The following is a 115343-nucleotide window of genomic DNA, read 5'->3' as shown; positions in this document are numbered from 1 at the left end:
AATTATTTGGTGAACTATTCATATATTAACAGAATCACTCTGTCACACCAGAGCGCTGATTACCAGAAGTAACTGTTAGATTAATTAGCGGGTTAGCGTGTGTTTCTTTATATAAGCTGACGGGTAACCCATTAGCTTAACTTGTTCCAATTTCTCTTGAGTCAGAGCATAGTCATGAAATGGCCCAAGCATCAATCGGTAGTTGTCATCATTTGGCTGCAAAAACGTTGCTACTGCTAGCTTTTCGCCTAAATCTTTGGCTAACTTCTCAGTTCTATCTTTATGAGGTGATGTGGCCACTTGAATAATAAATTGCGGTAAAGCCGCCTTTTTATTTGCGTCAGTTGGCATAGCCACAGTGATGACTTCAATCTCAACATTAGCTGTGCCCGTTCTCAAAACATCGAGCTTGTAAGCCGCCGCATAACTAAGGTCAATAATTCGGCCTTCATGGAATGGACCTCGGTCATTGATACGAACAATCGTCGTTTTATTATTGTCGGTATTCGTCACTTTTACATAGCTTGGAATTGGCAAGGTTTTGTGAGCAGCAGACATCGAATACATGTCATAGATCTCACCATTTGATGTTAAATGACCATGAAATTTCTTACCGTACCAAGAGGCTTTTCCTTTCTCGGTAAACCCTTCTGTTTTCCTGACGATTTTGTAATCTTCACCACGCAGAGTGTAGTTATTATTACCGCCTAAACTGTAAGGTTCATACTGAGGGTGAGCATCTTCTAAGTGCTCGACTGATATTGGCGTATCTGGCGCAATATCCGAATCAATGTCATAGCGGCCTGTTGGTTTCTGAGAAGAACAACCGTTGATTACCATCGCTAAGCCTACTATCGAGACTATCTTTTTGATTGACAGCCTATCAACAAAGGGGGCTTTTTTGATTAACGTTGTATTGATAGACATCGATTAAGTCGCCTTTGAAAATGCTTTTCTGTGTGTATGGATTGACATTAAAATACCAAAACCAGCCATTAGGGTAACCATTGAAGTACCACCATAGCTAACCAAAGGAAGAGGAACCCCAACCACTGGAAGAATGCCACTTACCATGCCTATGTTTACAAATATATAGACAAAGAAGCTCAGTACAATGCTGCCGCCCATCATTCTACCGAATGCTGTTTGAGCCTGGCTAGCAAGTACTAAGCCACGTCCAATAATGAATAGGTAGATAGCAAGTAAGAACAAAATTCCGATCATGCCCCATTCTTCTGCAATGACAGCAAAGATGAAGTCGGTGTGTCTTTCTGGAATGAATTCCAGTTGGGACTGAGTACCTTGCAACCAACCTTTTCCTGATATCCCACCAGAACCTATCGCAATCTTACTCTGGATAATGTGGTAACCCGCACCTAATGGATCTGATTCAGGATCAAAAAGGGTTCTTACACGTACTTTTTGATATTCGCGCATCAAGAAGAACCACAAAATCGGAATAAATGCGCCCAGGGCAATCGCAGCACTCGCTATAATTTTCCAGCTGATACCAGCAAGGAATATCACAAAGATACCAGATGCTGCAATGAGTATTGAAGTGCCTAAGTCGGGCTGCTTAGCGATAAGAATCGTGGGTACAAACACCATTACCAACGAGATAGCCAAAGTTTGGAAAGTCGGTGGAAGTGAGCGCTTACCGATAAATCGAGCCAGCATTAAAGGTACTGCAAGCTTTAGCAGTTCTGAGGGCTGGAATCTGATAAAGCCAAAGTTCAACCAGCGCTGCGCACCTTTAGAGGCTTCACCAAAGAACAACACGCCTAACAACAAGATGACACCGCCTGCAAACAGTAGCGGTGCCAAGGTTTCATAGGTTCGGGGTGAAAGTTGCGCTAAGAAGATCATCACACCTAAAGACAGCACCATACGCATCGCTTGGCGGTCCATCATCGCGAGGCTTTGTCCACTGGCGCTATACATGATCAATAAGGCAAAACCCATTAAGACAAGAATGCCGAGTAATAGTGGTAGGTCGATATGCAGCCTTTCAAACAAGGCTCTATTTCGTCCGGTAGAAGGATCAAGTTTCATTATTTCGTTGCCTTACTTTCATCTTCTTTAGCGAGGATTATGTGGTCCAATATTTTTCTGACGACAGGGCCGCCATTTGATGAACCACCACCTGCGTTTTCTAATACGATAGTCACAACCGCTTCCGGATCTTCAAAAGGCGCATAACCAGTAAAGAGTGCGTGATCGCGTAAATGCTCTGCGATTTCGTCAGCGTTGTACTCTTCATCTTCTTTTAGGCCAAAGACTTGTGCGGTACCTGATTTACCAGCGGTTTGGTAAGACATATTCTGGAACGAACGCCTTGCCGTTCCTTTGCGTCCGTGGTTTACCAACCTCATGCCTTCTTGTGCGATATCCCAATATTTTTGTTTAACCCCAGTGACCGGTGGATAGGTTTCGATTTCCGATACTGTTTGTTCATCGAATGGCTGACCATTATCAATTGTTGAGCGCAACAAGTGAGGGGCGATTACTTCCCCTTCATTAACTAATACTGAGGTTGCCTTCGCGATTTGCATCGGTGTCGCTGTCCAGTAGCCTTGGCCAATACCAACAGGGATCGTATCACCTTGATACCAAGGCACACGGTGTCTTGCCATTTTCCATTCACGCGTTGGCATATTGGCTTTACTTTCTTCGTGAATATCGATGCCAGTGTAATCACCGAAGCCAAACATCATCATCCATTTAGATAGGCGATCGATGCCTAGATCAAAGGCTATTTGGTAAAAGAAGGTATCTACCGACTCTTCAATTGCTTTCTCTATATCGACGACTCCGTGACCCCAGCGAAGCCAGTCACGGAAAGGTTTTGTCTTAGAGTTTGGTATTTTCCAATAACCAGGGTCATTACGTGTTGTATTTGGCGTGATCACGCCTTCTTGTAAAGCAGCTACCGCGATGAACGGTTTGATCGTAGACGCTGGCGGATAAATCCCCAACGTGGCACGGTTAACCAAAGGTCGATCTTTGTTTTGCAATAGCGCGTTATAACCTTTAGAGGAAATACCATGCACAAATGCATTGGGATCATAGCTTGGGCTAGAGACCATCGCTAGTACGCCATTGTCTTTGGGATCGAGAACGACCGCCGAACCACGTCGACCATCGAGTAGTTTGTGTACGTATAACTGCAGCTTGATATCTAAGTTCAGCACGATATCTTTGCCTGGAACGGAAGGAACAAACTTGAGCGTGCGGATCACTCGCCCGCGACTGTTTACTTCGACTTCTTGATAACCAGCCGTGCCGTGTAACATATCTTCATAATAGCGCTCTATACCAAGCTTACCGATATCGCGTGTAGCTTGGTAATTAGCGTCTTTCTCTTCTCGAACTAAGCGTTGCATATCGCGATCATTGATACGTGATACATAGCCTATGACGTGAGTCAGCACATCACCATAAGGATAGAAACGCTTCAACGTTCCTGTCACTTCAACTCCCGGGAATTTATGTTGGTTTACAGAGAAGATCGCAACCTGTTCTTCGGTAAGCTGATTTAGAATGGGTACTGATTTGAAACGTCGTGAGTTGCGACGCTCACGGTTAAATCGTTCGATTCGTTCTGGTGGAATCTCGATTAATGTTTGCAAACGGATGATCGTATCATCCATATCTTTAATTTTTTCAGGTATGATCTCTAGGTTGAAAACAGGACGGTTTTCAGCTAGGAGTACACCGTTTCGGTCGTAAATTAGACCACGGTTAGGTGCAATTGGCACGACCTTGATGCGGTTGTCGTTAGAGCGAGTTTTATAGTCCTGATATTGGTTGACCTGAATGTTATACAGGTTAACGACCAACATCGACATCATCACTATGATCCCCATAAACGCAACAAAAGCACGGCTAGTAAATAGTCGTGCTTCTGCTTTGTAATCACGGATTTGGCTACGTTTACGTAACATTAACGCTTATTCTCGATGATAAGGATGGTTAGCAGTGATGCTCCAAGCTCGATACAAGCTTTCAGCCATGATAACGCGTACTAATGGGTGAGGGAGAGTAAGCGCAGACAGAGACCAGCTTTGATCTGCTGCCGCTTTACATGCAGGAGCTAATCCTTCAGGCCCGCCAATCAGGATAGAAACGTCACGTCCATCCAGTTTCCAACTTTCCAATTGCTCAGCCAGTTGTGGTGTATCCCATTTTTTACCTGGGATATCGAGCGTGACAATGCGATTTCCTTTTGGAACCGCTGCCAACATTGCTTCGCCTTCTTTTTGAAGAATTCGTGCAATATCAGCATTTTTACCGCGTTTCCCCGCAGTGATCTCAATGAGTTCTAATGGCATATCATGAGGGAAGCGGCGTTTATATTCTTTAAACCCTTCTTCAACCCACTTTGGCATTTTTGTACCAACTGCGATTAACTGGATCTTCAAAGCTTAGCCCCAAAGTTTTTCTAGTTGGTAAAGTTCACGATGTTCTTCTTGCATAACGTGAAGCATGCTGGTGCCCATATCTAGAACAACCCATTCACCTTCTTGCTGACCATCCATACCTAGTGGCTGCATACCTGCTTTACGGACTTCATCAGCAACATGTTGTGCAATAGAGGCAACATGGCGCTTAGAAGTACCAGTGCAAACGATCATGTAATCAGTGACACTTGATTTGCCTTCTACATCGATGGTAACAATCGATTCTGCTTTCATGTCGTCGGCTTTGTCTGCAAGAAAATCTTTTAGTTCTTCACGTAACACAGGGTGTTCCTTTAATCTGAAATTAGCTTTGTTTAGGATCTATTGACCCTAGAATATAACACGCTTTTATGCGTGAAATGGTATTGAAGCTGTAGGGAGACAAAACTCTACACTTAACTGATGAATTAGTGGCCAAGGCGACTGTTCATATTGAGTTTTTGTCATCAATTCTGCTTGTGTGAGCAGCGCAAACAAAGAGTGTAATTGAGAAATTGAAACTCTTGTTAGCGCGGCGTTATAAAGAGGCTTTTTAGATTGCCAGATACGGTGCTTTTCAAAGACTTGGCTGATCGGCATCTGTTTCATTTGTTGCTGCATTTGCAATAGCAGAGCAAGTTCACGCTGTATGCTACGCAGCAAGATAACTGGCTCGACACCTTCCGCTTCCAATTGTCTCAGAATTCGTTGTGCTCGATTGCCTTTACCTGCCAGTAATGCATCACTCCAATGGAAGGGAGTAAAGTGATTGTGGCGGCTTAGAGACTCTTCTAAGCGTACTAACGTAAGCTTTCCGTCTGGATATTGAAGCGCCAATTTTTCTAAGCTTTGTGTTAGAGCAAATAGATTACCCTCATGCCATTGTGCCAGCATTTGAATCGCTTCAGGGTCTGGAGATAAGCCTATCTGACGGCAGCGCGCTTGGACAAACTGAGGTAAGCGGCTGACATCTGGCGTTAGGCAACTGATCCAGTGACCCTGATTAGACAGTGCTTTAAACCATTTAGCACTTTCTTGAGCCTTGGTTAGCTTCGTACCAATCAAGACCAACAGAATATCGCTGTGGATATGCTCTGAGATTGCCAGTAACTCTTTGGCTATCGCCGCATTGACTCCTGATTCTGGTAGCTCAAGTTCGATGATCTGACGGCTAGAGAATAGGCTCAGCGCTTGAGTGCAGTCGTAGACTTGATTCCAGTCGAGGCTATTATCAATCGCAAAGCGATGGCGTTCATCGAAGCCTTGCTCTTTAGCTGCCTTTTGAATCGATTCTCGACTTTCTTGCAGCAACAAAGGCTCGTTGCCAAAAATCAGATAAACGTTACTTAGCTGCTTTGCAAGTTGCTCAGGTAAACGATCGGCAAAAATACGCATCAAATAAACCTATTGTTCAGCCGATTCGCTTAGTGTTGACTGCTCTTCGGAAGTCGGTACTGTTTCTGCGTCTTCAATTTCGATGTTTTTGATGTTGTATTGCTTCTCAAGTTCTTTTACTTGAACGTGCTCTAACGCTTCTAGGTCCATGTTATCTGCCGCTATGTTGGCTTTTAATCGAGCCATCTGACGAAGGATTTGGCTTGTTGCCAACTTACGCATTTCATCTTCGATCATGTCTCGTTCAACCGACTTCGCAAGTGCAGTTAACGGGTTATCTAGATAGCTACGGGTTACGCTAGTCGAGAATGTTTTATCACCAAGCTCTGGTATCGTTACGCGATACCTAGCTCTGAACGTCAGCTCTTTCTCTGCCGCACGAGTATTTTGATAAAGAGATAGAGTTCGCTCACTCACGCTTTCGCTAATAATATGCAAATTCGGTGTGTTTCCAGCTGGTGGGATAATTTCTACATCGTTCATACGCAGCTGACCTTTCATCATACGTGTAAACGTGCTGTATTGGTCGTAACTGGTCACAGAGATCTTGTTAAGTTCTTCTGGCACTGAGTAATCACCGCGTAGGTGGAAACCACAGGCACTCAATAGGCTAACGGTTAGAATAACAATAGTAACTTTCAATGAAGATAGTGAAATCAGGCGCATTATTTGATGGTTCTCATGAAGGTAGAATACTTATTTAAAGGCTTTAGCTTTTTGGCGTGGGGTTAGTCACTGAAAGTAAAGCGCTTAAATAAGTAGACAGGGTAATTAGCTACCCTGTCTAGAGACTACTAAAAACAAAATAAGTTCGCTTCAGCAGCTATAGTTGTAGACTAAAACTCGCTCGTTTTAGTCTACAACTATTAGTTAGCCAATATTAGTTAGCTACGATGTTTAGAAGCTTACCTGGTACGAAGATAACCTTACGGATCGTTAGGTCATCTAGGAACTTTTTAGCGTTCTCATCGTTTAGACCAAGTTCACGAACTTGCTCTTCGGTTGCGTCAGCAGCAACAGTCAGTTTCGCACGCAGCTTACCGTTGATCATTACAACGATAGTCTTCTCGTCTTCAACTAGCGCTTTCTCATCGAAAGTTGGCCATGTTGCTGAATCTACGTTTGATTCACCCAGTGCAATCCACATTTCGTAAGAGATGTGTGGCGTCATTGGGTAAAGCATGCGAACGACAGCTTTTAGTGCTTCATCAAGGATTGCACGATCTTGTACAGATTCTTGAGGTGCTTTCGCTAGCTTATTCATCAGTTCCATGATTGCAGCGATGGCTGTGTTGAACGTTTGGCGACGGCCGATATCGTCCGTTACTTTCGCGATAGTCTTGTGGATATCACGACGAAGTGCTTTCTGGTCGCCAGATAGCGCAGAAGCATCAACAGATTCAGCAGCACCTTTAGAAGAGTGAGCATGAACCAGTTTCCAAACACGTTTAAGGAAACGGTTTGCACCTTCAACGCCAGACTCTTGCCACTCAAGAGTCATATCTGCAGGTGATGCAAACATCATGAATAGACGTACAGTATCAGCGCCGTACTTGTCTACCATCTCTTGTGGGTCTATACCGTTGTTTTTAGACTTAGACATTTTGATCATGCCTGAGTGTTCAACTTCGCGGCCTTGAGCGTCGACTGCTTTTTCGATGCGACCTTTACCGTCACGTTCAACCGTTACGTCAGTCGGAGCAATCCACTCTTTGGTGCCTTTTTCGTTTTCGTGATAGAACGCGTCAGCCAGAACCATGCCTTGACATAGAAGTTGCTTGAACGGTTCATCAGATGTCACGTAACCAGCATCACGTAGAAGCTTGTGGAAGAAACGAGAGTAAAGCAGGTGCATACAAGCATGCTCGATACCACCAACGTATTGGTCAACCGGTAGCCAGTAGTTTGCTTTTTCTGGATCTAGAATGTCGTCAGCTTGTGGTGAACAGTAACGTGCGTAGTACCATGAAGATTCCATGAAAGTATCAAACGTATCAGTTTCACGCAGCGCAGGTTCGCCATTGAATGTTGTTTCAGCCCAAGACTTGTCTGCTTTGATTGGGCTAGTAACGCCATCCATTACCACGTCTTCAGGAAGAATAACGGGCAGTTGGTCTGCTGGTACTGGGTGAACTTCACCGTCTTCTGTCGTTACCATTGGGATTGGAGCGCCCCAGTAACGCTGACGAGAAACACCCCAGTCACGTAGACGGAAGTTTACTGTTTTCTTACCTTTGCCTTCAGCTTCAAGTTTCGCAGCTATTGCATCGAATGCTTCTTGGAACGCAAGACCATCGAATTCGCCAGAATCGAACAGTACACCTTTCTCTGTGTAAGCCGCTTCAGATACATCCAGTTCAGAACCATCTTCAGGTTTGATTACCGGAATGATATCGATACCGTACTTAGTTGCGAATTCGTAATCACGTTGATCGTGAGCTGGAACCGCCATTACCGCACCTGTGCCGTAATCCATAAGAACGAAGTTTGCTACGTAAACTGGCACAACACGACCGTTAAGAGGGTGGATAGCTGTTAGGCCAGTATCCATACCTTTCTTTTCCATTGTTGCTAATTCGGCTTCAGCCACTTTCGTGTTGCGACATTCATCAACGAATGCTGCAAGTTCAGGGTTGTTCTTCGATGCTTTCTCTGCAAGTGGGTGACCAGCAGCGATACCAACGTAAGAAACACCCATTAGCGTGTCTGGACGTGTTGTGTAAACTTCTAGCGGTGCTTCTTCGCCGTTAACAGCGAAAGATAGCTCAACACCTTCAGAGCGACCGATCCAGTTACGCTGCATGGTTTTAACCATTTCAGGCCAACCTTCAAGGTTATCTAGATCGTCTAGTAGCTCTTGAGCGTATTCAGTGATTTTAATGAACCACTGTGGAATCTTCTTTTGTTCTACTGGAGTGTCACAACGCCAGCAGCAACCGTCTTCCACTTGCTCGTTTGCAAGTACAGTTTGGTCGTTTGGACACCAGTTCACAGAAGAGGTCTTCTTGTAAACTAGGCCTTTTTCGTAAAGCTTGGTGAAGAACTCTTGCTCCCAACGGTAGTACTCAGGTGTACACGTTGCGAATTCACGGTTCCAGTCGTAACCAAAGCCTAAAAGCTTTAGTTGGTTTTTCATGTACTCAATGTTTTCGTAAGTCCATGGTGCCGGCGCCGTGTTGTTTTTTACAGCTGCATTTTCTGCAGGCAGGCCGAATGCATCCCAACCGATTGGTTGCATTACGTTTTTACCTTGTAGACGTTGGAAACGAGATACCACATCACCGATGGTGTAGTTACGCACGTGGCCCATGTGCAGTCGACCACTTGGGTATGGGAACATAGAAAGACAGTAGAATTTTTCTTTGTTTGGGTCTTCACTTACAACGAAAGTTTCGCTGTTATCCCAGTGTTGTTGAACCTTTTGTTCAATCTCTTGCGGGTTATATTGTTCTTGCATCGATGGTATCCGGTTATCTTGGAATTTGTGAGTTCGGTTAGAACAGAATCTTACAGATCGTCATAGAATACCTAAAGCAGCTGAGTACAACAATAGTTATACCCGTCATACTTGCAGTTGCTGCATGGTTGATTACGTAAATTCCACCTAATTACTCACGACAGCTATGCTTAAAGGGACGAATTGCATTTGTTTGTTAAGGATTCGTCGCTTAACTTTGCACACGTTAACTAAGATAAAAGTATGTAATCTTGAGGAGGTTTTTTATGCCGAAGAAAAAAGCACTTTATGAAGAAGTTGTCGAAGAGGTGATTGAAACGCTGAAGCATAGTCCTGAAGAACTCAACAACAAAATTGAAACATCAGGTAAGTTAGCAAAAGCGGCCAACGACATGACCAAAGATGAGCTGTCGCTGATCTCAGCTTATGTGAAGTCGGACTTGAAAGAGTTCTCAGAAAGCTATGAAGAGAGCAAAAATGGCCCATTCTATTTGATGATTACAGACTCTATTTGGCAAGGGTTACTGGACATAACTGATCGTACTAAGGTGGAGTGGGTTGAGCTGTTCCAAGATCTAGAGCATCAAGGATTATATCAAGCAGATGAAGTGATAGGGTTAGGCACATTGGTATGTGATGAATGTGGGCATCAAACCGAATATAATCACCCTACAACGATTATTCCTTGTATTAAATGCGGCTCGAAAGGGTTTAGCCGCAAGGCACTTAAGCCGTAAAAAACTGAACCATAGCGTCTTCAATTTTAAGCTGTAACAATAAGAAAGGGTTGACTGAATCAGCCAACCCTTAACAACCTTTCGTCGAATCTCGAATCTAGTCTTTTCTTCTCATAAACCAGCCAGCTACTAAACTCAGTAACGCCCAGATATACAGCGGCCAAGTACCGACCACGTGATAAGGGGTTTGACCATCCGTTGAGATTAGCTCAGCTTTCAATACTGCGGTTTCAAACTGCGGTATTTGTTTGATGATCTTGCCTTTGTGATCCGTTACTGCCGTTACGCCATTGTTGGTTGAGCGAATCAGCGGCTTCCCCAACTCCAGAGCACGCATTTGTGCGATTTCCATATGTTGTAATGGTCCAATCGAACGGCCGAACCACGCATCGTTAGAGAGCGTTAGAATAAAGTCAGTTTCATCCGTTACGTTTTGTCTCACTTGATCATTGAAGATGATCTCATAACAAAGCGCTGGTGCTAGATGACGACCATTTGCCACGATGTTTGGCTGAACGAAATCGCCACGACTGAATGATGACATTGGCAAGTTAAAGAACGGTGCTAACGGGCGTAGGATATCCTCAAACGGCACAAATTCACCAAATGGTAGAAGATGATGTTTATGATAGCGTTCGTCTGGATCATAGCTGTACTCACCGTATGGATTGACTCCCAGAGAAAGAACACTGTTGTAGTACTTCTTATCTTCAGATTGATTTAACACACCTGTGATAATTGCACTGTTGTTCATTTTCGCTGCGCTATCTAAATTACGTAGGAAAGATGGAATCTCTACTTCAAACGCAGGAATTGCAGCTTCAGGCCAGATAATGATATCAGCGTCCCAGTTTTCTCTACTTAGGTCGGTGTATTTCATCATCGTAGGCCAGCGATGACTTGGCAGCCATTTGCTGTCTTGATCTACGTTGCCTTGAATCAATACTACCGAGGTTGTTTTCTCTGGGTTTAGTGTCACCCAATCGATATTTCGAATACCGAAACCTGCACTTAAGACAACTGCAGGTATGATGCCGACACTCCACGCTTTATTTATGATCGTATAAGCGAGTGCAGAAGCTGACACAATAATCGCTAGCGTCACAAGCTCGACACCACCAATCGGTGCGAATGAACTTAGTGGAGAGTCGATTTGGCTGTAGCCTAACCAAAGCCAAGGGAATCCTGTCATTACCCAACCGCGTAACCAGTCAGAGATTAACCACAATGCTGGGGCCGCGAGGAAAAAGCGACTTAGGTTATTAGCAGGGAAGAATTTGTTTAGACTCCAGGTAAAGAGGCCTGAATATACGGCTAGATAGCCTACAAGCAATGCCATCAAAAACAGGTTGGCCGCAAGTGGCATGCCGCCAAAACCATCAATGCTGACGTATACCCAGCTAATACCTGTTGTGAACTGACCTAAACCCCATGCGTAGCCAATCCAAAGCGCACTTTTAGGAGAGCGGTTGTGGATCAATAGCAGCAACAAAGCAGGGCTGATAATAGCAAGAGGCCATATGGAATATGGAGCGAATGAAAGGGTGGTTATAGCGCCAACAAAAACGGCCGCAAGCGGCCGTAATAGGCGATGAATAAAGGTCTTAGTCATCTAATTTCTGTCATCTCTTTAGAGAGAAGTTGTTATTCTTCGATAGTCGGAAGAGGTTGCTCATCAGGTATAGTTACCTGTAGCTGAATCACACGACGATTATCTGCGGACGTTATTTTGAAATGGTAGCTTCCAATTTCTACAATTTCTCCACGAACCGGTAGATGACCGAGTGCTGTCATCACCATACCGCCAACTGTATCCACTTCATCATCACTAAAGGTGGTTCCAAATGTATCGTTGAAATCTTCAATAGTGGTTAAAGCTTTAACAGAGAAGGTATGCTTGCTCAGCTTACGAATGTCTAACTCTTCTTCATCGTCGAACTCGTCTTCAATTTCACCAACGATTTCTTCGAGGATATCTTCAATGGTTACTAGGCCAGATACACCGCCAAATTCATCCACAACGATAGACATGTGGTAACGCTCTTCTTGGAATTCCTTGAGCAGGCGATCAACGCGTTTGCTTTCAGGTACAACTACAACAGGGCGGATCACTTGTTCGATGTCAAATGGGGCGCTTTCTGAACCCAAATACTTAAGTAGGTCCTTCGCTAATAGAATGCCTTCTACATGGTCTTTATCTTCACTGATCACCGGGTAGCGAGAGTGTTGAGCATCAGTAATAAGCGCAATCAATGTATCTAAATCATCGGTGCGTTCAACTGTAACCATTTGAGAGCGAGGTAGCATGATATCGCGTACTCGCATCTCTGAAATTTCCATAACACCTTCGAGCATGTCGCGCGTGTCGTGGTCAATTAGGTCATTAATTTCTGAGTCGCGGATTACATCTACGAGCTCTTGGCGATCTTTTACTTCACCTTGAAATAGTTGGCCTAGGCGTTCAAAGAAGGACTTTCTACTCGGACCTTCAGATTTTTTACTTCCCTCAGAAGTGGGGGGGTTACCTTCGTTCATGATTTCTCAAAAAATAACGCTATCAGAAGTGTGATAGCACACGTTACAACTCAGATTCCTGCGAAAACCACAGGTTCGATGAGTTATTGTTTCTCTGCAACCTACTTTACTAGAATCAATTTACTTTTCTAGAATATACGGGTCTTCAAACCCCATAGTTTGCATGATTTCTGTCTCGAGTGACTCCATCTCTTCAGCTTCATCATCTTCGATATGATCATAACCTAGCAGATGCAGACTGCCATGTACAACCATATGAGCCCAGTGTGCTAACAGAGGCTTATTTTGCTCTTCTGCTTCTTTTTCGACGACTTGGCGACAGATAATGAGGTCGCCAAGTAGATCTAACTCTATCCCTGGAGGAGCCTCGAATGGAAAAGACAGCACGTTAGTTGGCTTATCTTTTCCACGGTATTCATGATTAAGCTGGTGGCTTTCTTGTGTATCTACGATACGAACCGTCAACTCGGCGTTCTCTTGAAACTGAGGAATAGTCTTATTTAACCAAAGCTGAATATCTTGTTCGGTTGGAAGACCTTGCTCATTTTCGACCGCTAATTGCAGGTCTAGTTCAATAGACATCTATTTATCACCTTGCTCTGCAATGACAGAACTATTTTGTGTTGCTAATTGTGTCGTAACAGCTTGCTGAGCCTCAAGAAGTTTGGCTTCTCGTTCTTCACGTTTACGGGCCTCAAACTCTTTACGCTCTTTTTGGTCTTTGGCTTCCCACTTCTCGTAGGCATTAACGATACGAGCAACGACAGGATGACGAACGACGTCTTCAGACATGAAGAAGTTAAAGCTAATGTCATCAACTTCACTAAGCACTTCAGTTGCATGGCGTAGGCCTGATTTTGCCCCTCGAGGTAAATCGATTTGAGTGATATCACCTGTGATGACAGCGCGTGAGTTAAAGCCGATACGCGTTAAGAACATTTTCATCTGTTCTACCGTAGTGTTTTGGCTCTCATCAAGAATGATGAACGCATCATTCAATGTACGACCACGCATGTAAGCCAGTGGTGCAACTTCAATTACGTTACGTTCAATCAATTTCTCAACTCGTTCAAAGCCGAGCATCTCAAACAGCGCATCGTAAAGTGGACGCAAATATGGATCGACTTTCTGGCTTAGATCTCCAGGAAGGAAACCAAGCTTCTCACCTGCTTCGACGGCTGGGCGAGTTAGTAGGATTCGGCGAACTTCTTGACGTTCAAGTGCATCAACCGCAGCCGCAACAGCTAAGTACGTTTTACCCGTACCAGCAGGTCCAATACCAAAAGTGATGTCATGAGTGACCATATTCATTAGGTATTGTGCTTGGTTCGGCGTACGAGGTTTAATGACGCCTTTTTTAGTCTTAATGGTCACTTCTTTGCCGTAGTCAATCTCAGACTCGACGTGTTGCTCCAAAATACCAGACTCCGCGATCGCTAGATGCACTTGCTCTGGTTCGATATCAATTATGTTGCCTTTAACAGGAGCCGTTTCAACATAGAGGTGCTTGATGATGTCTAAAGCTGCGGCTGTAGTGTGAGGTTTACCGACGATAGTGAAGAAGTTGCTACGGTAGTTAATCTCAACGCCAAGACGACGCTCAAGGTGCTTTATGTTGTCGTCGAATGGTCCGCATAAACTTGCCAAGCGCTTGTTATCTGCTGGTTCTAGATTTATCTCTAAGGTAACGATTTTATTGCTCAAATTAGCCTCTCATTTTGTACCATTCTCTCTTAAATAAAAAAAAAGAGCAAGAAGCCCGATTTAGACCGGGCTTCTGATGGTGATTCCCTATTTCTAAGATGGTCACTTAGTTAGGTAATTTCAAGCTTTGTGTTTGAGCTTTGTGCTCAAACAGTTGTATTACCTATGGCGTAAACGTGGCTACACCTAGCTCATCTTCGCGTTTTGTTTTTTCCATCATTTCTGCTGGAGTCATTACAACGCGTAAGCCCATATCTTTTTCTGTGCGAACTAACTCACCACGTAGTGAGTTGGTGTACACCTCGGTGATCTTCACATCTACGAACTGGCCGATTAGGTCAGCAGAACCTTCGAAGTTCACAACACGACTGTTTTCAGTACGGCCACGCAGTTCCATTAGGTTCTTTCTTGATGGACCTTCAACAAGGATGCGCTGCTCTGTGCCTAGCATTAGGCGGGAAAAGCGCATAGCTTGTGTGTTTACTGTCTGTTGCAGTTCCCACAGGCGATCTTTTTTCTCTTGTGTTGGTACATCACATGGGTAATCTGCTGCTGGTGTGCCTGGGCGCGGAGAGAAAATAAAGCTGAAGCTCATATCGAAATCAACTTCTTTAATCAGTTTCATCGTATCTTGGAAGTCTTGTTTAGACTCTCCTGGGAAACCAACAATAAAGTCTGAACTAATTTGAATATCAGGACGAGCTTTACGCAGTTTACGGATAATAGACTTGTACTCGATAGCCGTATGTGGACGCTTCATCATTGTAAGAATACGATCACTACCACTTTGTACTGGTAAGTGTAAGAAGCTCACAAGTTCAGGTGTATCTTTGTAAACTTCGATAATGTCGTCACCAAACTCAAGTGGGTGGCTTGTCGTGAAGCGAATACGGTCGATACCATCAATTGAAGCAACAAGACGAAGAAGCTCTGCGAATGAACAGATATCGCCTTCGTGTGTTGGGCCTCGATACGCGTTTACGTTCTGACCAAGTAGGTTAACTTCACGTACGCCTTGCTCTGCAAGTTGAGCAACTTCGAATAGTACATCATCCATTGGGCGGCTAACTTCTTCACCACGTGTGTACGGCACAACACAGTAAGTACAGTACTTCGAACAGCCTTCCATAATTGAAACAAATGCAGTTGCACCGTCTGCTTTTGGCTCTGGCAGGTTATCAAATTTTTCGATCTCAGGGAACGAGATGTCCATTACAGGCTTTTCGTTAGACAGTGATGACTTAATCATTTCTGGCAGGCGGTGTAATGTTTGTGGGCCAAAGATAACGTCTACGTAGGGAGCGCGTTGACGGATATGGTCACCTTCTTGAGTGGCTACACAGCCACCCACACCGATCACTACACCTTCTTTTTTATCTTTAAGCGTTTTCCAACGACCAAGCTGGTGGAATACTTTTTCTTGCGCTTTTTCGCGGATAGAACAAGTATTCAGTAGTAGTACGTCTGCTTCCTCAGGTACTTCAGTTAGCTCATAGCCATTTGCAGCGTTAAGCAGGTCGGCCATTTTTGATGAATCGTATTCATTCATCTGACAGCCCCAAGTTTTAATTAGCAGTTTCTTACTCATTATATGTTCGCTCGATCGTTAGTTTAATTTAAGGGAGCAAATCGCCCATTATTCATCCGCTAGTCTGGTTCGTCATAAATCGGTATTCAATCTTATGACGGTCTATAGCGGCAAGCGGCGTATTGTACTGGTTTCAAAACCGACTGACTAGTAGTCTGAACAAATCTCTTTTGTAGTGGTTTTTATTATCGTTAACGCCATATACCATAAGGGATAACCCTTTTTTCAAATAAGGTTTTTGGTTACAAGTTAGTTATGAAAAAGTACAATCAAAAATAGTCAAAGAATCAAACTGATAAGTACAAAATATGAACAGTTACGATATTGTGGTAGTTGGTGGTGGCATGGTTGGTGCGGCAACAGCGATCGGCTTTGCGAAACAAGGGCTGAGTGTTGCTGTGATTGAAGGTTTTGCCCCACAAGCTTTTGATGAGTCGCAAGCGATGGACATTCGTGTGTCGGCGATTTCTCAAGCATCGGTCGATTTACTTGAAGCTCTTGGTGCATGGCAAAGTATTGCAGCGATGCGCGTTTGTTCTTACAAGCGATTGGAAACTTGGGAACATCCAGAGTGTCGTACTCGTTTTGATGCTGCATCACTGGATCTGCCCCGTCTAGGCTATATTGTCGAGAACAGACTGATTCAGTTAGGCTTATGGTCTCAATTTGATGCCCATGACAATCTCGAACTGTTATGTCCAGAAAAGTTGGATGAGATTGAGTATGGCGAAACCAATATCGTTAAGCTTCAATCAGGAACTGAGTTATCAGCGAAGTGGGTGGTTGGTGCTGATGGTGCTAACTCAGTCGTTCGTCAACATGCTGGAATTGGCATTACGGCTTGGGATTATCGACAACACTGTATGCTTATCAATGTCGAAACAGAACAACCTCAGCAAGATATTACTTGGCAACAATTTCTACCAAGTGGCCCTCGTTCATTTCTGCCTTTGTGTTCTTTAATCTCTGACGGTCAAGAAGTCGGGCAGGGATCGTTGGTTTGGTATGACTCCCCATCTCGCATTAAGCAATTATCATCGATGACCCCTGAAAAGTTACGTAATGAAGTACTTGTTAATTTCCCTACGGAATTGGGAGACATCAAAGTCCTCAACTCTGGTTCGTTCCCCCTTACTCGGCGTCATGCTCAATCATACTCGAAGAATAACTGTATTTTAGTCGGAGACTCTGCGCATACGATCAACCCTTTGGCTGGGCAGGGTGTTAACTTGGGCTTCAAAGATGTATCAGTATTGTTGGATGTCACCAAAGAAAAGGGGGAATTGAATCAGTCTGTAGCAAGACGCTACGAAGTGATAAGAAGAGGCGACAACCTTATGATGCAGAGTGGCATGGATTTTTTCTACAAGACATTCAGCAACGACATTGGTCCGCTTAAGTTTGTACGTAATGCCGCACTAAAACTAGCAGAGAACTCTGGGCCGATTAAAACTCAAGTATTGAAATACGCCTTGGGTCTTTAAGTCGCTAGTTTAATTGGTTACAAAAGAAGAGGAGAGCTGATGCTCTCCTTTTTTGTATCTGGTGATTACTATCGCTGTTGCGTCACACAAACAGGCGCATCTAGCTCTAACGAGTAGCCTGTATAAACCAAAGAACCGTCCTCATTATCTCGCTTGAATGAGGTGATGTTGTTGGAGTGTTGGTTGGCGGCGATAAGCCATTTCCCATCGTCAGTTATATGGAAGTCTCTTGGGAATTTACCTTCAGTGTCGTAGCTTTCAATGAAATTCAGTTTTTGAGTCTCAGAGTCGATTTTGAAGTTGCTGATTCTTGATTGGTGTCGACATGACACATAAAGGAATTGCTCATCAGGGGATAGCTTAATCGCAGCTGCGGCTTCTCCCTTCTCCATATTAGGCAATGCATCAATCTCTTCCACTACATTCCAAATGCCTAAAACCTTTTCCAAAATCAGTAACGTTTCAGAGAGTTCACAGACCACATAGGCTCTGTCTTCAGCTTTGTTAAAGATTAAATGACGAGGTCCATTGCCGGCGGGCACCTTAATAGACTGCATTGGCTCATCAAGGAACTCTTCTTGTTCTTCATCAAAGCAATAGAAGTTGATGCGATCGGTGCCGAGATCGACGGTCACAAACTGTGGTGAGTTTTGTAGGAACAGACATTGATGGGCGTGTGGGCTGGTTTGTCGCTCTTTGTTTGGCCCGGAACCAACCATCTTGATTGTTTTGAGTCGCTTATCGATGCTGCCATTGATACTCAAGCTAAAGATATCGAATGTGCCTGATGAGTATTGCGACGTGATAGCAAACTTATTGTGTGGATCTATCGCGATGTGACAGGGGTGATTTCCTGAGATGGGACTTGCATTGGACGTTATCTGCGAATCAACATTAGGTATATGAATGAGCTGGGGCTGTTTTTGCTGATTAACTTCAGATGCAGTATAGATCCCTGTCTTTGTTGCAGTAACAAAAGAGGGGTTAGTGCATTTTCTGAACAGCTCTAGAGATAATAGTTTTCCAGTTTCTAGATCTAACTGAGTTTGATAAACACCTTGGCTTTTACTTGGCGTATCCGTGTAGCAACCGATCGTTAAAGGGAGGGTTTTCATAGGCTAGTCATACTCAATTAGAAAATGGAGCTGACATTGTCTTATAAAATTGTATTAAAAGTGAGGTTATAGAAGAGAATACTTGGTGACTTGGCTAGCAGATTTGCATATTCCAGATAAAACAAAACCCAGCTAAAAAGCTGGGTTCTATTTAATGATGGTGCGGTCGGAGAGACTTGAACTCTCACACCTCTCGGCGCCAGAACCTAAATCTGGTGCGTCTACCAATTCCGCCACGACCGCAGCAAATCTTTATAGTCATATCGAATATTGGTGCTTCAATAAGACGTTGTATAAGTGGTGGCTACTGCGGGATTTGAACCTGCGACCCCATCATTATGAGTGATGTGCTCTAACCAACTGAGCTAAGTAGCCATAATAAATCTAATAGATTCATTATTAAATAATGGTGCGGTCGGAGAGACTTGAACTCTCACACCTCTCGGCGCCAGAACCTAAATCTGGTGCGTCTACCAATTCCGCCACGACCGCAGCAAATCTTTATAGTCATATCGAATATTGGTGCTTCAATAAGACGTTGTATAAGTGGTGGCTACTGCGGGATTTGAACCTGCGACCCCATCATTATGAGTGATGTGCTCTAACCAACTGAGCTAAGTAGCCATAATAAATCTAATAGATTCATTATTAAATAATGGTGCGGTCGGAGAGACTTGAACTCTCACACCTCTCGGCGCCAGAACCTAAATCTGGTGCGTCTACCAATTCCGCCACGACCGCAGCAAAGCTTTTACTCTAGCGAAGAGTATAGTTAAGAAGACTTATGGTTTGTCTAAGTAACGTTGTAATGGCTGGGCTACCTGGATTCGAACCAGGGAATGCTGGCATCAAAAGCCAGTGCCTTACCGCTTGGCGATAGCCCAACAGGATATCAATTAAGATATCTAAATAATGGTGCGGTCGGAGAGACTTGAACTCTCACACCTCTCGGCGCCAGAACCTAAATCTGGTGCGTCTACCAATTCCGCCACGACCGCAGCAAAGCTTTTACTCTAGCGAAGAGTATAGTTATATCGACATTGGTGATTCGATGTAACGTTGTGCTCTTGGTTACTTACTTCAGTAAATGCTTACTGAAGTAAAAACAAAGAGTTTAAATAGTGGCTGGGCTACCTGGATTCGAACCAGGGAATGCTGGCATCAAAAGCCAGTGCCTTACCGCTTGGCGATAGCCCAACAGGATATCAATTAAGATATCTAAATAATGGTGCGGTCGGAGAGACTTGAACTCTCACACCTCTCGGCGCCAGAACCTAAATCTGGTGCGTCTACCAATTCCGCCACGACCGCAGCAAAGCTTTTACTCTAGCGAAGAGTATAGTTAAGAAGACTTATGGTTTGTCTAAGTAACGTTGTAATGGCTGGGCTACCTGGATTCGAACCAGGGAATGCTGGCATCAAAAGCCAGTGCCTTACCGCTTGGCGATAGCCCAACAATGATATCATTTAAGATATCTAAATAATGGTGCGGTCGGAGAGACTTGAACTCTCACACCTCTCGGCGCCAGAACCTAAATCTGGTGCGTCTACCAATTCCGCCACGACCGCAGCAAATCTTTATAGTTATATCGACATTGGTGATTCGATGTAACGTTGTGCTCTTGGTTACTTAATTCAGTAAATGCTTACTGAAGTAAAAACAAAGAGTTTAAATAGTGGCTGGGCTACCTGGATTCGAACCAGGGAATGCTGGCATCAAAAGCCAGTGCCTTACCGCTTGGCGATAGCCCAACAGGATATCAATTAAGATATCTAAATAATGGTGCGGTCGGAGAGACTTGAACTCTCACACCTCTCGGCGCCAGAACCTAAATCTGGTGCGTCTACCAATTCCGCCACGACCGCAGCAAAGCTTTTACTCTAGCGAAGAGTATAGTTATATCGACATTGGTGATTCGATGTAACGTTGTGCTCTTGGTTACTTACTTCAGTAAATGCTTACTGAAGTAAAAACAAAGAGTTTAAATAGTGGCTGGGCTACCTGGATTCGAACCAGGGAATGCTGGCATCAAAAGCCAGTGCCTTACCGCTTGGCGATAGCCCAACAGGATATCAATTAAGATATCTAAATAATGGTGCGGTCGGAGAGACTTGAACTCTCACACCTCTCGGCGCCAGAACCTAAATCTGGTGCGTCTACCAATTCCGCCACGACCGCAGCAAAGCTTTTACTCTAGCGAAGAGTATAGTTATATCGACATTGGTGATTCAATATAACGTTGTTTAGTCTTCTTTCATAAAGAAAGAATGGTGGCTACTGCGGGATTTGAACCTGCGACCCCATCATTATGAGTGATGTGCTCTAACCAACTGAGCTAAGTAGCCATCTGAGAGCGAAGTAATATAATATAATCTCGCTTTCAATGCCATTATCTTTTTAAAGATAATTACACTTTAAATTGTGGCTGGGCTACCTGGATTCGAACCAGGGAATGCTGGCATCAAAAGCCAGTGCCTTACCGCTTGGCGATAGCCCAACAATGATATCAATTAAGACATCTCAATATGGTGCGGTCGGAGAGACTTGAACTCTCACACCTCTCGGCGCCAGAACCTAAATCTGGTGCGTCTACCAATTCCGCCACGACCGCTTTACTTTCCTAAAAACTCTTGTCGTTAATAAACAGACATTTAATAAAAATAGAGTGCTTAGGAAATGGTGGCTACTGCGGGATTTGAACCTGCGACCCCATCATTATGAGTGATGTGCTCTAACCAACTGAGCTAAGTAGCCATTTCCATATTGTCGTTCATTTCGATACGTTGCCGCTTCGTTGTGAACGGGGCGCATTATGCGTAGTTGAGCGAAACCCGTCAACTTTTTTTTTGAATAAATCGCGAATAAACATCTGTTCGGTTTCTTTTTAGACAAAGAGGCGTATTTGTCGACAAAAAACAGGTCTAAAAGGCGATATATATAGGAAGTTAAGTTTCTGGTGCAGGACTATTTCTAAAGGGGAAAAACAAAAAGGCCAGTGAATTCACTGGCCTTTTTCTAGATGTTTAATCTGAATTATACGTTGAAGCGGAAGTGAACCACGTCACCATCTTTAACGATGTATTCTTTACCTTCAAGACGCCATTTACCTGCATCTTTAGCGCCGCTCTCACCGTTAAATTCGATGAAGTGATCAAACCCAACTACTTCAGCACGGATGAAACCTTTCTCGAAGTCTGTGTGGATCTTACCTGCGGCTTGTGGCGCAGTTGCACCAACAGGGATAGTCCAAGCGCGAACTTCTTTAACGCCAGCTGTAAAGTAAGTTTGAAGAGTCAGTAGTTCGTAACCAGAGCGGATCACTCGGTTAAGACCTGGTTCTTCGATACCCATATCCGCTAGAAACTCTTCGCGATCTTCATCGTCAAGCTCAGAAAGCTCTGATTCGATTGCCGCACAAACAGCAACAACTACATTATTTTCGTTTTCAGCGTATTCACGAACAGCGTCTAGGTATGGGTTATTTTCAAAACCATCTTCCGCAACGTTTGCGATGTACATTGTTGGCTTAAGTGTCAGGAAGTTAAGGTAGCCGATTGCTGCCGCTTCTTCTTTGCCTAGTTCAACAGTACGCGCCATGCCACCTTCAGTTAGGACAGGAAGTAGCTTTTCTAGTACAGTGATTTCGAATTTAGCGTCTTTGTCGCCGCCTTTTGCTTTCTTCGCGTTACGTTGAATTGCACGTTCACAGCTGTCTAAGTCAGCCAGTGCAAGTTCAAGGTTGATCACTTCTATATCTTCAATTGGAGATACTTTGCCAGCAACGTGAACAATGTTTTCATTCTCAAAGCAGCGTACAACGTGACCGATAGCGTCAGTTTCACGGATGTTAGCTAGGAATTTGTTACCAAGACCTTCACCTTTAGAAGCGCCAGCAACTAGGCCTGCGATATCTACGAACTCCATTGTCGTTGGAAGGATCTTCTGTGGATTAACAATTTTTGCTAATGCATCTAAGCGTAGATCTGGAACCGGAACGATACCTGTGTTTGGTTCGATTGTACAAAATGGAAAGTTTGCTGCTTCGATGCCTGCTTTAGTCAGTGCGTTAAACAGAGTTGACTTACCAACGTTTGGTAGACCAACGATGCCACATTTAAAACCCATGATATAAACCTTATTCTGCTTTGAACGTATGTAAGCGATTTTGTGCTTTTGGTAGGCCATCTTTTAATAAGATGTCTAGGCTGCGAACCGATTCGTCAACGACAGCCTCGATACACTCTTGCTCTTTCGCTGGAGCTTTACCTAATACATAACCTGCAACTTTATCTTTGTGTCCTGGATGGCCAATGCCTAATCTAAGACGATAGAATTCTTTATTGTTCCCCTGTTTGCTGATGATGTCTTTCAGACCATTATGTCCGCCATGACCACCGCCTTTTTTAAACTTTCCAATACCAGGAGGTAGGTCTAACTCGTCGTGAGCGACCATGATCTCTTCTGGTTTAATTTGGTAGAATTTTGCTAGGGCTGCAACAGCTTTGCCTGACAAATTCATGAAAGTCGTTGGGATCAGCAAACGAAGATCTTCACCGTGAACCATTATACGACCCGTTAGGCCAAAGAACTTTGGTTCGTTCTTTAGTGTCACGTTATGTACACGTGCTAATTCTTCAACTACCCAAGCACCCGCGTTGTGGCGAGTTTTGGCGTATTCTGGACCTGGATTAGCCAGTCCAACGAGAAGTTTTATTTGTTGGCTCAAGGTATGGATCTCTCTTGGGATTTCAAAAAGCGCCGTATGATATCACAATTTATGAAAAAGGTGCGAGCTAGCTGATAGCAACATGATTATTCCCAGTTGTGATAAATAACAGACACCAGATATAAAAAAAGCACTTCATTTAATGAAGTGCTTAATGTCTTTCTCTAACGAGTGACTAAAACAAAGCTTTTGTAAAAACTATAGAGCTTTGATTAGTTGAACATCGCTGAGATTGATTCTTCGTTGCTGATACGACGAATCGCTTCAGCTAGCATGCGAGAAAGGCTAAGTGTTGTCACTTTACCAGTCGCAGCCATCTCTGGAGATAGAGAGATCGAATCGGTTACGATAACTTGGTCTAGAACAGAGTTCTTGATGTTGTTCGCAGCAGTACCAGAGAAAACAGCGTGAGTTGCGTAAGCGAATACACGCTTTGCACCGCGCTCTTTTAGCGCTTCAGCTGCTTTACACAGTGTGCCACCAGTATCGATCATGTCATCAACGATCACACAGTCACGGCCTTCAACGTCACCGATAAGGTTCATTACTTCTGAAACGTTAGCACGTGGACGACGCTTATCAACGATAGCGATATCAACATCACCTAGCGCTTTAGCTGTAGCACGAGCACGTACAACACCACCAAGGTCTGGAGAAACCACAACTGGGTTTTCTAGGCCACGGTTCGCCATGTCTTCTAGAAGAACTGGAGTGCCGAAGATGTTATCAACAGGTACATCGAAGAAGCCTTGGATTTGCTCTGCGTGTAGGTCGATAGTAAGAACGCGGTCAACACCAACGTTAGAAAGGAAGTCTGCAACAACTTTTGCAGTAATAGGCACACGAGCAGAACGTACACGACGATCTTGACGGGCATAACCGAAGTAAGGGATTACAGCAGTAATACGGCCAGCAGAAGCACGGCGCATTGCGTCAATCATTACCACCAACTCCATAAGGTTGTCATTGGTTGGTGCACAAGTTGATTGAATCAGGAATACATCGCTACCACGAACGTTTTCATTGATTTGAACAGCGACTTCGCCATCAGAAAAACGGTCTACGGTAGCATCGCCAAGAGAGATGTATAGACGATCAGCAATACGTTGGGCTAGTTCAGGTGTTGCGTTACCAGCAAATAGCTTCATATCAGGCACGGTGGAAACCTCGGGTTGCGTCCAGTTTTAAATAGATTGTGGGTGGGCTGATTGGTATTCAGCCAAAGTTTCTTTTAAAGGTGAAATGTTTCGACCTTTCGCGATAAACGCGGAAACTGTGTCAGGCAGTTGTTCTCGTACCGATTCGGCCTCTTTTTTGCTGCTAAATTCAGCAAAAACGCACGAACCTGTACCAGTCAATCTCGACGGCGCGTATTGTAGCAGCCATGAAAGTTGCTTATCAACCTCTGGGTACAGCATTCGCACAATTTTTTCGCAATCGTTTACGTATTCTTGCTCTAGAAGCGTTGCTAGCGCTCGCTTTGGCGTATTTCGAGTTAATTCTGAATGTTTGAATATGTCTGCAGTTGCTATGCTCACTTGAGGTTTGACGACTAGATACCATTTTTCATCCGGATTAGCTGGTGACAATTGTTCTCCAACCCCTTCAGCAAAGGCGGCGTGGCCTCTAACGAATACAGGGACGTCAGCACCAAGCTTCAAACCGATCTCTGCGAGTTGATCATCAGACAGGTTGAGTTGCCATAAATGGTTAAGCGCGACTAACACGGTTGCAGCATTAGAAGAGCCACCACCAATGCCTCCTCCCATCGGAAGCACTTTCTTTAGTTCGATATCAGCACCAAAAAACGTTGAGGTATATTGTTGAAGTGCCGTTGCGGCTTTCCAAATTAGGTTGTCCTCAAGCGCAACACCCGGAATATCAGGTGTTATTGTGATTGCACTCGTTTCTTCATTTGCAGTAACCGTCAGTTCATCGCCAAAATCGACAAATTGGAATAGGGTTTGAAGTTCGTGGTAGCCATTGTCACGTTGACCAGTGATATAGAGAAATAAATTTAGTTTAGCTGGGGAAGGCCAGATCGTTGGCGTAGTAATCATTTTTTCAGAGTCCACTTCGAAACTACAATGTTGATTTTGCTATCGTCTTGCTTGAATGACAATCGAGTTGGCAGAGGAATTAACTCTGCAATGGCATCTGTGTCTTCGGGCACTTGCTCATTTGGAAGCTCTGTATTGCGATAGTTGTCAAAACTGAGAGTCCATAATTGATTGCTTACTCGTTTGGATAGAGATTCAAGTGTGTTAGTGCTGTTTAGTTGATACGAGTCGGCTTGGTCAGGAATACCAAGGAACCACTGTGGTAGATGATCTATAGGGATTTGTAAGCCAGTCAGCTGCTCAACTAAAACTGAAGCGCTCGCATGAGTAAAGACTTGGTCATCATAGGTGACCACTTTTGCGCCAGCTGAGTCAATGGTGAGATTCAATGCGGTTTGACCGAGAAATGTCGTGAGTCTTAATTGACTTTGAGTTGGTGAATGCTTCCAGATGAAATTCAGGCTTTGGCGCTGCTCTGGAGAAATGTAAGCGAGCTTGCCTGAGGCTTGATAGTTTTCTATCTGTAAAAGGCGATTTTGGTGGCTTTGCCACTCGACACTGGTTGGTTGTTCTGGGATAGACGAGCAACCCACCATAATTATGGTCATAAAAATAAGAGACGTGATTTTACGAAGCTTGCTCATATTTGCTCACAACTTGTTCAAATTTATCTAAAAAACGTCTCAACTATAGCATTGAATTCACGAAGTCAGGAAAACAAATCCCGCTTGCTCTTTAAATAGCGCCATGCATCAAGTAAAATTCGCCCCTTGTTTCCATTCCCTGATCGAGAACTTCTGATACATGTCTTTGCTTGCCGTAGGTATCAATCACAATACAGCGTCGGTTGAATTGCGAGAAAAAGTCGCTTTTGGTCCAGATAAATTATCTGAGGCACTCAAGCAACTTAACGCAAATGCACACGTGAATGGAAGTGTCATACTTTCAACCTGTAATCGAACCGAAGTGTATTGTGACGTCAAAGGCGTGGCAAAAAACAAGTTGATCGATTGGTTGTCTGTATTTCATCAAGTTAGCCCTGAAGAATTAAAACCAAGTATCTACATTCATGAAGAGCAAGCAGCGATTAAGCATTTAATGCGCGTCGCCTGTGGTTTGGATTCTCTGGTATTAGGCGAGCCACAAATTTTAGGCCAGGTTAAACAGGCTTATATGGATTCGCGAGAGAACAGATCTGTTGATGCTTCAATGGAGAAACTGTTCCAGAAATCATTCTCTGTCGCGAAACGTGTCCGAACTGAAACTGAAATTGGCGGCAGTGCGGTTTCTGTTGCTTACGCAGCTTGTACGTTAGCCAAGCACATTTTTGAATCGATTGCTGATTCAACTGTGTTATTGGTGGGGGCTGGTGAAACCATTGAGTTGGTGGCTAAGCACCTTTCTGCTAATGGTTGTACTAAGATGATTGTGGCTAACCGAACTCGTGAGCGTGCCTTAGGGTTAGCAGAAGAGTTTGGGGCTGAAGTAATCAGCTTGAATGAGATTCCAGATCATCTATACAGAGCGGATATCGTGATTAGCTCAACTGCAAGTCCACTGCCTATTATTGGTAAGGGTATGGTTGAAACTGCACTCAAAAGAAGAAAGCATCAGCCTATGTTGTTGGTTGATATCGCAGTTCCTCGTGATGTTGAATCTCAGGTCGGTGAATTGAATGACGCCTACCTATATTCAGTTGATGATCTGCAGTCGATTGTTGATGGCAATATTGAGCAACGTAAAGTTGAAGCAATTCAAGCTGAAGCAATAGTCAGTGAAGAAAGCGCCGCGTTCATGAGTTGGATGCGTTCATTGCAAGCGGTAGACAGTATTCGTGACTACCGTAAATCGGCCAACGAAATCCGAGAAGAATTATTAAGTAAGAGTTTACAATCACTTGCCGCTGGCGGTGACCCTGAGAAAGTTTTACTTGAGCTAAGTAATAAGCTCACAAACAAATTGATCCATGCTCCAACGCGTGCACTTCAAAGTGCTGCTGAGCAAGGAGAACCTGCAAAATTAATGGTCATTAGACAGAGTTTGGGCTTAGAAAACCCTCAATAATATTAGACCTCCAACAGAATAAGACATTATGAAAGCCTCGATTCTAGTAAAGCTTGAAACACTTGTTGAACGCTATGAAGAAGTTCAACATCTACTTGGTGATCCAGATGTAATCGGGAATCAAGACAAATTCCGTGCACTTTCTAAAGAGTACTCTCAACTAGAAGAAGTGACGGCTTGCTTCCAGTCATACCAGCAAGCTCAAGAAGATCTAGAAGCTGCTGAAGAGATGGCAAACGAAGATGACGCTGAAATGCGCGAGATGGCTCAAGACGAAATCAAAGACGCAAAAGCGGCGATTGAACGTTTGACCGATGAGTTACAAATTCTTCTGATTCCAAAAGATCCAAACGATGAGCGCAACTGTTTCCTTGAAATCCGTGCCGGCGCGGGTGGTGATGAAGCGGGTATCTTCGCGGGCAACTTGTTCCGTATGTACTCTAAGTTTGCAGAGAAAAAAGGTTGGCGCGTTGAAATCATGAGCAGCAACGCTTCTGAACAAGGCGGTTACAAAGAGATGATCGCTAAGGTTAGTGGCGACGCTGTTTACGGTACAATGAAGTTTGAGTCAGGTGGTCACCGTGTACAACGTGTTCCTGAAACTGAATCTCAAGGTCGCGTTCATACATCGGCGTGTACAGTTGCTGTTATGCCGGAGATCCCAGAGGCCGATCTTCCAGAAATCAAAGCTGGCGATCTTAAGATAGATACTTTCCGTGCATCGGGCGCGGGTGGTCAGCACGTTAACACCACGGATTCAGCAATCCGTATTACTCACTTACCAACAGGTACAGTAGTAGAGTGTCAAGACGAGCGTTCTCAGCATAAAAACAAAGCGAAAGCGATGGCTGTTCTTGCTGCTCGTATTGTTCAAGCAGAAGAAGAGCGCCGTGCGGCAGCTGTTTCTGACACACGTCGTAACCTACTAGGTTCTGGTGACCGTAGTGACCGTATTCGTACGTACAACTACCCACAAGGTCGTGTTTCGGATCACCGTATCAACCTGACTATCTACCGTCTTAACGAAGTACTTGAAGGTGATATGCAAAGCTTGCTTGATCCTGTACTTCAAGAGCATCAAGCCGATCAGCTTGCTGCACTTGCAGAGCACAATTAACCTGTATGCAGTCAGTATATACGGTTGAAAATGCTTTAAAAGCGGCAATCGTAAGGCTTCAAGAGGGTGATAGCACATCACCCTCTATTGATGCCGCGGTACTGCTTTGTCACGCCTTAGATAAACCAAGATCTTACCTCCTTACTTGGCCTGAGAAGCACCTCACCTCAGAGCAAGAATCTGAATTCAATGCTCTTATTAAACGACGCTTAATCGGTGAGCCTGTGGCTTATATTGTCGGTGAACGTGAGTTTTGGTCATTGCCATTAAAAGTTTCTCCTTCTACATTAATCCCGCGCCCAGATACTGAGCGTTTGGTTGAGGTGGCTTTAGATAAAACGTATGGCAAGCAAGGTGCGATTCTAGATTTAGGAACGGGTACAGGTGCTATTGCATTAGCATTGGCGTCTGAAATGCCAAATCGACCAGTGACTGGCATTGATCTTCGCCCTGAAGCGCAGCTGCTTGCGACAGAGAATGCACAACGTCTCAACATTACCAACGCTACTTTTTTGCATGGCAGTTGGTTTGAGCCTTTGAATTCAGTTAGCTCTGAAGAAGAAGTGGTTAAGTTTTCTTTGATTGTCTCGAACCCGCCATACATTGAGAAGAACGATCCTCATTTATCTCAAGGTGATGTACGTTTTGAACCGATCTCTGCGTTAGTTGCTGAAGAGAAAGGGCTCGCGGATATTCGATACATTTCTGAAAATGCACGTGGCTTTTTGGAAAATGAAGGCTGGTTGGCGTTTGAACACGGTTACGACCAAGGCTTGGCGGTACGTGAGATAATGCAACAACTGGGCTACTTGGATGTTGTTACAGAAAAAGATTACGGTGGTAATGACCGAGTGACCTTGGGTCGTTACTGTTCATAGATAGTGGTTGCTCATAGGCTGCTGTTAATCATTTGTGAGCAATAGATGATTAACTCGCTAAATTGATACCTTTAACTCGAAAATACGCTTAACTCGATAATGCATTTAACGCAGAAATACAGAGCATTAACGGGTATTGTGTAGCTCTTGTTAATGAAGCACATATAAAAATATAAAGGAATACCATGTACGAAGGTTTAAAACATTTTCACCTACTAACGATTGCTATAAGCGCGCTACTTCTTTCGATCCGTTTCGCTCTGATGATGGCTAACTCACCGAAGCTTAAGCATCCTTTCTTGCAGCGTTTCCCTCATATCAATGACTCGCTACTGTTGCTATCGGGTATTGGTTTGATTTTTATTACTGGCTTTATTCCATTTACACCAGCGGCACCATGGTTAACTGAAAAACTAACCTGTGTAATGGCTTACATCGCATTAGGTTTCTTTGCGCTTAAGTTAGGTAAGAACAAGCTATTGAGAGTTTTCTCATTCTTTGGAGCTCTAGGCTGGCTAGCAATGGCAGGCAAAATCGCAATGACAAAGACTCCAACATTTTTCGGTTAATGACGTATGTACGAATTTTTTGATGAAGACTTTGACCAGCTAGAACTTGCTGAAGGTGCATTGATCTTAAATAAGGCCATTGACCCTGAAACTCAAGATAGTTGGGCAGAGCAAGAGCTCGCAAGATTATTAAAAGACGCTGAGTTTGCATTAGTTAATGAAACCGACGAGCAACAGAAGTTTGAATCTTTTATTCGATTATTCTTTTACGAGTGGGGCTTCGTTGGCGATAAAGACGCTTACTTCTCATCGGAAAACGCGTTTATCGATAAAGTACTTGAGAGAAAGAAAGGGATTCCAGTCAGTCTTGGGGCAATCTTCCTTTTTCTTGGTCGCAAGCTAGGCTTCCCTGTAGAGGGTGTCTCTTTTCCGACTCAGTTTCTGCTTAAAGTCAGTTGGTATGGCCAAACTCCGGTCTATATTAATCCTTACAATGGCGAGTATGTTGGTCAGCAAACGTTACGAGCATGGTTAATTGGCCATGATGGCCCATTGGCTAAGCTTAAAAGTGAGCATTTGAAAGTCGCAGACCACCCAACCATTATTGGTAAGTGGTTGGCTTTATTGAAAAGTGCATTGCTGAGAGAAGAACGTTATACGCTTGCATTGAAGTGTACCGATCTTGCTTTGACGTTTGTGCCAGATGATCCATATGAAATCCGTGACCGTGGTTTCATCTATCAGCAACTGGATTGTCACCAGATTGCCGCCACCGATTATCAGTACTTTATTGATCAATGCCCAGATGACCCTGCATCTGAGTTACTTAAATCTCAAGTGAATGTCATGACGGAAAAAACCGTCGTCGTTCACTAATTAATTATTATTTAGAGAGAATATGATGGAACAGAAAATAGTTCACATTGGCGATATGCCAATTGCTAACGATAAGCCATTTACGCTATTTGCGGGCATGAACGTTCTTGAATCTCGCGATCTTGCTATGCAGATCTGTGAGCACTACGTGAAAGTAACAGAGAAGCTGGGCATCCCTTATGTATTTAAGGCGTCTTTTGATAAAGCGAACCGCAGCTCTGTTCACTCATACCGTGGTCCTGGTATGGAAGAAGGTCTCAAAATCTTCCAAGAGCTGAAAGATACCTTTGGCGTGATGATCATCACTGATATTCACACTGAAGCACAAGCTCAGCCAGTTGCAGATGTGGTTGATGTAATCCAGCTTCCTGCGTTCCTTGCTCGTCAAACTGACCTTGTTGAAGCAATGGCTAAGACTGGCGCGGTTATCAATGTGAAGAAGCCTCAGTTCATGAGCCCAGATCAAGTGGGCAACATTGTCGACAAGTTTGCCGAATGCGGTAACGATAATATCATTCTTTGTGAACGTGGTTCTTGCATGGGCTATGACAACCTAGTCGTTGATATGCTAGGTTTTGGCGTGATGAAAAAATCGTCGAACGGCAGCCCAATCATATTCGATGTGACTCACGCGCTTCAAATGCGTGACCCATCAGGTGCTGCATCTGGTGGTCGTCGTGAGCAAACTGTAGAGCTTGCTAAAGCAGGTCTGGCTACAGGAGTTGCTGGTCTGTTTCTTGAGGCGCATCCTAACCCAGATCAAGCTCGTTGTGATGGTCCTTCAGCGCTACCTCTAGATAAACTAGAGCCGTTCTTGAAGCAGATGAAAGCACTTGATGACCTTATCAAAGGCTTCGATCATATTGATATCAAGTAGTTGATTAAAATTAAGTCGTTCGTTGATATGCTAAATAGCTGAGGCAGTTATTTAACACCAGTCGAAACAAAAAACGCCCACTTTTCGAAGTGGGCGTTTTTTTATCTAGAATCTGCGTTGAGGTCATGTTCTAGTTTAAAGAGTTGTTAATGAAGCGTGTAATATCTCCAAAAATGAGTGCATGAGTGTGAGGTCTGTCCTGTAAGTTGTAAATTGCTGACATGCATCACACTTTGTAAGTAAACGATTGCCTGTGATGCAGGGGAAGTTTGAGTGTAATCTCATAAATTTGTTACACTTAACTATTGATCTATGCGTGACCAATTCGACATAAATATGAAATCGTCGTGTTACATCCAGAATGTTAATTTAATATAAGTCATGTTGAAGTCTTATTGTTCGAACTCTAGGAAAGGGTCGCAATAGGTCATAAAAAAGCAGTGGATTCCCCTAAAAAGTTCAAAGGTATGACAATGAAGCAACGCCTTATTCTAAAGACAGCACTCAGTGCTGCAATCCTAGCGACATTAGCTGGGTGTGCGTCTCAATCAACCCATGATTGGAACCAAGACGAAACTTACAAGCTAACGATTCTTCACACAAACGACAACCATGGTCGTTTCTGGCAGAACAAATACGGCGAATACGGCATGTCTGCACGTAAAACGCTAGTTGATCAACTTCGCGCAGAAGTTGAAGCTGAAGGCGGTAGCGTGTTGCTTCTATCTGGCGGTGACATCAACACTGGTGTACCAGAGTCAGATTTGCAGGATGCGGAACCTGATTTCAAAGGTATGAATAAAATTGGTTACGATGCAATGGCATTGGGTAATCACGAGTTTGATAACTCATTAGACGTACTACAAAAGCAGATCGACTGGGCTAATTTCCCAATGCTATCTGCAAATATCTACGATAAAGCAACAGGCGAACGCAAGTTCCAAGCTTACGAGATGTTTGAAAAGCAAGGTATTAAGATTGCGGTTATCGGCTTGACCACTGAAGACACGGCAAAAATCGGTAACCCTGAGTTTATCGCGAGCATTGACTTCCGTGACCCTAAAGAAGAAGCGAAGAAGCTGATCGCGGAACTTAAAGAAACAGAAAAGCCAGATTTAATCTTCGCTGTGACTCACATGGGTCACTACGAAAACGGCCAGCGAGGGGTTAACGCTCCGGGTGATGTAGCACTTGCTCGTTACCTAAACGAAGGTGACCTAGACATGATCGTTGGTGGTCACTCTCAAGAGCCTGTATGTATGGAAGGCCCTAACGTTGCGAAGAAAAACTTCAAGCCGGGTGATGAGTGTAAGCCAGACGTTCAAAACGGTACTTACATCGTTCAAGCTCATGAGTGGGGCAAGTACGTAGGCCGTGCTGATTACGAGTTCCGTAACGGCGAACTAGAGATGGTGAGCTACGATCTGGTTCCAGTTAACCTTAAGAAGAAAGTTAAGATTGACGGTAAGAAGCAACGTGTTCTTATTCAAGATGAAATCGCACAAGATCCAGAGTTGCTTGAATTCCTACGTCCTTTCCAAGAGCAAGGTCAAGCACAGCTAGAAGTTCAAATTGCAGAGACAAATGGCAAGCTTGAAGGTGATCGTAACGTGGTGCGTTTCCAACAAACTAACCTAGGTCGTTTGATTGCGACTTCTCACATGGAGCGTGCAAAAGCAGACTTTGCTGTGATGAACTCTGGTGGCGTACGTGACTCAATTGAAGCAGGTAATGTCACTTACAAAGATGTGCTGAAGGTACAACCTTTTGCAAATATCCTGACTTACACGGACATGACGGGTAAAGAAGTTCTAGATTACCTAAATGTCGTGGCAACTAAACCAATCGATTCTGGTGCTTACGCTCAGTTTGCTGGTATCTCAATGACAGTAGAAAACGGTGAAGTATCGAATGTGTTTATCGGTGGTAAGCAGCTTCGTTTAGACGAAACTTACCGCTTCACAGTGCCAAGCTTTAACGCTGCTGGCGGTGATGGTTACCCTAAATTATCTGATCACCCTGGCTTTGTGAACACAGGTTTTGTTGATGCTGAAGTACTAAAAGAGTACCTAGAAGCGAACAGCCCGGTTGACGTGAACAAGTACGCACCTTCTGGTCAAATGGTTTATAAGTAATTGACCCCAGTTGATGAGTCAATAGGTGCTAAATTAGATTGACTCTAGCACCATGATAAATTTAACTAAAGCGACGCCTCGGCGTCGCTTTGTGTTTATCTATCGTTTGGATTTTGTTATGACCCCTGCAATCAACTTTGCCAAGAAAAAGAAAATTGTTCATACCGTGCATCAGTATCATCATGATGCGAATAACACGAACTATGGATTAGAAGCCGTTGAAGCGCTTGGTCAAGATCCCAAACGTGTATTCAAAACGCTCTTGTTCTGTTTGAATGGAGTGGCGAAAAATTTGGCGGTTGCCGTTATTCCCGTCGACCAGAAGCTAAATCTAAAGTTGGCAGCAAAAGTGGCGAAAGGTAAAAAAGCAGAGATGGCTGATCCTGATATTGCTCAGAAAACGACAGGTTATGTGGTGGGAGGAATCAGTCCTCTTGGTCAGAAAAAAGCATTGCCTACCTTTGTGCATTCCAGCGCTACCGATTTTGAAACGATATGTGTGAGTGCAGGGAAGAGAGGATTAGAGATAGAGTTAGATCCGAAAGACTTAGTACTACTTACGCGTGGCCAGTTTGCGGAACTATGCCTGTAGCTTGTACTTTCCATAACGATAAACGTACATACTCACAAATAAAAAAGCCCGCTAGACTAATCTAGCGGGCGTTTCTTTATCGACAGTCCACCGGAAAGGGTTGTGACTACTTTTTCAGGCCTAAAGTACCACCAACACGTTTAGCAGCTGGTTTGTTCGGTCTGTTTGAATCTTGGCTGCGGTTTGTCGGCTTACCGCTTCTACGTTCGTTATTGTCGCGATCTGTGCGATTGCGATCCGAACGGCTTTTATCTGAATTAGAACGCTCTGAACGAGAGTTTGATTTCCAGTTCTCGGTATTGCCACCGCCACTGCTTTCACCATTCGATGAATTACGGCCTCGTTTCGAGTTAGGTGCATGACGGAATTCGTCCGCATTGTTACCACGATAGGTGCGAGTACGATTTTCGTTTTGATTGCGGCGCGCTGTGGAAGTTTGGTTTTCTTCACGGCTGTCGAAAAGTTTTGCGTCTGTCGCTTTACGAATGCGTTGGCCCTTAGCGTTCATTTTTGACGCGTCTTCAGTACTTACAGAGCCTTCACACATCGCTAAAATTTCAGTGATCTCTTCGTCGCTCAGGTAGCGCCATTTTCCGTTAGGAATACCGTCTAGTGAGATGTTCATAATACGAACACGGCGCAGCTTAAATACTTCATAACCCAGAGCTTCACACATACGGCGAATTTGGCGGTTAAGGCCTTGCGTTAGTGTGATTCGGAACGAGAACTTAGTCTCTTTCTCTACCTTACATGGCAAGGTAACAGTATCGAGAATATGAACGCCAGCGCCCATTTGCTTCAAAAACTCAGTCGTAATTGGTTTGTCTACACGGACCACGTATTCTTTCTCGTGGTTGTTACCTGCACGTAGGATTTTGTTTACGATATCGCCATCGTTAGTTAAGAAGATAAGACCATCAGAAGGTTTATCTAGACGACCAATAGGGAAAATACGTTTGTGGTGGCCGATAAAGTCGACGATGTTGCCAGGAATATCACGTTCAGTGGTGCAGGTGATGCCTGTTGGTTTATTAAGAGCAATGTAGATCGGCTTCTCTTTTGAGCGAACAGGTTTATTGTCGATCTCAACATCATCACCGGGCAAGACTTTAGTACCCATTTCAGGGATCTTACCGTTAATAGTAACTCGGCCTGCATCAATGAGTTTGTCGGCTTCGCGGCGTGAGCAAAAGCCAGTTTCACTGATGTATTTATTAAGGCGTTTAGCTTGGGATTCTTGTGACATGATATTCTCTTAGCGTTTCACAACGGAAATATAGATAAACAAAAAGCAACCTTTGGATAGTTGCTTTGAGTTGGCGTTCGTTAACTAAAGACAATTTTAGCACTTGGTGTGAGTCTAGGCACTAAATATCGATCTTGATGCAAAATCGCTATCAGGTACTTATCTGTTTCAACGAGTTAACTGGTGCGTTTTTGATGGCGCTCTCTGTTCTCTAGCTTTTTGTCATTGCTCTTTCTGAGCATTACGTACACTGCGCCAGTACCACCATGAAATTGCTGAGCAGAATGAACACATTGAACATCGTTAATTTGCATGAGCCAATTCGCCACGTAGCTTTTCATCATAGCTGGTGGATTTGAGCGCTCACCTTTACCGTGAACAATGATGACGGTGCGAACATCCATTCTTAAACACTGGCGTAAAAATGAGAGCACTTCGTTACGAGCGTCTTTCAGTGTTTTTCTATGAAGGTCGAGTTTGGCTTGAATAGGATATTTTCCTAAGCGCAGCTTTTTGTATACGCCTTCTTGTACGCCATCTTTCTTATAAGCAATGACGTCGTCTGGTTTGACCATTGGAGAATAGTCGAGTGAAAGGTAATCTTTTTCATCCTCAGACAGCCACATCGCGGCTTCACGCTTGGCAAGGTGAGATTCGGTAACTCTATGTACCTTTTGATGTTCAGCGGTGTCATGGTCGATACGCTTAACATCGCCCATCATTTGTTGGAATAACTCTAAGTCGTCATCATGAGACATAGTGTTCATCTCAAGTTGGAGAAGGATAGGGTAAGTATACCTAAGTTGAGACAGGGTTTGAAAATGAAAAAACCGGAGCAGGCAAGAGATATCTACTCCGGTGCAAAGCGTTTTAACATTTATTTATCAAGAAAATGATACTTAAAAGTAAATGATCCAGGCTGAGCGATTCTAGTGAGGAGATTTTTCGGTCATAACTTTGTAGATGAAGAAGCCTCCATAGAACATCATGAGACCTAGAGCCCCGAATATTACTATCATTGAAGATAGTCCCACTGCATTACCAAATAGGAGTTCTAGCCAAAAGTCCATGTGTATACCTCAAAGTTATATGACACGGCTTAGTGTATTAACTGGTGTTATCAATTTACTGATCTGGATCAATCCTGTTTCATAAGTTAAATACTTGTTGGCAACTGTGTGTTTTTCGTCACATTGGCATTGGAGTTGTACGTCTTTTGTTCGAACGATTCGATATTGTAAAAAAGAGTGAAAAAAGCTCTTGCGCATAAATTCAGAATCCGTATTATACGCTTCATCGACAGGCAAACAGCCCGTTAGATATCTCGGTGAATAGCGCAGCTTGGTAGCGCATCTGGTTTGGGACCAGAGGGTCGGGGGTTCGAATCCCTCTTCACCGACCACATTTAGAAAGCCTGCTCATTGAGCAGGCTTTCGTCGTTTCAGAGCATTGAAAATGGGGTTTGAACCTCGCTAGTTTTTTGCATCTACCTCAAATTGACACTCGGCTTGTTGGCTTTGTGATTGTTGAGTGACAATGAAACCTTTCTCTTCTAATAACTGTAAAAGGTTGCCTTCTCCGATGAGGTGTAAAGTACCAACGACGAGCAAGTAGTGTCCCTTTGAATCCAGTTTCCAATCATTAGCGAAGAGCTTGTTTGCCCAGTCGATATTTCGATCGGTTAGGAATGCTTTTTCTAGGTCATGTGGCATTTCCGACAGTTTCGCAAACTGCTCTAGTTTCGCTATATCTCCCGCTTTCCAACTCTCGATTAAGCAGTGAGTGTCGTCATCAATATGATCGAATTGTTCGAGGCTAGTCGTTAACCATTCTTTACCAGAATCTTTTTGTCCTGAAATTAGATCTATTTGAAATTGTAGAGGCTCTAAGCTGATAACAGGCACATCTTGAATCGTCGCCTTGTAAGCCAAAGTAGCATCAACACCGCCGGCCGATGCGTAGCCAAGATTCTTCAACTGTTGCATTTGTATCGATATCGCTGTCGCCCAAGGTGGGGCATTAAGTAGTTGCTGAGTTGGCATGTCTAATGACTTTGTTATGTCGACCAGCATTTGTTCTTGCTCTTCGTTTAATACATCACTCGTAGTCACTTTAGGCGTGGGATATACAACGCCCTCTGACTTTCTGACATCCGTTTCGACAATTAGCCCGTCACTCTTTTTCAACGTGTCAGTGATCTGTGTGGGAAGCGGGTACATGCTCTCGTTACCTACATGTATCGATCCTAGGATAGTGAGCGTCAAATCATCCTTTTTTGCTTGCCAATAAAGAGGTTCGGCGACCGCTTGCTTTGCGGAAAAGGCGAGAGTGAGTAACGTAAAGTACAAGAATGTGCGCAAAGAGAGCTCCTTTAGAAAGAAATAAACTCGTTAAAAAGGGTTTTGACGGAGTTTTTTAACGGTTTTTTTTGAGAACGATGTCACGTTGTTTGTACGAAAAGTATAACAACACCAACAAACTGTTAAACCTTTCTCTCTATCAACGACATGATTTTATGAAATCCTTTGAAAAGATTGTGATTTAATTCTCAGTTATTACGTCAAAATAAAAGTGACGGAAGTGTCGTTAATCGTAACTTGATGATTTTATTAAAATTAAATTTATCAATATTTTTTAGATTTGAAGCTGATCACTGAATTGGCCTGATTTAATTCACGGCAAAAAATAAGCCCATATAGTTTATCTAACTTTCGAAGCGCTCCACTTTGCTTCTGACTCAATTTTTAAATTAATGGGTGAATACGATGTTGAAGAGAAACTTACTATCTGTAGCAGTATTGGCTGGCTTGACGGGTTGTGCAGTAACGCAAGCACCTGAGCAACGGGTTGTTAATGCACTGGCTGATAACCTTGATGTGCGATATGAAATCCTAACCAATCACGGTGCGAATGAGGGTATGGCTTGTCAGGACTTAGGTGCTGAGTGGGCGTCATGTAATAAAGTGAACATGACCTTGACCAATGACGGTGAAGCGATTGATTCGAAAGATTGGACTATCTACTTCCACAGTATTCGCCTTATTTTAGATGTTGATAACGAAGAGTTTAAAATCACTCGTGTAACGGGTGACCTACACAAACTAGAGCCTACAGATAAGTTCGATGGTTTTGCGGCTGGTGATGAAGTGATTCTTCCACTGACGAGTGAATACTGGCAACTGTTTGAAACCGACTTTATGCCAGGTGCATTCGTAACCGCGCCAAACGCAGAACCTAAGATGATTGCTTCATTGAATACGGAAGATGTCGCGTCATTCGTAACGGGCCTAGAGGGTAACAACCTTAAACGTACACCTGATGACAATAACGTAATGGCTACAGCGGTGACGCGTTTCGAAAAGAATGCGGATCTAGCAACGCAAGACGTATCAACAACGCTATTACCAACGCCAATGTCGGTGGAAGCGGGTGAAGGTTCAGTCAGCATTGCTGGTGGTATTGCCCTACCAAAAGACGTATTCGATGCTGATCAGTTCGCTGCAATTGAAGAACGTGCAGATGTGGTAAACGTAGATGTGAGTGGTGACCTTCCAGTAAGTGTTACCGTTGTTCCTACTCAGTTTACGGGTGATTTAGCAAAATCTGGCGCTTATGAACTAAGCATCTCGGAAGAGGGGATTGCGATTAAAGCGTTTGATAAAACAGGTGCTTTCTACGCAGTTCAGTCTATTTTTGGCCTAATAGACAGTCAGAACGCTGAATCATTACCACAACTGTCGATCAAAGATGCGCCACGTTTCGATTACCGTGGTGTGATGGTGGATGTTGCTCGAAACTTCCACTCAAAAGATGCCATCTTAGCAACGCTAGATCAAATGGCAGCATACAAGATGAACAAACTGCACCTTCACCTAACAGATGATGAAGGCTGGCGTTTAGAGATCCCAGGTTTACCAGAGCTAACGGATGTAGGGTCTAATCGTTGTTTTGATTTGGAAGAGCAAAGCTGTTTACTGCCTCAGCTAGGTTCAGGTCCAACAACAGACAACTTTGGCTCTGGTTTCTTTAGTAAAGCGGATTACGTCGAGATTTTAAGCTACGCCAAAGCGCGCAGCATCGAAGTCATTCCGGAAATTGATATGCCAGCACACGCTCGTTCTGCTGTGGTATCGATGGAAGCGCGTTACACTCGCCTAATGGCGGATGGTAAAGAAGCGGAAGCAAATGAATACCGCTTGATGGATCCACAAGATACATCGAATGTGACGACTGTTCAGTTCTACGATAAGCAAAGCTTCATTAATCCATGTATGGAATCTTCAACTCACTTTGTTGATAAAGTGATCTCTGAAGTGGCAGCAATGCACCAAGAAGCGGGCGTTCCACTAACGACTTGGCACTTCGGCGGCGATGAAGCGAAAAACATCAAGTTAGGCGCTGGCTTACAAGATATTAATGCAGAAGATAAAGTGGCTTGGAAAGGCAACATCGATTTGTCTAAGCAAGATAAGCCATTCCAACAGTCTCCACAGTGTCAGTCTTTGATCACTGATGGAACGGTAAGCGACTTCGGTCATTTGCCAAGTCACTTTGCAGAGCAGGTATCTAAGATTGTTGCTGACAAAGGCATCCCTCACTTCCAAGCATGGCAAGATGGCCTTAAATACAGCGAAGGCGAGAAAGCATTTGCAACCGAAAGCACTCGCGTAAACTTCTGGGACGTTCTTTACTGGGGCGGAACTTCATCAGTATACGACTGGTCAGCGAAAGGGTATGACGTGATTGTCTCTAACCCGGACTACGTATACATGGATATGCCATACGAAGTTGATGCTGCAGAGCGCGGTTACTACTGGGCAACGCGTGCAACTGATACACGTAAGATGTTTGGCTTCGCACCAGAAAACATGCCACAAAACGCAGAAACATCATTAGACCGTGACGGCAATGGCTTCTCTGGTAAAGGCGAAATTGAAGCGAAACCTTTCTATGGTTTGTCTGCACAGCTTTGGTCTGAAACAGTACGTACCGACGAGCAGTATGAATACATGGTATTCCCTCGCGTACTTGCAGCAGCAGAGCGCGCATGGCACCGAGCTGATTGGGAAAATGACTACAAAGTGGGCGTTGAGTACTCTCAAGAAACCAACTTAGTGAATAAGCAGGCTCTAAACAGCGACTTTAATCGCTTTGCGAATATTGTTGGTCAACGTGAACTAGCTAAGCTTGAGAAAGCAGGCATTGATTATCGACTACCAGTACCGGGCGCTCAGGTTGTGGATGGCAAGCTAGCGATGAACGTTCAATTCCCAGGCGTAGAGCTTCAGTACTCTGCTGATGGCGAAAACTGGTTAACGTACGATGAGCAACAACGTCCATCGGTTTCTGGCGAAACTTACATCCGCTCTATCTCTGAAAGTGGCGAGAAAGTAAGTCGAGTAACCTCAGTTAAATAATCGATAAGCAACATTAATAGAAGAGCTCCCTCGTTATTATCTTACTCAAGATAAAAAGTGGGAGCTCTTTTTGTTTGTTGCGAATTAGGCTCTCATCCAAAACGGAAACATATAGAAACCGTCTTGGTTTATAACGTCAACAGTGCACATAAGATGAGGTTCATCACAAAAGTGACGCACTTCTCATTATTCTCTTCAAAAAATAAGTCCTTCATAAAAAACTCTAAATCAAATGTGATTCAACTTACTGAATCTAATTTCGCACCGTAAAATAATGTGATCCCGATCTGTACATTTTTCCATCTTGAGTTTTTTATCAATTTTTATGTTTTTAAGTAACTGATTTTAATCTGTTAAATAAGTTGTTGTTTTTTGATAGTGAGAGAGATCACTCTGCCTACTCTTTTATTTTGAAACGCAAATTAATTCGAGCAACATAGATTTCATGCCAGGGAGGCGACCAACTACTCAAGCGGTGAAGGTGAATGATGTACCGAAGATATGCCGCTGAAAAATCAAACTAAGGCAGTTTACTATGAAAAAAATTATCGCTCTAAGTGCTCTTTCTCTTGCTTTCGCTTCTAGTGCTTTTGCTGGTTCTTCTTACGTAACAGGTAACATCCAAATTCATGACGATGGCCGTATTCACGGTTCTGACATGACCTCTACGCTAGAAGCTGGTCACACGTTTGACAACTCTCTAGGCGGCTTCACGGTTTACTCTGAGTTTGATGGCATCCAACTGGGTAAACTTGAATCTGAAAATGGCGGTGCAGGTAATACTACTCCTGGCATCACTGTCGGTGGTGAGCAATCTTTCAACATTACTGACAACCTATGGGTTGCTGCTGGTTACCAACACCTATTCTCTGCGGGTGAGAGCATTCAGTTCCGTCCACTAGTTAAGATTGGTTACAACTTCGATAACGGTATCTCTATTAGTAACCGTACTCGTGCGCACATTGACGATACTTCTGCTGATGCTGACACAGACTACCGCATGGATAACCGCATTGCTTACACAGTGAATGCTGACCTAGCGCTTAGCTACAACAACGTATACATGATTGATGCTGAAGCGATGGACCACGAGTTACGTGCAACATGGACTCGTCAAGGCGTTCAACCTTACTTTGAGTTCCGTAGCCAAGCTAACGGTGTAGATTTCGCAAACGGCGACTCTAAGCAGAACAACGCCTTCGTATTCGGTGCTTCTTACGGCTTCTAGCTGATTCACTTGGCTGTTTAGTCGATTAGATTATTGGCCAAGTGAGCTTCTTCGTTAATTAGCTTTTTGTTAAATAGCGTATTCGCAAACTAGCGACGAAAATACAGCGGCACTAACAGCCCGGTTAGTGCTGCGATAAGATTTGCTTTACTGTCCAAAAGCAAAGAGCCTAGCAAGTAAACCACAGTCTTGGGTTTGCTTAATGCTAGGCTCTATTTTTATAACTTCTTAAATATTGCTGTGTGTCGGTTTATTTACGCTCTAATTACCATTGTAATGACGGTATTCAAACACCTGACCTTTCTCGTTAAACGCATACACAGAATACTCGTCTTTCTTATCGCCATGCTCCATTCCCGGAGAGCCCATAGGCATACCAGGAACAGCCAAGCCAATCGCATTACGTGGTGGGTTTTCTAAAAAGGCCTTCACGTCTTCTGCTGGAATGTGCCCTTCAAATACGTAACCGTCGATCTCTGCCGTGTGGCAAGAGGAAAGCTCTGGCGTTACACCTAGCTTTTGTTTGATTGGATTCATGTCATCGTGGAGCTTCTCTGTAACATCGAACCCGGCATCTTGCATATGTTCTGTCCATTCTGTGCAGCAACCGCAGTATGGTGATTTGTGGTTTAGAACATCAGTAGCTAAAGCTTGTCCTGAAATTGCAGCGAGTGCTGTAAGAGTCATAACTTTACGAATCATGGTTGACCTCATGAATATGGTTTTTATTGATATTAGAATGAGTGGGCTTGAACAATCTCAGCCTGTTGGCATTGCTCACTACTGTAATTGACGACATCGCCATCGCTGCGCCTGCAACGACTGGGCTTAGTAGAAATCCGAAAAATGGGTAGAGCACACCGGCCGCGATAGGAATACCAAGTGAGTTATAGATGAAGGCACCAAAGAGGTTTTGCTTCATGTTTCTCACGGTCGCTTGGGACAGCTCTATCGCGTTACTGACAGATAAGGGCGACGAGTTGAGTAGCGTCATTTGAGCACTTTCAATCGCGACATCGCTGCCGCTGCCCATTGCTATACCTATATCCGCCTGAGCAAGTGCGGGCGCGTCGTTAATCCCGTCTCCGACCATGGCTACGCTCTTATACTGTTGTTGAAGCTGAACAATATGCTGAGCTTTCTGCTCTGGAAGCACCTCCGAGATAACCTCGTCGATACCGACACTTTTACCTATCGCTTGAGCAACAGAATCGTTGTCGCCTGTTAATAGCACGGTGTGAATTCCGGCGGATTTTAGTTGAGCAATGGCTTGTTTGCTATCTATTTTTAATGCGTCTGAAATGCCAAATATACCTTCCAGTTTTTGATCGATTACAACGAAGATGGGTGTCCATGCTTGTGTACGACAAAGCTCGATAAAGTCCGCGCCAATTTTAGTGTCAATGCCGAGTTGGGTGAGGTACTTTAGAGAGCCGACTTGAACGTTTTTGCCGTTAATTATTGCTTGTACGCCAAGCCCTCGTTGATTTTCGAAATCACTATGGGGTAGTGCTGAAACTTGTAAGCTCTCTGCATATTGGCAAACGGCTTTGGCTAATGGATGCTCTGACCCTACCTCTACCGAATAGGCGTACGCTAGCAGTTTTTGCTTTGATAAATCGCCATAAAAGGCTTGCTGAACGGTTGGCTTACCTTGGGTTAGGGTGCCTGTTTTATCAAACACGACAGCATCAATTTTGCTTGCAGATTGCAACACATCGGCATCTTTGATCAGAATGCCAAACTCAGCGGCTTTGCCAACGCCTACAGTAATTGAGAGCGGCGTTGCTAGGCCTAAGGCACATGGACAAGCGATGATCAGCACGGTAGTCGATACCACAAGCATGTAGCTTGCACTGGGTTGCGGGCCGACCAAAAACCAAACTAAGGCAGCAGTTGTTGCGATCGCGACCACAACAGGTACGAAAACAGCAGAAATAGAGTCAGCAAGCTTTGCAATCGCAGGCTTGCTGCTTTGTGCTTGGCGAACCATCTGAATGATTCGAGCCAACATGGTGCTTGAGCCAATCCCGGTCGCTTCAATGATCAGGCTGCCATCACCATTAATGGTGCCCGCCGAAACGCCATCATTAATCGATTTAACGTTGGGAAGCGGCTCGCCAGTCAGCATCGACTCATCGATATAAGATTCGCCAGATACCACGACACCATCGACAGGGACTTTTTCTCCCGGTTTCACTCGTACTTGCATACCGACTTGGATGACCTCTACGGCGATAGTTTGCTCTTTACCATCGACGATAACCACGGCTTTTTGAGGCTGTAAGTTTATCAGCGCCTGTAAAGACTTAGTGGTACGTGCTTTGGCTTTGGCTTCAATGTAGTGACCCAAAGAAATAAGGCCAACAATCATGGCGCTGGCTTCAAAATAGACATGACGAGAAGCTTCAGGGAACCACGATGGGATCAGAACAACCAACATTGAATAGAACCATGCTGCGCCTGTACCCAGAGCGACCAAGGTATCCATGGTCGCACGTTTATGCATCAGAGATTGCCAAGCATTGGTGAAGAAGCTGCGACCTGAGGTTGCAAGCAGTATCAAACAAACGACACCAACCAAGCCCCAAGTCAGTTGGTCGTTAAACGTGGCAATGGTCATGCTGCCACCGAACACGCCCCAAGCCATTAGCGGAGCACCGATAAGCAGCGCACTTACTGAGTTTCTAAGAAAGGCTTGTTGAGTACAAAGTTGTTGTTCTTGCTGTTTTTTTTGTTGAGTTGCCGCGTCATCAACGAACTCGGCACCATAACCTGCGTTTTTCACCGATTCTATAAGAGCGTTCTCGATGACGTCACGTTTTTTAGACGTGAAGACCAAGGCTGTATGCTCTGCGAGGTTGATCTGAGCTTGGTCGACGAACTCATTCTTTTTCAGCGCTTTCTCTACCGAAGAAACACAACTCGCACACGTCATTCCCTCAAGAACCAGGTGATAGGTATATTGGCTAGCAGCAGGTTTATCTTGTGTCGGCTCCACTGGCGCTGTTTTTTTATCGTCTTCTGAATCTGAATTAGATAAAGGCTCATTAACTTCAGTGTAGGGAGCCGCGTGATAACCCACGCTTTCGATCAGCTCAATAAGATCGGGTTCTGAAAGCAGAGTAACCAAGGACAATTCATGTTTGCTGATTTCTAGGTCTGAGATTTGCTCGGTGTGTTCAAGTGCTTGAGTCAGCTTGCTCACGCACTTACCGCAGCTAAGACCGGATAACGAAAGGTGTAGTTTATTGCCCATGCTATAACCAAGCGTCGCTAACTTTTCGTTGAGTTGAACGTAACTAAAAGGAGTCGAAATATCGATGTATGTCGGCGATATATCATTGATCGTCGTATTGTCGACTTCGCCAAACAGTGTGCGAACTTTCTTCGCACAACCCATGCAATTTAGGCCGTTGAGCGCAGTTGTGTAATGGTTCATATCGATACTCCAATTCTCATCTACGCCTAACATAAACCTTCCCGTAAGGGTAAGGTCAAACATAAATTCAAGAATTTGATATTAGTGGCATATTAATGGGTGGGGTACGCTGGTGAAATAAGCGGGAGTTAAAGAAAAGCGTGGCTATAATTTATTGGCTCAGACTATAGATTTGCTACATCGAAGCTGAATTTGGCCTTTCTACAGTGGCTTTCGCACAAGATCCGCGCATTAATCATTCACTACTGATTGTAGATTTAAGCGGTGGTGATAAAATAGCGCCCAAAATTTAGTGATATTTGGCTATTACAGACTTTGTATTAGACCCCACTAAAAGAATCACCTACATAATCAAGGTATTTAAATGACGGTTAAAACTCGTTTTGCTCCTAGCCCAACTGGCTATCTTCACGTTGGTGGTGCACGTACTGCACTTTACTCTTGGCTATTCGCTAAGAACCAAGGTGGTGAATTCGTTCTACGTATCGAAGACACGGACCTTGAGCGTAACTCTCAAGAAGCGGTTGATGCAATTCTAGAAGGCATGCAATGGATGGGTATGGAATGGGATGAAGGTCCTTACTACCAATCTAAGCGTTTTGACCGTTACAACGAAATGGTTGATAAGCTACTTGCTGAAGACAAAGCATTCAAATGTTACGCGTCTAAAGAGCTGCTTGACGAAATTCGTACAGAGCAAGAAGAAAACAAGGAAATGGCTCGTTACGATGCGAACCACCCTAAAATTGTTGCAGCAAACAAAGCAGCAAAAGAAGGTGATGCGTGCGTTATCCGTTTCCGTAATCCTAAAGAAGGCAGCGTAGTATTTGATGACCAAATTCGTGGTCGCATTGAAATTTCTAACAGCCAACTTGATGACCTAATCATTCGTCGTACAGACGGCGCTCCAACTTACAACTTCGTAGTTGTAGTGGATGACTGGGATATGGGTATTACACACGTTGTTCGTGGTGAAGATCACATCAACAACACACCTCGTCAAATCAACATCTACGAAGCACTAGGCGCGCCAGTTCCAACTTTCGCTCACTGTGCAATGATTCTTGGTGATGACGGTGCGAAACTTTCTAAGCGTCACGGTGCTGTTTCTGTAATGCAATACCGCGATGAAGGTTACCTACCAAATGCACTGAACAACTACCTAGTTCGTTTAGGTTGGTCTCACGGTGACCAAGAGATCTTCTCTCAAGAAGAGATGATTGAGTTCTTCAGCCTTAAAGCAATCAGCAAGTCTGCATCTGCATTCAACACTGAAAAGCTACTTTGGTTGAACAACCACTACATCAAGACTTCTGAGCCTGAGTACGTTGCAAAATACCTGCAATGGCACCTAGACGCACAGAAGATCGATACAACAAACGGCCCAGCGATCACTGAAGTGATCAAGCTAGTTGGCGAGCGTTGTAACACGCTTATCGAACTTGCTGAGCAGTCTCGTTACTTCTACGAAGATTTCTCTGAGTTTGAAGCTGGCGCAGCTAAGAAGCACCTACGTGGTGTTGCTAAAGGCCCACTAGAACTTGCTCTTGCTAAGGTTGAAGCACTTGAAGATTTCACTACTGTAAACATCAAAGATGGTGTAATTGCAGCGGTATGTGAAGAGCTAGAGATCGGCATGGGTAAAATCGGTATGCCACTTCGTGTAGCAGTAACAGGCGGTGGCCAGTCTCCTTCTGTTGATGCTGTGATGGAGCTTGTTGGTAAAGAGCGCGTAATCGCTCGTATCAAGATGGCTCTTGAGTTCATCGCTGAGCGTGAAGCTAACGCTTAATTGAGCGATTGCTAGATTTAAAAAAGGGTCAGTAACTTGGTTACTGACCCTTTTTATTTGTCTTGAGCTTCGTCGCTTAGAGCTTTGCCGATTAGAACAGTGTCGATTAGAGTTGAATCGTTATAGCTTGTCGTCAGTAATCAGTTGGGTCGCTTGAGTCGCTGTTTTTTTATCGAACAAGATATCCATCATCGCTTTGATGCGTTCGATATCGTCGCCAAACTTTGATAAATTGCCGCTATTGGGCGCCTTAAATTCTACGTTGCCTACGCGCTGTTGATCTTGATAAGCTGAGATCTTGGCGTCTGCCACAAAGGTTCTGAAATCCCAACTCCAGCGAGATACGTAATCAAGCGTAATATCCTCTGGGTTATGTTCTGAACCGTCTGCAACGACTTTACATTTCACCTGATTGTTCAGGCACCAGTCGAGCATGGAATCGAGGAAAATGCTGCGTGTTTTTACATCTTCTACGATAGTGATATTTTCGACGTTATTTGCTTCAGGAAGTGCATTTCCTGAATACTTCGGGGCACTACAACCTGCGAGCAAAACGACAACAGCAACAACTAACCAGTTTTTCATTATCTATCCTAGATTTTTTTGAAGATGATTGAAGTGTTGATACCGCCAAAGGCAAAGTTATTGCTCATTAGGTATTCAACATTTAATTCACGGCCAGATCCTGTGATGTAATCAAGCTTGCCGCAGCGTTCGTCGATGTTCTCAAGGTTCAATGTTGGGCTGAACCAACCTGAATGCATCATTTCGAGGCTTAACCAAGCTTCAATCGCACCACATGCACCAAGTGTATGACCAAAGTAGCTTTTCAATGAACTGATTGGCACTTCGCCAAAAATGTTCGCCGTAGCGTTACTTTCTGCAATATCGCCTTTTTCAGTGGCGGTACCGTGCGCAGAAACATAACCGATTTTTTCTGCCGGAAGTTGCGCATCTTTCAGAGCTTTTTCCATACAGATTTGCATGGTTTCCATCTGAGGTTGGGTCACATGAGCAGCATCGCAGTTGCTGGCAAAGCCGATGATCTCCGCGTAGATCTTTGCACCACGAGCCACGGCATGTTCATACTCTTCAAGAACAAGCGTGCCGGCACCTTCACCAATAACTAAGCCATCGCGCTCGCTGTCGTAAGGACTAGGGGATTTTTCTGGCGTGTCGTTTTTTAAACTGGTAGCAAAAAGGGTATCGAAAACAGCAGACTCAGTAGGGCATAGCTCTTCACCACCACCGGCAACCATTACGGTTTGGTAGCCGTGTTTGATCGCTTCATAGGCGTAACCAATCGCTTGGCTTCCTGAAGTACAGGCACTGCTGGTGGGAATCACGCGGCCGCGCAGGCCAAAGAACAATCCTACGTTGACCGCTGCGGTGTGTGGCATCATTTGCACGTAAGTTGTTGCGGTGATCGCTCGTGTCGACTTCTCGTTGAGCATTACGCCAAACGCGCCTACAGCATCAGTACTGCCGGTTGAAGACCCGTAGGCAATGCCCGTTTCTCCGTTAGTTAGAACATCATGTCCAATCAACCCTGCTTGCTCTAGTGCATTTTCTGTCGCAACGGTGGCTAGACGCGATACACGGCCCATGCCACGTACTTGCTTACGTTTATAGTGTTTAGGCAGTTGGAAGTCATCAATGGGCGCAGCTAGCTTAGTGTTGAGGCCATCATACTGCTCAAAGCTTGGCATATATTGAGTGGCATTTTCACAGGCTTTTAGTTTTGGTTCGATGTGCTGCCAATCATTACCAAACGCGGTAACACCAGACATGCCAGTTACAACAACGCGGCGGGTCATACTAAGCCTCCATTGACTGAAATCACTTGGCGAGTGACGTAGCCTGCAATATCAGACATTAGGTAGCTGACTAGGCCTGCCACTTCTTCCGGCTCACCCATTCGGCGCAGTGGTACTTGAGGAAGCGCATGATCTTTCACATGCTCATCCACCATACCTGTATCGATCAAACCCGGAGCGACACAGTTTACTGTGATTTTACGTTTCGCTAGCTCTAAAGCCAGAGACTTAGTTGCGCCAATCACGCCCGCTTTTGCTGCTGCATAGTTGGTTTGACCGCGGTTACCCATGATGCCGGATACAGAAGCCAGAGTAACAATTCTACCGCCTTTGCGTTTTTGAACCATAGGCATCACGCACGGGTGAAGAACGTTGTAGAAGCTGTCGAGGTTGGTATGGATAACGCCGTCCCACTCTTCTTCCGTCATGGCTGGAAATGCGGTGTCACGAGTAATACCCGCGTTGTTTACTACACCATAGTAAGCGCCATGCTCGGCAATATCTGACTCAAGAGTTTCGCGACATTCGCTGCGATTGCTGATATCAAATTGGATTAGACGTCCAGCACCACCGAGCTCAGTGATCGACTTTAATGTGTCTTCGGCACCTTGCTTGTCACCCATGTAATGAACGGCGATTTCAAATCCGTCTTTTGCGAGTTGAATAGCGATCGCTTTACCAATGCCTTTGCTGGCACCAGTGACTAAAACCTGACGGGTCATGATGGGCTCCTAGTTTTCATTTCTTGTAATTTTTGTTCAGTTGGCACATAGACATTAAGTTGGCATTGAGCCACCAATTCGCCTTGGTCTTCGACTCGGGCGGTAAACACAGCCATGCCACTGTCTTCCATCAGTTGCTCGGCGTAGATATCAAGGGTCTGACCTTGAGTGAACTCATCACACAGTGACTTGTAACGGCGAGAACCCAGCAAGAAGCCGATCGGGGGAGTAGTGCTGTTTTTTAATGCGTGGTATCCAGACCACGCGGCAACCGACTGCGCCATAAACTCGATACCAACATAAGCGGGTACGGTTTGAGTGTCTGCGTTAAAGAACAGGTTATGTGCTCCAATATCCACTTGGCAGTGAATCGATAACGCCTCTACGCTGATGGCACGATCGATTAATATCATCGGGTCATCATGTGGGAGAAGTTGGTCTACAGAGGGGATATCAGTCATTTACTACACCAAAAATCAGGCTAATGTTGTTGCCACCAAAAGCAAATGAGTTACTTAAGATGTTCTTTACTTTAAGTTTCTGGGCACAGTTTACCAAATCAATCTCAATATCCTCAGCTTTATCCTGACATTTTTGTAAGGGAAGCGGTAAGTCATATTTTAAAATATGCCATGCTATTGCAGCCTCTATCGCACTTGCAGCGCCAAGAGTATGCCCGGTGAGCGGCTTGGTTGAGCTAACGGGAACCTTGTTTGCAAAAATACGATGAATGGCTTTGCTTTCCATCGAGTCATTGAGCGGTGTTGCGGTGCCATGAGCATTGATGTAACCAATGTCATCCGCTTGTAACTGTGCAGAATATAAAGCTTTTCTCATAGCTTGTTCTGCGCCATTTCCTTCAGGGTGGGGCGCTGAAATGTGGTGTGCATCAGAGCTATCACCACAGCCTAATAAAGCAATGCTAGGTATATTCTGGTTTGTATCAGCGACATTCACTTTTGTTTTACTGAGCAACATAAATGCCGCTGCTTCACCGATGTTGATGCCATTTCGAGAGGCACTAAATGGCTGACAATGTGTGGTCGAAAGTGCTTCCAGACCATGAAAGCCATTGAGCGTCAGCTTACACAAGGTGTCTACACCTCCAACCAACACAGCATCAGCCATGCCTGAATCCAACAAGCGTTGAGCGGTCAGAAATACACGGCCACTGGACGAGCAAGCGGTCGAGATTGCGTAGCTTGGCCCTGTTAATGAGCAATATTGACTAACAAACTCAGAGGTATTCCCTAGCTCTTGTTTTGAGTAGTGATAGTGCTCAGGAAACTCACCGTTTACCAATTTATGTTTGAAAGCGGCTTCACCATCAGAAATCCCCGAGGTGCTTGTGCCGATAATCACAGCAATTCTATCTGCGTCAAATTGTGACTTTGCTTGCTCGATAGAATCTTTGATTTGCTCAAGAGCTGATAAAGCTAACTGATTGTTGCGAGTAGCGTATTCGGCAAGGTGCTGAGGGATTTCAGGCAGTTCACCAGTCACCTTACCGATGACAGTCGACTTGCCATCATTCAGCATATCACTGACTTCAACCATATTGGATTTACGTATATCTTTGAGGCAGCCGTGAATGTCAGCAACGCTCGAGCCTAGCGCCGAGTGGAAACCACAATCTTGGATGTAAATAGGCATAGTGTTCAGCTCTTACTTGGGTTATCAGTAATCGTTGAGTTCAACGTTTGTATGGTGATGGTGTAGCCTTGGACCAAATGCTTGAAAACAATGTTTCCAGAGAGCTTCGGTTCATTAGTTTTTGCTTGATACTCGATACGAATAATGGCTCGTTGGCTGCTATCAAACACGGTTCTTGTACTGTTAGAATCGACTATGTGCCAACCTATATTTTGCATAGGCTGAGTCCACGCTTCAACTGGCCATAGAGTCAGCATTAAATTGAATAGCACCTGCTCCGGTTGTGGCAAAGTTGCACCAAGCCCAGACAAAATTTGCGTATCAATCACTTGGTCTTGGTACTGCAGTGACAAAATTCGAGTGCCCCAAGATGAAAAACCAGCTAGCACCACTTTATCTGGTGTCACTTCAACTTGGACAGGAAGTTGTTGAGTTTCGTCTTGCCAGGTTGCGCTAATCAACTGACTTGCCGTAAATGAAAATTCAAGCTCAGAAGGCAAGGGTAAGGTTAATTCGGTATCATTGTCGACAGACACACTTGCGCCAGCCGGCTGCTGAGAAACCATTGAACAGGCAGTGAGTAGAATACCCACTAGTGTGGCGAAGGTTATCTTATATATCTTGCTCATCGAAAAGCCTCTCGAGAGGTTGGTCGTTCTACGTTTTTACTACTGTTGATCGCGAGCGGCGAAAGTAGCCACGCGACAAAGATCCCTGTCAGAACAGTAACACCGAAGCTATGAATGGCATGAGTCTGACTTAGCGACAATAAGCCAAATGAAAGCAACGTTGTGAGACCCGATAGGGTAATCGCTAATAAGGTGCTTAGTGATTTTTTCTGCTCAGCAAAGAACAGGGTATAGTCGATACCAATCCCTAAAATTAGAATGAGTCCAAGCAGGTTAAACAGATTCAGTGTCGAGCCTAAAATGCCCGTGACCGCTAGCCCTGCGACTCCGGCAATCAATGAAGGCAACAGCATTAATAGGCTTTGCTTCACACCGTAGCGCCAACCTAAAACCATTCCAATTGCTGCCAATGCTATCAATAGTAGTTCGGTGATCTTGACTCTATATTCAGCAAAAAGCGACGAGATTTCATCGGCTTTATTAAGGTATTTAACACCTTGTTGCTGAGCAAAGCTTGAATCGAGCCATTGAGAGAACAGTGCTGAGTTTGTAACGTCTTTGATCAAAATGACTGACGCCGCTTGTCCATCGATAGGTTTTAACCAAAGTGGTCGAACAGGTTCTGACACCGGTGATTCTAAAAATCCAGATACTGTGATTGCTTCGAACTTAGGTAATTCTGGAAAGCTAGGCCAACCAAGCGTGTTCTGTAAGATATGGCTTTGCTGGCGATAGAGTTGTTCAACCAATTGATAGTTATCATGCTGGTCTTGTTTACTTAACAACTGCTGATTGATGCTGCGATATCCTGAGATACCTTGGCTATCGATTAAAGAGTCTAAGCTCGCGGTGATTTCCGACAGTTTTTTGAGTAGCTTTTGGTCGCTCTTGGCAGTCACCAAAAGCATACTTTGACCACTGCCTAATCCTGATATCTCAGTAATGGCTTGTTCTTGCTGTTTGAGTTGATTAGGCATCGCTTGAAGTTGACGAATATCGTCGTCGTAGCGAATTTGGCTGAGTGACATCAAGCTAACGACAGTCACTATTAATGGTAAGCCAATTCTAAATTTTTGGTTGCTCCACAGGCTTAACCAAGTATGCCAAAGCTTCGACAAGGGAAGAGGGCGTTCTTGGCTTGGTTTTGCCGCTAAAACCGGATACCAACACACCACACTGGCGTAAGCGGCGAACAGTCCAATCGACGAAAAAAGAGCAAGTTGCTGTAAACCCGGGAAAGGTGCCACCAACAGACCTAGGTAACCAATCAAGCTGGTGATCAGACCCAAGGTGATCGCAACAATAATATGTTTCAAGCCTTTGTCGCTTTGCCACTTGCTTCCTGCTGCCAAGCGATCAGTCAGGTAGTGAAAGGAGTAGTCGATGGATACGCCAATCAAGCTGGCACCGAACACCAAACTAAACAGGTGAACCTTGCCGAAGATAGCGACGGTACTTGCCAGCGCGACCAATAAGCCGCTACTGATTGAAAGTAAGGATAAGGCAAGTGGGAGGGCGCTACGAAATGTTAGCCACACCAATAAAATTACACCTACCAATGAGCCCAAACCAATGGTGCTGATTTCTGATTTCGCACTTTCGGTACCGTAATTGGCGTAGAACACCACACCGGTATGCTGCACTTTGACACCAAACTGCTTTTCGATCTGGCGCTCAATTGAATCAAGATCTGGAAGCTGCTCTTGAATCGCTAAACTATAAGGCGAACCTGCCAGAGTCGCAGTCACCAAAATATGAGTTTGCTCATTAGACTGGACTGTGAGGTAGCCTTCTTTCAGAACAAAGTTGCTTGATTGAACGCCAACTGCACTGATGTAGTCGCGAAATAGCAGAAATGGGTCGAGAGATAGCTCTGCTGCAGTGACGCCTGAGAACGGATTGTACAGAGATTGAATGACATATTGAGCTCGCGAATCCGGCGAGTAGGTCAGCGTCTCTTTTTGTTGTTGGGTTAGAAGTTGAGCTCGGTGACGAAAATAGAAATCGCTCCACTGGCTTTGAGTGCTGGCGTTGATTTTGCCTTGAACTTGCTTAAACAGAGTTGGCTGATTTGAGAAAGCTCTTTGGTTAAGTTTTTTTTCAAAAGCGTCAGTCGCTGTCATAGCCTGTTCGACGTCGGAGGCACTTATGATAAACACCACTTGCTCACTCATCGAGCTAGATATTTGCTGAAAGGCTTGCTCTACCATGGGGTCTTGCTGGTTTTCTGGCAGCAATTTCATGATGTTGCTTTCAATGGGTACTGACGAAGAAAAAGCGAATTGTTTGATCAACAATCCGCTAAATAGCATTACGACAACAAGCCAAGCAAGGGCTAGGCTAGAATTGGAATTGTTGCGCTTCAGCATCTGATAATACTTCCGGTAGATGGCTTAACTGGCTAAATTCGATCACTGTGCTATCTCCACGAATTTCCTTTAGCTCAATGCGCTCAATATCATTGTGTCCTTGCAGCGTGATGGCTTCAAACACCGCATTCATTGGAGAACTTTTTGGTATTAGAGTGAGTGTCCATGACGCACTCTCTGTGCTTTTATTTGCACTTTCATCTGAGCTTGGCTCGTTCGCTGGTTCAAATGACAGAGAGAATTGTTCTTGAAGTTTTTGCGTATCGCCGTGGAATACTGACAAGAAGATATGGCTGAAATAAAATGCCATTGGGTTTTCTTTGTCAGTAATTATCTTAGCAGGTTGATCAGCAAACCTTTGACTCAGTTTGTTATCTGTGAGCACTAGGCTCACAGGAAACGGGGTTGCTTGCGTCCAAAGTAAACCACTCGACTTATCTAATAAAAACGTTCCTTGTGACGTCAGAGGTTGGGCAAACATTTCCATATTGCGTGTTTGAGTAAACTCGCCACGGACAATACTATTTGCGCTCAACACCGTTTTCAGTTCTGAAATAGAAGTTACGCTAGTTGTGTTCTCATTAGCGGTAGTAAGGCCACTTACCATCACAGAAGCAAGCCCTAGCAGCGCGATGCTAATGTGTTTGCGACTGCGTTTAAACAGACTCATGTTTCACCTGTTGGTTGTTAGAGGCTTGAGATTTATGTTCAGCAGCTAGAGGTAAGCAACCGAATTGGTGCCAATGCTTAACTTTATCGGTAAATATTTTCGGCGAAGCAAAACACATCTCTTGCTCTTCAATGGTTACCGCAACTTGCATGGTATGAGCGCGTGTCATACGAGCACCTGTGTTGGCATCGTGAATTTCGTAGTCAACACGCAAGCGGTTTTCCCATTCAGTTAACTTAGCGGATACCTTGATCTGATGATTAAACGGTATCGCTTTGATGTACTTTACACGCGTGTCGATGATCGGCCACATGTAGCCTGAATCCTTCATCTCATGATAGTTGTACTCAATCTTATCCATCATGATGCGCCTTACTTCTTCAAAAAATCGGAAGTAATTACCGTGATAGATCACGCCCATTGGATCGGCATCTTGGAATGAGGTTACTAAAGTAACCTCAGATTGTAATGGATGAAGGATTTCAGACATAAATCGCTCTCAACAATATTGCGTAAAGGGGTAGCTACTTTATGAGGTTAGCTACTTTATGAAGTTAACCACTCTATGAGTAAAGTGACCAATACTGACTTTGAATACGAGAAATAAAGTGGCGTAGATTGCCTTCAAGCGGACGATCCTCGACAATAAACTCAAACTCTTTGAGTACTTCGTCGCGAATGTGCTTCAGATTTTCACTCATGTGGTGCTCATCAAGCTCATTGTGGCGCTTACGAAGTTCAAGCGCTTGTGTACCCGCGAGAAGTGATGCTGCCGCTACTTGTTCAGTCAGTTCTAGAACACGTAGGCAATCACGAGCCGCTATGGTGCCCATGCTGACTTTGTCTTGGTTATGGCACTCGGTTGAACGAGAGAACACGCTTGCTGGCATGGTGTGTTTCAATGCCTCTGCTGTCCAAGCTGAAACGCCAATCTGTACTGCTTTGAAGCCGTGGTTAATCGGCTTACGTTCGCCTTCTGCACCGGTTAGGTTAAATGGTAAGCCGTTGTTGAACTTGTAATCCATCAACTGCGCCATTTGGCGATCAAGTAGGTCAGCAAGGTTGGCTACTGCTGTTTTTAGCGTATCCATTGCCATTGCGATATGACCACCGTAAAAGTGTCCACCATGCAGTACGCGCTCATTATCACCATCGATAATTGGGTTGTCGTTGGCGCTGTTTAGCTCGTTCTCGATCATTTGGCGAAGCCAAGGTAGGGAGTCTTGAACGACACCGATAACGTGTGGAGCACAACGCAATGAGTAACGATCTTGCAGACGGTCACTGTTGCGAGGTGGGCGTTCTGCTTGAAGGTCGTCGCGTAACCACGCTGCAATTTGTTGTTGACCAGGGTGAGGTTTCACTGCGAACAAGGCTTCATCGAAGTGGAAGTCATTTCCTTGCATACCCACAGATACCATCGCCGTTATCTTAGTCGATAGTTGTGCTAGGTATTCCGCGCGTTTGTAGGCGATACAAGCCAAAGCTGTCATTACTGACGTGCCATTCATCAAAGCTAAGCCTTCTTTTGGCTTAAGCTTGATAGGGTTAATGCCTAATTCTTTGTAGACGTCACTGGTCGGGCGAACTTCGCCTTTATAGATAACATCGCGCTCACCAATCAGTGCTGCCGCTAAGTAAGACAACGGCGTTAAATCACCACTGGCCCCAACCGATCCTTCTTGAGGAATACGTGGTGAGATATCTTGGTTAATCAGAGTAACGATCTGGTTGAGCAGATCGTGAGTCACACCAGATACACCTTGTGACAATGAACACAGGCGCGTTGCTAATACTGCACGAGATTGTTCGTGAGACAATATTTCGCCTAAACCACAGCCATGAAAGCGCGTTAGATGCAGTGGGAGTTCGTCGACTAGGTTTGGCGGAATCGCAACGGTACATGAATCTCCGTAACCGGTTGTCACGCCATAAATCACGCCTTCTTCTTTCAACAGACGTTCTAAGAAAGCGACACCACGGTCGATCTTAGATGTGAAGGCTTCACTTGAGTTCATCGAAGCTTTTGCGCCTTGTGAGATAGCTACAACATCCTCAATTGTGAGGCGTTCGGCACCAAAAGTGATGCTATTTGGATTCTTTTTCGTCATGGTGCTGGTTGCTCAATGTCCAAAAATTAAAAAAGTTATACCACTGAAGCGGTGCTTTCAGTGTGTAGTGCTGAAGTCGATCTGCGTATTTTTGCACGACTTGCTGTAAAGATTGTTCGCGTGTCTTTCTTGGCAGCTCGATCTTGTCGCTGAAATGCTCGAAATAAACATTAAAGTGCGGCTTAGGTTGTGAGTCGTCACGCAGCCCAAATAATAAAAATACCGGCGCTTTGAGAACAGAGGCTAACATAAATGGTCCTTGAGGGAAGGGAGCTTCCTTACCCAAGAACTCTGCCCATACTGAACGGCTCTCTTTGCTGGTGGAGGTTCTATCGCCAACAATCACAATCCATTCGCCTTGTTCTAGTTTCTGCTGCAACAAGATAGCGGTATCTGGCCCCATTGAGGTCACTTGGATTAGGTTTAAATCAGACTGCGGATTGACTGCTTTCATTACCGAATTAAAACGCTCAGCGTGTTCGGTGAAAACCAGCGCATTGATTTTGATGTTCGAGTGTCTGCGACCCAAAGCTCGGCACAGTTCGATATTACCAAGGTGAGAACCCAGAATCACGACACCTTGTTGGTTGGCTACCATGCTCTCGAATTGCTCTTGACCATGTATGGTGAGGTTATCTACCGAGAAATCGCCTTTCCATGCCGCTAACTTGTCTAGCATCGTATGACCAAAAGAAAGCAGATGGTTATAGCTGGTTAATTCAGTGGGTAACTCAATATTCTGTTGTTCAGCGTAGGTTTTCAGTTGAAATAGATACTGTTCTGAGGCGTTTCGTGCACGTTTTCCCGTTAGATGGTAGTAACCCATCACACCGCGTAAAATCAGATTGAATACGCCTCTGCCTAACAAGGTATAAACGGCCAATAACAGTTTGATTCCCAGCACAGTGCCGCGCTCTTGAGTTCGCGACCAATGGGGTTGTTCTGAACCCATTTGTTCGGAATTTACCTGTCTTGAATCTGCCGAGGAACCTTGGCTATTTTCAGCCGATAAATTGTTCGCTGAGTCCGACTTGAAATGACGAGTAATCAGTTTTGGCGCTCTTGGCAGCATGCCGAAGAACAGTCTTGTGTGCATCCAGCTGATTTTTACGTTATCCCACAGAGCGTCGAAATGAGAAACACCATTTTCAGGATAAATAACTCGTGTCTCAATAAAGTCGATGTCGCAACCTTCCCAGTAAAGGCGAACCAGAATCTCAATATCGAAGTCCATTCGAGACCCAACGTCGTATTTGCTGAGCACTGCCCGTGTTTGGTTGATAGGGTACGCTCGAAAGCCGCACATGCTGTCTTTAATTGATAACGAAAGGGTTTCTATCCATACCCAGATATGTGTCGCGTAGCGTCCGTATAGCCTTGCCTTAGGAACGCTCTCGTCATAAACAGGTTGACCTGATATCAAGCGCTGAGGTTTGTCTTGCGAAGCCTGGATTAATGCGGGTAGCGCTTCAAGGTCGTGTTGCCCATCAGCATCAATTTGAATAGCGTGGCTAAAACCGAGATCTTGCGCTCGCTTGATACCCGCTTTTACTGCGCCACCTTTGCCTTGGTTCTGCTCAAGTGTCACCAGAGTTACGTTTGGATTATCAGCAAGGGGAGTCAAAAACTGTTTGGTCGCGAGTTCACTGCCATCATCAACAATAATGATCGGAAGTTTGAAATTAAGAAGTGACGACACCACAGCAGGCATGGTTGCGCCATGGTTAAAGCACGGGATAAGGAAGCAAGCCTTGTAGCTGCTTTCTTTTAGAGTTTGTTGAGAAACAGCCTCGATGGGAGCGCTATTCACTTTTCTCTCCCAGCTTCATTTTGCCTGAAGAGTGGGTCTGTTCGCCATTGTTCGAGGTGTAGCTAAAGCTCAATTTGTCTTTGTCAGCATCCCACTTGAGTGACAGCTGGATTGTTGCATCAGGCAGGATAGGCTCTTGGAACTTGATGACTTCCATGCCTTTAAAGTAACCAGGGACATTCAGCTCTTGAACGGCGTAGTGAAGTGCCCAATCAATCTGTGTAACACCCGGAAGAATAGGGAAGCTCTTGAAGTGCCCCTTAAAATCGGTGATGTCTCCAGTAACATGAAGTGTCAAAGTCGATTCTTTCTCTACAGTGTCAACAGCAATGATGTTTGGTTTTCTCTTATCCATAGCGCGTGCTTAGAATCCTTGGGCTGAAAATGGGTGTTGTGACAAAAATATAAAAAGATGATCTCAGTGTAAAATACGATCAGCGGTTTCTATGATTTTATTAGCTGTTCGATATGAGAGGTTAGTCGCTTACCTTGGCTGTTGAGAGGAATCTCATCAACAATACGGTACTTTCTTGGGATAGCGATTGGCTCTAACCATTTTCTAAGTTCTGAACGCAGCATCAACCAGAATTTACCTTTACTCATGGTTGAGAGAGTTGCTTGGCCTTCGTCTGATAATACCAAAACAGAGGCTAAGATTAATCGTTCAGGCTCCTCAAATGGAATCACCACGCATTCGCTTATCCAAGGCAGTTGCTCCAGTCGTTTCTCCACTTCAACCAGTGATACTCGTTTTTCTTCTATCTTGATCACTCGGTCGGTTCGGCCCTTCAATATGAATTGATTCTCCGAGACCATTTCACATTCATCAGCGGTTTGGTACCAGTTATTGTTATCGATGTAGGGCGACAATAACTTAATGCAATTCTCACTGTTGAGACTTGCCTCAATACAGTCAAAAAGCTGCCAAGGGATTTGAGCGCTCTCTTGCTGACGAAATGCGATACCACCTGTTTCTGTGCTACCAAAGACTTCAATCGGTAAATGACCAAGTAGATCTTGTGACTGGTGAGCCGACTCGGTAGGCAATGGACCACCCGAAGAGAAGATTCCTGCAAGCTGTACCTTGTTGGTCTCATGCTTTAATCGCTTCAGTAGAGCAGGGCTGCTGATCAGAACGCAGTTTTTATTGGCGTGAGACAATATCTGTTCTGGGTACTCGAGGTTGTTTCGAGCAAATGGAACACCAGAGCATAGTGGCCATAAGATTCGAAACAATAAGCCATAGATATGTTGATGCGAAACGGTGCTTTGGATTCGGTTTCCCTTGAGTAGTTCGCCCCAGTTTTTATCTAGCTGAGCAGTTTCTATATCTAGGTGTTCCAGTGTTTTATTGATTGCCTTCGGCGTGCCGCTTGAACCTGAAGTAAATAGGGTCAATTGGATTGCTGCTAACTCAATGGCGGGAAGATTATCGGTTAGAGGCTTTTGTGACTCGGTGTTTGAGCTTAACAGCGTTTGGACATTGCGAACGTCACTAACCTCTACTTCGCCAATCGAATCATCAACTAACAGGCAGTCAAAATGTTCACTTAACTCGGCAAGCGCACAAGGTTGATAGTTGCCGGGCAAGATGATGTGTTTTTTGTTGACTGCACATGCCAAAAAGGCCAACGAAAATAGGTAGCTGTCTTGGGTACAAATCGCGACTCGTTGAACAGGGAATGGAGATAAAAGGTGTACGAGTTGAGATAAGTCGTCGTTAAATGTTTGCCATGTAATCTCGCAATTGTCGTCAAAGCAAACAATAGAGTCAGGCGATCTATTTTGACTGAGAAGATCAGACAACGAAACATAGGTTACAGTTTGGGTCATAACAATTTAACTCTGGCGAATGCGCTGTCTAACTACCCACTCACCCGCAAAGAGTAACCCGGCAAACAAATAGCTGAGTAGGCCATTGTATAAGGTCCATATTTCAAGCGGTTGGAAGCAAGTGTAAAGTGCGATTGAGCCATTAATAACGAAGAACAGGCACCAAACTTTGGTGACTTTTCGTGTGTAATCAACGCCACTTTGCGGAAGTTCAGGTTCTTGGATGCGAGCAAGGCGTTCGATAATTGTTTGAGGTTGCCATAGGCTTGTAGCAAATACAGCCAACATACAAACGTTAACGATAACGGGATAGTAGGTTAACCAACCATGTTGCTTGAACGTTAACCCTAATACCAACAGAACAATTCCGGCACTTCCACTGATCCAAGCTAAGTGTTTTAGCTCTTTGATTTTAGCCTGACCACCAGTGAAAATGCGTACAGTAAAGATAACGGCCAGAACAATGCCAACGGTTTGTAGACCAAACTTGTTGAGCCCAAAGTAAACCGCTATTGGATAAGTGAAAAGTATGATTGCCGACAATAAAGTCAGCAGAGGACGCATTATGCGTCCTTCAATAGTTCAACCACAGACTCTACAACGTCATTAACGGTGCGTACTGCTTTGAACTCTTCAGGTTTGATCTTTTTACCCGTTACGTTTTGTAGATGTACGACTAGATCAACGGCATCAATGCTGTCTAGGTCAAGATCGAGATAAAGGTGAGCTTCAGGAGTGATATCTTCAGCATCAAGCTCAAACAGCTCAATCAGCGCATCTTTAACCTGGTTGTATACTTCTTGTTGGTTAGCTTGTGTCATAAAGATCTGTCTAGTTGTTCGTTTGAGATGAGATGTAATTAGCTAGGTTTTCAACCGAAGCAAAGTGCTGGCGAGTGTTTGAATCGTCGGCATCGATAACAATGTTATATTTTTTCTTGATAGCAAGACCAAGCTCAAGGGCGTCGATAGAATCCAGTCCAAGTCCATCGCCAAATAGTGGAGCCTCTGTTTCAATTTCATCAATGCTCATATCTTCAAGGTTCAGTGCGTCGATGATCAGTTGTTTTAATTCGTTGTGTAATGTTTCCACTTTGGCCTACTTAGTGCTTTATCTGAAATACTGCTTCAAGGGGGCGATTCTACATTATGCGTTGTATTTTCGAAATGCTGATATCGCCGTCGTTTTATTGAAGAGCTAAATACTTTCTTCGGAAGGGAAAATACTTTGTGCAAGATGATGGTTAAGGCGTCTTGCTGCCGAAGTTAAGTTGTTCGAATTCTCAATAAATGGTGCGACTTCTATTTTACCTTTCACCGTGACATGAAAAAAGGGTTTCGTAGCAGGAACTTGATACCATTTTTTCTCTTTCGTTAAGAATGTCGGAGAAACCGTAATGTGAATCACGCGTAAATCGGTTTGCGTTCGAGTGGCTATTTGTGCTGCACCACGTTGTAATGATGGTTCAATTCCTGGCGTTGTGCGAGTTCCTTCAGGAAAAACAAGCAACACGTTGCCACGTGAAAAACGTTCTTCACAGCGCTCTAAAAGGTCGTCAGGTGCTTGGTTAGGTATGTATCCCGCCGCTTTGACGATCCTTTTCATAAAAGGGTTTTCCCATATTGCAGCCTTAACGAGGCAATCGCATTGCGGCCGTTGAGAGGCGATCAGCACGTAGTCAATCAAACTTGGGTGATTGGCGATGATGATGCAGTTGCGATCTTCACGGAGCAGTTCGGCGCCATCAATTCGATAGTCAATAGCGCCAGTGAACTTCATTATTTGGCAAAAAGCATTGAATGAAAAGCGAATCAGTCGTTGAGCTTTAAGCTCTTTTTTAATGGTGTTAGATGTGGTGAGTGCGATCGACGGCAAGATCAAGAAGCTGAGAACTAAGCCTCCTAGACCAAAGATGGAGAAGCAAAGCCCTGTCGCGAATACTCGCCAATATTGATCGACCTTACTCATTCTTGAGTTCCAGTTTTTACGTTGTTGACCCACGACCAAGCTTGGTGCTTGCCTGCAATCGTCCAACGTTGGGTATCCAAAAGGATATGTTGTAGCGCTTGAAGGCCTTGTGGCAACTCGGATACTGATTGACTTGTTTCTACTGCTCTATAAATAGAGTAGTCATCGCCCGCAGTGAGAATTAAACCTAACGCGTAATCTGCGTAGTTTTGCGTCTCATATTCCTGGTAGAGCTCTGGCAGAGGTTGGTCGAAATCAATGACTAAAACACGGTGCGATGGATGTTGGTAGAGGTAAAGGTACGCCTCAATCAATGCATTATGGAAGGTGTCTTGTCCGGCCGCTATTGAGGTCAGTGGAATTGGTGCTTTCGCGGCAATCGTTGTGAGACCAGCAGCCGTGTTGTGTACTGATTGCGAGAATGCCATTGGCGAGGCATCATCACCTTCTAATATAGATTGAATTAAGATGGCGGTTCGGTGCAGTTCACCATGCCGACTGGCAAACACTAGGTAATCAATCGAGGTGTCTTTTAACAGAACCAATGCGGTTTGGACAGCAAGCTTGCTTTGTACGCTCATTCGGCGGCGCATCATTGGCGGGATGGCTTTAAATTCAGCTGTACCATTGTCTGGCCAAGCTAAATTAGCGCTCCATGTTTGCCATTCGGCATCAGAATTAAGACCGGCCGCATTTGCAGACCATTTCTCAATATTAAACGACATTAATTTGGATTGATTTGACATAGAGTATTGATTTGCTTTGGGTCTAACTAAATACTATGCGCGCTTATAAATAAACACAGGTAAGGGATTTAAATGAAATTATTAAAAATAGCCGTTTCAATATTGTTCATATTCGTTCTTGCAGGCTGCGGACGTGTACAGCCAGTAATGAATGTTGAGGATACTCCAGTTGCACTGAATCTTCAAAGTAAACAGGTGAAATCAGCTATTTATGAATCAGCTGAGAACCGAGGTTGGTTGGTTTCAGAGATAAAGCCTGGCTTGATCCGTGCAGAGCTGTATGTTCGCTCACACCATGCTGTGGTTGAAATTCCTTATAGTGACAAATTTTACTCTATTCTTTACGTTGAATCAGAGAATTTGAAGTATGACGATGGTGAAATACACCGTAATTACAACCGTTGGGTTAATAACTTAAACGTTGATATTAAACGTAAGCTTGCACAAATGGCAGCTGAGTAATCCTCTATTATTTAAAGTTAGGTTTTTCGTGTCGGAATATAAATTAGATCCATTCAACGCTTTAGAAGCAAAAACAGAAGCGCAGAAGTTGTCTTTCGCTCCCATTGTTTTTCATACTGCCCGTACACTTCGTGATTTAGGTATCTTGAAATCGTTAGATGACGCGGGTATTAGTGGTTTACCTGCGGAGACTCTTTCGGAAATAACGGGCGTATCTGAGTACGGCGTAAAAGTTCTGCTCGATATGGCGTTAAGTGCTCATATTGTTATTTGGGACAAACCTAACTATAAAATGGCTAACCTTGGTTTCTACCTTCTGCACGATGGGATGACCAACGCGAACATGGACTTCACGGCTGATGTTTGTTACGCCGCGATGATGCATTTAACGGAAGCGATTGAAGAAGGCACACCTGCGGGCTTAAAAGAGCTAGGTGACTGGGAAACCATTTACCAAGGTTTGTCTCAATTGCCAGAAAAAGCAAAAGAGAGCTGGTTTAAGTTTGATCATTTCTATTCAGACCGTTCGTTCCCTGTTTTGCTTGAGAAGGTCTTCAGCAAGAAACCTAAGTCGCTGGTGGATATCGGCGGTAATACGGGTAAATGGGCGATGCAGTGCTGCAACCACGACTCAGATGTTGATATAACGATTGTAGATTTGCCACAGCAACTAGAAATGGCAATGGCAAACGCGACACTACATGGCCATCAAGACCGAGTAACGCCATTCCCAGCCAACATGCTCGACAAACAACAAGTGTTGCCGACGGGTGCGGATGTGTGGTGGATGAGCCAGTTCCTTGACTGCTTCTCGCCAATGGAAATTCTAAGCATATTAAAACGAGTTCGCTCTCATATGTCAGAAGAGGCGACTGTCTATATCCTGGAACTGTTTTGGGATGCACAGAAATACGATGCGGCGTCTTATAGTTTAAATGCGACTTCTCTTTACTTTACTTGTTTGGCCAACGGTAACAGCCGTTTTTACCGCAGTGAAGATTTCTTAGAAATCGTTGAGGAAGCTGGCTTTGAAGTGGTGACTCGTACCGACGATATCGGCCTCGGTCACACACTGCTTGAATTGAAAGCTAGCGCGCAATAAAAATAACAAATATGGCTTAAATAAATGAAGAAAATATCAACTCAAGTGGTGATCATCGGAGCTGGACCATCAGGGTCTGTTGCCGCGTCTTTGCTTCACAAGAAAGGCATCGATGTTCGAGTGATTGAAAAGAGTCTTTTTCCTCGCTTTTCTATTGGCGAAAGCCTGTTACCTGCTTGTATGGAAGTGATTGAACAAGCCGGTATGAGCAAAGCAGTAGCTGACGCTAACTTCCAATGTAAAGATGGCGCGGCTTTCCGTAAAAATGACGTTTATACGGCGTTCAATTTTGAAGATAAGTTCTCTTCTGGACCGGGAACCACGTTTCAAGTTCAACGAGGCGCCTTTGATAAGGTGTTAGCCGATGCTGCTGAAGCACAAGGTATTACCATTGATTATCAACATGAGTTGATGGGCATTGATTTCACCGAAGGCAGCACGACTTTAGATGTCCAAGTTCTTGATGGAGAGCGTTATCAGCTCGAAGCTCAGTACGTTTTGGATGGCAGTGGCTTTGGCCGAGTACTGCCTAAAATGCTTAACTTGGAAGAGCCGTCATCGCTTCCTCCACGCAAAGCTATTTTCACGCACATTAACGATCATGTTTTAGACGTTGATACTGAACTAGAATATGACCGCAATAAAATTCTCATATCAGTGCATCCATCTAATCCTGATGTTTGGTACTGGTTAATTCCGTTTAGCAACGGCGTCTCATCATTTGGTGTCGTCGGTGAGCCTAAGTTCTTCGAGTCATACCCGGAAGATAAGATTGCCGCTCTTAAGCAATTAGCAACCGAAGAGCCTGGATTAGCTGAAATTTTAGCAAATGCCGAATACCCAAACCCTGCAGGTGAAATAGGTGGCTATTCTGCCAACGTAAAGCACCTTGCAACGGATAAGTATGCGCTGCTGGGTAATGCCGGTGAGTTTCTTGACCCTGTATTTTCATCAGGCGTTACGATTGCGATGAAGTCGGCCCAGTTTGTCGTTGAGTGTGTGGAAAAGCAGCTTAATGGTGAGAACGTCGATTGGGAGCGCGATTATGCGGCTCCGTTGATGGTGGGCGTAAACACTTTTAGAACGTATGTTGAGGGGTGGTACTCAGGTACTTTGCAGGATGTGATTTTCTATCAAGATCCAAACCTGAAGATTAAGCAAATGGTATGCTCGATTTTAGCTGGTTACGCATGGGATCAAACTAATCCGTACGTGAAAGAATCGCAGCGTCGATTGGCGACACTGGCAGAGATATGCCGAAGCTAGGTAGTCTATTCAGTGTGTGAGAGTATCTTCAAGCGCTAAGGTGACTAACCTACAAACAAAAACAGCCGCAAATGCGGCTGTTTTTGTTTCTGAAAATATGGGATTTCAATTCAATCGAGTGAAGACTACTTCAAGTCGATGCTGTTCAGTCGTCCCATAAATATCAACAGATCAATCACATCTTTATGGGCATCAAGCAGGGCGCGTTTGGTTTGGCTATAAGCGGCAAGTCGTCCATGCTTTCTGATTGAGCACACTTTGGTTTTGTATTTGTAGTCGCCGTTATCTGAGAATACACGCCACTTAGCGATGTAGCATTCGTCGCGGTGTTCAGGATCAGTCTGGGTAGGATTAGGCTTGAATACAATTTTTGGCTCTAAACTATGAGGTAGGCGCGTCATCAGATAGGGCTCTTTGAGGACTTTGGGCCAAAACTTGCCCCAAAGCTGTCTGCCCAGTTCGTCTCGTAACTTGATGGTTTTCTTTAGTGCTTTGTCTTCACCCATGCGAACAAAGCCGACAGAACGATGCAGTACCGTATCATCGGGTGTATGGATGTGAATTTTAAAAGCGGTTTTACCTTTCGATATGAAGCGGTAACCGGTAGCACCAATTAGATTATTCAGGCTCATAGTTTGCTAAATGATGATTATGTTATTAATAAGATTACGACAAATACGTAAAAACCGAAACTAATCATCATGAAAAAAATAAAGCCTTAGTACTTTTGCTAAGGCCTTATTAGAAACTATGAGCTGGGAGTGACACTAACTACATGATTTTCTGCATCACATCACCAATTTGAATGCTTCCTGCAAGGCTAGGCTGATCAATCGTGAGTTCGGCTTCATTTTCATAAACACGAGAAACCGTCAGAGTGATATCACTTTGAGATACTTTGTTACGTGGTAAGCCTCTTTGGTCGATAAACGAACCCGTGTGCCACAATTGCAGTTTGTCACCTTGTTGCACGCCATGCATTCGACCAAGATCAATGGTTACTGTATTGCCGTAGACCGCCGCAACTTCCGGAAGGGTAATCTTACACGATACTTCTGATTCCAAGTCCAGCATGATATTACGGCTGACGCGAAGCATCATGCTGCCATAAGTGGATGCCCAGAAGCGTGCGCTGCGTGTATCGACTTCACTGGTCTTAGCAAATGGCCATTTTGCTACTTCACGATAGCTACGATTGTAAACTTGGTGACCTGTTTTACCGTCGAACACTTGCATCTCTAGTGCAAACTGTCGGTTGATAACGTCATCTTTCAACAACTTAGATTCAACGGTTGCCGTTAAGTCGGTAATGTCGCCACCAATGATGTACTGCGCGCCTGTGTCTTGAGCGATCATCTTGATTATGTCAGGTCGACGCTTATCGATGTCATAATTTGTTGTACCAACCGAGACAAAGCTACGAGACTCTTTTGCCAACTGTCGATCAACGACATGGCCGAAATCATCACCGATGTTATAAATTCTTCCCATTACGGCTTGTTGAGGGGAGGTCACATCAATGTTGCCGACCAAAAATGTCTTCTTGTACTGACTTTCATGGCAAGCATTTGCCGAAGGATAGATGTCGATCCTTGCGGTGATCATTAGGTTGCCACCGCGAGTCTTTACTTTATCAACCAATATGTAGCGTACTTCGTGATTAGTAAACTGGAACTCTTTTTTACTCGCATCCAGATAAGGCGTGAGGTTGGAGATACTACCGATATCAGCACCAGAGAACTGAACCGCTTTATATACCGCGTCTTCCAGAGCGTGGACTCTTGCGGATTCTTCCGACGATACGATGGCTGCTGTACCGGTAACCTCATACCAAGAGGCATGAGCACTGAAGCTTATGGTTATCAGTGAACTTATTGAAAATAAGTAAGAAATTATTTTTTTCATCTATTCGTTACCAGTTGGGTATAAATATTGCTTAACAAATAACTATAAGCTTGAAGCTGACTTAAGTGCGTTTTTCTTAATCTGAACTATTAACGAAAAGCAAAGACTGTTCCAACATTGTAATCCATTGAAAAGAATAATGGTGAGAACATATTGGAACAGGCAGCACTAAAACTATCTGGAGATTAGATAATGAAAAAATGGCTCGTAGTTATGAGTGTCGTGTTACTGACATCATGCGCTTATTCGCCGATCTATAACGGCAAGTCTGAATATTCAGGCAGTCAGTTTATGTTGATGGACAGCCCTCGTCACACCATGGATTTTTTCGTGGAAAGTATGACCGAAGATTTAATCGTGTCGAATACGAGTATCTCAGCAAGAACACCGATTGCGATTACCTCGTTTGTTGATCTACAACACATGGATACAACCAACTGGCTAGGAAATTCGGTATCGGAAGGTTTCATTCATCAGTTTCAGCGTCGTGGCTTCAAGGTTGTCGATTTTAAAACGACGGGTTCTATCCAAGTGACTCACCAAGGTGACTTTGCGTTAAGCCGTGATTGGAAAGATTTAGCTCAAGAGCAAGACGTCCAATACGTGCTGACGGGGACTATGCTTCGCCAAGAGGGTGGTGTTCTAGTTAACGCTCGTGTAGTTGGAATGCAAACTCGTATTGTGGTTGCTTCTGCACAAGGCTTCTTGCCGGCAGACCGTATTGGTCGTGACCTTGATACTCTGAACAGTATTCGAACTCAAGATGGCGTTATTATTCGTTCTGACCCAACGATCAGCCAGCCTTACACTGTTATTCTTCGCCCTTAGGAGTTCGAGATGAAGAAGTTAATATTTGTTGTTGCCGCTTTATTGCTTGTTGGTTGTCAGCCACTGCAAAGTATGAGGCCTGATGATTTCTTGGTTGCGGTTGGTTACGCGAGTATCAGTGAGCAAAAAGGTCGTAACGACGAAGAAAGGCGCATCCGTGCGATGAGAGCCTCTAAGATTGACGCTTATCGTGAGCTTGCTGAACAGGTTTACGGTATGCGAGTAAGCGGCCGAGCTGAACTTGAAGATCAGCGCCTTGGTACTGAACGAACTTCAGGTGCGGTTGATGGTGTTATTCGTGGCGCAGAAGTAGTACGTAGTTACCCTGTGGGTGATAGTTATGTAACGGAACTTCAATTAGATATTCGTAAGATGGACCAACTACGTAATTACGGTGAAGTGCAGGCTGTGCCAGAAAAGAGACAACAAACGCTATTCTAGTTGTATGATCTCTTAGGCTGTAGGTTAATGATCATCGAGTTCTGTTTATCTAGTTAAAAGATTACCTAGTTATATGAGTTGCCACTCGTTTTCCAGATGACGTAGCGGCAATTGATAACTGACGTAAATAAAAAAGCGGCAAGTATGAAGATACTTGCCGCTTTTTTATTTATCGATTTTGTCAGGGCGCTCAAAGGCTGATTAGACGTTTTGATAAAGAATAACGACAGGAATAGTCTGGGATACAGATACAGGCAGAAGGTTAATAAGGGGTATTACTGAAGAGGGAGGCTTAACTAGGCTTTTACGTTGGTTCCCAGCGTAGAAATCGTATGCGTTTGACCACCGGCATTGTAGGTCATGCCAATTTTACCGTGGCTTTGTTGCATCATATTACTGAGTTTTTTGAAGCTAAGGTGTGCTCGATTCAAGGCTTCGCCATTAACCAGGTTCGCTTGATGGCAATCGTGCACTATGGACTTGATGGTTGCGACTAACTGAGCTAGTTCAGAGTTCTCGGTCAGTTCTGAGATATTGGTATGGGCTGCGATTCGTTGATCGGTTGACCTTAGTTGCTCAACTAGGACCACTTTTTCTTTGGCGATTCTCTCAATATCGTTTGATTGTCGGCTCGTGATCGCGGTTTTCTCTGAACTTAATAATTCAGATAAGGCTTTGGCATTTTGAAGTTGAAAATTAACTAAATCTGCTAGTGCCGCCATAACGTAAACCTATTCATAACCTCGTGTGCTTTAAGGCAATCACTTTAATCAAAAGTGATAGTTGGCTTAAAGACCTTTTAATTCATCTTCGAACTTGATCATATTGTCTGCCAGTTTTTCTGGATCGACAGTGTATGAACCGTTCGCAATCGCTTCTTTGATCGCCGCAACTTTTACAGAGTCAAAACTCGGTTGTGCCGCCATATCTTGGTGGAGTTGACCAATGGCTTTGCCTTGTTGGCTAAGCGAAACCGCATCTTTGCTTGCTGGTGATTTAGTTGATACATCAGAGCGTGATGCCTCAGAGCTAGAATCAGAGCGTACTGCTGATCGGTTGGGGGTCGTTAGGGTTTGCCCTGAACGAATATTATCAATGCCTGCCATAGTTAAGCCTTTTTCTTCAAAAATGGGAACCTGTACAGTCATTATCGACCATGGGTTCGAATACTTTAGCAATTTTTAGCTCAATAGTCGAAAAGGGACAAAACACTGTAGCCGTTATATTTGGCGTTAAGAGTGGAGAGCAAAATGGCTAACGATACCGTCAATTTAGAAGTAGAGAGTTAAAAGTAAACCGTGACTTCAGACATGCTGGTAACAATACCTTCAATTATACGTTGTGATTTATCATTTTTCACTCTTACTTGATCGCCCATTGAGCCATCCGTAAGTGCAGTACCTTTAGTGGTAATGGTCATGCCACCTTTAACTGCCTGTATGATAACCTTCTCATTTCGGCAAACGACACAAATATCGCCTCTTTCAACGACATCACCCGGTCTTAGGTTCTTTTTTACTTTGGCACCGATAACCTGTTGTGGGTTGGTGAAACCTTGGCGGCGAAATTTGTTAAGAGAAATCATGTCGGTAGTCACATCGTATTGACCGACAATCTCGCCTCTTGCAATTGAGCGCGTGGTGGTGACGAGTGGGACTGACATTGATAAGCGTACGGGCACATAAACTCGCCACTCGTCAGGAATGCATTGCACTAAAACCGTAATGCTACTGCGGGTATTGGTGGTGGTTGATGCGCTAGTTTCAAGCGGTACTGGACAGTCTGTTGCTTTAATTCTTGAGTCAACATTTGCTGAATTAACAAAGAGTTCGCCGCCTTGTGGCTGCTCAACCGTATCATGGATGTGTTGCTCGGCCGCAGACTGGATCATTTCAATTTGCTCTGGAGTCGCAGCTTGCACAAAAAAACTAAACAATATTGATAAAATGCCGATAAACTTAGCGACAGTTTTAAAAGTAGCTCTACACATTGCTATGGAAAGAGGTGGCAAATTTATTTTATAATATGTCATTCCGTTTCTCTGGTGGTTCGTAGCCTGCAGTAGACTAACACTTTTTATACAAAAAAGTTTGATATGGAGATGAGCTCATGACGGGTATTCTTGATTCGGTGAATCAGCGTACGCAACTCGTCGGTCAAAACCGATTAGAATTACTAACCTTTCGCCTAATGGGGCGTCAGCGCTACGGCATTAATGTCTTTAAAGTAAAAGAAGTGCTTCAATGCCCTAAGCTGACAAAGATGCCAAACTTGAACCCACTGGTTAAAGGTGTAGCACACATTCGTGGGCAAACGATCTCTGTTATCGATTTGAGCTTAGCGATTGGTGGCCGTCCTACAACGGATGTTGAAAAGTGTTTTGTGGTTATTTCTGAGTTTAACCGAACTATTCAAGGTTTCTTGGTCAGTTCAGTAGAGCGCATTATTAACATGCACTGGGAGTCAATTCTTCCGCCGCCGGATGGCGCTGGTCGAGCGAACTACCTGACAGCGGTAACTAATATCGATAATGAATTAGTTGAAATTCTTGATGTTGAAAAAATTCTTGCTGAAATTTCGCCTGTTGATGAAACAATGGACAGCAGAATTGCTGAAGAAATCGCAGAAGTAGAACAAGAGAAAGAATTGGTTCGCCGTATCTTGATTGCTGATGATTCAACTGTTGCTCGTAAGCAAGTTCAACGCGCCATTGAATCGATCGGATTTGAGGTTATCGCGGTGAAAGATGGTAAAGAAGCCTATGAAAAGCTGGTGCAAATGTCATCAGAGGGTAGTATTTACGATCAAATTTCATTAGTGATCTCGGATATCGAAATGCCAGAGATGGATGGATACACGCTGACTGCTGAGATTCGTCGTCACGCCGAACTTAAAGATTTATACGTAATTTTACACTCATCCTTGAGTGGTGTATTTAACCAGGCCATGGTTGAGCGTGTTGGGGCGAACTCCTTCATTGCAAAATTCAACCCTGATGAGCTTGGGGCAGCGGTTAAAGCTGCGTTAACTAACTAAAAGAGACATTAATGACTGCTATAACAATAAGTGATCAAGAGTATCGCGATTTCAGCCGTTTTTTAGAATCTCAATGTGGCATTGTATTAGGTGACAGCAAGCAATATTTAGTGCGCAGTCGTTTAAGCCCATTAGTAACGAAGTTTAAGTTAGCTTCGTTATCTGATTTGTTGAGAGATGTAGTAACTGGTCGAAACCGTGAGTTGAGAGTGGCAGCTGTCGATGCCATGACGACGAACGAGACACTTTGGTTCCGAGATACTTACCCGTTTGCTGTACTTGCGGATAAGCTACTACCGGAAATAGCGGCAAATAAACGACCTATTAAGATTTGGTCTGCAGCAAGCTCTTCAGGCCAAGAAGCATACTCAATGGCAATGACGATTCTTGAGACTCAAGCTCGCAAGCCGGGTATGTTGCCAAATGTATCGATTACCGCAACCGACATCTCTGCAAGTATGTTGGATATGTGCCGCACAGGCGCATACGACAACCTTGCATTGGGACGTGGACTTTCTCCTGAGCGCCGTCGTACTTTCTTTGAAGATGCGGGCGATGGTCGTATGAAAGTCAAAGACAACGTTAAGCGCATGGTGAACTTCCGTCCACAAAACTTGATGGACAGTTATGCGTTATTAGGTAAGTTCGACATCATTTTCTGTCGTAATGTATTGATTTATTTTTCGCCAGACATGAAGTCAAAGGTACTTAACCAGATGGCAAACAGCCTCAATCCTGGTGGTTACTTGTTGTTGGGTGCATCTGAATCGTTAACAGGCTTAACGGATCGTTTTGAAATGGTTCGCTGTAATCCAGGCATCATCTACAAATTAAAGTAATGAGTGGCACCAGTATTAGGTGTAACGTTACTGTCTAACTTCAAAACCCAGCCAAGTGCTGGGTTTTCTTTTTCCGGCTTAACCTATATCTTTAAGTCAGAGTGACATTCCAACCCACTCTATTTTTGGCTTGTATATTGCAAGTTTACCTACGAGTAACCTGTAAAAGTAATGGTCGGCCACTTTGTTTTAAAAGTTGGTATATATATTGCTTTGGTTATCTCATAACAGTCAGTTCTTGAGTTGAGGTTTACATGGCTATTTCTTTTGATAATGCTTTAGGCATTCACCAGCACACAGTTGGTGTACGTGAGCGTAACGCTGAGGTGCTTTCCACCAATATCGCGCAAGCGAACACGCCTGGGTATAAAGCAAAGGGACTAGATTTTAAGAAATCACTGCAAGCGGCAAGTTCTGGGGCAAGCATTGGTCTTAGCCGTACAGATGGTCGGCACATTTCTGCCTCAACAACGGTGAACGGGGAAACGAAGTATCGAATTCCTACCCAACCTGATACAGGAGATGGCAATACGGTTGATTTGGATTTGGAAAGAAACCTTTTCATGCAAAACCAAATTAGGCATCAAGCCTCTCTCGACTTCTTAGGAAGTAAGTTCAAGAATTTAACTAAAGCGATTAAAGGGGAATAATTAGATGAGCTTATTTAATGTATTCAATGTGACCGGTTCTGCGATGAGTGCTGAATCTGTTCGTCTAAATACGACCTCGAGCAACCTTGCGAACGCAGACAGTGTAAGTAGTTCTGCTGAAGAAACTTACAAAGCTCGTCACGCAGTGTTTGGCGCTGAGTTAAATAAAGCACGCAATAGTGGTCACACTGTGCCGGTGAAAGTATTAGGTATTGTGGAAAGCGATAAGCCGCTTAGTGCGGAGTACAACCCAGATCACCCACTAGCGAACAACGAAGGCTATATCTACAAGCCTAACGTGAACGTTATGGAAGAAATGGCAAACATGATTTCGGCATCACGTGCGTACCAAACGAACGTACAGGTTGCTGACTCGAGTAAACAAATGCTGCTGCGTACGCTGCAGATGGGTCAATAAGGATAAGGAGGTAGCATATGGCTGGAATCAACAACAATGTTGGTCAAAGCGGCTTGTCCTATGTTGACCAGCTGAAGAGTCTTCAAGATGGCGCTAAGAAGCCCGACGAAACAACAGGTAAGCAGGATCTTAAACAAGAAGATTTCTTATCTCTGTTGACTAAGCAACTTGCACAACAAGACCCTTTTAAGCCGGTTAGTAATGACCAGATGATTGCGCAAATGGCTTCATTTGCGACCGTAGATGGCATTGGTAAAATGAATACACAGTTTGAAAGCTTGAATTCATCAATGACTTCTAACCAAGCGCTTCAGGCCTCTTCTTTAGTAGGTCGTGATGTATTGGTTCCTGGTGCGGCAGGTGTGAAACCCGGTGATGGCGGTATGGCGGCAATGGTTAAGCTCCCTCAAGCCATGGACAATGTAATGGTCCGTGTTGAGAACGAAGTTGGTCAGTTGGTTCGTACATTTGATATCGGTTCTAAACCATCAGGTGACACGCGTGTTGAATGGGACGGAAAAGACGAAGACGGTAACCCATTGCCGGCTGGTAAATACAACGTTAAAGCGTCGGGTTTACTGGATGGCGAGAACACAGAGTTCCAAGTTTCCAGTTATGCGAACGTGAACAGTGTGCTTCTTGGTAAGGGTGATGGCAACGTACTACTCAATCTGGCTGGTTTTACATCGCCAGTACGACTTGCTGAAGTACTAGAAGTTGGTAAAGCGTAACTCTTTAAAAGAGTGATTATGCTAGCTAGAGAGATTAGGAGAATATTGGAATGTCATATGTAGCTTTGAGCGGCCTATCCGCTGCACAATTAGATCTGAATACAACCAGTAACAATATTGCGAATGCAAACACGTTTGGCTTTAAAGAGTCTCGAGCAGAGTTCGGCGATGTGTATTCAAGCTCGTTGTTTACTAACGGAAAGACTACCCCTGGTGGTGGTGCTCAAGCAAATAAAGTTGCGCAACAGTTTCACGAAGGTTCAAGTATTTATACAAATAACCCAATGGACTTACGTGTCAGTGGTACAGGTTTTTTTGCAGTATCGAAAGACCGCATGGTGCCAGAGATCAACGAACTAACGCGTAACGGAGCTTTTCACTTAAATAAAGACAACTTCATGGTAACCTCGAATGATGAATTTCTTTTAGGTTACGATGTTGACCCAAACTCGGGTGAAGTTCTTTCTTACGCGCCAAAGCCTCTCGACATTCCTGCTGAGTTTGGTAAGCCAAAACAGACAGAAAACATTGAAGTAGGAGTTAACCTTCCTGCAAATGGTGATCTTAAAGACCCGGCTGCATTTAACTACCAAGATTCTGACACTTATAATCGAGCAACGTCTTCGACGGTATACGATTCTATGGGTCAGTCTTACAAGTTAACGACTTACTACCTCAAAGATCAGACTCAACCAAACACTTGGCAGACGTACTACACCATGTCAGATGAGAACGGTGAAAAGCCGGTCAACATTACTGGTGGTGATGCGACGAATGCACAAGGTCATGTTGGTCACACAATGAAGTTCAACAACGACGGTACGTTAGCAAGCCTGAACAATGGTCAGCCGATTAACTCGGAACCACTTGGTGCTGGCGCGAACCCAATTGACTTGAACGGTGCTGATCCAACTCAAGTGCTTAAGTTTGGTCTGGATTCTTCAACTCAGTTTGCTGCTCCGTTTGAATTGACTAAGTTTGATGAAGATGGTGCAACAACAGGTTTCTTAACAAAAATCGATTTCGATGAGTACGGCAGTGTTCTGGGTACTTACTCAAATGGTGAAAACGTGATGCTTGGCCGTGTAGGCTTGGTTCGCGTACCCAATGAGCAAGGTCTAGATAAGAAAGGCGGCACTCAGTGGGATTCTACTAATGACTCAGGTTCTAAAATCTGGGGTGAATCGAACAAAGGTTCATTTGGTAGCATCAACAACGGTTCGCTAGAGCAGTCGAACATCGATATGACTCAAGAATTGGTTGATTTGATTTCTGCTCAACGTAACTTCCAAGCGAACTCACGTTCTCTAGAAGTACACAACCAACTGCAACAGAATATTCTTCAGATTCGTTAATCGTTTCGAGCGTTTGAATCATCTGTGAATACCCAATTCAATGTTATTGAATTGGGTATTGTTGGTGAATTTAAATATGGCTGTTTGTCTTCTTATTTGCCGCCCCTATTGCCGCACGGTAATGCCACTGGCAATAACTCCTCCTCAATGATCCTTTAATGATCACCCCTCTTTGTTTGTTTCCTATTTAAATTATTGATAAATAACAGTTAAAAATATTGGCACAGTGTTTGCTTTATAAGCTTTAGAAGATGATTTTTTGGAGCAAAATTATGGATCGCGCACTGTTTCTTGCCATGAGTGGCGCAAAGCAAAATATGCAGGCTTTGCAGCTACGTGCAAACAACCTTGCCAACGTTAGTACAACGGGTTTCCGTGCCGATTTAGCACAAGCACGTTCAATGCAAGCGTATGGTGAAGGCATGCCTACTCGTGTTTTCAGCATGACAGAACGTCCGGGTCATAATTTCGCACAAGGTAGTGTGGTCACTACTGGTCGCGATCTCGATGTCACGATACAAGGTGATGGCTGGATTTCGGTAATGGACAACACTGGCCGTGAAGGTTTAACACGTAACGGTAACCTAAAGGTTGACCAAAACGGTTTGCTAACTAACGCAAGCGGCCATTTGGTGTTAGGCGAGAATGACGCACCCATCACGTTACCTATTCCTATTAGTAAAGTAGAAATCGGCACAGACGGTACTATTTCGGTGATTCCTCAAGGCGCTCCAGCTGAAGAATTAGCGATTGTCGACCGAATCAAACTTGTGCGTCCAGATAATCAAAGCTTATTTAAAGATACGAATGGTCTATTCCGTTCGAAAAACCCAGATCAGGCATACGAAGCAGATGCAGCGGTAACGTTGCTAAAAGGTGCCATTGAAGGCAGTAACGTAAATGCTGTCGGTGAGATGACCAGCCTAATTGACTTACAACGTCAATTCGAAATGCAGGTCAAGATGATGAGCACAGCAGAGGAAATGGACAAGTCGTCTGATTCACTGCTTCGTATGAGCTAATAGAATTTAAAGGAATTTGCTATGCATCCAGCATTATGGGTAAGTAAAACAGGCTTAGACGCCCAACAAACCAATATCTCAACCATTTCAAACAACCTTGCCAACGCCTCAACCATTGGCTTTAAAAAGAGTCGTGCGGTATTTGAAGATTTGTTCTATCAGAACATCAATCAGCCGGGTGGCCAATCGTCGCAGAATACCGAGCTGCCAAGTGGTTTGATGTTGGGTGCCGGTTCTAAAGTCGTGGCAACTCAAAAAGTTCACACCCACGGTAACGCACAAACGACATCGAACAGCCTAGATATGATGATCGAAGGTGACGGCTTCTTCCAAGTTGAAATGCCAGACGGTGAGACAGGCTATAGCCGAAATGGTCAGTTCACGCTGAACGGTGAAGGCGCAATCGTAACCTCAGGTCAAGGTTATGCTCTACAGCCAGAAATCGTGATTCCAGAAGATGCGATCTCGGTGACGGTTGGTAACGATGGTGAAGTATCAGTTCGCCTACGTGGTGAGCAAAACAACGTCGTGGTTGGCCAAATCACCATTACTGACTTCGTAAACCCAGGTGGTTTAGAGCCTGTAGGTCAAAACCTTTATTTACCAACGGGAGCAAGTGGCGATCCGCAAGAGGGCGTTCCGGGCTTTGATGGTTTGGGTAACATCCGTCAGTCGATGTTAGAAACATCGAACGTAAACGTAACCGAAGAGCTGGTTAATATGATTGAAGCTCAACGTGTTTACGAAATGAACTCGAAAGTTATCTCGTCGGTAGACAAGATGATGAGCTTTGTTAACCAACAGCTGTAATTGGTTTATTTGCCGTTTACGTACTTATTCATAATTAATAGATCTGCTTCTAGTCATTGATCTATTTACCATTGCCTGCTGAGAGTATATCGCCATGAAACGTATTTTTTGTTTAGTTTTGTTAGCTTCTATGACCGGGTGTACTGTGTTGGATCCGATCGAGACTCCGGCACAAGAAAACGCAACCACAGTGGTTGATGCGGTAGAAGGCGATAAGTCGGCTGATGAAAGCTCAGGCATTATCGATACACTTCGTGGTAGAACAGACCCAATTGCAGGCGATCCTGCATGGGCGCCGATCAATCCAAAAGAAAAACCAGAGCATTACGCAGCGGCAACAGGTTCACTGTTCAATATCAACCATATTGGCAGTATGTACGATGATTCAAAGCCTCGCGGCATTGGTGATATTATTACCGTTGCGTTAGATGAAAATACTCGAGCGACCAAAAAAGCTAATGCTGACATGTCTAAGTCTAACGATGCATCGATGGAGCCTTTGGCTGTTGGCGGCCAAGAGTTGACTATTGACAAGTACAACTTCTCTTATGATCTGAGCAATACCAACACCTTTGCTGGTGATGCATCAGCCAACCAAAGTAACAGCATTAGCGGCTACATTACCGTTGAAGTCATCGAAGTATTAGCCAATGGAAATCTAGTGGTTCGTGGTGAAAAGTGGATGACACTGAATACAGGTGATGAGTATATCCGCCTAAGTGGTACTATCCGCCCTGACGATATAGATTTCGAAAATACCATCGCTTCAAACCGTGTTTCTAACGCACGAATTCAATACTCAGGGACTGGAGTGCAAAAAGATATGCAAGAGCCTGGATTCTTGGCACGATTCTTTAATGTATCACTGTAGAGCTTGAGAGGATGTCGGCTTACTGACAGCCTTTACCACTCGGCCATATTTAGCTAAGTTTTTGTAAATTAAATTATTATAATTACATAGCTACTATAAATTGAAAGCAATACAGACAGGTTACTCAATGAAAAAACTAACACTCGTACTACTTGGCATGCTATTTCTTGCCACCAGTGCCCATGCTGCACGTATTAAAGATGTGGCAAAAGTGGCGGGTGTTCGTAGTAACCAACTTGTCGGTTATGGTTTGGTCACGGGCTTGCCGGGTACAGGTGAGACAACTCCCTTTACTGATCAAACGTTTAACGCAATGCTGCAAAATTTTGGCATCCAATTGCCGCCCGGCACTAAGCCAAAAACCAAAAACGTAGCGGCAGTAATTGTTACCGCTGAATTGCCAGCCTTCTCTAAGCAAGGTCAGGAAGTTGACGTAACGGTGTCTTCTATCGGTTCAGCAAAAAGCCTTCGTGGTGGTACCTTACTGCAGACTTTCCTGAAAGGTCTAGACGGTCAAGTGTACGCGGTAGCACAAGGTAACTTGGTGGTGAGTGGCTTTAGTGCTCAAGGTAATGATGGTTCTAAGATTGTCGGTAACAATCCTAATGTCGGCATCATATCTAGCGGCGCGACGGTCGAACAAGAAATCCCAACGCCATTCGGTCGTGGTGACTACATCACGTTCAACCTAATCCAATCAGATTTCACAACGGCGCAGCGCTTAGCTGATGCAGTTAATAATTTTCTAGGCCCACAAATGGCTTCAGCGGTTGATGCGACTTCAGTAAAGGTTCGCGCACCACGTGAAATCAGCCAGCGTGTGGCTTTCTTATCGGCAATCGAAAACATCGAGTTCGATCCTGCAGAGGGTTCAGCAAAAATCATTGTTAACTCTCGTACTGGTACGATTGTGGTTGGTAAACATGTTCGCTTAAAAGCGGCAGCGGTAACACACGGTGGTATGACGGTAGCAATCAAAGAAAACCTCAACGTGAGCCAACCGAATGCATTTTCTGGTGGTCAAACCGTAGTGGTTCCTGATTCTGATATCGAAGTCACAGAAGCCGATGGCAAGATGTTCAAGTTTGAACCGGGTCTAACGCTGGATGATTTGGTTCGTGCAGTCAATGAAGTGGGCGCAGCGCCTTCTGATTTAATGGCAATCCTTCAAGCACTGAAACAAGCCGGTGCAATTGAAGGTCAATTGATCATTATCTAAGGAATAAAGCATGATTAAGAATAACAATGACATCGGCTTTATTCACGATATCGGTAGCTTAGATCGTCTTCGTCAACAAGCAGTAAATGGTGAAGAAGGCAGCGAAAAAGAGGCACTAACTGCTGCGGCAAAACAGTTTGAATCGATTTTCACTTCGATGCTGTTTAAGTCGATGCGTGATGCGAACTCTAGCTTTAAGTCGGATATGCTGAACAGCCAGAACGAGCAGTTTTATCGTCAGATGCAAGATGACCAAATGGCGAGTGAGTTGAGTGCTTCAGGTTCATTAGGCCTTGCGGACATGATCGTTGCTCAGTTAAGCGCCGGTCAAGCAAGCGATGCGACAGAAGATAAGGTTCGTAGTGAAGGTTTTGATACTTCACTGCAAAGACCTCAGTATTCAGGCCGTTCAGAAGACAGAGTATCTGAAGTTCAACCTGCTTCCGCTGTTAAACAATCAGTATCCTTCGATTCTCCAGAGTCGTTTGTTACCTCAATGAAGCCTTACGCTGAAAAAGCGGCGAGTGCACTTGGTGTGGATTCATCTCTGCTATTGGCACAAGCGGCACTTGAAACAGGTTGGGGTTCTAAAATGGTTAAGAATTCTTTGGGGAACAGCAATAACTTATTCAACATCAAAGCAGATAGAAGTTGGAAGGGCGATAAGGTTGCTACGCAAACTTTAGAGTTCCATGGCAAAACTGCCGTTAAAGAATTGGCATCTTTCCGTTCTTACTCAAACTTTGAAGACAGCTTTAATGATTACGTGAAGTTCTTGAACGAAAATCCAAGATACGAAACGGCATTACAGCATCAAGGCAATTCAGAGAGCTTTATCAAAGGCATCCATCAAGCTGGTTACGCAACTGACCCTAACTATGCAGACAAGGTGTTGCGCGTTAAAGCTAAAATCGATGAGATGAATTAGCCCCATCAATTAACAATGAGAGCTTGCCATGGCAGGCTCTTCTCTTATCCGCTCCTTCATATCTGGCCCTATTGTTTTTAGTTATTTCCTTACACTTCAATAAATTATGGTCTTTTAATCTTTTATTGTCCCTATTGGCACATATGTTGCTTATTATCTTGGTAATATGCTGTTGTAGTTAATCAGTTCATCCTGATTTTATTAAGTTTTTTGGGGGCATTATGGCGTCGGATCTTCTGAATGTAGGGGCACAAAGTGTTCTTACGGCTCAGAGACAGCTAAACACCACAGGTCATAACATTTCTAACGCCAACACAGAGGGCTATAGCCGTCAGTCTGTGATTCAAGGTGTGAATGACCCGCGCCAGTATGGTGGGCAATCCTACGGTATGGGTGTTCATGTGGAAAATGTTCGCCGCTCTTGGGATCAGTTTGCCGTTAAAGAACTTAACTTATCGACAACCAATGCCGCTAACAAAGGCGATACCGAAGCCAACCTCGATATGTTGTCGAGCATGTTGTCATCGGTTGCTTCAAAGAAGATCCCAGAAAACCTCAATGAATGGTTTGATTCTGTTAAAACTCTCGCCGATACCCCGAATGATGTGGGTGCGCGTAAAGTCGTTTTAGAGAAAGCAGGGCTTGTCACTAAAACCTTGAATGAATTTCATGAAACGGTACGTCAACAGTCTGATTCAACGAACAAAAAATTAGAAGTCGGCATTGAACGAGTAAACCAAATTGCGGTTGAGATTCGTGATGTTCAGCGTCTGATGATGCGAACGCCAGGGCCTCATAATGATTTACGAGACCAACACGAAAAGCTGATCAATGAGCTATCTGGTTACACCAAAGTGACGGTAACGCCGCGCTCGAATGCGGAAGGATTTAACGTCCATATTGGTAATGGTCATACCTTGGTTTCTGGTAGTGAAGCAAGTCAACTGAAGTTGGTTGATGGCCTACCTGATACGCATCAGCGCCGACTAGCGATAGTTGAAGGTAAGTCTTTGAAGCCGATTACCAGCAATGATATCGATGGAAAAATCGGTGCCATGCTCGATATGCGAGACGAACATATCCCTGACATCATGGATGAATTAGGACGTTTGGCGACGGCTTTCTCTGAGAAAGTAAACTCACTTCAATCACAAGGTTTGGATCTCAATGGCAACGTTGGCCAAGATATCTTCACCGATGTGAACTCTGAGCGGGTGGCTAAATCACGCGTGACGGCTGGTAGCCAATCAAAGGCAGACGTAGCGGTATATATTGATGACACCTCTGCCTTAAAAGGCGGCGAGTATGGCCTTAAGTATGACGGCAGTGACTATGTCGTGACCAAGCCTGACGGCGAAACGGTCAAAGTCAGCACCAATTCAACAGGTAATGCTTTTTATCTAGATGGTATGCGAGTCGAAGTTCGAAACCCGCCGGAATTGGGTGAGAAACTGTTACTGCGCCCAACTCGTAACTTTGCTGCTCAGATTCAGATGGAAACCAAAGACCCTAGAGATATTGCCGCACAAAGTTATGAGGCATCGACCACGTTCGCGAAAGGCTCGGCGGGGTTCAAGATCCTAGCGGCCGGTCAATTGCGTGAGTTTGAAGTGATTGTTTCACCAAAAGGTGAGCAGTTTGCCGTGACTGATCCGAAAGGCAATATTTTAATGCAACCGCAGCCGTACCCACCTGAAGGGCCGGTTACGATTAATGGCACGACTTTCGAGTTGACCTCTGGCGCGGTGGCAAACGATAAATTTACGGCAAACCTTGTCCCATCAGAGGGTGACAACGGTAACTTGCGTAAGCTGCAAGATCTCCAAACCGGTAAGATCTTGAATGATGGTGAGTCTACGATTTTAGACCTTTATCACAACTTGAATACCAACACGGGCCTGAAAGCGTCGACGGCAAATCGCTTAAGCGATATTGCCACCTTAGAAAAGGAATCCGCTCAGGAACGTATTGCTTCAGTGTCGGGGGTTAACCTCGATGAAGAAGCGGCAAATATGATGAAATTTCAGCAAGCGTACATGGCTTCTTCACGCATCATGCAAGCAGCTAATGATACGTTCAATACTATTTTGGCTCTGAGGTAGGAAGTATAAATGTTGAATCGTATTTCTAGCTTCCACAACTACCAATCTGTTCAGAACGACTTGCGCCGTCAAGAAAACAAAATACATCACAACCAAGCACAACTTGCTTCTGGTAAGAAGTTACAGTCGCCAAGTGATGATCCTTTGGCGACCCACTATTTACAAAATATTGGTCAGCAATCAGAGCAGCTTAAGCAATATAGTGATGCAATCGTCTTAGTTCGTAATCGATTGGAGCATCATGAGGTATTGATCTCCAACACCGAAGGCTTTGCTGATGAAGCAAAACGAACCGTGATGGAAATGATTAACGGTGCGCTTTCTCCAGAGGACCGTTTAGCGAAAAAGCGCGAGCTCCAAGAGTTATCGAATAACTTTCTGCATTTAGCTAACTCTCAAGATGAGTCGGGTAACTACACGTTTGCGGGTACTAAACCGAAGAATCAACCCTTCTTTAGAGATAACCAAGGCAACGTCAGTTATCAGGGCGATGACTATCAGCGAAAAATGCGTGTAGCGAGTAGTTTCGAGATGGCGATGAATGATCCAGGCAGCAAGTTATTTATGGAAATAGATAACCCGTTTGGTGATTACGAACCTCAGTACGAGCTTGAACCCGCGTCTGAATTGCTTTTGGAACGTGCGACGAACTCAGCTGACGATGGGTCAACGTATAAAGTCACTTTTGTTGATATGCAGACAGGAAATTATGCTTACCAACTTGAAAAGGATGGTGCAGTGGTTGCCGCTGAAGACTTTGATCCCTCTACTGGCATTGTCTACGAAGGGTTGAATATTCAAATAAAAGGTCAGATCACCAAAGGCGATTCGATCACGTTAGAGCCAAGAGAGACATTCTCTATCTTTGATACGTTCAAAGAGGCGTCTGAACAGGCTGAAAACCCGGTATCAGATGCTTCAGCCACTGCGAAATTACATCAAGTGACTGAAGAATTTCATGCTGCGTTTATTCATCTAACGAAGGCTAGAACCGATGTCGGTGCACGCTTGAGCACATTGGATATTCAAGAGCAGCAACATGAAGATTTTAAGTTGTCTTTAGCGAAAGCGAAAAGCAACTTTGAAGACTTGGATTATTCGAAAGCCATTATTGAATTTAATGAGAACTCTCGAGCACTCCAAGCTTCACAACAAGCGTTTGGTAAAACAAAAGACCTAACCTTGTTTAACTATATTTAACGACCAATCGGTATTTAGTGATGAATCAAGGTTCATCATTGAAGTCGATTCTTTGCCTTATGTGCTATGCCATAAGTGCGAATCACTTCAACGTTTGCCGTTTTTTTATACAGAATACAATGTGTTCGATATAAGCGGCAAAAAGCGGCAATGAGCGAAGGAGTTCAACTCACTATTTCGCTCTAGTAGTATAATATCGAGCCAGATTTATCTTTAACTTATTGATTTTAATGTTTTATAAAAATAATCAATAGAAGATTAAACTTGGCATACAATTTGTATCTGTATTTGTCATAAATGATTTATACAGTTCTTAATCCTTGAATAAGGTTTAACGAGTAATACACGGTCAGTGCTTATCCATATGAGAGTAAAGCTGGCCGCTTCGCAGAAAGTTTGCGAACTCATAAGGAGAGCAAAATGGCTATCAATGTAAGCACTAACGTATCTGCTATGACAGCACAGCGTTACCTGAATAAAGCGTCTAATGACTTAGCGACTTCTATGGAGCGCTTGTCATCAGGTCATAAAATTAATAGCGCAAAAGACGATGCAGCGGGTTTGCAAATCTCTAACCGCTTAACAGCGCAGTCTCGTGGCCTTGATGTGGCAATGCGTAATGCCAATGATGGTATTTCGATTGCTCAGACCGCTGAAGGTGCGATGAACGAATCAACGAACATATTACAACGTATGCGTGATTTGGCGATTCAATCATCAAACGGCACTAACTCGCCGGCAGAACGTACCGCGCTAAACGAAGAGTCAATGGCACTTCAAGATGAGCTTAACCGTATTGCGGAGACAACGTCGTTTGGCGGACGTCGTTTGTTGAATGGATCATTTGGTGAAGCATCATTCCAGATAGGTTCTAGCTCCGGTGAAGCGATGATTATGGGATTAACCAGTGTTCGTGCTGATGATTTCCGTATGGGTGGTACTACGTTCGATTCAGAAAACGCGAAAGACAAAGATTGGCAGGTGCCACCGACAGCAAGCGATCTTAAGTTCGAATTCAGAACCAAAGATGGTGAAGACATCGTTCTAGATATTAACACCAAAGCGGGTGACGATATCGAAGAACTCGCCACTTACATTAATGGTCAATCTGATTTGCTGAACGCATCGGTTACTGACGAAGGTCGTCTACAGCTATTCGTTGCTGAACCTGATCTTGAAGGTGCAATGTCGATCTCTGGTGGTCTAGCATCTGAACTAGGCATTAAGAGTGAAGGCCGCCCTACATCAGTTCAAGACATTAGCTTAATGACTGTTGCTGGTTCACAGAACGCAATCAGCGTGATTGATTCAGCAATGAAGTATGTAGATTCACAACGTGCTGATTTGGGTGCGAAACAGAACCGTCTAAGCCACAGTATTAACAACTTGGCGAATGTTCAAGAGAATGTAGACGCTTCTAACAGTCGAATCAAAGATACGGACTTTGCGAAAGAGACGACGCAAATGACGAAATCACAAATTCTGCAACAAGCAGGTACTTCTATACTTGCTCAAGCAAAACAGTTGCCTAACTCTGCAATGACACTATTGCAATAGTTATTGGTTGAACTTGCTGCTCGTGTTCAGACGTGAGCCATGCAGCAAGGGAAACTGGCAAGCATACTTACTATTGAATGTTTAGCTCTCTCATCTCTCACCTGCTATCCATTTTTACAGTAAGAATGCAACGGCAAGTCGGAAATGTGTTCATTTCTCGATGATCTCCACACAGGCTCTGACGCGCCAACTAGCCCCGGTTCTCTCAAAGGAAAAGGGGCTTTTTCCTTTCTGTCTTCCCACTATTTTCTAGACTTAGTTTTCTGATCAGTACTTCTTCGATTTAACCAACTCGTTTTACCTCAAATAACCCTCTTTGCGACACAAGATCGACGTTGGTCTGAGATCTTTGGTGATTGTTCATTTCTCTACGTTGAGTAGTTCAAATAGTAATTAGTGTGTTTTTTGAACGTTTTTAGATCTTTTCTCTGTTGAAGTCTTCCGCTGCTTTAGAAAATAATAAATATTAAGTTACTGATAAATAATGGTTTAATATTTTTTTTGTGGTTTTCTAAAAGTTTTTCTAAAGCTTCTGTATTTCGAGCCGTTATTAAAAGTAACTTTGAGAGAACTACTTGGTTTTCCGAGACGTCGGAAACCGCTATACCGGAAAATCAATTGGAGAAATCACCATGGCAGTGAATGTAAATACCAACGTTTCAGCGATGACAGCGCAACGTTACCTAAACAATGCTAACAGCGCACAACAAACATCAATGGAGCGCCTAGCTTCAGGCTCTAAAATCAACAGCGCAAAAGATGACGCTGCGGGCCTACAAATCTCTAACCGTTTGAACGTTCAGAGCCGCGGCCTTGATGTTGCTGTTCGTAACGCGAACGACGGTATCTCTATTGCACAAACTGCTGAAGGTGCAATGAATGAGACGACGAACATCCTGCAACGTATGCGTGATTTGTCTCTACAATCTTCAAATGGCTCAAACTCAAAATCTGAGCGTGTAGCGATTCAAGAAGAAGTAACAGCACTAAACGACGAATTAAACCGTATCGCAGAAACCACGTCTTTTGGTGGTAACAAACTGCTTAACGGTACTCACGGTACTAAATCATTCCAAATCGGTGCGGATAACGGTGAAGCGGTAATGCTTCAACTGAAAGACATGCGTTCTGATAACGCTCAGATGGGTGGTAAGAGCTACCAAACTGAGAACGCGAAAGACAAAGACTGGAACGTTCAAGCGGGTTCTAACGACCTGAAACTATCGTTCACCGACAACTTCGGCCAAGCGCAAGAAATCGACATCAACGCAAAAGCGGGTGACGATATCGAAGAGCTAGCAACGTACATCAACGGTCAACAAGATTCTGTGAAAGCGTCTGTAACTGAAGACGGTAAGCTACAAATGTTTACTGGTAACAACAAAGTTGAAGGCGAAGTGGCGTTCTCAGGTAGCCTAGCGGGTGAGCTTGGCATGCAACCTGGCAAAGACGTAACGGTTGATACTATCGACGTAACGTCAGTGGGCGGCGCACAAGAGTCTGTAGCAGTAATTGATGCGGCACTTAAGTACGTAGATAGCCACCGTGCTGAACTGGGTGCTTTCCAAAACCGTTTCGACCACGCTATCAGCAACTTAGACAACATTAACGAGAACGTTAACGCATCTAAGAGCCGTATTAAAGATACCGATTTCGCGAAAGAAACGACTCAGATGACTAAGTCTCAGATCCTTTCTCAAGCTTCAAGCTCGATTCTTGCTCAAGCGAAGCAAGCGCCGAACTCGGCACTTAGCCTACTCGGTTAATCGATTGAAAGGCCACGTTGACCTATGACTCAATGCGTTAACGTTTGGTTTCCACAAATTAGCTCGTGGTGAGAGATGAGCGCTAAACAGACCCAGCTTCGGCTGGGTTTTTTATTGCCTGTTATTTGGGAAAAGTGCGCTGTCGGTGAACAGGAGTAAAAGCGAGATTCCCTATCACGTTCGTTCCTCACTGTAGGGAATGACGGGGATAGAGTGATGATGATTTCACAGCATTGCGAGATGAGCACTGTTGGCCGAGTGCATAATGTTTCAGTTTGAACAAAGGTATTTGTCGTCATTCCAGAACCGAGTAGAACGAGGTATCAGGAATCTGTTTTTTAATTGAAGCGTTGTTCAATATCTCACTTACCACAGTGACCAATGACGAGTGGTTCATAAATTAATGGGACATCTGCCGTCATCCCAGAATCGAGTAGAACGAGATATCAGGGATCTGCTTTGGTTTTTATGTGCAAATCGACACTTATAAATGAGCGAAGATACGAAACTTTAGCGGATAATGCACTATTCATTGAATCCCGATCACACTTTTCTTTGTTGTTGAAAATAATGCGAAAAAAAATGCATTTTTTATTAAAGCTTCTAATTAAGGGGCCGTTAAAGGGATTGAGAGAAATGATATGTACCAATGTAAGGTGAGAGAGACACTGGTATATAAACAAATTGATATGTATTTGTGTGAGGTGAGAGTCACATAGGTGCATTAAAAAATGCCTAAAGGAGATCAACTATGGCGATTAATGTAAGCACAAATGTGTCTGCAATGACGGCTCAGCGCTACCTAAATAGCGCGGCTGAAGGTACTCAAAAATCAATGGAGCGTTTGTCTTCTGGCTATAAAATCAATAGCGCAAAAGATGATGCTGCAGGCCTACAAATCTCTAACCGCTTAACGTCGCAAAGTCGTGGTCTAGATATGGCTGTGAAAAACGCGAATGACGGTATCTCAATTGCACAGACTGCTGAAGGTGCAATGAATGAGTCAACTAACATTCTGCAACGTATGCGTGACCTTTCTCTTCAATCTTCAAATGGTTCAAACAGCAAATCTGAACGTGTTGCGATCCAAGAAGAAGTCTCGGCTCTAAACACAGAACTTAACCGTATTGCTGAAACGACCTCTTTTGGTGGTAACAAGCTTCTTAACGGTACTTACGGCAGCCAATCTTTCCAAATCGGTGCAGATTCTGGTGAAGCAGTAATGCTAACGATGAACAACATGCGTACCGACACTCAAGACATGGGTGGTAAGAGCTACGGTGTTACAGAAGGTAAAGATGCTTCTTGGCGTGTAGGTGCTGGTGCTGACTTAACGATCAAATACAATGATAAGTTTGGCGAAGCACAAGAGTTGTCTATTTCTGCGAAAGAAGGCAACGATATCGAAGAGCTAGCAACTTACATCAACGGTCAAAGCCAAGATGTCAAAGCGTCTGTTGGTGAAGGCGGCAAACTGCAACTTTTCGCTTCAAGCCAAAAAGTTGAAGGCGATGTAGAGTTCGGTGGCAGCCTTGCTGGTGAGCTAGGTATCGGTGCTGGTAAAGACGTTACTGTTAACGACATCGATGTAACATCGGTTGCTGGTGCAAATGAAGCAGTATCGATCATTGATGGCGCTCTGAAATCAGTGGACAGTAACCGAGCTTCTCTTGGTGCTTTCCAAAACCGTTTTGATCACGCGATCAGCAACTTAGATAACATCAACGAAAATGTTAATGCATCGAAGAGCCGTATCAAAGATACCGATTACGCGAAAGAAACAACGGCTATGACGAAGTCTCAAATCCTACAACAGGCGAGTACTTCCATCCTAGCTCAAGCGAAGCAATCACCATCAGCAGCTCTAAGCTTATTGGGCTAAACTTACTTAGGTAAGTAGCGGTAAACTCTACCCAAGTAGAGTTTTACTGTTTGGCTCATAAAGGAGGGAGGGAGAGTGTTATGGAAATTCCATCCAACGCATCGAACATCCAGCCTTATGGCTCACCTAATGGCATTAAATTTGCAAGCGATGAAGGTAGTAGTGCGTCGAGCATTTCACGACTAAAAGAAGCAACATCTTATGGCAAGGTAGATAAATCGAAAGAGGAGGCTACCGAAGCTGCGATTCAATTAGCTCAACATCGACAAGAGTTAAATGATGAAGAGCGAGTCAAAATGGTGGAGAAGGTAAACGAGTTTATCTCCTCTCTCAATAAAGGTGTGGCTTTTAAGGTCGATGAAGAATCTGGGAGAGATGTGGTTACGATTTATGAGACCACAACCGGTGATATTATTCGCCAGATACCTGATGAAGAAATGCTTGAAATTCTAAGACGCCTAGCAGCCCAAAACTCGAATAGTAGAATATTTGAGGTGAAGGTTTAAGTCGTATTATTGAGGTGGTTTAATGAGTTTTGGCCCAATGGGGATTTCGTCTGGCATGGATATCAATTCCATGGTCAGCAAAATTGTTGATTCTGAGCGTGTACCTAAACAGCAAAGAATCGATAATGAACGAACGCGAATCGATACCAGCATTAGTGCCTATGGAAGACTTAGAGAATCCCTTGATTCGATGAAAAACCTGATGACAAATTTTCGTCAGGAAAAAGCTTTTGCTGTGCGAACAGTCGAAAGTACCGATGAAGCTCTTGTTTCTGCAACAGCGACTACTGAAGCGATCGCTGGCAAATACGCCATCGATGTGTTGCAGCTTGCCCAGAGCCATAAAGTAGCTTCTGATGTGTTATCAGAAGACATGAAATTTGGCCCAGGTAAGCTGCAGGTTTCGCTCGGTGATGATAGCTTTGATGTGCAAGTTGGCGACAGATCGAAACTTATCGATGTCGTTCGCAGCATAAATGGCGCAGATAGCAATCCAGGCGTTCGCGCATCTATTATCAATGATGTCGAAGGCCCACGACTTATTGTCGCCTCAAACCAGTCTGGTTCAGATCAGCAGATCAGCATTAATGTAGAGTCTGATGCTGCTAACCCTCTCAAAAAACTCGAATATAAAACTCTAGAAGAGCGCGTGAAAGCACTAGAGAAAGCGCGCCTTGCTGCACAAGATGTTCTTGCTCTAACCCCTGCAGGAAAAGCGGTTGAAATCATCGATGAAGCGATCGCTAACGATGACCCAAATGCGAGTGAAAACCTCGATGAAGACGGAAACATAATTCCCGCAACTCAATCCGATTCTACCTCAGATGTTGACCGAGACTCTCAAAGTCTCAGTTACGGTGAGCAAGCCGCAGTTGACGGTCAGGCTGCTTTAGATGCAGCTCAAGCTGCTAAATCGGTGATGCCTGAAGACAATATTCCAGGCTGGACTGAAACCGCTTCTGGTACCCTTTTAGATTCTTATTACACACCAGAACTCGAGCTTGATGAAAAAGCGATTGAGAAAGCACCTGATGTGCCAGGGTGGTCAAATGCTGCCTCGGGTACTCTGACTGACTCATACGTGACACCAAAAGAAGCCCAGCAAAAGCTAGAAGCTGAGCAAGCGCGTATCGAAGAGAAAATTTCACAAGAAAAAGCCGATCTCGCTGAAAAAGTTCAAAAAGGCGAATTGACCGCTGAGCAAGCCAAAACAATTGAACGTGCGAAATTAGAACCTGAAGAGCGTGAGCTTTTAGAGCAAGTCGATAAAGTGCAAGCTGACCTTGCTCAAGCTCAAGAGTCTTTTGATACATACAGTGGCATGACTGAGGTCCAAGCGGGACAAGATTCAATGGTCGTCTTGGATGGCGTTGCTCAACTGTCTAGTAACAACAATGTGATTGAAGATGCCGTAGAAGGTATCGACATTACAGTGAAGGGAAAAACACCGAAAGATAAGCCACCGGCAGAAATTGGTGTTGAGTACGACCGTAATAGCGTTCGCCAAGACATAGAAGCTTTCGTAAATTCTTATAATCAGTTTTATCAAGTCTCTAAAAACTTGGCGGGTGTTGATCCAACAACCGGCCAAAAAGGGCCGCTTTCGGGCGACAGCACGGTACGTAACGCTGATTCGCGATTGAAAGGTGTGTTTTCGTCAAGTATTGAAGGCGCGCCTGATAACTTAAAATCTTTGACCGAATTTGGTATCACTACGACAAGACAAGGCTCGTTAGAGATAAACTACGACATGCTTGACCGTCAACTGAACAATAACTTTGACAAGCTAGGTGAGTTCTTTGGTGGTAACAACGGATTCGCCAAAAAAGTGGAAGATGCGATTCAAGGTATCACAGGTATCACCGGCTCTATCCGCACTCGTGAGAAGAGCCTAGTTGAGCAAAATTATCGCTTGGCTGATGATCAAGGTGCATTGGATCGCCGCATGGACAGCTTAGAGAGTCGCACGCACTCTAAGTTCACTGCAATGCAAGATGCAACCAGTAAGATGCAATCTCAGCTGGGTAGTATGATGAATGCATTAGGTTAGTAGATGAACAATCAGCTTCAAGAGCTTTGTGAACTGGATCAACTAATTATCTCTAAACTCGAGTTTAGCGAAATTAACGCTGAAGAAATAACGCAGCTTGTCGATAACAGAGAACAGTTATTGCAAAACGTGCTTCAATTCATCGACTCACACCCCGACGTTAAGCAAAGCTCTGAATGGTTTGAAGCCATTACCAGAACCAGAAAATTAGTCGAATTGATGCAGTCTGAGACGAGTAGAGTAGGCAAGACCCTGCACAAATATCGTCACGGTGCTAAATCAGTTCAGCAATACAAAAAGTTTTTATAGAAGAGGTTTACTATGCGCGGTTCTTTACAGGCATATAAAAAGGTATCAGTGGATAGTCAGCTAACGGCTGCTTCACCGCATAAAATTGTGCAAATGTTAATGGCGGGCGCTATCGAGCGCTTGATTCAAGGCAAAGCGGCAATGCAAGCGGGCAACATCCCGGTGAAAGGGGAGCGACTTGGTAAGGCTCTAGATATCATCATTAGCCTACGCAGTTGCCTATCTATGGACGACGGTGGCGACATTGCAAAAAATCTAGATCAACTTTATGAGTTCATGATCACGCAAATTTCTGCGGCAAATCACAAAAATGACCCACAGCCTATTGATGATGTTATCGATATTATCCGCGAAATTAAGAGCGCTTGGGACCAAATTCCGAACGAATATCACAACTTGACCTCTGCTGACGTAGGTATTTAAAGAAAAACTGCAGTTCTAACCAATTTCATATCCTTCAATTGGTTGGTTGCCTTATTTTTTTAATCAAATAAAATAGAAGCCATTAGATAGCCTAATGGCTTTTTTCGTTGCTGATTTCCTAAATTTGTCCACGTAAACATAATCATTGATGTGTTTCTCTGTTTTATCGATTACGTCGCTCACCGTTTTTCCGCATCGCACCAAAATAAAGGCAATAATTCCTACTTATGCAAGGTTTGGCAAAACTGCTTGTCGTCGACGATAACGCTCAAGATCGTCACAATTTAAGCACAATATTAGAGTTTGTAGGAGAGAGCTGCGAAGTTATCAGCTCTGAACAAGCACGCAAAGTAGACTGGTCACTTCAGTGGGCAGGCTGCATTATCGGCTCAATTAAAGGTAAAGGCTTCAACGCATTACTGAATGAAAAGCTTGTTCATGCGAATCACATCCCACTGCTTGTGATTGGCAAAAACAATCACCCAGTAGACGAGCTTACTAACTTTGTCGGTGAACTTGAACTTCCTCTTAATTATCCTCAATTGAGTGATGCATTAAGACACTGCAAAGACTTCTTAGGCCGTAAAGGCGTTCAAGTTGTGTCTTCAGCGCGGAAGAACACACTGTTTCGCAGCCTAGTTGGGCAAAGCGCTAGCATTCAAGAAGTTCGTCACTTAATTGAGCAAGTCTCTGCTACGGAAGCTAACGTGCTGATTCTTGGTGAATCGGGTACGGGTAAAGAAGTCGTAGCACGTAATATTCACTATCATTCTAAGCGTCGTACTGGGCCATTTGTGCCAGTGAATTGTGGCGCGATTCCAGCAGAGTTGCTCGAAAGTGAACTGTTTGGTCACGAGAAAGGGGCGTTTACTGGTGCAATTACCGCACGTAAAGGCCGTTTCGAACTGGCTGAAGGTGGCACACTATTTCTTGATGAAATTGGCGATATGCCAATGGCGATGCAAGTTAAGCTACTACGCGTGTTACAAGAGCGATGCTTTGAGCGTGTAGGCGGTAACAATACCATTCAAGCGGATGTTCGAGTGATTGCGGCAACGCACCGTAATCTTGAGGATATGATCGATGCCGACTCTTTCCGTGAAGATCTTTATTATCGTTTGAACGTATTCCCAATTGAAATGCCGGCTCTTCAAGATCGCAAAGAAGATATCCCTCTGTTACTTCAAGAGCTGATGACCAGAATGGAAGCAGAAGGTAGTATGCCTATCTGTTTTACGCCTCGCGCCATCAATTCTTTAATGGAACACTATTGGCCAGGTAACGTTCGTGAGCTAGCGAACTTAGTTGAACGAATGCTAATTCTTTATCCAAATAGCTTGGTTGATGTGAATCACCTGCCAACCAAATATCGATACAGCGATATTCCTGAATTCCAACCAGAGTTTAATAGCTTTGTGTCTGAAGAAGAGCAGGAGCGTGATGCATTAGCCGACTTGTTCTCAGAAGACTTCAGCTTTGATCAGCAAGATGAACTTGCCGACAATGCAAATGCACCTCAAGAGTTACCGCCAGAAGGGGTTAACTTGAAAGAGCTGCTCGCTGATATGGAAGTGAACATGATTAATCAAGCGTTGGAGGCGCAGGGCGGTATCGTTGCTCGTGCGGCTGATATGCTTGGAATGCGTAGAACGACTTTGGTTGAAAAAATGCGTAAGTATAATCTACAGCGCTAGAGCACAGATTAATGTTCAGCAACACAAAACTAAGACTCTTTTTACTAAAAGAACAGTTTTGATTGTGCGAATAGAAAGGGCATAGTCGAGTTGTTGCTTGCTTAACTATGTGATAAATATAGCAAATAGCCTGACTCGTGTTGTGCGTGTCAGGCTGTTTTAGTATTTGAGGCAAATTTTTGACATGCAACTATCTAACGAACCAGAAAATCAATCACACCTCGATTCTGTAGAGCAACAAGTAGAGCGCTATAAACAAGTGCTCGATGTGATGCCTGCTGGTGTTATCTTGTTAGATACGCATGGTGAAGTGAGAGAGGCCAACCCAGAAGCGCACCGTATCCTTGGTGTTGAACTGGTTGGTGAGAAGTGGTTTTCGGTGATTCAAAGTGCTTTCGAGCCAAAGGACGATGACGGTCACGAGATCTCATTGAAGAATGGTCGAAAAGTTCGACTGGCAATTTCGGCTTCTACGACAGGTCAACTGATATTGATTACCGACCTGACCGAGACTCGTCTATTACAATCTCGCGTTAGTGACCTTCAGCGCTTGTCATCATTAGGAAGAATGGTCGCTTCACTTGCTCATCAGGTTCGGACACCACTTTCGAGTGCAATGTTATACGCATCAAACCTTGCCGCACCAAACTTACCACCAGCAACAAAGACACGTTTTCAATCTAAGCTTATGGATAGATTGCACGACTTAGAAAAACAAGTGAATGACATGTTGTTGTTTGCTAAAGGCGGTGATAATAAAGTGGTTAAGCCATTTACTGTGGCTGAATTGATCACAGAGTTTCACCCGATGGTGGAGGCGGCACTCAAAACCAACCAGATTGATTACTGCCAAGAAGTAGAAGGCGAAGAGACTAAAATGTTTGGTAATGCCAACGCTATTGCTTCAGCGCTAAGTAACCTGGTTCTGAACGCGGTTCAAATTGCGGGTAAAGAATCGCAGATCGATGTTTTTTTTAGGCCCGTAAACGGTGAACTTAAGATATCAGTACAAGACAGTGGCCCCGGTGTACCGAAAGAGCTTCAAGGTAAAATTATGGAACCATTCTTTACCACTCGTTCACAAGGTACAGGTTTAGGCTTAGCGGTTGTACAAATGGTATGTCGTGCACATGAAGGCCGATTGGAATTGATATCAGAAGAAGGTGATGGCGCATGCTTTACTATGTGCTTACCGCTCGAAAGAAGCGCTTCAACCGAAGGCTAATACGTTTTAATTGAATTTACACTGGAGAATCCTATGGCTCAAAGCAAAGTGTTAATCGTCGAAGATGATGAAGGTCTACGTGAAGCCCTTGTTGATACACTCGCGCTTGCTGGCTATGAATGGCTGGAAGCGGATTGTGCGGAAGATGCTCTGGTCAAATTGAAATCTAACTCCGTTGATATTGTCGTGTCTGACGTTCAAATGGCAGGCATGGGTGGTTTGGCACTGCTAAGAAACATCAAGCAGCATTGGCCAAATTTACCCGTACTGTTAATGACAGCCTATGCCAACATCGAAGATGCTGTGGCGGCAATGAAAGAAGGTGCTATTGATTACATGGCAAAGCCCTTTGCCCCTGAAGTATTGTTGAACATGGTGAGCCGTTACGCGCCCGTTAAGTCGGATGATAATGGCGACGCTATTGTGGCCGATGAAAAAAGTATCAAATTAATGATGTTGGCTGATAAAGTCGCAAAAACCGATGCCAATGTCATGATCTTAGGGCCAAGCGGATCGGGTAAAGAAGTTATGTCTCGCTACATTCACAACGCTTCTAGTCGTAAAGATGGCCCATTTGTTGCGATTAACTGTGCCGCGATTCCAGATAACATGTTGGAAGCGACACTGTTCGGTTATGAAAAAGGTGCATTTACTGGCGCTATTCAGGCCTGTCCAGGTAAATTTGAGCAAGCACAAGGCGGGACGATTCTATTGGATGAGATCAGTGAAATGGATCTTAGCCTACAAGCCAAGCTTTTACGTGTATTGCAAGAGCGCGAAGTAGAACGTTTAGGCAGCCGTAAAAGCGTCAAGTTAGATGTGCGTGTTCTGGCTACCAGTAACCGAGATCTGAAACAGTATGTTTCTGAAGGGAATTTCCGTGAAGATTTATACTACCGACTGAACGTGTTCCCAATTTCTTGGCCGCCACTTTGTGAGCGTAAAGGTGATATTGAGCCATTAGCTAAGCACTTGGTTGAGCGTCATTGCACCAAACTTGGTATGCCTGTACCTGCGGTTTCGGATCTAGCCATCAACAAACTCGTCAATTATCCGTGGCCGGGTAATGTTCGTGAGCTAGATAATGTCATCCAGCGAGCCTTAATCTTGAGTGAGCAAGACAATATTTCTGGTGAGCATATCTTGCTTGAAGGTGTTGATTGGCAAGATGCAAGTGGACTGCAGCAAATTGTGGAAGGTAATGATGTTGCAGCGCCAGAAATTAAGCCGATAGCTGAAGCGAGTCCAATCAATAAACTGGCTGCCAGCAGCGAAGGGTTAGGTAATGAGCTTAGAGATCAAGAGTATGCGATTATTCTTGAAACATTGATTGCATGTAATGGCCGCCGTAAAGACATGGCTGAAAAGTTGGGCATTAGTCCACGCACATTGCGTTATAAGTTAGCAAAAATGCGCGATGCTGGAATAGATATCCCAAACTGAGCATAGATTAGTAGTGCCAGCTTTCTGACTGTTGTAGTACGATGTCTAGTCAAAATAATGTGTGGCACGCTAATTGCTCAGTCAATAATACAGCGAAATAGATAGTCATAATTTTGACTCCTGAGGTAGTAGATGAGAATAGATGGTTTACAAGGCGAAATGCAGGCAATGATGGTTGAAGCTGCTAGCGCGCGTCCTGCAGCAACAGGGCAAGCGGTTGGTGCAGATTTTGGCAACATGTTGACGCAAGCCATCAATAATGTGAACTCATTACAAAAGACCTCAGGTGATCTTCAAGCTCGTTTTGATAGTGGAGACCAAAGCGTGTCTCTATCTGACGTGATGATTGCTCGTAATAAATCTAGTGTGGCTTTTGAGGCGACGATCCAAATTAGAAATAAGTTGGTCGAATCGTACAAAGAGCTGATGAATATGCCGGTATAAGTTGGGTAGTTAAATAGTGGCAGATAATAGTCAAACAACAGATTTAACCGTAAGCGATAGCAACGACCACGCCCTCATGGCGAGTTCTGATCTTGATGGAGAAGGGCAGAATCCTGATCTAGGTGAACGCAGTTCATCAAAGTTCGATATGGCTGTGGGTGACCTCGATTTACTTCGTCAAGTGGTCTTGGTTCTTTCTATCTCGATTTGTGTAGCGCTCATTGTAATGCTGTTTTTCTGGGTAAAAGAGCCAGAAATGCGTCCTTTAGGCGCTTACGAAACTGAAGAATTGATCCCCGTTCTGGATTACTTAGATCTGCAAAAGATCGAGTATTCTCTTGAAGGTAATACTATCTCAGTACCAGCGAGTGAGTACAACTCACTGAAGCTTAATATGGTACGAGCTGGGTTGAACCAAGAGCGAAACGCAGGTGATGACATCCTCATGCAAGACATGGGTTTTGGTGTATCACAACGTTTAGAACAAGAACGCCTTAAGTTAAGCCGTGAGAGACAGCTAGCGAAAGCCATTGAACAGATGAAACAGGTGCGTAAAGCTCAGGTTTTATTAGCACTACCAAAGCAAAGTGTTTTTGTGCGTCACAATCAAGAAGCCTCTGCGTCAGTATTCCTTACACTTAAAACTGGAAATAACCTTAAGCAGCAAGAAGTGGATTCTGTTGTGGATATGGTGGCGAGTGCTGTTCCTGGAATGAAAACCTCACGTATCACGGTGACTGATCAGCACGGTCGATTGTTGAGCTCAGGTTCTCAAGACCCAATGTCTGCAGCACGTCGTAAGGAACATGAGTTAGAGCGTAACCAAGAGCAAGCGCTGCGCGAAAAAATTGACTCTATCCTGATACCTATTCTTGGGTTTGGTAACTATACCGCTCAGGTTGATATTCAGCTCGACTTTAGCGCTGTGGAACAAACCAGAAAACGTTTTGACCCGAATACACCAGCAACTCGAAGTGAATATACATTAGAAGACTACAACAACGGTAATACTGTCGCTGGTATTCCTGGTGCTTTGAGTAATCAGCCACCAGCAGATGCTTCTATCCCTCAAGATGTTGCCCAGATGAAAGACGGTTCAATGACGGGCCAAGGTTCAGTTCACAAAGAAGCGACCCGAAATTTTGAGTTAGATACAACCATCAGCCATGAACGTAAACAGAGTGGCACGGTTAATCGTCAGACAGTTTCGGTTGCGATTAAAGACCGTCAATCACTGAATCCAGATACAGGTGAAGTGGTTCACACACCCATCCCAGCAAGTGAAATCAATGCGATTCGTCAGGTGCTGATTGGTACTGTTGGTTTTGATGAAACCCGTGGCGATTTGTTAAACGTACTGAGCATGCAGTTTGCGCCTCAAGTCACTGATGTGGTGGCTGACGTACCTATTTGGGAGCATCCAAACTTTAATGATTGGGTCCGTTGGTTTGCGAGTGCGTTAGTTATTATTGTGGTTGTTCTAGTACTTGTTCGCCCTGCTATGAAGAAACTGCTTAACCCTGCGGCTGATAACGATGATCAAATGTACGGCCCTGACGGTATGCCAATTGGCGCCGATGGCGAAACCAGCTTAATTGGTGGTGATATCGAAGGTGGAGAGCTGTTTGAATTTGGTTCAAGCATTGACTTACCTAACCTTCACAAAGACGAGGACGTGCTGAAAGCAGTACGTGCACTTGTAGCGAATGAACCAGAGCTAGCAGCTCAAGTAGTTAAGAATTGGATGGCAGATGGCTAACGAAATTGTTCCACAACAAGCAGAAGGCGGTGAAGTGCTTGATGTCGCGAGTGTGGATATCGCCTCAATCTCGGGTGATGAACGCGCTGCGATCTTGTTGTTGAGTTTAAACGAAGAAGATGCAGCAGGCATTATTCGTCACTTAGAGCCGAAACAGGTTCAACGTGTGGGTAGTGCGATGGCTCGTGCTGCCGATTTGTCGCAAGAAAAAGTAGGTGCTGTGCACCGTGCTTTCTTGGATGATATTCAAAAGTACACCAATATTGGTATGGGTAGCGAAGACTTCATGCGTAATGCGTTGGTTGCCGCTCTGGGTGAAGATAAGGCAAATAACCTTGTTGACCAGATTCTTCTGGGTACTGGTTCTAAAGGCTTGGATTCTCTTAAGTGGATGGATCCTCGTCAGGTGGCAAGTATCATCATTAACGAGCACCCACAGATTCAAACGATCGTATTGTCCTACTTGGAAGCTGACCAGTCAGCCGAGATTTTGTCGCAGTTCCCTGAACGTGTGCGCTTGGATTTGATGATGCGTATTGCGAACCTTGAAGAAGTCCAACCTTCGGCACTTGCTGAACTGAACGAAATCATGGAGAAACAGTTTGCGGGTCAAGCAGGTGCTCAAGCAGCCAAAATTGGTGGCCTGAAAGCGGCGGCAGAGATCATGAACTACATGGACAACAACGTAGAAGGTGTCTTGATGGATCAAATCCGCGATCAAGACGAAGACATGGCAACACAGATTCAAGATCTTATGTTTGTCTTTGAAAACCTTATTGAAGTCGATGACCAAGGTGTTCAGCGATTGCTGCGTGATGTTCCACAAGACATTCTACAAAAAGCACTTAAAGGTGCCGATGATGGTCTGCGTGAGAAGATCTTCAAGAACATGTCGAAACGTGCTGCTGATATGATGAGAGACGATATTGAGGCGATGCCGCCGGTGAAAGTCTCTGAGGTGGAAGCGGCTCAGAAAGAGATATTGGGTATTGCGAGGAAAATGGCAGACAGTGGCGAAATTATGTTGTCTGGTGGCGCCGACGAGTTCCTTTAATACAGTAATCTCAAAGCCCCACACTGTTGGGGCTTTTCTTTATCCAATCTCACACTACAGATTAACTCAGTTTAACTGCTTGAATTTATGAAGTAGTTTGACTCACACATAGATAGGTACTGATATGTCAGGTGATAGAAAACGCGGCTTCCTTCGCCCCGAAGAAGATAATACGGTAGCCCAACCTCAAAAATGGGGATTGCCTGACTACACCTCTGATGTGAATAAACAAGCCAAAGAAACCGCCTTTAACTATGACCCTGGTTGGATGCCGACGGTCGAAGAAGCCATTGAAGATGAAGAACTGGTTCTGACTGAAGAGCAAATTGAATTGATCAAGCAAGGTGCTTATCAAGAAGGGCTTCATCAAGGACAAGAGGCTGGTTTTAAGCAAGGTTACGAAAAGGGTAAAGAAGAAGGATTTGCCGCAGGACACGAAGAAGGCAACGAAGCCGGTAAACTCGAAGGTGTCACTGCCGGTCAGGAATACATTCAGCAGCAAGTAGCCATCTTTATGGGACTCGCGAACCAATTTGCTCAACCATTAGAGTTAATGAACGCTCAAGTAGAGAAGCAACTGGTGGACATGGTGCTTATTATGGTTAAAGAAGTGGTTCATGTTGAAGTACAAACCAACCCACAAATCATATTAGATACCGTGAAAGAATCAGTAGAATCACTACCAATCTCGGGTCATGCGATCACCTTGAAGCTTAACCCTGAAGACGTCGCGATTATTCGCTCTGCTTATGGTGAGACAGAATTGGATTGCCGTAATTGGACGTTAGTAGCGGAGCCTGCACTTAACCGTGGTGATGTTCAAATCGAAGCAGGTGAGTCGAGTGTTAACTACCGCATGGAAGAACGTGTGAAGAACGTGATTCAAAGCTTCTGCGGTGTAAATCGTCATCAAGGGCATGAGTAATGCTAGAGTTAGCGAACCGTCTTAGCCAATACAAAGTTGAAGGCCTGAAGTCGCGACCGATTGCATCTGGAAAACTGGTACGTGTTGTGGGTCTAACGCTGGAAGCGACTGGCTGTAAAGCCCCAATCGGTAGTTTGTGCCTAGTCGAAACGATGTCTGGTCAGATGGAAGCTGAAGTGGTTGGCTTTTCTGGAGATAACTTATTTTTGATGCCGAGTGAACAAATCACTGGGATATTACCTGGCGCTCGTGTGACCCCCGTAACCACTGAAAGTGGCATTCCTGTCGGAATGGAATTACTTGGCCGAGTGATCGACGGGGTGGGTAACCCACTTGATGGGTTAGGTCCAATTTATACCGAACAACGCGCTTCATTTAACGCTGAGCCAATCAACCCTTTAGCTCGAAAACCTATCTCTGAACCGCTCGATGTCGGCTTGAAGGCCATAAACGGTTTGCTTACGGTAGGAAAAGGTCAGCGTATTGGTCTGTTTGCTGGTTCCGGTGTCGGTAAGTCGGTCACGCTCGGGATGATGACTCGAGGCACAACCGCGCAAGTGGTGGTGGTAGGTCTAATCGGTGAGCGTGGACGAGAAGTTAAAGAATTTATTGAAGAGATTCTTGGCGAAGATGGACGCAAACGATCTGTGGTGGTCGCTGCTCCTGCGGATTCATCGCCACTGATGCGATTGAAAGGTTGCCAAACTGCACTGGCTGTAGCGGAATATTTCCGTGACCAAGGCTTAGATGTACTGTTACTTATGGACTCATTGACTCGTTTTGCTCAAGCACAACGTGAAATTGCTTTGTCTGTGGGTGAACCGCCAGCAACCAAAGGTTATCCGCCATCTGTATTTGCCAAGCTTCCTGCGCTGGTGGAAAGGGCGGGTAATGGTAATGATGAGCAAGGCTCTATCACTGCTTTCTTTACCGTGTTAACCGAAGGCGATGATTTGCAAGATCCGATTGCTGATGCATCGCGAGCGATTTTGGATGGTCACATTGTGTTGTCCCGAGAGATGGCCGATGCGGGCCATTATCCTGCGATTGATGTAGAGAAATCGGTCAGTCGTGTTATGCCTCAAATCACTACTGAAGAACATGTTTTGATGTCGAAAGCAGTCAGACAAGTGTTGTCTATTTGTCGTAAAAACCAAGATTTGGTATCGATTGGCGCCTACAAGCCGGGTACCGATCCAGCTATTGATAGTGCCTTTACCTTGAAGCCAAGGTTGGATGAATACTTGCAGCAGAAGATGAAAGAAACCGTACCATACGACATGTGTGTCAATATGTTGAAACATGTATTAGGTGGTTAGCGGGTGAAAAGGGTTATTCATGGATAACGCATTAGAATTTCTACTCGATCAAGCCAAAGATCAAGAGAACCAAGCCGTATTAGCGCTCAACAAAGCGAACTCGGAGCTTCAAGGTTACTACGATCAGGTTGCACAGATCGAAAAGTACAGGCTTGATTACTGTCAGCAACTTGTCGATCGTGGTAAAGCTGGTTTAACTGCGAGCCAGTATGGTCACTTGAATCGCTTCTTGACTCAGCTTGACGAAACGCTTTCCAAGCAAAGAGAAGCGGAGCACCATTTTAAAAACCAAGTCGACAACTGCCAAAACTACTGGTTGGAGCTACGTAAAAAGCGTAAATCCTACGAGTGGTTGATGGAGAAAAAACAGAAAGAGAAGGTAAAGCTGCAAGATCAAAGAGAACAAAAGCAAATGGATGAGTTCTCGACGCTGATGTATGGCCGAAAGAAGATGTGATCCTAAGCCCTGAATGACGCAGGTGTTACCGTTCAGATTGTAAGAACAGAACTAATAGGCATGTTTCTTGCTCGGTTTTATATAAAATTGCGCGTTATGCCCAGCAAAGGCATGAAAAGCACCCGACTTTCTTTTTGTTGTCTAATTTATGACAGCAAAGCTAGTAGATAGAGCTCGTATATATGAACGTTAGTCTTTCCTCAAATTCAGCTACCAACAAAACATCATCGTTGATGGACTCCGGCTCTGCCTCTTCAAAGGTAGATGAAACCGGCGACTCAAAAGGTTTTTTGGAGTCGTTTAAAGAAGCGCTTGGCTTTGAAGAAAGTGACAGTAAAGCGGCAGTGAAAGACGCGGAAAGCGCCTCAAAATCTACAGAAAAACAAACCTTTGCTGAAGGAGGGGTACCTGAGGACAAGGCTAACAGTGACTCGGTGGGGGAAGCTCAAGGTGATTCAGCTGAACCTAAGAGCGCAGATGCTTCTAGCGAAGCCCAAGCAAAACAAGCTTCAGTAACAACTGGCTCTGATAAGTCGTCAGTTGAAGAAATGGCGACAAAGAAAGTAGGCGCTGAACAAACATCTGAATTAGAGCCACAATCAAAAGACAAGAACTCGTTGAAACCGACAGGTGATACTCGTTCTACAGAGCAGGTTCCATCCAAAGGAAATCAACTTGAGGTTGCTTCAACTGGCAATAAAGCCAAAGATAAAACTGCAGAGTTGCAGGCTCAAGGTGCTTCGCAAGCCAGTGATGCGATGAATGAAGGCAACAAATTGCTTGGTCAATTGGATAAGGCAAACAAAACATTGAATCAGCCTGCAAACGGCAAAGGCTTGCCTCAGCAAGTCAATCAACAAACTAATCTACAAGTGAATGCAGACCAAGATCAAGGCAATGTATCGAGTGCTTTCGTTGCGGGCAGTTCTATTGCCGAAGTGACAGAATCATCGAAAAAACAATCCAACACAGTAAACTCAAATAACGGCTTAGAAGTCGATTCTGAGATCGCAGTACTTACTGGTGGTAAAGGTGTTTCTCAACTGACCGATGATGAAATTCGCCAGCTGATGGATAAAGGAGTTACCCCAGAACAAATTGAAGTAAGTATGAGCCGAGAGCTTAGCCAAAAGAATGTGGTCAGTGCGGTTAATGCAGGTCAGAGCCAAGAATTCTCAGCAGCGGATATGGAACTGGCAAAGCAGGTTGATGCCCATACCAAAGCGCTAAATCAATTGAATGGACAAATCGAATCAGAACAGTCTGTTGTCGATGGTTTGGAGAGAAAGCAACAAAACGGCGCTAAGTTGACGGTCGATGAGCAAGCTGCGCTGGCTCAAGCAACCTCTAACTTAGAAGTATTGAATCAACAACTAACCAATGTTCAACAGCAAGCAACGGCTTTACTAAGCCAAGCTCCGAACGTGAACAGCACTCCCGGTGAACCCGCCGCTATTGATTGGGACAAGACGGATTCGGCTGAAACTAAAGCTTTAGCTGCGGCAGCATCAACAGCAACAGCGGCAGTAGCGAATGCTTCACAACAAGTATCAGCGCAGGCGACTTCTCAATCTGCAATGAATGCCTTTGCGGATAAAGCGGCAATGCTAAATGCCAACAATGCGCATGCAGCTCAACAGGCTGCTGCTCAGCAATTGGCCTCTCAGCAAGGGAATGCAGCTTCAACACAACAAGCAGCCTTAGACCCTAGCTTAACGGCACAAAGCCTAGCGATGAATGCAACGCCAGCCACTACAAAAGCGGGTGTTACTGATGCGCTTCTTAAAGCAGGCGCAGGTGCCACTGCATTGTCTGGCTTGGGTAAAGCTGGGGCTAAAGAAGATTCTAAAGATTCGATCTTTGCTCAGCAAATTGCTTCTGCGGCGGGTACGCAAGGGGCAGCAACGGTTGGTTCAGCACCAACAAGAGCTGAAATTCAAGCCGCTCAACAGGCCCCGTTGCAGCTCACCAAAGAGTTAGCAAACGAGCAGGTTGCGGAAAAAGTACAAATGATGATGTCTAAGAATCTTAAGAACTTAGATATCCGTCTCGACCCACCAGAGTTGGGTCAGATGAAAATCCGAATGACGATGAATAATGATGTAGCTAACGTGCATTTTACGGTAAGCAATCAACAGGCGAGAGATGTGATTGAACAAACCTTACCTCGCTTGAGAGAGATGCTTGCTCAGCAAGGCATGCAGCTTGCTGAATCGTCCGTTCAGCAGCAGAGTTCGGGTCAGGGTCAGGATAATTACAACAGTGGTGAGCAACAATCCGGCTCTAACCGCACAAATGATGCCCAAGGTGATGAAAACCTTGATAGCAACAGCAATCTTGAATTGAATGTCGCATCAAAGCGTGATGGAATTAGTTATTATGCCTAATATCAGGCTAAGAAGACTTAGTTAATAAAAAACGTCAGTTAATCGAAAGAACAGGAAGTTAGAGCAAAATATGGCCGAAGAACAAGATGCACCCAAAGGGAAGAGTAAGCTCCTCATTATCATTATAGCGGTAGTCGTTTTACTGCTTGGAATAGGTGGTGCTCTGTTCTTTTTCTTAGGCTCCGATGATAGTGCCTCTGAGTCTCAGTCTCAGCCAGCCAGTGCAGTGGTCGCTGCAGAACCCGTTATGTATGTTAATATTCCTCAGCCTTTCTTATTCAATGTGACAGGTGATAAAAAAGATCGCCTAGTGCAGATAAAAGCACAGCTGATGGTGCGGGGCAGCAAGAATGAAGACTTGGCTCGTTACCACTCCCCCTTGGTAGAAAGTACACTACTAGCGACATTCGCTTCGGCAACGGTAGACCAATTACGCTCACCAACAGGCCGCGTGGAACTGCGTAATAAGGCTACGGAAGATATTAAAGCAAGTCTGGCTCAAGCTGTTGGCCAGCCTGTGATTGAAAAAGTGTTATTCACTGACTTCGTAATTCAATAGGTAATTTGTGACCGATTTATTAAGCCAAGACGAAATTGATGCGCTATTGCATGGCGTTGATGATGTTGAAGACGTTGAAGATGTCTTAGAAACCGAAAATGACAATGCGATCAATTTCGATTTCTCATCTCAAGATCGAATCGTTCGTGGTCGAATGCCGACCCTTGAACTTATTAACGAGCGATTTGCGCGTCATATGCGGATTAGCTTGTTTAATATGTTGCGTAAAACGGCTGAAGTGTCGATCAACGGCGTACAAATGATGAAGTTTGGTGAGTACCAGAACACATTGTATGTACCCACCAGTTTGAACATGGTTCGTTTCCGTCCGTTAAAAGGTACGGCGCTGATCACTATGGAAGCACGCCTTGTATTTATTCTTGTAGAAAACTTTTTTGGTGGCGATGGGCGATTTCACGCCAAGATTGAAGGTCGTGAATTCACGCCGACTGAAAGACGCATTATTCAGCTATTACTGAAAATTGTGTTTGAAGATTACAAAGAAGCATGGTCTCCGGTGATGGGGGTTGAGTTTGAGTACTTAGATTCTGAAGTGAACCCGAGTATGGCGAACATTGTGAGCCCAACAGAAGTGATTGTTGTGAGTTCATTCCACATTGAAGTTGATGGTGGTGGTGGTGACTTCCACGTCGTGATGCCTTACTCCATGGTTGAGCCGATTCGTGAACTGCTGGATGCGGGTGTTCAATCCGACAAAATGGAAACTGATGTTCGTTGGAGTTCTGCCCTTCGTGATGAAATCATGGATGTGCCAGTTAACTTTCGCGTGAACTTGCTAGAGCAAGATATTTCATTGCGTGATCTGATGGAATTGCGACCAGGTGACGTTATTCCCATGAACATGCCTGAGCACGCGACGATGTTTGTCGAAGAATTGCCGACTTACCGTGTGAAGATGGGTCGTTCGGGCGAGAAGCTTGCCGTACAGATTTCTGAAAAAATTCAAAGACCGCATGTGGTCAAAACTGATCTCGCATTCCTAGGTAAAGACTTAATGTCTGAACTAGAAAATAGCGATGATAACGAATAGTAAAATAGATAAAAGTATAGGAATTGGTAATGGAACCTAGTGAAGATCAAAAGTTAGCGGACGAATGGGCTGCTGCACTTGGTGAAGACCCTTCTGCACCGTCAATTGATGTCGATGACGTGCTTGCGGCACCACTCGATGAGCTGACCGATTCATCGTCTCCTATTTCTGAAGATGAGCGTCGTAAACTGGATACCATCATGGATATCCCAGTGACGATTTCTATGGAAGTTGGCCGCTCTCAGATCAGCATTCGTAATCTACTGCAACTAAACCAAGGCTCGGTTGTTGAGCTCGACCGAATTGCTGGTGAATCACTAGATGTGATGGTCAACGGTACTCTGATTGCTCACGGTGAAGTGGTTGTAGTAAACGACAAATTTGGTATTCGCTTGACTGACGTCATTAGCCAAACAGAACGAATTAAGAAGCTGCGTTAATGAGCTTTTTGTCTCAAATACTGGCGGGCTTTTCTCACGGAATGACAGTTTTGTTTTGCGGAATAAAACGTTTGTCTCGTGGAATATTGGGAATAGGGCTGTTGTCTACGCCTTCAATTGCTTTTGCCGCACCTCCTTCTCTTGATTTAGCGACCACTTTTGGGTCGCTAATTTTCGTTATTGCCTTCATCTTATTTATTGCTTGGTTATTGAAACGAATGCAAGTGCCTGCGATGTCGAACCAACAAGGTTTGGCCATTGTTAGGCAAATCCCTGTTGGGACTAAAGAACGGATTGCGATCGTACAAGCGGGAGATGAACAGTTTTTGGTTGGCATTACCACTCAGTCGATTCAGCTGATCTCTAAGCTCGATAAACCTCTTACTCAGGAGATGCTGGAAAAAAGTACATTTTCAAGTCAGCTTTCCCAGCTAATTAAAAAAGATGCAAACAAATAACGGACTTTTGAACTCATCTTACTTTTATCCAGCCGGAGCTTTCGGATCGGTAAAAGTGCTGCTGGTTCAGATCATTCTCTTCTGCTCTCTCGTTTTCAGTGTATCGGTATTTGCGCAAGCTGAAGATGGCGCCGTGATTCCTGCGAATACGGCTGGTTCAGAATCGGTCACCATCAGTACGATGGAGCAAGACCAAGCCACATTACAAACAATGACGACTGGTAGTTTAACTGGCAACGGTGGCGGTATTCCAGCCTTTACCATGACTACCAATGCTAATGGCGGCGAAGACTACTCGGTCAATTTGCAAATTCTAGCCTTAATGACCATGCTTGGCTTCTTGCCTGCGATGGTGATTTTGATGACGTCGTTCACTCGTATTGTGGTGGTGATGTCTATTTTGCGTCAGGCAATGGGTCTACAACAAACACCGTCTAACCAAGTCATTATTGGTATCGCGATATTCTTGACCTTCTTCATCATGTCGCCAGTGATTAATCAAGTTAACGAACAAGCAGTTCAGCCTTATCTTAATGAACAGGTATCGGCACGACAGGCATTTGATATTGCTCAAGAACCGATTAAGTCCTTCATGCTCAAACAGACTCGAATCAAAGATCTTGAAACCTTTGTTGAGATTTCCGGCGCGGAAGTAACCAATCCTGAAGATGTTTCGATGGCGGTTCTGATTCCAGCATTTATCACATCGGAATTAAAAACGGCGTTCCAAATCGGCTTCATGTTGTTCCTACCGTTTTTGATTATCGACTTGGTGGTGGCTTCGGTATTGATGGCTATGGGTATGATGATGTTGTCACCGATGATTGTATCGTTGCCGTTTAAGTTGATGTTGTTTGTCCTTGTTGATGGCTGGAACTTGATACTCTCCACACTCGCCGGCAGTTTTGCCTTGTAGCTGGGGGAATAATGAATCCTGAAATATTCGTAGAATTGTTCCGAGACGCGCTTTGGATGGTACTGATCATGGTATGCGCCATTATTATTCCGAGCCTTCTGATCGGTTTAGTCGTTGCTGTTTTTCAAGCCGCGACGTCTATCAACGAACAAACATTGAGTTTCCTTCCGCGTTTAATCGTGACGCTATTAGCGTTGATGATGTTTGCTCACTGGATGACTCAAATGATGATGGAGTTCTTTTTTGAACTCATAGAACGCTTGCCGCAAGTTCTGTATTAGACCAACATGGAATACCCAACGAGCCTTGTACTAGAGTGGTTAGCCAATTATTTTTGGCCATACACTCGTATCTCAGCCATGCTGATGGTGATGACGGTGACAGGGGCACGTTTTGTGTCGCCGCGTATACGCCTGTATTTAGGTTTGGCGATTACCTTCGCTGTTATGCCTGCGATTCCTGCTGTCCCTAAAGAAATTGAACTACTGTCTTTCCAAGGGTTCTTGACGGTTTTTGAGCAAATCGTGATTGGTGTTGCCATGGGGTTTGTCACTCAATTCATGATTCAAACTTTCGTAGTGCTCGGTCAGATTTTGGGTATGCAATCAAGTTTGGGTTTCGCCTCTATGGTGGACCCTGCAAACGGTCAAAACACGCCAGTACTTGGTCAGCTTTTCATGTTGTTGGCGACCATGTTTTTCTTGGTGACCGATGGCCATTTAAAAATGCTGCAGTTAGTGGTGTTCAGCTTCAAGACCTTGCCGATTGGCAGTGGTTCTTTGACGGCTGTTGATTTTAGAGAACTGGCGTTGTGGCTTGGCATCATGTTCAAAACAGCATTGGCGATGTCCTTATCGGGGATTATTGCGTTGCTAACAATTAACCTCTCTTTTGGTGTAATGACGCGTGCAGCACCTCAGTTAAACATATTTTCTTTGGGTTTTGCATTTGCGCTACTTGTAGGTTTGTTACTTTGTTGGTACATCCTTGGCGGCTTGTATAGTCATTATGAGTTATTCTGGATGCAAGGCGAGCAACAGATATGTCGTCTAATCCGACTAGATTGTTAGGAGACTGATATGGCAGAGTCAGACGGTCAAGAACGCACAGAAGACGCCACGCCCAAACGCTTGCAACAGGCCAAAGAAAAAGGGCAGGTTGCAAGGTCAAAAGAGCTAGCGTCAGCGTCGGTACTGATAGTCGGTGCAATTTCCTTAATGTGGTTTGGCGAATCGATGGCGAAGGCATTGTTCGAGGCGATGCAACGCCTGTTTTCTCTGAGCCGCGACGAGATATTTGATACCAATAAACTCTTCGAAATAGCGGGTGGTGCATTAGTAAACCTATTGTTTCCGCTGTTCCTGATCTTAATAACTTTGTTCGTTGCTGCTGTTATTGGTGCTGCGGGTGTCGGTGGTGTTAACTTTTCGATGCAAGCAGCAATGCCTAAGGCGTCTAAGCTCAACCCTTTAAGCGGTATTAAGCGTATGTTTGGCCTACAAAGTTGGGTTGAGCTGCTGAAATCTATTTTGAAGGTCGCTCTGGTATCAGGCATGGCTATCTACCTTATCCAAGCTTCCCAACATGACTTAATGCAATTGAGTATGGATGTGTATCCGCAGAATATCTTCCACGCCTTGGATATCTTGCTTAATTTTATTCTGCTTATCAGTTGTTCTCTGTTGATTGTGGTGGCGATAGATATCCCATTCCAGATTTGGCAACATGCCGATCAACTTAAGATGACCAAGCAAGAAGTGAAAGATGAGTTTAAAGACACAGAAGGTAAGCCTGAAGTGAAAGGGCGTATTCGTATGTTGCAGAGGGAAGCGGCTCAGCGACGTATGATGGCTGATGTTCCTCAGGCAGATGTGATTGTGACCAACCCGGAACACTTTTCAGTGGCTCTGCGTTATAAGCAGAATCAAGACAAAGCGCCAATTGTGGTCGCCAAAGGGGTCGATCACATGGCGATGAAGATCCGTGAAATCGCTCGAGAAAATGACATCTATATTATTCCAGCACCGCCGTTAGCTAGGGCGCTGTATCACACCACCGAGCTAGAACAACAAATTCCTGACGGTCTGTTTACTGCGGTTGCACAAGTGCTTGCATATGTATTTCAACTTAAACAGTACCGGAAAAAAGGTGGCGAGAGGCCAAAGCTGCAAGATTCCAATATGCCGATCCCACCTGATTTACGTCATTAGATCAATTGCTTGAGCTCAGCTTGATGAACCGTGATAATGGTTACTTAGCTACACCTCTCTTTTTTGATGTGATGGCGATAATTTGACGTGAGATGTTGGTACAGTGTTTGCTATATCAATCCGAACATACTAAGTCCGATCATTATAAACCTGATCATAATAAACTTTAGCAACATAGCTTAGACCTAGGCCTCAGTCCGCTTAGTGAGATAGCTACAACATAGCGAAACAGCCTAGATTTATGAAATTTTCCCTGCCTTTTGCGGACAAGCTACCTAAAATTCCTAACCGTGCCATGCCTGCGATTGGTGCACCTGTTATGGTACTTGCAACGCTTGCTATGGTGGTGTTGCCCATTCCAGCCTTTTTGTTGGATATGTTTTTCACCTTTAACATCGCTCTGTCTATGGTGGTGCTATTGGTTTCGGTTTATACCCGCAGGCCTTTAGACTTCGCTGCATTTCCGACTGTACTTCTGATTGCGACTCTACTCCGCTTAGCCTTGAACGTTGCTTCGACACGTGTGGTATTACTCCATGGTCATGAAGGCGGTGATGCTGCCGGTAACGTTATTGAAGCCTTCGGTAACGTGGTTATCGGTGGTAACTATGCGGTTGGTTTAGTGGTGTTCTTGATTTTGATGATTATCAACTTCATGGTTGTCACCAAAGGTGCAGGCCGTATCTCGGAAGTAAGTGCGCGTTTCACCTTGGACGCCTTACCGGGTAAGCAGATGGCAATCGATGCCGATTTAAATGCGGGTTTGATCGACCAAGATCAGGCTCGGACCCGTCGTTTTGAAGTCACCAAAGAAGCCGATTTCTATGGCTCGATGGATGGTGCGTCTAAGTTTGTTAAAGGCGATGCGATCGCTGGTATTTTGATCTTATTCATCAACATCATTGGCGGCTTGAGCATTGGTATGGCTCAGTTTGATTTAGGTTTTGGCGAAGCGATCGAGATCTACACGCTGCTGACTATCGGTGATGGTTTGGTTGCACAAATTCCGTCTCTACTATTGTCGATCGCAGCCGCGATGATGGTGACGCGCCAAAACACCGATGAAGACATGGGGCAACAGCTTGTCTTCCAAATGTTCGACAATCCAAAAGCCTTGATGATCACAGCTGGTATCCTTGGCATCATGGGTATCGTTCCTGGTATGCCGCATTTCTCATTCTTGAGTCTTGCTGTCATTGCAGGTGCAGCTGCCTATTACATCGATAAAAAGAACAAAAAGAAGGCTGAACAACCGAATCTTCCTACGACCGTTGAAGCAAGCGGAGAAACGGGGTCCAAGAAAGAGCTCTCTTGGGATGACGTTCAACCTGTCGATATTATTGGCTTAGAAGTAGGCTACCGTTTGATTCCTCTAGTAGACAGAGATCAAGGCGGCGAACTGCTTGAACGTGTCAAAGGGGTACGTAAAAAACTGTCTCAAGATTTTGGTTTCTTGATCCCGGCCGTTCATATTCGCGATAACTTAGAACTGACACCAAACAGCTACCGAATCACCTTGATGGGAGTTGCCGTTGGTGAAGCCGAGATTAAGCCTGACATGGAACTCGCGATTAACCCGGGTCAAGTTTACGGCATGATCGATGGCGAGCCGACGATTGATCCTGCTTTTGGCCTTGAAGCGGTTTGGATTCGTGAAGAGCAGCGTGAACATGCGCAAGCCTTAGGTTACACGGTGGTTGATTCATCAACCGTGTTGGCTACCCATCTCAGTCAACAGTTAACGAATAATGCGTCGCAGCTGATTGGTCACGAAGAAGTTCAGAACCTACTTGAAATGCTTAGCCGCACAACGCCTAAATTGGTGGAAGGTTTTGTGCCGGATCAATTACCGCTTGGTGTGGTGGTGAAAGTGCTACAGAACCTATTGAATGAAGCTATTCCAATACGTGACATTCGCACCATCGTCCAAACTTTGTCGGAGTATTCAAGTAAGAGTCAAGAACCTGACATCTTGACAGCGGCTGTTCGTATATCATTGAAACGACTAATTGTTCAAGAAATCAATGGTATAGAACCAGAGTTGCCAGTTATAACCTTAATTCCCGAGCTGGAACAAATCTTGCATCAAACTATGCAGGCATCCGGCGGAGAATCTGCTGGTATTGAACCTGGTTTAGCCGAACGTTTACAGACTTCTCTTAGTAATGCCACACAAGAGCAAGAACTGAAAGGGGAGCCAGCGGTGTTGCTGACCTCTGGTGTATTGCGTTCAACTTTGGCTAAGTTCGTGAAAAACACGATCCCAAGCTTGAGAGTTTTGTCTTACCAAGAGATACCAGACGAAAAGCAGATACGCATAGTACAAGCTGTTGGTAATTAAGCCGCCTAATTAGAACGGACGATCGAATTGAAAATTAAACGATTTTTTGCAAAAGATATGCGAACAGCTTTGCTCCAAGTTAAAGAAGAACTTGGCTCAGAAGCGGTGATCATGTCTAACAAAAAGGTCGCAGGTGGCGTGGAAATTGTTGCTGCTATTGATGGCGAATCCAGCCCGTCGACAGCGAGCCAAAGATTAAACAAACCTCAGCAGCCTGCGCAAAGTCAATATACGCAGATGGCAGCGCCCGCTGTACCTGCGAGTCGTCGTCAATTAGATGATGACAAGGTTAGCCTACAGTCGAATTCTGAAGGCGGACGTTCAATGACTAAGCGTTTCGCGAACATGCTGAAGCAATACAGCCATGGCGCAGACGAAGAACCGCAACACCGTGCAGAAAACGAAGATTCGTTGTCTGCATTACTCAATCGTCAATCGGGCGGTCATCAAGGTTCTCAAAGCAACCAACAGTCACAGCCTCGTAACAGCAATATAGATTCTGCATTTGCTCGTGAAACGGGTTTGTCTAAATTGATTGCCGAAGACCGAAGAGTAGAGCGCCCTGCACCTCGTTTAGATCCTACTCGTTACGATCGTGGTCGTGATCCGGTCCAATCGAAAGGTTCAGATACTGAAATGGAAACAATGCGCGAAGAGATGACCTCAATTCGTCGTTTGTTAGAGCACCAAGTATCTGGGCTAATGTGGCAAGAAGTTGAGCGCCGTGAACCACTTAGAGCCATGCTTATCAAGCGCCTTGAACGTATGGGTGTTTCGGCTGAACTTGCTGATCAGATGGCTTGCTACATTCCTGAAGACACCAAACCAGCACGAGCTTGGAAAGCCTTGTTAGCGTTGGTTGCTGATCAAATCTCGGTAACACAAAAAGATATTTTAAAACGCGGTGGTATTGTGGCCTTGCTAGGCCCGACTGGCGTGGGGAAAACAACGACTGTTGCAAAACTAGCTGCACGTGCCGCCATGGAGTATGGCGCAGACAACGTCGCACTAGTGACAACCGACACATATCGTATAGGTGCACATGAGCAGTTATCGATTTATGGTCGAATTATGGGTTGTCCTGTAAGAGTTGCTAAAGATTCTAGTGAGTTGGCCGATGTAATATATCAGTTACGTAATCGTCGCCTAATTCTGGTCGATACTGCAGGCATGGGACAACGAGATGTTCGCCTATCTGAGCAGTTAGACACATTGATGCAAGAGAGTGGTTCCGTTATCAA

The 115343-nt window shown here is 44.4% G+C and carries 106 protein-coding genes and 20 tRNA genes (1 of these 126 running past the window's edge); 59 read left to right on the top strand and 67 right to left on the bottom strand.

Features of this window, described 5'->3' with window-relative positions; translation table 11 throughout:
* Positions 1-84: 84 nt before the first annotated feature.
* From SJY39_RS26550 to leuS, 8 genes are all read right to left on the bottom strand, one after another.
* Positions 85-927, bottom strand: coding sequence for a septal ring lytic transglycosylase RlpA family protein (locus SJY39_RS26550; RefSeq protein ID WP_010439092.1), 843 nt, complete (start codon positions 925-927; stop codon positions 85-87).
* A gap of 3 nt (positions 928-930) precedes the next feature.
* On the bottom strand, positions 931-2052 hold the full coding sequence (gene rodA, locus SJY39_RS26545) for a rod shape-determining protein RodA (RefSeq protein ID WP_010439095.1): 1122 nt from the start codon (positions 2050-2052) through the stop codon (positions 931-933).
* Positions 2052-3944 (bottom strand): penicillin-binding protein 2, encoded by a 1893-nt coding sequence (mrdA, locus tag SJY39_RS26540; RefSeq protein ID WP_016785975.1) that lies wholly within the window; start codon positions 3942-3944, stop codon positions 2052-2054. Before mrdA ends, rodA begins: the two co-directional genes overlap by 1 nt.
* Positions 3945-3950: 6 nt before the next feature.
* Positions 3951-4421, bottom strand: coding sequence for a 23S rRNA (pseudouridine(1915)-N(3))-methyltransferase RlmH (gene rlmH / locus SJY39_RS26535; protein ID WP_004735246.1), 471 nt, complete (start codon positions 4419-4421; stop codon positions 3951-3953).
* 3 nt (positions 4422-4424) lie between these two features.
* Entirely contained in the window at positions 4425-4742 is a 318-nt protein-coding gene (rsfS, locus tag SJY39_RS26530; RefSeq protein ID WP_004735247.1) for a ribosome silencing factor, read from the bottom strand.
* A 66-nt stretch (positions 4743-4808) separates the two neighbouring features.
* On the bottom strand, positions 4809-5834 hold the full coding sequence (holA, locus tag SJY39_RS26525) for a DNA polymerase III subunit delta (RefSeq protein ID WP_016793089.1): 1026 nt from the start codon (positions 5832-5834) through the stop codon (positions 4809-4811).
* Between the two features lie 9 nt (positions 5835-5843).
* On the bottom strand, positions 5844-6500 hold the full coding sequence (gene lptE, locus SJY39_RS26520) for an LPS assembly lipoprotein LptE (RefSeq protein ID WP_010439119.1): 657 nt from the start codon (positions 6498-6500) through the stop codon (positions 5844-5846).
* Between the two features lie 214 nt (positions 6501-6714).
* The gene (gene leuS / locus SJY39_RS26515) at positions 6715-9291 is read right to left on the bottom strand and encodes a leucine--tRNA ligase (RefSeq protein ID WP_010439121.1); all 2577 of its coding nucleotides are present in this window, start codon (positions 9289-9291) and stop codon (positions 6715-6717) included.
* 266 nt (positions 9292-9557) lie between these two features.
* Between leuS and SJY39_RS26510 the strand changes: the two genes are divergently transcribed.
* Entirely contained in the window at positions 9558-10028 is a 471-nt protein-coding gene (locus tag SJY39_RS26510) for a zinc ribbon-containing protein (RefSeq protein ID WP_010439124.1), read from the top strand.
* A 97-nt stretch (positions 10029-10125) separates the two neighbouring features.
* Here the strand turns inward: SJY39_RS26510 and lnt are convergent, their stop codons facing one another.
* The 5 genes from lnt to miaB all read right to left on the bottom strand — a co-directional run bounded on the left by lnt (position 10126) and on the right by miaB (position 15855).
* Positions 10126-11640 (bottom strand): apolipoprotein N-acyltransferase, encoded by a 1515-nt coding sequence (gene lnt, locus SJY39_RS26505; RefSeq protein ID WP_016793088.1) that lies wholly within the window; start codon positions 11638-11640, stop codon positions 10126-10128.
* A 32-nt stretch (positions 11641-11672) separates the two neighbouring features.
* A complete protein-coding gene (gene corC, locus SJY39_RS26500; RefSeq protein ID WP_010439130.1) occupies positions 11673-12563 on the bottom strand; it encodes a CNNM family magnesium/cobalt transport protein CorC in 891 nt (296 codons plus the stop codon).
* Between the two features lie 120 nt (positions 12564-12683).
* Entirely contained in the window at positions 12684-13145 is a 462-nt protein-coding gene (ybeY, locus tag SJY39_RS26495) for an rRNA maturation RNase YbeY (RefSeq protein WP_016768321.1), read from the bottom strand.
* Positions 13146-14267, bottom strand: a complete 1122-nt coding sequence (locus SJY39_RS26490) for a PhoH family protein (protein WP_010439135.1) — start codon at positions 14265-14267, stop codon at positions 13146-13148. It lies immediately after the preceding gene.
* A 163-nt stretch (positions 14268-14430) separates the two neighbouring features.
* Positions 14431-15855: a tRNA (N6-isopentenyl adenosine(37)-C2)-methylthiotransferase MiaB gene (gene miaB / locus SJY39_RS26485; protein ID WP_010439137.1), complete on the bottom strand. Its 1425-nt coding sequence runs from the start codon at positions 15853-15855 to the stop codon at positions 14431-14433.
* Positions 15856-16163: 308 nt separating this feature from the next.
* On the opposite strand from miaB, the gene SJY39_RS26480 reads away from it, so the two are divergent.
* Positions 16164-17339, top strand: coding sequence for a 2-octaprenyl-3-methyl-6-methoxy-1,4-benzoquinol hydroxylase (locus SJY39_RS26480; RefSeq protein ID WP_010439139.1), 1176 nt, complete (start codon positions 16164-16166; stop codon positions 17337-17339).
* A gap of 68 nt (positions 17340-17407) precedes the next feature.
* Here the strand turns inward: SJY39_RS26480 and SJY39_RS26475 are convergent, their stop codons facing one another.
* The 25 genes from SJY39_RS26475 to lolB form a co-directional block, all read right to left on the bottom strand.
* Positions 17408-18454 (bottom strand): lactonase family protein, encoded by a 1047-nt coding sequence (locus SJY39_RS26475; protein WP_016793087.1) that lies wholly within the window; start codon positions 18452-18454, stop codon positions 17408-17410.
* A gap of 158 nt (positions 18455-18612) precedes the next feature.
* Positions 18613-18697: transfer RNA gene (locus SJY39_RS26470), tRNA-Leu, on the bottom strand.
* A 55-nt stretch (positions 18698-18752) separates the two neighbouring features.
* A tRNA-Met gene (locus SJY39_RS26465) sits at positions 18753-18829 on the bottom strand.
* 32 nt (positions 18830-18861) lie between these two features.
* A tRNA-Leu gene (locus tag SJY39_RS26460) sits at positions 18862-18946 on the bottom strand.
* A 55-nt stretch (positions 18947-19001) separates the two neighbouring features.
* Positions 19002-19078 (bottom strand) — tRNA-Met (locus tag SJY39_RS26455).
* Between the two features lie 32 nt (positions 19079-19110).
* A tRNA-Leu gene (locus SJY39_RS26450) sits at positions 19111-19195 on the bottom strand.
* 68 nt (positions 19196-19263) lie between these two features.
* A tRNA-Gln gene (locus SJY39_RS26445) sits at positions 19264-19338 on the bottom strand.
* Positions 19339-19367: 29 nt separating this feature from the next.
* Positions 19368-19452: transfer RNA gene (locus SJY39_RS26440), tRNA-Leu, on the bottom strand.
* 124 nt (positions 19453-19576) lie between these two features.
* Positions 19577-19651, bottom strand: a tRNA-Gln gene (locus tag SJY39_RS26435).
* Positions 19652-19680: 29 nt separating this feature from the next.
* Positions 19681-19765: transfer RNA gene (locus tag SJY39_RS26430), tRNA-Leu, on the bottom strand.
* A 68-nt stretch (positions 19766-19833) separates the two neighbouring features.
* Positions 19834-19908 (bottom strand) — tRNA-Gln (locus SJY39_RS26425).
* Between the two features lie 30 nt (positions 19909-19938).
* Positions 19939-20023 (bottom strand) — tRNA-Leu (locus SJY39_RS26420).
* A gap of 108 nt (positions 20024-20131) precedes the next feature.
* A tRNA-Gln gene (locus SJY39_RS26415) sits at positions 20132-20206 on the bottom strand.
* 29 nt (positions 20207-20235) lie between these two features.
* A tRNA-Leu gene (locus tag SJY39_RS26410) sits at positions 20236-20320 on the bottom strand.
* Positions 20321-20444: 124 nt separating this feature from the next.
* Positions 20445-20519, bottom strand: a tRNA-Gln gene (locus SJY39_RS26405).
* A 29-nt stretch (positions 20520-20548) separates the two neighbouring features.
* Positions 20549-20633: transfer RNA gene (locus SJY39_RS26400), tRNA-Leu, on the bottom strand.
* Between the two features lie 90 nt (positions 20634-20723).
* Positions 20724-20800: transfer RNA gene (locus SJY39_RS26395), tRNA-Met, on the bottom strand.
* 77 nt (positions 20801-20877) lie between these two features.
* A tRNA-Gln gene (locus SJY39_RS26390) sits at positions 20878-20952 on the bottom strand.
* Positions 20953-20981: 29 nt separating this feature from the next.
* Positions 20982-21066 (bottom strand) — tRNA-Leu (locus SJY39_RS26385).
* A gap of 66 nt (positions 21067-21132) precedes the next feature.
* Positions 21133-21209: transfer RNA gene (locus SJY39_RS26380), tRNA-Met, on the bottom strand.
* A gap of 279 nt (positions 21210-21488) precedes the next feature.
* Positions 21489-22580, bottom strand: coding sequence for a redox-regulated ATPase YchF (gene ychF / locus SJY39_RS26375; RefSeq protein ID WP_010439159.1), 1092 nt, complete (start codon positions 22578-22580; stop codon positions 21489-21491).
* Positions 22581-22590: 10 nt separating this feature from the next.
* Positions 22591-23181, bottom strand: a complete 591-nt coding sequence (gene pth / locus SJY39_RS26370) for an aminoacyl-tRNA hydrolase (RefSeq protein WP_010439162.1) — start codon at positions 23179-23181, stop codon at positions 22591-22593.
* Positions 23182-23393: 212 nt separating this feature from the next.
* Complete coding sequence (locus SJY39_RS26365) at positions 23394-24338, bottom strand: ribose-phosphate pyrophosphokinase (protein ID WP_004739814.1); 945 nt, start codon at positions 24336-24338, stop codon at positions 23394-23396.
* Positions 24339-24365: 27 nt separating this feature from the next.
* Positions 24366-25241, bottom strand: a complete 876-nt coding sequence (ispE, locus tag SJY39_RS26360; protein WP_016767029.1) for a 4-(cytidine 5'-diphospho)-2-C-methyl-D-erythritol kinase — start codon at positions 25239-25241, stop codon at positions 24366-24368.
* A complete protein-coding gene (gene lolB / locus SJY39_RS26355; protein WP_016767030.1) occupies positions 25238-25885 on the bottom strand; it encodes a lipoprotein insertase outer membrane protein LolB in 648 nt (215 codons plus the stop codon). The genes ispE and lolB overlap by 4 nt, the downstream gene beginning before the upstream one ends.
* Before the next feature lie 160 nt (positions 25886-26045).
* On the opposite strand from lolB, the gene hemA reads away from it, so the two are divergent.
* The 8 genes from hemA (at position 26046) to ybaK (ending at position 34289) form a co-directional block, all read left to right on the top strand.
* Entirely contained in the window at positions 26046-27305 is a 1260-nt protein-coding gene (gene hemA / locus SJY39_RS26350) for a glutamyl-tRNA reductase (protein WP_010439173.1), read from the top strand.
* A 28-nt stretch (positions 27306-27333) separates the two neighbouring features.
* The gene (gene prfA / locus SJY39_RS26345) at positions 27334-28422 is read left to right on the top strand and encodes a peptide chain release factor 1 (RefSeq protein ID WP_010439174.1); all 1089 of its coding nucleotides are present in this window, start codon (positions 27334-27336) and stop codon (positions 28420-28422) included.
* Between the two features lie 5 nt (positions 28423-28427).
* Positions 28428-29300, top strand: a complete 873-nt coding sequence (gene prmC / locus SJY39_RS26340; RefSeq protein ID WP_010439175.1) for a peptide chain release factor N(5)-glutamine methyltransferase — start codon at positions 28428-28430, stop codon at positions 29298-29300.
* Between the two features lie 185 nt (positions 29301-29485).
* Positions 29486-29869, top strand: a complete 384-nt coding sequence (locus SJY39_RS26335; RefSeq protein ID WP_009848726.1) for a SirB2 family protein — start codon at positions 29486-29488, stop codon at positions 29867-29869.
* 6 nt (positions 29870-29875) lie between these two features.
* Complete coding sequence (locus tag SJY39_RS26330) at positions 29876-30685, top strand: SirB1 family protein (protein WP_016767031.1); 810 nt, start codon at positions 29876-29878, stop codon at positions 30683-30685.
* A 22-nt stretch (positions 30686-30707) separates the two neighbouring features.
* Complete coding sequence (gene kdsA / locus SJY39_RS26325; RefSeq protein WP_372275580.1) at positions 30708-31562, top strand: 3-deoxy-8-phosphooctulonate synthase; 855 nt, start codon at positions 30708-30710, stop codon at positions 31560-31562.
* 473 nt (positions 31563-32035) lie between these two features.
* A complete protein-coding gene (gene ushA, locus SJY39_RS26320; protein ID WP_010439183.1) occupies positions 32036-33697 on the top strand; it encodes a bifunctional UDP-sugar hydrolase/5'-nucleotidase UshA in 1662 nt (553 codons plus the stop codon).
* Positions 33698-33815: 118 nt separating this feature from the next.
* Positions 33816-34289 carry a Cys-tRNA(Pro) deacylase gene (gene ybaK, locus SJY39_RS26315; protein WP_016792916.1) on the top strand — a complete coding sequence of 158 codons (474 nt, stop codon included), beginning with the start codon at positions 33816-33818 and terminating at the stop codon, positions 34287-34289.
* Positions 34290-34395: 106 nt separating this feature from the next.
* Here ybaK and rluF read toward each other — a convergent pair whose 3' ends face one another.
* The 3 genes from rluF to SJY39_RS26300 form a co-directional block, all read right to left on the bottom strand.
* On the bottom strand, positions 34396-35535 hold the full coding sequence (rluF, locus tag SJY39_RS26310) for a 23S rRNA pseudouridine(2604) synthase RluF (RefSeq protein WP_010439188.1): 1140 nt from the start codon (positions 35533-35535) through the stop codon (positions 34396-34398).
* A 176-nt stretch (positions 35536-35711) separates the two neighbouring features.
* On the bottom strand, positions 35712-36293 hold the full coding sequence (gene smrA / locus SJY39_RS26305; protein WP_010439191.1) for a DNA endonuclease SmrA: 582 nt from the start codon (positions 36291-36293) through the stop codon (positions 35712-35714).
* Positions 36294-36464: 171 nt separating this feature from the next.
* A complete protein-coding gene (locus SJY39_RS26300; protein ID WP_004736246.1) occupies positions 36465-36605 on the bottom strand; it encodes a DUF3149 domain-containing protein in 141 nt (46 codons plus the stop codon).
* A gap of 255 nt (positions 36606-36860) precedes the next feature.
* Here SJY39_RS26300 and SJY39_RS26295 point away from each other — a divergent pair.
* Positions 36861-36937 (top strand) — tRNA-Pro (locus SJY39_RS26295).
* Positions 36938-37007: 70 nt separating this feature from the next.
* Here the strand turns inward: SJY39_RS26295 and SJY39_RS26290 are convergent.
* Positions 37008-37895 (bottom strand): TraB/GumN family protein, encoded by an 888-nt coding sequence (locus SJY39_RS26290; RefSeq protein ID WP_010439194.1) that lies wholly within the window; start codon positions 37893-37895, stop codon positions 37008-37010.
* A 405-nt stretch (positions 37896-38300) separates the two neighbouring features.
* On the opposite strand from SJY39_RS26290, the gene SJY39_RS26285 reads away from it, so the two are divergent.
* Both SJY39_RS26285 and SJY39_RS26280 read left to right on the top strand, forming a co-directional pair.
* Positions 38301-40952 carry a beta-N-acetylhexosaminidase gene (locus SJY39_RS26285; RefSeq protein ID WP_016792917.1) on the top strand — a complete coding sequence of 884 codons (2652 nt, stop codon included), beginning with the start codon at positions 38301-38303 and terminating at the stop codon, positions 40950-40952.
* A gap of 535 nt (positions 40953-41487) precedes the next feature.
* Positions 41488-42180, top strand: a complete 693-nt coding sequence (locus SJY39_RS26280; protein ID WP_010439198.1) for an oligogalacturonate-specific porin KdgM family protein — start codon at positions 41488-41490, stop codon at positions 42178-42180.
* 261 nt (positions 42181-42441) lie between these two features.
* Here SJY39_RS26280 and SJY39_RS26275 read toward each other — a convergent pair whose 3' ends face one another.
* Both SJY39_RS26275 and SJY39_RS26270 read right to left on the bottom strand, forming a co-directional pair.
* Positions 42442-42882, bottom strand: a complete 441-nt coding sequence (locus SJY39_RS26275) for a DUF411 domain-containing protein (protein ID WP_010439200.1) — start codon at positions 42880-42882, stop codon at positions 42442-42444.
* Positions 42872-45655 (bottom strand): copper-translocating P-type ATPase, encoded by a 2784-nt coding sequence (locus tag SJY39_RS26270; protein ID WP_372042861.1) that lies wholly within the window; start codon positions 45653-45655, stop codon positions 42872-42874. The genes SJY39_RS26275 and SJY39_RS26270 overlap by 11 nt, the downstream gene beginning before the upstream one ends.
* A 331-nt stretch (positions 45656-45986) precedes the next feature.
* Here SJY39_RS26270 and gltX point away from each other — a divergent pair, with 331 nt between their 5' ends.
* Positions 45987-47414: a glutamate--tRNA ligase gene (gene gltX / locus SJY39_RS26265; protein WP_016767036.1), complete on the top strand. Its 1428-nt coding sequence runs from the start codon at positions 45987-45989 to the stop codon at positions 47412-47414.
* A 120-nt stretch (positions 47415-47534) separates the two neighbouring features.
* Here the strand turns inward: gltX and SJY39_RS26260 are convergent, their stop codons facing one another.
* From SJY39_RS26260 to SJY39_RS26175, 18 genes are all read right to left on the bottom strand, one after another.
* A complete protein-coding gene (locus SJY39_RS26260) occupies positions 47535-47999 on the bottom strand; it encodes an Sbal_3080 family lipoprotein (RefSeq protein WP_016792919.1) in 465 nt (154 codons plus the stop codon).
* A gap of 8 nt (positions 48000-48007) precedes the next feature.
* The gene (locus SJY39_RS26255; protein WP_016784747.1) at positions 48008-49231 is read right to left on the bottom strand and encodes a beta-ketoacyl-ACP synthase; all 1224 of its coding nucleotides are present in this window, start codon (positions 49229-49231) and stop codon (positions 48008-48010) included.
* Positions 49228-49953 (bottom strand): 3-ketoacyl-ACP reductase FabG2, encoded by a 726-nt coding sequence (locus tag SJY39_RS26250; RefSeq protein ID WP_016767037.1) that lies wholly within the window; start codon positions 49951-49953, stop codon positions 49228-49230. The genes SJY39_RS26255 and SJY39_RS26250 overlap by 4 nt, the downstream gene beginning before the upstream one ends.
* Complete coding sequence (locus tag SJY39_RS26245; RefSeq protein ID WP_010439216.1) at positions 49950-50414, bottom strand: hotdog family protein; 465 nt, start codon at positions 50412-50414, stop codon at positions 49950-49952. Before SJY39_RS26245 ends, SJY39_RS26250 begins: the two co-directional genes overlap by 4 nt.
* A complete protein-coding gene (locus SJY39_RS26240; RefSeq protein ID WP_016792920.1) occupies positions 50407-51606 on the bottom strand; it encodes a beta-ketoacyl-[acyl-carrier-protein] synthase family protein in 1200 nt (399 codons plus the stop codon). The genes SJY39_RS26245 and SJY39_RS26240 overlap by 8 nt, the downstream gene beginning before the upstream one ends.
* Positions 51607-51611: 5 nt before the next feature.
* Positions 51612-52235, bottom strand: coding sequence for a DUF3261 domain-containing protein (locus SJY39_RS26235; RefSeq protein WP_010439222.1), 624 nt, complete (start codon positions 52233-52235; stop codon positions 51612-51614).
* Positions 52232-54604: an MMPL family transporter gene (locus tag SJY39_RS26230; RefSeq protein WP_016788277.1), complete on the bottom strand. Its 2373-nt coding sequence runs from the start codon at positions 54602-54604 to the stop codon at positions 52232-52234. Before SJY39_RS26230 ends, SJY39_RS26235 begins: the two co-directional genes overlap by 4 nt.
* The gene (locus tag SJY39_RS26225; RefSeq protein ID WP_010439226.1) at positions 54576-55274 is read right to left on the bottom strand and encodes an outer membrane lipoprotein carrier protein LolA; all 699 of its coding nucleotides are present in this window, start codon (positions 55272-55274) and stop codon (positions 54576-54578) included. The genes SJY39_RS26230 and SJY39_RS26225 overlap by 29 nt, the downstream gene beginning before the upstream one ends.
* Positions 55261-55764 (bottom strand): thioesterase family protein, encoded by a 504-nt coding sequence (locus SJY39_RS26220; RefSeq protein WP_010439228.1) that lies wholly within the window; start codon positions 55762-55764, stop codon positions 55261-55263. Before SJY39_RS26220 ends, SJY39_RS26225 begins: the two co-directional genes overlap by 14 nt.
* Positions 55765-55837: 73 nt before the next feature.
* The gene (hutH, locus tag SJY39_RS26215; protein ID WP_016785786.1) at positions 55838-57385 is read right to left on the bottom strand and encodes a histidine ammonia-lyase; all 1548 of its coding nucleotides are present in this window, start codon (positions 57383-57385) and stop codon (positions 55838-55840) included.
* Positions 57363-59195 (bottom strand): glycosyltransferase, encoded by a 1833-nt coding sequence (locus SJY39_RS26210; RefSeq protein WP_016792921.1) that lies wholly within the window; start codon positions 59193-59195, stop codon positions 57363-57365. Before SJY39_RS26210 ends, hutH begins: the two co-directional genes overlap by 23 nt.
* Complete coding sequence (locus SJY39_RS26205; protein ID WP_016792922.1) at positions 59188-59550, bottom strand: 3-hydroxyacyl-ACP dehydratase; 363 nt, start codon at positions 59548-59550, stop codon at positions 59188-59190. The genes SJY39_RS26210 and SJY39_RS26205 overlap by 8 nt, the downstream gene beginning before the upstream one ends.
* 89 nt (positions 59551-59639) lie before the next feature.
* Complete coding sequence (locus SJY39_RS26200) at positions 59640-61028, bottom strand: AMP-binding protein (protein ID WP_016792923.1); 1389 nt, start codon at positions 61026-61028, stop codon at positions 59640-59642.
* 6 nt (positions 61029-61034) lie between these two features.
* Positions 61035-61592 carry a septation protein IspZ gene (locus SJY39_RS26195; protein ID WP_010439242.1) on the bottom strand — a complete coding sequence of 186 codons (558 nt, stop codon included), beginning with the start codon at positions 61590-61592 and terminating at the stop codon, positions 61035-61037.
* Entirely contained in the window at positions 61592-61849 is a 258-nt protein-coding gene (locus tag SJY39_RS26190) for an acyl carrier protein (protein WP_004739745.1), read from the bottom strand. Before SJY39_RS26190 ends, SJY39_RS26195 begins: the two co-directional genes overlap by 1 nt.
* 10 nt (positions 61850-61859) lie before the next feature.
* A complete protein-coding gene (locus tag SJY39_RS26185) occupies positions 61860-62120 on the bottom strand; it encodes a phosphopantetheine-binding protein (protein ID WP_004736154.1) in 261 nt (86 codons plus the stop codon).
* 105 nt (positions 62121-62225) lie between these two features.
* On the bottom strand, positions 62226-62996 hold the full coding sequence (locus SJY39_RS26180; protein ID WP_016792924.1) for a 1-acyl-sn-glycerol-3-phosphate acyltransferase: 771 nt from the start codon (positions 62994-62996) through the stop codon (positions 62226-62228).
* Positions 62993-63721 carry a beta-ketoacyl synthase chain length factor gene (locus SJY39_RS26175; protein WP_016784739.1) on the bottom strand — a complete coding sequence of 243 codons (729 nt, stop codon included), beginning with the start codon at positions 63719-63721 and terminating at the stop codon, positions 62993-62995. The genes SJY39_RS26180 and SJY39_RS26175 overlap by 4 nt, the downstream gene beginning before the upstream one ends.
* Positions 63722-63814: 93 nt before the next feature.
* On the opposite strand from SJY39_RS26175, the gene SJY39_RS26170 reads away from it, so the two are divergent.
* The 3 genes from SJY39_RS26170 to SJY39_RS26160 are packed head-to-tail and all read left to right on the top strand — an operon-like array spanning position 63815 to position 66572.
* Positions 63815-64204, top strand: a complete 390-nt coding sequence (locus tag SJY39_RS26170) for a hypothetical protein (RefSeq protein ID WP_010439254.1) — start codon at positions 63815-63817, stop codon at positions 64202-64204.
* 28 nt (positions 64205-64232) lie between these two features.
* Positions 64233-65306 (top strand): methyltransferase, encoded by a 1074-nt coding sequence (locus SJY39_RS26165; protein ID WP_010439258.1) that lies wholly within the window; start codon positions 64233-64235, stop codon positions 65304-65306.
* Between the two features lie 24 nt (positions 65307-65330).
* Positions 65331-66572, top strand: coding sequence for an NAD(P)/FAD-dependent oxidoreductase (locus SJY39_RS26160; protein ID WP_016792925.1), 1242 nt, complete (start codon positions 65331-65333; stop codon positions 66570-66572).
* 125 nt (positions 66573-66697) lie between these two features.
* On the opposite strand, the gene SJY39_RS26155 is transcribed toward SJY39_RS26160, so the two are convergent.
* On the bottom strand, positions 66698-67204 hold the full coding sequence (locus tag SJY39_RS26155) for a hypothetical protein (protein ID WP_010439262.1): 507 nt from the start codon (positions 67202-67204) through the stop codon (positions 66698-66700).
* 139 nt (positions 67205-67343) lie between these two features.
* Entirely contained in the window at positions 67344-68477 is a 1134-nt protein-coding gene (locus SJY39_RS26150; protein ID WP_016767048.1) for a flagellar assembly protein FlgT, read from the bottom strand.
* 192 nt (positions 68478-68669) lie between these two features.
* Here SJY39_RS26150 and SJY39_RS26145 point away from each other — a divergent pair, with 192 nt between their 5' ends.
* Together SJY39_RS26145 and flgP are read left to right on the top strand one after the other, a co-directional pair.
* Positions 68670-69305, top strand: a complete 636-nt coding sequence (locus tag SJY39_RS26145; RefSeq protein WP_010439267.1) for a FlgO family outer membrane protein — start codon at positions 68670-68672, stop codon at positions 69303-69305.
* A 9-nt stretch (positions 69306-69314) separates the two neighbouring features.
* Positions 69315-69746: a flagellar assembly lipoprotein FlgP gene (gene flgP / locus SJY39_RS26140; protein WP_010439270.1), complete on the top strand. Its 432-nt coding sequence runs from the start codon at positions 69315-69317 to the stop codon at positions 69744-69746.
* Positions 69747-70042: 296 nt separating this feature from the next.
* Here the strand turns inward: flgP and SJY39_RS26135 are convergent, their stop codons facing one another.
* The 3 genes from SJY39_RS26135 to flgA all read right to left on the bottom strand — a co-directional run bounded on the left by SJY39_RS26135 (position 70043) and on the right by flgA (position 71778).
* A complete protein-coding gene (locus tag SJY39_RS26135; RefSeq protein ID WP_010439272.1) occupies positions 70043-70468 on the bottom strand; it encodes a flagella synthesis protein FlgN in 426 nt (141 codons plus the stop codon).
* 66 nt (positions 70469-70534) lie between these two features.
* Complete coding sequence (gene flgM / locus SJY39_RS26130; RefSeq protein WP_010439274.1) at positions 70535-70852, bottom strand: flagellar biosynthesis anti-sigma factor FlgM; 318 nt, start codon at positions 70850-70852, stop codon at positions 70535-70537.
* 179 nt (positions 70853-71031) lie between these two features.
* Positions 71032-71778, bottom strand: a complete 747-nt coding sequence (flgA, locus tag SJY39_RS26125) for a flagellar basal body P-ring formation chaperone FlgA (RefSeq protein ID WP_029189138.1) — start codon at positions 71776-71778, stop codon at positions 71032-71034.
* A gap of 77 nt (positions 71779-71855) precedes the next feature.
* Between flgA and SJY39_RS26120 the strand changes: the two genes are divergently transcribed.
* From SJY39_RS26120 to flhF, 40 genes are all read left to right on the top strand, one after another.
* A complete protein-coding gene (locus SJY39_RS26120) occupies positions 71856-72782 on the top strand; it encodes a chemotaxis protein CheV (RefSeq protein WP_010439280.1) in 927 nt (308 codons plus the stop codon).
* A gap of 11 nt (positions 72783-72793) precedes the next feature.
* The gene (locus SJY39_RS26115) at positions 72794-73621 is read left to right on the top strand and encodes a protein-glutamate O-methyltransferase (RefSeq protein WP_004736174.1); all 828 of its coding nucleotides are present in this window, start codon (positions 72794-72796) and stop codon (positions 73619-73621) included.
* 254 nt (positions 73622-73875) lie between these two features.
* On the top strand, positions 73876-74271 hold the full coding sequence (gene flgB, locus SJY39_RS26110; protein WP_004736175.1) for a flagellar basal body rod protein FlgB: 396 nt from the start codon (positions 73876-73878) through the stop codon (positions 74269-74271).
* A 4-nt stretch (positions 74272-74275) separates the two neighbouring features.
* A complete protein-coding gene (flgC, locus tag SJY39_RS26105; RefSeq protein ID WP_004736176.1) occupies positions 74276-74689 on the top strand; it encodes a flagellar basal body rod protein FlgC in 414 nt (137 codons plus the stop codon).
* A gap of 17 nt (positions 74690-74706) precedes the next feature.
* On the top strand, positions 74707-75420 hold the full coding sequence (gene flgD / locus SJY39_RS26100) for a flagellar hook assembly protein FlgD (protein ID WP_010439286.1): 714 nt from the start codon (positions 74707-74709) through the stop codon (positions 75418-75420).
* 50 nt (positions 75421-75470) lie between these two features.
* On the top strand, positions 75471-76775 hold the full coding sequence (gene flgE, locus SJY39_RS26095) for a flagellar hook protein FlgE (protein WP_010439292.1): 1305 nt from the start codon (positions 75471-75473) through the stop codon (positions 76773-76775).
* A gap of 272 nt (positions 76776-77047) precedes the next feature.
* A complete protein-coding gene (locus SJY39_RS26090) occupies positions 77048-77797 on the top strand; it encodes a flagellar basal body rod protein FlgF (RefSeq protein WP_004736179.1) in 750 nt (249 codons plus the stop codon).
* A gap of 21 nt (positions 77798-77818) precedes the next feature.
* Positions 77819-78607, top strand: a complete 789-nt coding sequence (gene flgG, locus SJY39_RS26085; protein WP_010439295.1) for a flagellar basal-body rod protein FlgG — start codon at positions 77819-77821, stop codon at positions 78605-78607.
* A 94-nt stretch (positions 78608-78701) separates the two neighbouring features.
* On the top strand, positions 78702-79478 hold the full coding sequence (flgH, locus tag SJY39_RS26080; protein ID WP_010439297.1) for a flagellar basal body L-ring protein FlgH: 777 nt from the start codon (positions 78702-78704) through the stop codon (positions 79476-79478).
* A 127-nt stretch (positions 79479-79605) separates the two neighbouring features.
* Positions 79606-80697, top strand: a complete 1092-nt coding sequence (locus tag SJY39_RS26075) for a flagellar basal body P-ring protein FlgI (RefSeq protein ID WP_010439299.1) — start codon at positions 79606-79608, stop codon at positions 80695-80697.
* Positions 80698-80707: 10 nt separating this feature from the next.
* Positions 80708-81625, top strand: coding sequence for a flagellar assembly peptidoglycan hydrolase FlgJ (flgJ, locus tag SJY39_RS26070; RefSeq protein ID WP_016792926.1), 918 nt, complete (start codon positions 80708-80710; stop codon positions 81623-81625).
* A gap of 221 nt (positions 81626-81846) precedes the next feature.
* A complete protein-coding gene (gene flgK / locus SJY39_RS26065) occupies positions 81847-83727 on the top strand; it encodes a flagellar hook-associated protein FlgK (RefSeq protein WP_010439302.1) in 1881 nt (626 codons plus the stop codon).
* 9 nt (positions 83728-83736) lie between these two features.
* Positions 83737-84927 carry a flagellar hook-associated protein FlgL gene (gene flgL, locus SJY39_RS26060; protein WP_010439304.1) on the top strand — a complete coding sequence of 397 codons (1191 nt, stop codon included), beginning with the start codon at positions 83737-83739 and terminating at the stop codon, positions 84925-84927.
* A 420-nt stretch (positions 84928-85347) separates the two neighbouring features.
* The gene (locus SJY39_RS26055; protein WP_010439307.1) at positions 85348-86484 is read left to right on the top strand and encodes a flagellin; all 1137 of its coding nucleotides are present in this window, start codon (positions 85348-85350) and stop codon (positions 86482-86484) included.
* Positions 86485-87116: 632 nt separating this feature from the next.
* Complete coding sequence (locus SJY39_RS26050; protein WP_010436625.1) at positions 87117-88250, top strand: flagellin; 1134 nt, start codon at positions 87117-87119, stop codon at positions 88248-88250.
* Between the two features lie 751 nt (positions 88251-89001).
* On the top strand, positions 89002-90132 hold the full coding sequence (locus tag SJY39_RS26045; RefSeq protein ID WP_010439310.1) for a flagellin: 1131 nt from the start codon (positions 89002-89004) through the stop codon (positions 90130-90132).
* Positions 90133-90212: 80 nt separating this feature from the next.
* Positions 90213-90638 (top strand): flagellar protein FlaG, encoded by a 426-nt coding sequence (flaG, locus tag SJY39_RS26040; protein WP_010439312.1) that lies wholly within the window; start codon positions 90213-90215, stop codon positions 90636-90638.
* 22 nt (positions 90639-90660) lie between these two features.
* Positions 90661-92688 carry a flagellar filament capping protein FliD gene (gene fliD, locus SJY39_RS26035; protein WP_016788649.1) on the top strand — a complete coding sequence of 676 codons (2028 nt, stop codon included), beginning with the start codon at positions 90661-90663 and terminating at the stop codon, positions 92686-92688.
* A gap of 3 nt (positions 92689-92691) precedes the next feature.
* The gene (locus SJY39_RS26030; RefSeq protein ID WP_010439316.1) at positions 92692-92997 is read left to right on the top strand and encodes a flagellar protein FliT; all 306 of its coding nucleotides are present in this window, start codon (positions 92692-92694) and stop codon (positions 92995-92997) included.
* Between the two features lie 12 nt (positions 92998-93009).
* A complete protein-coding gene (fliS, locus tag SJY39_RS26025; protein ID WP_004736194.1) occupies positions 93010-93420 on the top strand; it encodes a flagellar export chaperone FliS in 411 nt (136 codons plus the stop codon).
* Positions 93421-93647: 227 nt separating this feature from the next.
* Positions 93648-95114, top strand: coding sequence for a sigma-54 dependent transcriptional regulator (locus SJY39_RS26020; protein WP_010439319.1), 1467 nt, complete (start codon positions 93648-93650; stop codon positions 95112-95114).
* A 184-nt stretch (positions 95115-95298) separates the two neighbouring features.
* Positions 95299-96339: a PAS domain-containing sensor histidine kinase gene (locus tag SJY39_RS26015; RefSeq protein WP_010439321.1), complete on the top strand. Its 1041-nt coding sequence runs from the start codon at positions 95299-95301 to the stop codon at positions 96337-96339.
* 33 nt (positions 96340-96372) lie between these two features.
* Complete coding sequence (locus SJY39_RS26010) at positions 96373-97782, top strand: sigma-54 dependent transcriptional regulator (protein WP_010439324.1); 1410 nt, start codon at positions 96373-96375, stop codon at positions 97780-97782.
* Between the two features lie 132 nt (positions 97783-97914).
* Positions 97915-98226 carry a flagellar hook-basal body complex protein FliE gene (fliE, locus tag SJY39_RS26005; RefSeq protein ID WP_010439327.1) on the top strand — a complete coding sequence of 104 codons (312 nt, stop codon included), beginning with the start codon at positions 97915-97917 and terminating at the stop codon, positions 98224-98226.
* Between the two features lie 16 nt (positions 98227-98242).
* Positions 98243-99985: a flagellar basal-body MS-ring/collar protein FliF gene (fliF, locus tag SJY39_RS26000; RefSeq protein WP_016784728.1), complete on the top strand. Its 1743-nt coding sequence runs from the start codon at positions 98243-98245 to the stop codon at positions 99983-99985.
* The gene (gene fliG, locus SJY39_RS25995; protein WP_016767055.1) at positions 99978-101039 is read left to right on the top strand and encodes a flagellar motor switch protein FliG; all 1062 of its coding nucleotides are present in this window, start codon (positions 99978-99980) and stop codon (positions 101037-101039) included. The genes fliF and fliG overlap by 8 nt, the downstream gene beginning before the upstream one ends.
* A gap of 124 nt (positions 101040-101163) precedes the next feature.
* Entirely contained in the window at positions 101164-101964 is an 801-nt protein-coding gene (gene fliH / locus SJY39_RS25990; RefSeq protein ID WP_016767056.1) for a flagellar assembly protein FliH, read from the top strand.
* A complete protein-coding gene (fliI, locus tag SJY39_RS25985; protein WP_010439337.1) occupies positions 101964-103283 on the top strand; it encodes a flagellar protein export ATPase FliI in 1320 nt (439 codons plus the stop codon). Before fliH ends, fliI begins: the two co-directional genes overlap by 1 nt.
* A gap of 19 nt (positions 103284-103302) precedes the next feature.
* Positions 103303-103740, top strand: coding sequence for a flagellar export protein FliJ (gene fliJ / locus SJY39_RS25980; protein WP_010439339.1), 438 nt, complete (start codon positions 103303-103305; stop codon positions 103738-103740).
* 182 nt (positions 103741-103922) lie between these two features.
* Positions 103923-106127: a flagellar hook-length control protein FliK gene (locus SJY39_RS25975; RefSeq protein ID WP_016796966.1), complete on the top strand. Its 2205-nt coding sequence runs from the start codon at positions 103923-103925 to the stop codon at positions 106125-106127.
* A gap of 70 nt (positions 106128-106197) precedes the next feature.
* Positions 106198-106686 carry a flagellar basal body-associated protein FliL gene (gene fliL, locus SJY39_RS25970; RefSeq protein ID WP_010439358.1) on the top strand — a complete coding sequence of 163 codons (489 nt, stop codon included), beginning with the start codon at positions 106198-106200 and terminating at the stop codon, positions 106684-106686.
* Positions 106687-106693: 7 nt separating this feature from the next.
* A complete protein-coding gene (fliM, locus tag SJY39_RS25965) occupies positions 106694-107737 on the top strand; it encodes a flagellar motor switch protein FliM (protein ID WP_010439360.1) in 1044 nt (347 codons plus the stop codon).
* 29 nt (positions 107738-107766) lie between these two features.
* The gene (fliN, locus tag SJY39_RS25960; RefSeq protein ID WP_004739851.1) at positions 107767-108177 is read left to right on the top strand and encodes a flagellar motor switch protein FliN; all 411 of its coding nucleotides are present in this window, start codon (positions 107767-107769) and stop codon (positions 108175-108177) included.
* Positions 108177-108635 carry a flagellar biosynthetic protein FliO gene (fliO, locus tag SJY39_RS25955; protein ID WP_016767058.1) on the top strand — a complete coding sequence of 153 codons (459 nt, stop codon included), beginning with the start codon at positions 108177-108179 and terminating at the stop codon, positions 108633-108635. The genes fliN and fliO overlap by 1 nt, the downstream gene beginning before the upstream one ends.
* A complete protein-coding gene (gene fliP / locus SJY39_RS25950) occupies positions 108622-109551 on the top strand; it encodes a flagellar type III secretion system pore protein FliP (RefSeq protein ID WP_371961425.1) in 930 nt (309 codons plus the stop codon). Before fliO ends, fliP begins: the two co-directional genes overlap by 14 nt.
* Positions 109552-109562: 11 nt before the next feature.
* A complete protein-coding gene (fliQ, locus tag SJY39_RS25945) occupies positions 109563-109832 on the top strand; it encodes a flagellar biosynthesis protein FliQ (RefSeq protein WP_004736211.1) in 270 nt (89 codons plus the stop codon).
* 6 nt (positions 109833-109838) lie between these two features.
* Positions 109839-110621: a flagellar biosynthetic protein FliR gene (fliR, locus tag SJY39_RS25940; protein ID WP_016796967.1), complete on the top strand. Its 783-nt coding sequence runs from the start codon at positions 109839-109841 to the stop codon at positions 110619-110621.
* A gap of 9 nt (positions 110622-110630) precedes the next feature.
* A complete protein-coding gene (flhB, locus tag SJY39_RS25935; protein WP_010439371.1) occupies positions 110631-111761 on the top strand; it encodes a flagellar biosynthesis protein FlhB in 1131 nt (376 codons plus the stop codon).
* Between the two features lie 241 nt (positions 111762-112002).
* Positions 112003-114102, top strand: coding sequence for a flagellar biosynthesis protein FlhA (gene flhA, locus SJY39_RS25930; protein ID WP_016767060.1), 2100 nt, complete (start codon positions 112003-112005; stop codon positions 114100-114102).
* A 27-nt stretch (positions 114103-114129) separates the two neighbouring features.
* Positions 114130-115343: the 5' portion of a flagellar biosynthesis protein FlhF gene (gene flhF / locus SJY39_RS25925; protein ID WP_010439374.1), read on the top strand. It continues 307 nt past the right edge of the window; only the first 1214 of its 1521 coding nucleotides appear in the window; it begins with the start codon at positions 114130-114132; the stop codon falls past the right edge of the window.

This window comes from Vibrio sp. R78045 (assembly GCF_042466085.1).
Classification (GTDB): domain Bacteria; phylum Pseudomonadota; class Gammaproteobacteria; order Enterobacterales; family Vibrionaceae; genus Vibrio; species Vibrio cyclitrophicus.
This window is presented reverse-complemented; position numbering and strand designations above follow the sequence as displayed.

Coding starts and splice junctions, on each gene's coding strand:
- prfA (WP_010439174.1), top strand. CDS start 27,334: ATGAAAGCCTCGATTCTAGTAAAGCTTGAAACACTTGTTGAACGCTAT.
- fliQ (WP_004736211.1), top strand. CDS start 109,563: ATGAATCCTGAAATATTCGTAGAATTGTTCCGAGACGCGCTTTGGATG.
- ybaK (WP_016792916.1), top strand. CDS start 33,816: ATGACCCCTGCAATCAACTTTGCCAAGAAAAAGAAAATTGTTCATACC.
- SJY39_RS26200 (WP_016792923.1), bottom strand. CDS start 61,028: ATGACCCAAACTGTAACCTATGTTTCGTTGTCTGATCTTCTCAGTCAA.
- SJY39_RS26480 (WP_010439139.1), top strand. CDS start 16,164: ATGAACAGTTACGATATTGTGGTAGTTGGTGGTGGCATGGTTGGTGCG.
- fliJ (WP_010439339.1), top strand. CDS start 103,303: ATGGATAACGCATTAGAATTTCTACTCGATCAAGCCAAAGATCAAGAG.
- SJY39_RS26300 (WP_004736246.1), bottom strand. CDS start 36,605: ATGGACTTTTGGCTAGAACTCCTATTTGGTAATGCAGTGGGACTATCT.
- fliN (WP_004739851.1), top strand. CDS start 107,767: ATGGAACCTAGTGAAGATCAAAAGTTAGCGGACGAATGGGCTGCTGCA.
- SJY39_RS26190 (WP_004739745.1), bottom strand. CDS start 61,849: ATGACACAAGCTAACCAACAAGAAGTATACAACCAGGTTAAAGATGCG.
- rluF (WP_010439188.1), bottom strand. CDS start 35,535: ATGTCACAAGAATCCCAAGCTAAACGCCTTAATAAATACATCAGTGAA.
- SJY39_RS26330 (WP_016767031.1), top strand. CDS start 29,876: ATGTACGAATTTTTTGATGAAGACTTTGACCAGCTAGAACTTGCTGAA.
- miaB (WP_010439137.1), bottom strand. CDS start 15,855: ATGAGTAAGAAACTGCTAATTAAAACTTGGGGCTGTCAGATGAATGAA.
- SJY39_RS26045 (WP_010439310.1), top strand. CDS start 89,002: ATGGCGATTAATGTAAGCACAAATGTGTCTGCAATGACGGCTCAGCGC.
- SJY39_RS26475 (WP_016793087.1), bottom strand. CDS start 18,454: ATGAAAACCCTCCCTTTAACGATCGGTTGCTACACGGATACGCCAAGT.
- flgE (WP_010439292.1), top strand. CDS start 75,471: ATGTCATATGTAGCTTTGAGCGGCCTATCCGCTGCACAATTAGATCTG.
- fliL (WP_010439358.1), top strand. CDS start 106,198: ATGGCCGAAGAACAAGATGCACCCAAAGGGAAGAGTAAGCTCCTCATT.
- flhB (WP_010439371.1), top strand. CDS start 110,631: ATGGCAGAGTCAGACGGTCAAGAACGCACAGAAGACGCCACGCCCAAA.
- prmC (WP_010439175.1), top strand. CDS start 28,428: ATGCAGTCAGTATATACGGTTGAAAATGCTTTAAAAGCGGCAATCGTA.
- SJY39_RS26230 (WP_016788277.1), bottom strand. CDS start 54,604: ATGCTGAAGCGCAACAATTCCAATTCTAGCCTAGCCCTTGCTTGGCTT.
- flhA (WP_016767060.1), top strand. CDS start 112,003: ATGAAATTTTCCCTGCCTTTTGCGGACAAGCTACCTAAAATTCCTAAC.
- leuS (WP_010439121.1), bottom strand. CDS start 9,291: ATGCAAGAACAATATAACCCGCAAGAGATTGAACAAAAGGTTCAACAA.
- SJY39_RS26150 (WP_016767048.1), bottom strand. CDS start 68,477: ATGAAAAAAATAATTTCTTACTTATTTTCAATAAGTTCACTGATAACC.
- SJY39_RS26010 (WP_010439324.1), top strand. CDS start 96,373: ATGGCTCAAAGCAAAGTGTTAATCGTCGAAGATGATGAAGGTCTACGT.
- smrA (WP_010439191.1), bottom strand. CDS start 36,293: ATGTCTCATGATGACGACTTAGAGTTATTCCAACAAATGATGGGCGAT.
- flgH (WP_010439297.1), top strand. CDS start 78,702: ATGAAACGTATTTTTTGTTTAGTTTTGTTAGCTTCTATGACCGGGTGT.
- fliR (WP_016796967.1), top strand. CDS start 109,839: ATGGAATACCCAACGAGCCTTGTACTAGAGTGGTTAGCCAATTATTTT.
- SJY39_RS26170 (WP_010439254.1), top strand. CDS start 63,815: ATGAAATTATTAAAAATAGCCGTTTCAATATTGTTCATATTCGTTCTT.
- ybeY (WP_016768321.1), bottom strand. CDS start 13,145: ATGTCTATTGAACTAGACCTGCAATTAGCGGTCGAAAATGAGCAAGGT.
- hemA (WP_010439173.1), top strand. CDS start 26,046: ATGTCTTTGCTTGCCGTAGGTATCAATCACAATACAGCGTCGGTTGAA.
- SJY39_RS26270 (WP_372042861.1), bottom strand. CDS start 45,655: ATGTTAGGCGTAGATGAGAATTGGAGTATCGATATGAACCATTACACA.
- SJY39_RS26055 (WP_010439307.1), top strand. CDS start 85,348: ATGGCTATCAATGTAAGCACTAACGTATCTGCTATGACAGCACAGCGT.
- SJY39_RS26275 (WP_010439200.1), bottom strand. CDS start 42,882: ATGATTCGTAAAGTTATGACTCTTACAGCACTCGCTGCAATTTCAGGA.
- flgA (WP_029189138.1), bottom strand. CDS start 71,778: ATGACATATTATAAAATAAATTTGCCACCTCTTTCCATAGCAATGTGT.
- hutH (WP_016785786.1), bottom strand. CDS start 57,385: ATGACGAAAAAGAATCCAAATAGCATCACTTTTGGTGCCGAACGCCTC.
- SJY39_RS26240 (WP_016792920.1), bottom strand. CDS start 51,606: ATGCCTATTTACATCCAAGATTGTGGTTTCCACTCGGCGCTAGGCTCG.
- SJY39_RS26175 (WP_016784739.1), bottom strand. CDS start 63,721: ATGTCGTTTAATATTGAGAAATGGTCTGCAAATGCGGCCGGTCTTAAT.
- flgG (WP_010439295.1), top strand. CDS start 77,819: ATGCATCCAGCATTATGGGTAAGTAAAACAGGCTTAGACGCCCAACAA.
- SJY39_RS26245 (WP_010439216.1), bottom strand. CDS start 50,414: ATGACTGATATCCCCTCTGTAGACCAACTTCTCCCACATGATGACCCG.
- fliG (WP_016767055.1), top strand. CDS start 99,978: ATGGCTAACGAAATTGTTCCACAACAAGCAGAAGGCGGTGAAGTGCTT.
- SJY39_RS26090 (WP_004736179.1), top strand. CDS start 77,048: ATGGATCGCGCACTGTTTCTTGCCATGAGTGGCGCAAAGCAAAATATG.
- mrdA (WP_016785975.1), bottom strand. CDS start 3,944: ATGTTACGTAAACGTAGCCAAATCCGTGATTACAAAGCAGAAGCACGA.
- fliE (WP_010439327.1), top strand. CDS start 97,915: ATGAGAATAGATGGTTTACAAGGCGAAATGCAGGCAATGATGGTTGAA.
- SJY39_RS26120 (WP_010439280.1), top strand. CDS start 71,856: ATGACGGGTATTCTTGATTCGGTGAATCAGCGTACGCAACTCGTCGGT.
- fliD (WP_016788649.1), top strand. CDS start 90,661: ATGAGTTTTGGCCCAATGGGGATTTCGTCTGGCATGGATATCAATTCC.
- SJY39_RS26195 (WP_010439242.1), bottom strand. CDS start 61,592: ATGCGTCCTCTGCTGACTTTATTGTCGGCAATCATACTTTTCACTTAT.
- SJY39_RS26550 (WP_010439092.1), bottom strand. CDS start 927: ATGTCTATCAATACAACGTTAATCAAAAAAGCCCCCTTTGTTGATAGG.
- SJY39_RS26510 (WP_010439124.1), top strand. CDS start 9,558: ATGCCGAAGAAAAAAGCACTTTATGAAGAAGTTGTCGAAGAGGTGATT.
- SJY39_RS26015 (WP_010439321.1), top strand. CDS start 95,299: ATGCAACTATCTAACGAACCAGAAAATCAATCACACCTCGATTCTGTA.
- SJY39_RS25975 (WP_016796966.1), top strand. CDS start 103,923: ATGAACGTTAGTCTTTCCTCAAATTCAGCTACCAACAAAACATCATCG.
- flgC (WP_004736176.1), top strand. CDS start 74,276: ATGAGCTTATTTAATGTATTCAATGTGACCGGTTCTGCGATGAGTGCT.
- holA (WP_016793089.1), bottom strand. CDS start 5,834: ATGCGTATTTTTGCCGATCGTTTACCTGAGCAACTTGCAAAGCAGCTA.
- SJY39_RS26220 (WP_010439228.1), bottom strand. CDS start 55,764: ATGTCTGAAATCCTTCATCCATTACAATCTGAGGTTACTTTAGTAACC.
- corC (WP_010439130.1), bottom strand. CDS start 12,563: ATGAACGAAGGTAACCCCCCCACTTCTGAGGGAAGTAAAAAATCTGAA.
- flgB (WP_004736175.1), top strand. CDS start 73,876: ATGGCTATTTCTTTTGATAATGCTTTAGGCATTCACCAGCACACAGTT.
- flgL (WP_010439304.1), top strand. CDS start 83,737: ATGTTGAATCGTATTTCTAGCTTCCACAACTACCAATCTGTTCAGAAC.
- ychF (WP_010439159.1), bottom strand. CDS start 22,580: ATGGGTTTTAAATGTGGCATCGTTGGTCTACCAAACGTTGGTAAGTCA.
- SJY39_RS26160 (WP_016792925.1), top strand. CDS start 65,331: ATGAAGAAAATATCAACTCAAGTGGTGATCATCGGAGCTGGACCATCA.
- ushA (WP_010439183.1), top strand. CDS start 32,036: ATGAAGCAACGCCTTATTCTAAAGACAGCACTCAGTGCTGCAATCCTA.
- SJY39_RS26030 (WP_010439316.1), top strand. CDS start 92,692: ATGAACAATCAGCTTCAAGAGCTTTGTGAACTGGATCAACTAATTATC.
- flgP (WP_010439270.1), top strand. CDS start 69,315: ATGAAGAAGTTAATATTTGTTGTTGCCGCTTTATTGCTTGTTGGTTGT.
- lnt (WP_016793088.1), bottom strand. CDS start 11,640: ATGACTAAGACCTTTATTCATCGCCTATTACGGCCGCTTGCGGCCGTT.
- rodA (WP_010439095.1), bottom strand. CDS start 2,052: ATGAAACTTGATCCTTCTACCGGACGAAATAGAGCCTTGTTTGAAAGG.
- fliS (WP_004736194.1), top strand. CDS start 93,010: ATGCGCGGTTCTTTACAGGCATATAAAAAGGTATCAGTGGATAGTCAG.
- fliP (WP_371961425.1), top strand. CDS start 108,622: ATGCAAACAAATAACGGACTTTTGAACTCATCTTACTTTTATCCAGCC.
- SJY39_RS26145 (WP_010439267.1), top strand. CDS start 68,670: ATGAAAAAATGGCTCGTAGTTATGAGTGTCGTGTTACTGACATCATGC.
- flgK (WP_010439302.1), top strand. CDS start 81,847: ATGGCGTCGGATCTTCTGAATGTAGGGGCACAAAGTGTTCTTACGGCT.
- SJY39_RS26285 (WP_016792917.1), top strand. CDS start 38,301: ATGTTGAAGAGAAACTTACTATCTGTAGCAGTATTGGCTGGCTTGACG.
- flgJ (WP_016792926.1), top strand. CDS start 80,708: ATGATTAAGAATAACAATGACATCGGCTTTATTCACGATATCGGTAGC.
- SJY39_RS26280 (WP_010439198.1), top strand. CDS start 41,488: ATGAAAAAAATTATCGCTCTAAGTGCTCTTTCTCTTGCTTTCGCTTCT.
- fliO (WP_016767058.1), top strand. CDS start 108,177: ATGAGCTTTTTGTCTCAAATACTGGCGGGCTTTTCTCACGGAATGACA.
- fliH (WP_016767056.1), top strand. CDS start 101,164: ATGTCAGGTGATAGAAAACGCGGCTTCCTTCGCCCCGAAGAAGATAAT.
- SJY39_RS26115 (WP_004736174.1), top strand. CDS start 72,794: ATGACTGCTATAACAATAAGTGATCAAGAGTATCGCGATTTCAGCCGT.
- gltX (WP_016767036.1), top strand. CDS start 45,987: ATGACGGTTAAAACTCGTTTTGCTCCTAGCCCAACTGGCTATCTTCAC.
- SJY39_RS26050 (WP_010436625.1), top strand. CDS start 87,117: ATGGCAGTGAATGTAAATACCAACGTTTCAGCGATGACAGCGCAACGT.
- SJY39_RS26255 (WP_016784747.1), bottom strand. CDS start 49,231: ATGACCCGCCGCGTTGTTGTAACTGGCATGTCTGGTGTTACCGCGTTT.
- SJY39_RS26075 (WP_010439299.1), top strand. CDS start 79,606: ATGAAAAAACTAACACTCGTACTACTTGGCATGCTATTTCTTGCCACC.
- SJY39_RS26335 (WP_009848726.1), top strand. CDS start 29,486: ATGTACGAAGGTTTAAAACATTTTCACCTACTAACGATTGCTATAAGC.
- SJY39_RS26260 (WP_016792919.1), bottom strand. CDS start 47,999: ATGAAAAACTGGTTAGTTGTTGCTGTTGTCGTTTTGCTCGCAGGTTGT.
- SJY39_RS26205 (WP_016792922.1), bottom strand. CDS start 59,550: ATGGATAAGAGAAAACCAAACATCATTGCTGTTGACACTGTAGAGAAA.
- SJY39_RS26250 (WP_016767037.1), bottom strand. CDS start 49,953: ATGACCCGTCAGGTTTTAGTCACTGGTGCCAGCAAAGGCATTGGTAAA.
- SJY39_RS26155 (WP_010439262.1), bottom strand. CDS start 67,204: ATGAGCCTGAATAATCTAATTGGTGCTACCGGTTACCGCTTCATATCG.
- flaG (WP_010439312.1), top strand. CDS start 90,213: ATGGAAATTCCATCCAACGCATCGAACATCCAGCCTTATGGCTCACCT.
- ispE (WP_016767029.1), bottom strand. CDS start 25,241: ATGATTACTACGCCAACGATCTGGCCTTCCCCAGCTAAACTAAATTTA.
- SJY39_RS26180 (WP_016792924.1), bottom strand. CDS start 62,996: ATGAGTAAGGTCGATCAATATTGGCGAGTATTCGCGACAGGGCTTTGC.
- SJY39_RS26135 (WP_010439272.1), bottom strand. CDS start 70,468: ATGGCGGCACTAGCAGATTTAGTTAATTTTCAACTTCAAAATGCCAAA.
- lolB (WP_016767030.1), bottom strand. CDS start 25,885: ATGAGCAAGCTTCGTAAAATCACGTCTCTTATTTTTATGACCATAATT.
- fliI (WP_010439337.1), top strand. CDS start 101,964: ATGCTAGAGTTAGCGAACCGTCTTAGCCAATACAAAGTTGAAGGCCTG.
- SJY39_RS26020 (WP_010439319.1), top strand. CDS start 93,648: ATGCAAGGTTTGGCAAAACTGCTTGTCGTCGACGATAACGCTCAAGAT.
- SJY39_RS26235 (WP_010439222.1), bottom strand. CDS start 52,235: ATGAGCAAGATATATAAGATAACCTTCGCCACACTAGTGGGTATTCTA.
- flgD (WP_010439286.1), top strand. CDS start 74,707: ATGGCTGGAATCAACAACAATGTTGGTCAAAGCGGCTTGTCCTATGTT.
- kdsA (WP_372275580.1), top strand. CDS start 30,708: ATGATGGAACAGAAAATAGTTCACATTGGCGATATGCCAATTGCTAAC.
- flgM (WP_010439274.1), bottom strand. CDS start 70,852: ATGGCAGGCATTGATAATATTCGTTCAGGGCAAACCCTAACGACCCCC.
- SJY39_RS26225 (WP_010439226.1), bottom strand. CDS start 55,274: ATGAGTCTGTTTAAACGCAGTCGCAAACACATTAGCATCGCGCTGCTA.
- lptE (WP_010439119.1), bottom strand. CDS start 6,500: ATGCGCCTGATTTCACTATCTTCATTGAAAGTTACTATTGTTATTCTA.